The 113,431-nt window shown below is 71.7% G+C and carries 103 protein-coding genes and 1 pseudogene (1 of these 104 cut by a window edge); 59 read left to right on the top strand and 45 right to left on the bottom strand.

Annotated features, from left to right (window positions below; all coding sequences use genetic code 11):
- Positions 1–492, bottom strand: partial view of a phosphorothioated DNA-binding restriction endonuclease gene (locus tag ACFZDL_RS19835; RefSeq protein WP_353587603.1) — the 5' portion only. 444 nt of this gene lie to the left of the window's left edge; 492 of the gene's 936 nt are visible here — the first part of the coding sequence; it begins with the start codon at positions 490–492; the stop codon falls past the left edge of the window.
- Between the two features lie 85 nt (positions 493–577).
- Here ACFZDL_RS19835 and ACFZDL_RS19830 point away from each other — a divergent pair, with 85 nt between their 5' ends.
- The 3 genes from ACFZDL_RS19830 (at position 578) to ACFZDL_RS19820 (ending at position 3,977) form a co-directional block, all read left to right on the top strand.
- Positions 578–1,507 carry an LLM class flavin-dependent oxidoreductase gene (locus tag ACFZDL_RS19830; protein WP_353587601.1) on the top strand — a complete coding sequence of 310 codons (930 nt, stop codon included), beginning with the start codon at positions 578–580 and terminating at the stop codon, positions 1,505–1,507.
- A 128-nt stretch (positions 1,508–1,635) separates the two neighbouring features.
- Entirely contained in the window at positions 1,636–2,088 is a 453-nt protein-coding gene (locus tag ACFZDL_RS19825; RefSeq protein WP_391191691.1) for a hypothetical protein, read from the top strand.
- Between the two features lie 110 nt (positions 2,089–2,198).
- The gene (locus tag ACFZDL_RS19820) at positions 2,199–3,977 is read left to right on the top strand and encodes a S8 family serine peptidase (RefSeq protein WP_353587597.1); all 1,779 of its coding nucleotides are present in this window, start codon (positions 2,199–2,201) and stop codon (positions 3,975–3,977) included.
- Positions 3,978–4,092: 115 nt separating this feature from the next.
- Here ACFZDL_RS19820 and ACFZDL_RS19815 read toward each other — a convergent pair whose 3' ends face one another.
- The gene (locus ACFZDL_RS19815) at positions 4,093–5,232 is read right to left on the bottom strand and encodes a substrate-binding domain-containing protein (RefSeq protein ID WP_353587595.1); all 1,140 of its coding nucleotides are present in this window, start codon (positions 5,230–5,232) and stop codon (positions 4,093–4,095) included.
- 392 nt (positions 5,233–5,624) lie between these two features.
- Between ACFZDL_RS19815 and ACFZDL_RS19810 the strand changes: the two genes are divergently transcribed.
- The 5 genes from ACFZDL_RS19810 to ACFZDL_RS19790 all read left to right on the top strand — a co-directional run bounded on the left by ACFZDL_RS19810 (position 5,625) and on the right by ACFZDL_RS19790 (position 10,539).
- Positions 5,625–8,162 (top strand): ATP-binding protein, encoded by a 2,538-nt coding sequence (locus ACFZDL_RS19810; RefSeq protein WP_353588130.1) that lies wholly within the window; start codon positions 5,625–5,627, stop codon positions 8,160–8,162.
- Positions 8,143–8,622: a roadblock/LC7 domain-containing protein gene (locus tag ACFZDL_RS19805; protein WP_353587593.1), complete on the top strand. Its 480-nt coding sequence runs from the start codon at positions 8,143–8,145 to the stop codon at positions 8,620–8,622. The genes ACFZDL_RS19810 and ACFZDL_RS19805 overlap by 20 nt, the downstream gene beginning before the upstream one ends.
- 52 nt (positions 8,623–8,674) lie before the next feature.
- Entirely contained in the window at positions 8,675–9,127 is a 453-nt protein-coding gene (locus ACFZDL_RS19800; protein ID WP_353587591.1) for a DUF742 domain-containing protein, read from the top strand.
- Positions 9,075–9,704 (top strand): ATP/GTP-binding protein, encoded by a 630-nt coding sequence (locus ACFZDL_RS19795; protein WP_353587589.1) that lies wholly within the window; start codon positions 9,075–9,077, stop codon positions 9,702–9,704. Before ACFZDL_RS19800 ends, ACFZDL_RS19795 begins: the two co-directional genes overlap by 53 nt.
- Positions 9,705–9,777: 73 nt before the next feature.
- Positions 9,778–10,539 carry a class I SAM-dependent methyltransferase gene (locus ACFZDL_RS19790; RefSeq protein ID WP_353587587.1) on the top strand — a complete coding sequence of 254 codons (762 nt, stop codon included), beginning with the start codon at positions 9,778–9,780 and terminating at the stop codon, positions 10,537–10,539.
- 9 nt (positions 10,540–10,548) lie between these two features.
- Here the strand turns inward: ACFZDL_RS19790 and ACFZDL_RS19785 are convergent, their stop codons facing one another.
- A complete protein-coding gene (locus ACFZDL_RS19785; protein WP_353587585.1) occupies positions 10,549–10,998 on the bottom strand; it encodes a DNA-binding protein in 450 nt (149 codons plus the stop codon).
- 71 nt (positions 10,999–11,069) lie between these two features.
- Positions 11,070–11,597, bottom strand: coding sequence for a hypothetical protein (locus ACFZDL_RS19780; protein ID WP_353587584.1), 528 nt, complete (start codon positions 11,595–11,597; stop codon positions 11,070–11,072).
- Positions 11,598–12,163: 566 nt separating this feature from the next.
- On the opposite strand from ACFZDL_RS19780, the gene ACFZDL_RS19775 reads away from it, so the two are divergent.
- Both ACFZDL_RS19775 and ACFZDL_RS19770 read left to right on the top strand, forming a co-directional pair.
- Positions 12,164–12,700 (top strand): DUF2231 domain-containing protein, encoded by a 537-nt coding sequence (locus ACFZDL_RS19775; RefSeq protein WP_353587582.1) that lies wholly within the window; start codon positions 12,164–12,166, stop codon positions 12,698–12,700.
- A gap of 240 nt (positions 12,701–12,940) precedes the next feature.
- On the top strand, positions 12,941–13,945 hold the full coding sequence (locus ACFZDL_RS19770; RefSeq protein ID WP_353587580.1) for a hypothetical protein: 1,005 nt from the start codon (positions 12,941–12,943) through the stop codon (positions 13,943–13,945).
- A 131-nt stretch (positions 13,946–14,076) separates the two neighbouring features.
- Here the strand turns inward: ACFZDL_RS19770 and msrA are convergent, their stop codons facing one another.
- Entirely contained in the window at positions 14,077–14,736 is a 660-nt protein-coding gene (gene msrA, locus ACFZDL_RS19765) for a peptide-methionine (S)-S-oxide reductase MsrA (RefSeq protein WP_353587578.1), read from the bottom strand.
- A 123-nt stretch (positions 14,737–14,859) separates the two neighbouring features.
- On the bottom strand, positions 14,860–15,957 hold the full coding sequence (locus ACFZDL_RS19760) for a hypothetical protein (protein WP_353587576.1): 1,098 nt from the start codon (positions 15,955–15,957) through the stop codon (positions 14,860–14,862).
- A 121-nt stretch (positions 15,958–16,078) separates the two neighbouring features.
- On the opposite strand from ACFZDL_RS19760, the gene ACFZDL_RS19755 reads away from it, so the two are divergent.
- Complete coding sequence (locus ACFZDL_RS19755; protein ID WP_353587574.1) at positions 16,079–17,269, top strand: cystathionine gamma-synthase; 1,191 nt, start codon at positions 16,079–16,081, stop codon at positions 17,267–17,269.
- 36 nt (positions 17,270–17,305) lie between these two features.
- Here ACFZDL_RS19755 and ACFZDL_RS19750 read toward each other — a convergent pair whose 3' ends face one another.
- From ACFZDL_RS19750 to ACFZDL_RS19740, 3 genes are all read right to left on the bottom strand, one after another.
- Positions 17,306–17,557, bottom strand: coding sequence for a hypothetical protein (locus ACFZDL_RS19750; protein ID WP_353587573.1), 252 nt, complete (start codon positions 17,555–17,557; stop codon positions 17,306–17,308).
- Between the two features lie 25 nt (positions 17,558–17,582).
- Positions 17,583–18,098, bottom strand: a complete 516-nt coding sequence (locus ACFZDL_RS19745; protein ID WP_353587572.1) for a sigma factor-like helix-turn-helix DNA-binding protein — start codon at positions 18,096–18,098, stop codon at positions 17,583–17,585.
- Between the two features lie 122 nt (positions 18,099–18,220).
- On the bottom strand, positions 18,221–18,721 hold the full coding sequence (locus ACFZDL_RS19740) for a MarR family transcriptional regulator (protein WP_353587570.1): 501 nt from the start codon (positions 18,719–18,721) through the stop codon (positions 18,221–18,223).
- Between the two features lie 146 nt (positions 18,722–18,867).
- Here ACFZDL_RS19740 and ilvA point away from each other — a divergent pair, with 146 nt between their 5' ends.
- From ilvA to ACFZDL_RS19725, 3 genes are all read left to right on the top strand, one after another.
- Positions 18,868–20,124, top strand: coding sequence for a threonine ammonia-lyase (gene ilvA / locus ACFZDL_RS19735; RefSeq protein ID WP_353587568.1), 1,257 nt, complete (start codon positions 18,868–18,870; stop codon positions 20,122–20,124).
- Positions 20,125–20,236: 112 nt separating this feature from the next.
- The gene (locus ACFZDL_RS19730; RefSeq protein ID WP_353587566.1) at positions 20,237–21,205 is read left to right on the top strand and encodes an ATP-binding cassette domain-containing protein; all 969 of its coding nucleotides are present in this window, start codon (positions 20,237–20,239) and stop codon (positions 21,203–21,205) included.
- Complete coding sequence (locus ACFZDL_RS19725; protein WP_353587564.1) at positions 21,205–22,104, top strand: ABC transporter permease; 900 nt, start codon at positions 21,205–21,207, stop codon at positions 22,102–22,104. Before ACFZDL_RS19730 ends, ACFZDL_RS19725 begins: the two co-directional genes overlap by 1 nt.
- 55 nt (positions 22,105–22,159) lie before the next feature.
- Here ACFZDL_RS19725 and greA read toward each other — a convergent pair whose 3' ends face one another.
- Both greA and ACFZDL_RS19715 read right to left on the bottom strand, forming a co-directional pair.
- A complete protein-coding gene (gene greA, locus ACFZDL_RS19720) occupies positions 22,160–22,657 on the bottom strand; it encodes a transcription elongation factor GreA (protein WP_319687446.1) in 498 nt (165 codons plus the stop codon).
- A gap of 163 nt (positions 22,658–22,820) precedes the next feature.
- Positions 22,821–23,234, bottom strand: coding sequence for a DUF4307 domain-containing protein (locus ACFZDL_RS19715; RefSeq protein ID WP_353587562.1), 414 nt, complete (start codon positions 23,232–23,234; stop codon positions 22,821–22,823).
- A gap of 96 nt (positions 23,235–23,330) precedes the next feature.
- Here ACFZDL_RS19715 and mca point away from each other — a divergent pair, with 96 nt between their 5' ends.
- Together mca and ACFZDL_RS19705 are read left to right on the top strand one after the other, a co-directional pair.
- The gene (gene mca / locus ACFZDL_RS19710) at positions 23,331–24,203 is read left to right on the top strand and encodes a mycothiol conjugate amidase Mca (protein WP_353587560.1); all 873 of its coding nucleotides are present in this window, start codon (positions 23,331–23,333) and stop codon (positions 24,201–24,203) included.
- Positions 24,204–24,210: 7 nt separating this feature from the next.
- Positions 24,211–24,468 carry a hypothetical protein gene (locus ACFZDL_RS19705; RefSeq protein WP_353588128.1) on the top strand — a complete coding sequence of 86 codons (258 nt, stop codon included), beginning with the start codon at positions 24,211–24,213 and terminating at the stop codon, positions 24,466–24,468.
- A 260-nt stretch (positions 24,469–24,728) separates the two neighbouring features.
- Here ACFZDL_RS19705 and ACFZDL_RS19700 read toward each other — a convergent pair whose 3' ends face one another.
- Positions 24,729–28,160 (bottom strand): tetratricopeptide repeat protein, encoded by a 3,432-nt coding sequence (locus tag ACFZDL_RS19700; RefSeq protein ID WP_353587558.1) that lies wholly within the window; start codon positions 28,158–28,160, stop codon positions 24,729–24,731.
- Between the two features lie 102 nt (positions 28,161–28,262).
- Here ACFZDL_RS19700 and ACFZDL_RS19695 point away from each other — a divergent pair, with 102 nt between their 5' ends.
- A complete protein-coding gene (locus ACFZDL_RS19695) occupies positions 28,263–30,296 on the top strand; it encodes a thioredoxin domain-containing protein (protein WP_353587556.1) in 2,034 nt (677 codons plus the stop codon).
- Between the two features lie 95 nt (positions 30,297–30,391).
- Here ACFZDL_RS19695 and ACFZDL_RS19690 read toward each other — a convergent pair whose 3' ends face one another.
- The 3 genes from ACFZDL_RS19690 to ACFZDL_RS19680 all read right to left on the bottom strand — a co-directional run bounded on the left by ACFZDL_RS19690 (position 30,392) and on the right by ACFZDL_RS19680 (position 33,423).
- On the bottom strand, positions 30,392–31,003 hold the full coding sequence (locus ACFZDL_RS19690; protein ID WP_353587554.1) for a TetR family transcriptional regulator: 612 nt from the start codon (positions 31,001–31,003) through the stop codon (positions 30,392–30,394).
- A gap of 5 nt (positions 31,004–31,008) precedes the next feature.
- Entirely contained in the window at positions 31,009–32,628 is a 1,620-nt protein-coding gene (locus ACFZDL_RS19685) for an MFS transporter (RefSeq protein WP_353587552.1), read from the bottom strand.
- Between the two features lie 81 nt (positions 32,629–32,709).
- Positions 32,710–33,423: a hemolysin III family protein gene (locus ACFZDL_RS19680; RefSeq protein ID WP_353587550.1), complete on the bottom strand. Its 714-nt coding sequence runs from the start codon at positions 33,421–33,423 to the stop codon at positions 32,710–32,712.
- Positions 33,424–33,694: 271 nt separating this feature from the next.
- Between ACFZDL_RS19680 and ACFZDL_RS19675 the strand changes: the two genes are divergently transcribed.
- Positions 33,695–35,524, top strand: a complete 1,830-nt coding sequence (locus ACFZDL_RS19675; RefSeq protein ID WP_353587548.1) for a phosphoenolpyruvate carboxykinase (GTP) — start codon at positions 33,695–33,697, stop codon at positions 35,522–35,524.
- 87 nt (positions 35,525–35,611) lie between these two features.
- On the opposite strand, the gene ACFZDL_RS19670 is transcribed toward ACFZDL_RS19675, so the two are convergent.
- Positions 35,612–36,325 carry a hypothetical protein gene (locus ACFZDL_RS19670; RefSeq protein ID WP_353587546.1) on the bottom strand — a complete coding sequence of 238 codons (714 nt, stop codon included), beginning with the start codon at positions 36,323–36,325 and terminating at the stop codon, positions 35,612–35,614.
- Positions 36,326–36,674: 349 nt separating this feature from the next.
- Between ACFZDL_RS19670 and ACFZDL_RS19665 the strand changes: the two genes are divergently transcribed.
- On the top strand, positions 36,675–37,298 hold the full coding sequence (locus tag ACFZDL_RS19665; RefSeq protein ID WP_353587544.1) for an SMI1/KNR4 family protein: 624 nt from the start codon (positions 36,675–36,677) through the stop codon (positions 37,296–37,298).
- On the opposite strand, the gene ACFZDL_RS19660 is transcribed toward ACFZDL_RS19665, so the two are convergent.
- Positions 37,285–37,806 carry a GNAT family N-acetyltransferase gene (locus ACFZDL_RS19660; RefSeq protein WP_353587542.1) on the bottom strand — a complete coding sequence of 174 codons (522 nt, stop codon included), beginning with the start codon at positions 37,804–37,806 and terminating at the stop codon, positions 37,285–37,287. The two genes, ACFZDL_RS19665 and ACFZDL_RS19660, sit on opposite strands and share 14 nt — an antisense overlap.
- A gap of 72 nt (positions 37,807–37,878) precedes the next feature.
- Positions 37,879–38,763, bottom strand: a complete 885-nt coding sequence (locus ACFZDL_RS19655; RefSeq protein ID WP_353587540.1) for an NAD(P)-dependent oxidoreductase — start codon at positions 38,761–38,763, stop codon at positions 37,879–37,881.
- 127 nt (positions 38,764–38,890) lie between these two features.
- Between ACFZDL_RS19655 and ACFZDL_RS19650 the strand changes: the two genes are divergently transcribed.
- A complete protein-coding gene (locus ACFZDL_RS19650) occupies positions 38,891–39,916 on the top strand; it encodes a helix-turn-helix domain-containing protein (protein WP_353587538.1) in 1,026 nt (341 codons plus the stop codon).
- A 7-nt stretch (positions 39,917–39,923) separates the two neighbouring features.
- Here the strand turns inward: ACFZDL_RS19650 and ACFZDL_RS19645 are convergent, their stop codons facing one another.
- Complete coding sequence (locus ACFZDL_RS19645) at positions 39,924–41,003, bottom strand: alkene reductase (protein ID WP_353587537.1); 1,080 nt, start codon at positions 41,001–41,003, stop codon at positions 39,924–39,926.
- Between the two features lie 133 nt (positions 41,004–41,136).
- Here ACFZDL_RS19645 and ACFZDL_RS19640 point away from each other — a divergent pair, with 133 nt between their 5' ends.
- Entirely contained in the window at positions 41,137–41,514 is a 378-nt protein-coding gene (locus ACFZDL_RS19640) for a MerR family transcriptional regulator (protein ID WP_353587535.1), read from the top strand.
- An 86-nt stretch (positions 41,515–41,600) separates the two neighbouring features.
- Here the strand turns inward: ACFZDL_RS19640 and ACFZDL_RS19635 are convergent, their stop codons facing one another.
- The gene (locus ACFZDL_RS19635; RefSeq protein WP_353587533.1) at positions 41,601–42,113 is read right to left on the bottom strand and encodes an O-acetyl-ADP-ribose deacetylase; all 513 of its coding nucleotides are present in this window, start codon (positions 42,111–42,113) and stop codon (positions 41,601–41,603) included.
- A 63-nt stretch (positions 42,114–42,176) separates the two neighbouring features.
- Complete coding sequence (locus ACFZDL_RS19630) at positions 42,177–43,613, bottom strand: amidase (protein ID WP_353587529.1); 1,437 nt, start codon at positions 43,611–43,613, stop codon at positions 42,177–42,179.
- A 102-nt stretch (positions 43,614–43,715) separates the two neighbouring features.
- Here ACFZDL_RS19630 and ACFZDL_RS19625 point away from each other — a divergent pair, with 102 nt between their 5' ends.
- Positions 43,716–44,363 carry a TetR/AcrR family transcriptional regulator gene (locus ACFZDL_RS19625; RefSeq protein WP_353587527.1) on the top strand — a complete coding sequence of 216 codons (648 nt, stop codon included), beginning with the start codon at positions 43,716–43,718 and terminating at the stop codon, positions 44,361–44,363.
- A 13-nt stretch (positions 44,364–44,376) separates the two neighbouring features.
- Here the strand turns inward: ACFZDL_RS19625 and ACFZDL_RS19620 are convergent, their stop codons facing one another.
- From ACFZDL_RS19620 to ACFZDL_RS19605, 4 genes are all read right to left on the bottom strand, one after another.
- Complete coding sequence (locus ACFZDL_RS19620; RefSeq protein WP_353587525.1) at positions 44,377–44,868, bottom strand: nuclear transport factor 2 family protein; 492 nt, start codon at positions 44,866–44,868, stop codon at positions 44,377–44,379.
- 152 nt (positions 44,869–45,020) lie between these two features.
- Positions 45,021–46,109, bottom strand: a complete 1,089-nt coding sequence (locus ACFZDL_RS19615) for a serine hydrolase (protein WP_353587523.1) — start codon at positions 46,107–46,109, stop codon at positions 45,021–45,023.
- A gap of 109 nt (positions 46,110–46,218) precedes the next feature.
- Complete coding sequence (locus ACFZDL_RS19610; protein ID WP_353587521.1) at positions 46,219–46,872, bottom strand: class I SAM-dependent methyltransferase; 654 nt, start codon at positions 46,870–46,872, stop codon at positions 46,219–46,221.
- 90 nt (positions 46,873–46,962) lie between these two features.
- On the bottom strand, positions 46,963–47,373 hold the full coding sequence (locus ACFZDL_RS19605) for a hypothetical protein (RefSeq protein WP_353587519.1): 411 nt from the start codon (positions 47,371–47,373) through the stop codon (positions 46,963–46,965).
- Between the two features lie 85 nt (positions 47,374–47,458).
- Between ACFZDL_RS19605 and ACFZDL_RS19600 the strand changes: the two genes are divergently transcribed.
- A complete protein-coding gene (locus ACFZDL_RS19600; protein ID WP_353587517.1) occupies positions 47,459–47,953 on the top strand; it encodes a GNAT family N-acetyltransferase in 495 nt (164 codons plus the stop codon).
- A gap of 51 nt (positions 47,954–48,004) precedes the next feature.
- Here the strand turns inward: ACFZDL_RS19600 and ACFZDL_RS19595 are convergent, their stop codons facing one another.
- Entirely contained in the window at positions 48,005–49,216 is a 1,212-nt protein-coding gene (locus ACFZDL_RS19595; RefSeq protein ID WP_353587516.1) for a pyridoxal phosphate-dependent aminotransferase, read from the bottom strand.
- 242 nt (positions 49,217–49,458) lie between these two features.
- Here ACFZDL_RS19595 and ACFZDL_RS19590 point away from each other — a divergent pair, with 242 nt between their 5' ends.
- Genes ACFZDL_RS19590 through ACFZDL_RS19565 form a run of 6 tightly spaced genes read left to right on the top strand, consistent with a single transcriptional unit; the run spans position 49,459 to position 57,448 of the window.
- Entirely contained in the window at positions 49,459–51,075 is a 1,617-nt protein-coding gene (locus ACFZDL_RS19590) for an ABC transporter substrate-binding protein (protein WP_353587514.1), read from the top strand.
- A 5-nt stretch (positions 51,076–51,080) separates the two neighbouring features.
- Positions 51,081–52,040 (top strand): ABC transporter permease, encoded by a 960-nt coding sequence (locus ACFZDL_RS19585; protein ID WP_353588126.1) that lies wholly within the window; start codon positions 51,081–51,083, stop codon positions 52,038–52,040.
- Complete coding sequence (locus ACFZDL_RS19580; protein WP_353587512.1) at positions 52,037–52,942, top strand: ABC transporter permease; 906 nt, start codon at positions 52,037–52,039, stop codon at positions 52,940–52,942. Before ACFZDL_RS19585 ends, ACFZDL_RS19580 begins: the two co-directional genes overlap by 4 nt.
- A complete protein-coding gene (locus ACFZDL_RS19575) occupies positions 52,942–54,783 on the top strand; it encodes an ABC transporter ATP-binding protein (protein ID WP_353587510.1) in 1,842 nt (613 codons plus the stop codon). Before ACFZDL_RS19580 ends, ACFZDL_RS19575 begins: the two co-directional genes overlap by 1 nt.
- Positions 54,780–56,798: a CocE/NonD family hydrolase gene (locus tag ACFZDL_RS19570; protein WP_353587508.1), complete on the top strand. Its 2,019-nt coding sequence runs from the start codon at positions 54,780–54,782 to the stop codon at positions 56,796–56,798. The genes ACFZDL_RS19575 and ACFZDL_RS19570 overlap by 4 nt, the downstream gene beginning before the upstream one ends.
- Positions 56,795–57,448, top strand: a complete 654-nt coding sequence (locus ACFZDL_RS19565) for a TetR family transcriptional regulator C-terminal domain-containing protein (RefSeq protein ID WP_353587506.1) — start codon at positions 56,795–56,797, stop codon at positions 57,446–57,448. Before ACFZDL_RS19570 ends, ACFZDL_RS19565 begins: the two co-directional genes overlap by 4 nt.
- A gap of 2 nt (positions 57,449–57,450) precedes the next feature.
- On the opposite strand, the gene ACFZDL_RS19560 is transcribed toward ACFZDL_RS19565, so the two are convergent.
- Positions 57,451–59,067, bottom strand: coding sequence for a D-aminoacylase (locus ACFZDL_RS19560; RefSeq protein WP_353587504.1), 1,617 nt, complete (start codon positions 59,065–59,067; stop codon positions 57,451–57,453).
- Positions 59,068–59,227: 160 nt separating this feature from the next.
- Positions 59,228–60,526, bottom strand: coding sequence for an amino acid deaminase (locus ACFZDL_RS19555; protein ID WP_353587502.1), 1,299 nt, complete (start codon positions 60,524–60,526; stop codon positions 59,228–59,230).
- Between the two features lie 146 nt (positions 60,527–60,672).
- Between ACFZDL_RS19555 and ACFZDL_RS19550 the strand changes: the two genes are divergently transcribed.
- Genes ACFZDL_RS19550 through ACFZDL_RS19540 form a run of 3 tightly spaced genes read left to right on the top strand, consistent with a single transcriptional unit; the run spans position 60,673 to position 62,993 of the window.
- Positions 60,673–61,755, top strand: coding sequence for a sugar kinase (locus tag ACFZDL_RS19550; RefSeq protein ID WP_353587500.1), 1,083 nt, complete (start codon positions 60,673–60,675; stop codon positions 61,753–61,755).
- Positions 61,752–62,540 (top strand): IclR family transcriptional regulator, encoded by a 789-nt coding sequence (locus ACFZDL_RS19545; protein ID WP_353587499.1) that lies wholly within the window; start codon positions 61,752–61,754, stop codon positions 62,538–62,540. The genes ACFZDL_RS19550 and ACFZDL_RS19545 overlap by 4 nt, the downstream gene beginning before the upstream one ends.
- Positions 62,541–62,579: 39 nt before the next feature.
- Positions 62,580–62,993, top strand: a complete 414-nt coding sequence (locus ACFZDL_RS19540; protein WP_353587497.1) for a RidA family protein — start codon at positions 62,580–62,582, stop codon at positions 62,991–62,993.
- A 175-nt stretch (positions 62,994–63,168) separates the two neighbouring features.
- Here the strand turns inward: ACFZDL_RS19540 and ACFZDL_RS19535 are convergent, their stop codons facing one another.
- Both ACFZDL_RS19535 and ACFZDL_RS19530 read right to left on the bottom strand, forming a co-directional pair.
- A complete protein-coding gene (locus tag ACFZDL_RS19535) occupies positions 63,169–65,148 on the bottom strand; it encodes a ricin-type beta-trefoil lectin domain protein (RefSeq protein WP_353587495.1) in 1,980 nt (659 codons plus the stop codon).
- Between the two features lie 122 nt (positions 65,149–65,270).
- Positions 65,271–65,858 (bottom strand): ABATE domain-containing protein, encoded by a 588-nt coding sequence (locus tag ACFZDL_RS19530; RefSeq protein ID WP_353587493.1) that lies wholly within the window; start codon positions 65,856–65,858, stop codon positions 65,271–65,273.
- Between the two features lie 76 nt (positions 65,859–65,934).
- On the opposite strand from ACFZDL_RS19530, the gene ACFZDL_RS19525 reads away from it, so the two are divergent.
- Entirely contained in the window at positions 65,935–66,792 is an 858-nt protein-coding gene (locus ACFZDL_RS19525) for an alpha/beta hydrolase (protein WP_353587492.1), read from the top strand.
- Positions 66,793–66,885: 93 nt separating this feature from the next.
- Positions 66,886–70,443 carry an ATP-binding protein gene (locus tag ACFZDL_RS19520; RefSeq protein ID WP_353587490.1) on the top strand — a complete coding sequence of 1,186 codons (3,558 nt, stop codon included), beginning with the start codon at positions 66,886–66,888 and terminating at the stop codon, positions 70,441–70,443.
- A 198-nt stretch (positions 70,444–70,641) separates the two neighbouring features.
- Here ACFZDL_RS19520 and ACFZDL_RS19515 read toward each other — a convergent pair whose 3' ends face one another.
- Positions 70,642–71,844, bottom strand: coding sequence for an MFS transporter (locus ACFZDL_RS19515; RefSeq protein WP_353587488.1), 1,203 nt, complete (start codon positions 71,842–71,844; stop codon positions 70,642–70,644).
- Positions 71,845–71,940: 96 nt separating this feature from the next.
- Here ACFZDL_RS19515 and ACFZDL_RS19510 point away from each other — a divergent pair, with 96 nt between their 5' ends.
- Both ACFZDL_RS19510 and ACFZDL_RS19505 read left to right on the top strand, forming a co-directional pair.
- A complete protein-coding gene (locus ACFZDL_RS19510; protein ID WP_353588124.1) occupies positions 71,941–72,552 on the top strand; it encodes a TetR/AcrR family transcriptional regulator in 612 nt (203 codons plus the stop codon).
- Positions 72,549–72,896, top strand: a complete 348-nt coding sequence (locus ACFZDL_RS19505) for a Rid family hydrolase (protein ID WP_353587486.1) — start codon at positions 72,549–72,551, stop codon at positions 72,894–72,896. Before ACFZDL_RS19510 ends, ACFZDL_RS19505 begins: the two co-directional genes overlap by 4 nt.
- Positions 72,897–72,971: 75 nt before the next feature.
- Here ACFZDL_RS19505 and ACFZDL_RS19500 read toward each other — a convergent pair whose 3' ends face one another.
- Positions 72,972–74,342 carry a M14 family zinc carboxypeptidase gene (locus tag ACFZDL_RS19500; RefSeq protein WP_353587484.1) on the bottom strand — a complete coding sequence of 457 codons (1,371 nt, stop codon included), beginning with the start codon at positions 74,340–74,342 and terminating at the stop codon, positions 72,972–72,974.
- 183 nt (positions 74,343–74,525) lie between these two features.
- Here ACFZDL_RS19500 and ACFZDL_RS19495 point away from each other — a divergent pair, with 183 nt between their 5' ends.
- Positions 74,526–75,377 (top strand): serine protease, encoded by an 852-nt coding sequence (locus ACFZDL_RS19495; RefSeq protein WP_353587482.1) that lies wholly within the window; start codon positions 74,526–74,528, stop codon positions 75,375–75,377.
- A 143-nt stretch (positions 75,378–75,520) separates the two neighbouring features.
- A complete protein-coding gene (locus tag ACFZDL_RS19490) occupies positions 75,521–76,801 on the top strand; it encodes a lipase (protein ID WP_353587480.1) in 1,281 nt (426 codons plus the stop codon).
- A 22-nt stretch (positions 76,802–76,823) separates the two neighbouring features.
- On the opposite strand, the gene ACFZDL_RS19485 is transcribed toward ACFZDL_RS19490, so the two are convergent.
- Positions 76,824–79,448: a hypothetical protein gene (locus ACFZDL_RS19485; RefSeq protein WP_353587478.1), complete on the bottom strand. Its 2,625-nt coding sequence runs from the start codon at positions 79,446–79,448 to the stop codon at positions 76,824–76,826.
- A 92-nt stretch (positions 79,449–79,540) separates the two neighbouring features.
- Positions 79,541–80,554 (bottom strand): chitinase, encoded by a 1,014-nt coding sequence (locus tag ACFZDL_RS19480; RefSeq protein WP_353587476.1) that lies wholly within the window; start codon positions 80,552–80,554, stop codon positions 79,541–79,543.
- A gap of 200 nt (positions 80,555–80,754) precedes the next feature.
- On the opposite strand from ACFZDL_RS19480, the gene ACFZDL_RS19475 reads away from it, so the two are divergent.
- The gene (locus tag ACFZDL_RS19475; protein WP_353588122.1) at positions 80,755–81,588 is read left to right on the top strand and encodes an NAD(P)H-binding protein; all 834 of its coding nucleotides are present in this window, start codon (positions 80,755–80,757) and stop codon (positions 81,586–81,588) included.
- A 57-nt stretch (positions 81,589–81,645) separates the two neighbouring features.
- On the opposite strand, the pseudogene ACFZDL_RS19470 reads toward ACFZDL_RS19475, so the two are convergent.
- Positions 81,646–81,882 (bottom strand): annotated as a pseudogene (locus ACFZDL_RS19470) (chitinase); the annotation flags it as partial.
- Between the two features lie 258 nt (positions 81,883–82,140).
- Here ACFZDL_RS19470 and tnpB point away from each other — a divergent pair.
- The 13 genes from tnpB (at position 82,141) to ACFZDL_RS19405 (ending at position 94,840) form a co-directional block, all read left to right on the top strand.
- Positions 82,141–83,571, top strand: a complete 1,431-nt coding sequence (tnpB, locus tag ACFZDL_RS19465; protein ID WP_353587474.1) for an IS607 family element RNA-guided endonuclease TnpB — start codon at positions 82,141–82,143, stop codon at positions 83,569–83,571.
- Between the two features lie 128 nt (positions 83,572–83,699).
- A complete protein-coding gene (locus ACFZDL_RS19460) occupies positions 83,700–84,596 on the top strand; it encodes a hypothetical protein (protein ID WP_353587472.1) in 897 nt (298 codons plus the stop codon).
- Between the two features lie 25 nt (positions 84,597–84,621).
- Positions 84,622–85,326, top strand: coding sequence for a Flp pilus assembly protein CpaB (gene cpaB, locus ACFZDL_RS19455; RefSeq protein ID WP_353587470.1), 705 nt, complete (start codon positions 84,622–84,624; stop codon positions 85,324–85,326).
- 56 nt (positions 85,327–85,382) lie between these two features.
- Positions 85,383–87,167, top strand: a complete 1,785-nt coding sequence (locus ACFZDL_RS19450) for a P-loop NTPase (protein WP_353587468.1) — start codon at positions 85,383–85,385, stop codon at positions 87,165–87,167.
- Entirely contained in the window at positions 87,145–87,624 is a 480-nt protein-coding gene (locus tag ACFZDL_RS19445; RefSeq protein WP_353587466.1) for a TadE/TadG family type IV pilus assembly protein, read from the top strand. Before ACFZDL_RS19450 ends, ACFZDL_RS19445 begins: the two co-directional genes overlap by 23 nt.
- Positions 87,625–87,712: 88 nt before the next feature.
- Positions 87,713–89,071 (top strand): CpaF family protein, encoded by a 1,359-nt coding sequence (locus tag ACFZDL_RS19440; RefSeq protein WP_353587464.1) that lies wholly within the window; start codon positions 87,713–87,715, stop codon positions 89,069–89,071.
- A gap of 6 nt (positions 89,072–89,077) precedes the next feature.
- On the top strand, positions 89,078–90,016 hold the full coding sequence (locus ACFZDL_RS19435; protein ID WP_353587462.1) for a type II secretion system F family protein: 939 nt from the start codon (positions 89,078–89,080) through the stop codon (positions 90,014–90,016).
- A 14-nt stretch (positions 90,017–90,030) separates the two neighbouring features.
- Positions 90,031–90,924, top strand: a complete 894-nt coding sequence (locus ACFZDL_RS19430; protein ID WP_353587460.1) for a DUF5936 domain-containing protein — start codon at positions 90,031–90,033, stop codon at positions 90,922–90,924.
- 315 nt (positions 90,925–91,239) lie between these two features.
- The gene (locus ACFZDL_RS19425) at positions 91,240–91,389 is read left to right on the top strand and encodes a hypothetical protein (RefSeq protein WP_162097954.1); all 150 of its coding nucleotides are present in this window, start codon (positions 91,240–91,242) and stop codon (positions 91,387–91,389) included.
- Between the two features lie 23 nt (positions 91,390–91,412).
- The gene (locus ACFZDL_RS19420; protein ID WP_353587458.1) at positions 91,413–92,111 is read left to right on the top strand and encodes a hypothetical protein; all 699 of its coding nucleotides are present in this window, start codon (positions 91,413–91,415) and stop codon (positions 92,109–92,111) included.
- Positions 92,112–92,155: 44 nt separating this feature from the next.
- Positions 92,156–92,755, top strand: a complete 600-nt coding sequence (locus ACFZDL_RS19415) for a hypothetical protein (protein ID WP_353587456.1) — start codon at positions 92,156–92,158, stop codon at positions 92,753–92,755.
- 7 nt (positions 92,756–92,762) lie between these two features.
- Positions 92,763–93,449: an OmpA family protein gene (locus ACFZDL_RS19410; protein WP_353587454.1), complete on the top strand. Its 687-nt coding sequence runs from the start codon at positions 92,763–92,765 to the stop codon at positions 93,447–93,449.
- A gap of 50 nt (positions 93,450–93,499) precedes the next feature.
- Positions 93,500–94,840: an SLC13 family permease gene (locus tag ACFZDL_RS19405; RefSeq protein WP_353587452.1), complete on the top strand. Its 1,341-nt coding sequence runs from the start codon at positions 93,500–93,502 to the stop codon at positions 94,838–94,840.
- A gap of 90 nt (positions 94,841–94,930) precedes the next feature.
- On the opposite strand, the gene ACFZDL_RS19400 is transcribed toward ACFZDL_RS19405, so the two are convergent.
- Both ACFZDL_RS19400 and ACFZDL_RS19395 read right to left on the bottom strand, forming a co-directional pair.
- Entirely contained in the window at positions 94,931–95,347 is a 417-nt protein-coding gene (locus ACFZDL_RS19400; RefSeq protein ID WP_353587450.1) for a cold shock domain-containing protein, read from the bottom strand.
- Positions 95,348–95,454: 107 nt separating this feature from the next.
- Entirely contained in the window at positions 95,455–95,835 is a 381-nt protein-coding gene (locus ACFZDL_RS19395) for a DUF192 domain-containing protein (RefSeq protein WP_353587448.1), read from the bottom strand.
- Positions 95,836–95,924: 89 nt separating this feature from the next.
- Here ACFZDL_RS19395 and ACFZDL_RS19390 point away from each other — a divergent pair, with 89 nt between their 5' ends.
- From ACFZDL_RS19390 to ACFZDL_RS19370, 5 genes are all read left to right on the top strand, one after another.
- Positions 95,925–96,677, top strand: coding sequence for an A24 family peptidase (locus ACFZDL_RS19390; RefSeq protein WP_353587446.1), 753 nt, complete (start codon positions 95,925–95,927; stop codon positions 96,675–96,677).
- A 320-nt stretch (positions 96,678–96,997) separates the two neighbouring features.
- Positions 96,998–97,759 (top strand): isoprenyl transferase, encoded by a 762-nt coding sequence (locus ACFZDL_RS19385; protein WP_353588119.1) that lies wholly within the window; start codon positions 96,998–97,000, stop codon positions 97,757–97,759.
- A 400-nt stretch (positions 97,760–98,159) separates the two neighbouring features.
- Positions 98,160–99,497: a PhoH family protein gene (locus ACFZDL_RS19380; protein WP_353587444.1), complete on the top strand. Its 1,338-nt coding sequence runs from the start codon at positions 98,160–98,162 to the stop codon at positions 99,495–99,497.
- 410 nt (positions 99,498–99,907) lie between these two features.
- Positions 99,908–100,639 carry a transglycosylase SLT domain-containing protein gene (locus tag ACFZDL_RS19375; protein WP_353587442.1) on the top strand — a complete coding sequence of 244 codons (732 nt, stop codon included), beginning with the start codon at positions 99,908–99,910 and terminating at the stop codon, positions 100,637–100,639.
- Positions 100,640–100,777: 138 nt separating this feature from the next.
- On the top strand, positions 100,778–102,274 hold the full coding sequence (locus tag ACFZDL_RS19370; RefSeq protein WP_353587441.1) for an AI-2E family transporter: 1,497 nt from the start codon (positions 100,778–100,780) through the stop codon (positions 102,272–102,274).
- 48 nt (positions 102,275–102,322) lie between these two features.
- Here ACFZDL_RS19370 and ACFZDL_RS19365 read toward each other — a convergent pair whose 3' ends face one another.
- The 3 genes from ACFZDL_RS19365 to ACFZDL_RS19355 all read right to left on the bottom strand — a co-directional run bounded on the left by ACFZDL_RS19365 (position 102,323) and on the right by ACFZDL_RS19355 (position 104,487).
- Positions 102,323–103,255 (bottom strand): tetratricopeptide repeat protein, encoded by a 933-nt coding sequence (locus ACFZDL_RS19365; RefSeq protein ID WP_353587439.1) that lies wholly within the window; start codon positions 103,253–103,255, stop codon positions 102,323–102,325.
- A gap of 115 nt (positions 103,256–103,370) precedes the next feature.
- On the bottom strand, positions 103,371–103,922 hold the full coding sequence (locus tag ACFZDL_RS19360; RefSeq protein WP_353587437.1) for an alkyl hydroperoxide reductase: 552 nt from the start codon (positions 103,920–103,922) through the stop codon (positions 103,371–103,373).
- Positions 103,923–103,932: 10 nt separating this feature from the next.
- Complete coding sequence (locus ACFZDL_RS19355) at positions 103,933–104,487, bottom strand: peroxiredoxin (protein ID WP_353587435.1); 555 nt, start codon at positions 104,485–104,487, stop codon at positions 103,933–103,935.
- 137 nt (positions 104,488–104,624) lie between these two features.
- Here ACFZDL_RS19355 and ACFZDL_RS19350 point away from each other — a divergent pair, with 137 nt between their 5' ends.
- Positions 104,625–105,605 carry a LysR substrate-binding domain-containing protein gene (locus ACFZDL_RS19350; RefSeq protein ID WP_353587433.1) on the top strand — a complete coding sequence of 327 codons (981 nt, stop codon included), beginning with the start codon at positions 104,625–104,627 and terminating at the stop codon, positions 105,603–105,605.
- A gap of 80 nt (positions 105,606–105,685) precedes the next feature.
- On the opposite strand, the gene ACFZDL_RS19345 is transcribed toward ACFZDL_RS19350, so the two are convergent.
- From ACFZDL_RS19345 to ACFZDL_RS19325, 5 genes are all read right to left on the bottom strand, one after another.
- Complete coding sequence (locus ACFZDL_RS19345; protein WP_353587431.1) at positions 105,686–108,136, bottom strand: FtsX-like permease family protein; 2,451 nt, start codon at positions 108,134–108,136, stop codon at positions 105,686–105,688.
- Positions 108,133–108,819 carry an ABC transporter ATP-binding protein gene (locus ACFZDL_RS19340; RefSeq protein ID WP_353587429.1) on the bottom strand — a complete coding sequence of 229 codons (687 nt, stop codon included), beginning with the start codon at positions 108,817–108,819 and terminating at the stop codon, positions 108,133–108,135. Before ACFZDL_RS19340 ends, ACFZDL_RS19345 begins: the two co-directional genes overlap by 4 nt.
- On the bottom strand, positions 108,816–109,340 hold the full coding sequence (locus ACFZDL_RS19335; protein ID WP_014176769.1) for a PadR family transcriptional regulator: 525 nt from the start codon (positions 109,338–109,340) through the stop codon (positions 108,816–108,818). The genes ACFZDL_RS19340 and ACFZDL_RS19335 overlap by 4 nt, the downstream gene beginning before the upstream one ends.
- Positions 109,341–109,540: 200 nt before the next feature.
- Positions 109,541–109,858 (bottom strand): hypothetical protein, encoded by a 318-nt coding sequence (locus ACFZDL_RS19330; protein ID WP_353587427.1) that lies wholly within the window; start codon positions 109,856–109,858, stop codon positions 109,541–109,543.
- Positions 109,855–110,796: an SPFH domain-containing protein gene (locus tag ACFZDL_RS19325; protein ID WP_391191837.1), complete on the bottom strand. Its 942-nt coding sequence runs from the start codon at positions 110,794–110,796 to the stop codon at positions 109,855–109,857. The genes ACFZDL_RS19330 and ACFZDL_RS19325 overlap by 4 nt, the downstream gene beginning before the upstream one ends.
- Before the next feature lie 244 nt (positions 110,797–111,040).
- Here ACFZDL_RS19325 and ACFZDL_RS19320 point away from each other — a divergent pair, with 244 nt between their 5' ends.
- Positions 111,041–113,296, top strand: a complete 2,256-nt coding sequence (locus ACFZDL_RS19320) for a transglycosylase domain-containing protein (RefSeq protein ID WP_353587423.1) — start codon at positions 111,041–111,043, stop codon at positions 113,294–113,296.
- The last annotated feature ends 135 nt before the right edge of the window (positions 113,297–113,431 follow it).

Genomic DNA, 113,431 nt, shown 5'->3' with positions numbered 1-113,431 from the left:
GGTGCCGCGCGCTCCGTCGGCGGCGGTCAGGTCGAGCCCGACGGCGTCGGCCAGGTCGGGGTGGAGGGAGGGCGCGAAGTGCTGGTCGAGGAGGAGCTGGGCGAGACGGCCGAGCAGGGAGGGGTCGGCGGTCAGCGCGTCCCGCAGGCCGGGGGCGAGCCGCCCGGCCGCCCCGCTCGTGCGCAGGGCGCCCAGCGCCGTGCCCGGGCTGCCCCCGCCCGCGTCGGTCCGCACCTCCCACACCCCGTCGCTCACCAGGTGGTGGAACGGGTAGGCGGCGTTGGTGCGGCGCCTGGGCCCGTACTCCTCCAACAGCCGCTTGAGATCCGCCTCGACCTCGGTGAACCGCAGCGCCTGGCCCGCGTCCCGCTGGAACCGCGCCAGCGCGTACAGCATGAGCAGCGGCTTGTGCGGCGCGCGCTCCCCGTTCTGCGACCACTGGCGCAGCGTGCGCACGCGCTCGGCCCAGTCGGTCCCTTCGGTCCCCTCCATGCGGCCACGGTAGCGGGGCGGGGCGCGCCCGAGGCGGGCGCGGATCACATTCCCCCGCTCCGCCCCCGCCGCCTACATTGGCCCGATGACCAATGACCTGGTGACCAACGACCCGGTGATCAACGAGCCTTCGCCGCGCCGCCGCATCGGCGTGATGTTCGACCGGGACGGCAAGCCCGAGGAACTCTCCGCGTACGCGCGGGCGGTGGAGGAGTACGGAGCCGACGACCTGTGGGTCGTCGAGGACCTGGGCTGGGCCGGGGCCATCGGCTCGGCGACGCTCGCGCTGGCGGCCACCGAGCGGCTGCGCGTCGGCATCGGGATCTCCCCGGCCCCGCTGCGCAACCCGGCGCTGCTCGCCATGGAGCTGGCCACGGTGGCCCGGCTGTTCCCGGGCCGGCTCGTCGCGGGCGTCGGGCACGGGGTGCCGGAGTGGATGGCCCAGGTCGGCGCCGCGTCCCCGACCCCGCTGGCCCTGCTCGAAGAGACGATCACGGTGGTGCGCACCCTGCTGCGCGGCGAGACGGCCACCCTCGACGGCCGGGCCGTGCACATCGACGGCGTGACGCTCGTCCACCCGCCCGCCGAGGCCCCGCCGGTCGTCTCGGGTGTCGTGCGCCCCCGCTCCCTGGAGCTGTCCGGCCGCGCCGCCGACGGCACGGTCATGGCCGAGGGGCAGGGCCCGGCCGCGATCGCCGCCGCGCTCGGCCACATCGCGAAGGGGCGCGCCGCCGCCGGCGCCGGCCACTCGCACGAGTTGATCGTCTTCACCCATCTGCGCGTGGCCGACGACCCCGAGCGGGTGGCGACGGACACCGCTCCCGTGCGGGACGAGTACTCCGAATGGCTCGGTGTCCCGCGCGACGAGGTGTTCCTCGCGGCGGGCGACGCCGCCGGTGCCGCCGAACGGGTCCGGGACCTGTGGGAGGCGGGCGCGGAGACGGTCGTGCTGCGTCCGGTGGGCGAGGATCCGCTGGCCCAGGTGCGTGCGGTGCTGGGGGCGTTGGAACGCTGACGGCCGGTCTCCGATTGCGCGCGATCCTGACACCGACTTAGCGTAAATGTAACAAATAGGGCATGTAGGGCGTGTTGCCCTTGTGTCCTTCCTCGTCGATGTCGTCCTATGGAGGATCCATGTCGGTGATGACTGGCGCCCAACCCATGCAGCAGACCCAGCCCCAGATGGGCCAGCAGCAAATCACCCAGGTCGTGCAGCAGGCGATCCAGCAGGCTTGCCAGCAGGCGGGTCAGCAGATCGCGCAGCGCCTGCAGCACACCGTCCAGCAGCTCCAGCAGATCAACCAGCAGGGCCTGGGGCAGCAGGCGCACCCGTACCTGGCCATGGCGCTGCACTACTCGCTGCACAACGGGGTCCGGCAGGCGGTGGAGCAGGCCGTACAGCAGGCGCTGCCGGTCGCCATCGCGACCCTGATCCAGCAGCAGGGCCAGCAGGGCATGGGCCAGCAGGGCATGGGCCAGCAGGGCATGGGCCAGCAGGGGTTCGGCCAACAGGGCATGGGCCAGCCCGGCATGGGCATGCAGCAGTTCGGCCAGCAGCCGTTCCAGCAGTACCAGCAGCCGTTCGGCATCGGCTGACGCCTGGGTCGACGCGGTGCGGTGTGCCCGGAACGGTTCCCGAGCACACCGCATCACCGTGGGAGCGCGGCCCCCGGTCGCCGGAGCACAAGCGTAAGGACGACGTTGGCGTGGTGAAGGTGGACGTGATGCTCAAGAACAGGCCCGAGAACGACAGGGACGGCGCATCCGCGGGCGCGGGCGAGCCCGGCCGCGCGGGCGCGGGCCGGGAGGAGGGGGTGCGCAAGAAGGGCGCGCGGCGCCCCCTCGCGGTGCGGCCGCGCCGCGAGCGGTACCTGGTGGCCCCGCTGCCCCCGCATCTGCTCCCGCCCGGAGTGGCCGCGCTGGACATGGACGCGGTGTGCGAACGGCTAAGCAGCATGCCGGAGGTCACGGTGGTCCGCCGGCTCCGGCCCTCGAAGAAGCCGGACCCGGCGGGGCAGCCCGCCTCCTGCCCGGAGATCGCGGTGGTCGAGGCGGCCCAGGAGCAGGTGCCGTCGCTGCGGTCGGCACATGTCCACGTGGAGCCGGACCTGCCGCTGACCGGGGCGGGCGCGGGCGCGGCCACCGGGCAGGTGGCGGGGATGATGCCGCTGGCCGACCCGGGTCTGGTCGCCCCCCTGGACACACCCGTGGAGATCTCGCTGCGGGTCTGCGGCCCGGACGAGGAGCCGCTGGCCGGGGCCGGGGTGTTCCTCATCGGGGCGTCCTGGCCGGTCCAGGGCATCACGCGCGCCGACGGGACGGTGACGCTGGTCCTGGCCACCGACACCGCGCAGTTGGCCCAGGCCCTGTACGTACGCCCTGCCGGCGGCTACGTGGACCGCTGGATCCACCACCCGGACCTGTCGGCGACCCAGGAGAACCTGGTCACCCTCACCCCGCTGGCCAAGGTGTACCCGGGGCTCGAGGAGCGGCAGCAGTACGGCTGGGGGCAGCAGGCCATGCGCCTCGACCGGCTGCCGCCCACGTTCCGCGGCTTCGGCGTGAAGGTCGCGGTCATCGGCTCGGGCGTCGCCGCCGACCACCCCGATCTGAAGGACCGGGTGCGCTCCGGGGCGGACCTGGTCGGCGGTACGGAACAGGGCTGGGCGCACGACGTCACCGGGACCGGCACCCACGCGGCGGGCGTGATCGCCGCGGCCGACACGGGCCCCGGCGTCATCGGCATCGCGGTCGACGCCCGCATCGAGGCCTGCCGGGTGCTGCCCGGCGGCCGCTTCAGCGATCTGATCGCCGCGCTCGACCACTGCATCGAGGCCGAGGTCGACATCGCCCACATCGCGGTGGCCACCCCGTACTCCTCCGAACTGGTCGCCCGCAAGCTCGCCGACGCCCACGCCGCGGGCGTCGCCTGCGTCGCCCCGGCGGGCGACTCGGGCGGGCCGGTCGCCTTCCCCGGGTCGCTGCCCACCGTGTTCACCGTCGGCGCGCTGGGCGCCTTCGGCTCGTACCCGCCCGACACCTCCCAGGCCACCCACGCGGGCCCGCCCCTGACCCCGGAGGGCCTGTTCGCCGCGCGGTTCAGCGCGTACGGCCCCGAGGTCGACGCGGTCGCGCCCGGTGTGGCGGTGCTGTCCTGCTCGCCGCGCGGCGGCTACGCGGCGCTGGACGGCACCGGCCCGGCCTCGGCCCATGTCGCCGGTCTCGCCGCCCTCGTCCTCGCCCACCACGAGGACTTCCGCGGCCAGTTGCCGCCCCGCGGACCCGGCCGCGTCCAGCGCCTGTTCCAGATCATCGCCGCAGGCTGCCGCCCGCTGGCCCTCCCCGGCTCCTGGGACGCGGCCCGCACCGGCCGCGGCCTGCCCGACGCCCTCGTCGCCCTGGGCCTCGCCCCGGGCGTACAACTCGCCCCCACGGTCACGTCCTTCGCCCCGCCCATGGCGGGATACGGCGCCACCCCCCAGTGATCCCGCGGGGCCGCGCCCGGCCGGGGCGTACCTGTCCGGCGCGGCCCCGGCGGAGCGCCACCGTCCGCGCTAGCGAGGTTGGTCACCTGGTCACCCGGTCACGTGGCCACCCTGGTCAGCGGTCCCAGATCTTGCGGTACGCCTGGCGGTAGCCCTCCGAGTCCCAGGACAGCGCGCCACCGCTGTTGGCGGCGGTGGTGATGTGGACGGGCGCGACGTAACCGCTGGCCGGCTCCCCGGCGAAGGCGCGGTTGAACTCGTCGACGATCTGCCAGCCCTGCTCGGAAAGCGGCTCGGGCACGGTCGCGGCCTGGAAGTCCTTGCCGTTGACGCGCTCGAACGCCGACGGGTCGCCGTCACCGGCGCCGATGTTGTACGGGGCGCCGTCGCCGTCCTTGCCCGCGGCGCGCAGGGCGGGGGCGGCGTGGCGGAAGTACAGGTCGTTGATGGCCACGGAGTAGGTCCACTCGTCCCCGAAGCGCTTGAGCAGGGAGGAGACCTCCTTGATGGAGCGGCTGTTGGCCTCGGGGATGGGGATGTTCTTGTACTCCAGCAGCTTGACGCCGGAGCAGGTGGCCAGCTCCTTCTTGATCAGCTCGGACTTGTTCCTGGGGAAGTCGGACGTGGTGTCGGTGAACACCACCACGCCCGCGTGGCCGTTGGACCGGGCGATGATCCAGTCGGCGCTGATCTTCGCGACGTCCTCGACCCTGGACGTCACATTGCTGAAGAGCTTCGGGTCCTTGCTGGGGCCGGGGTTGACGGTGGCGTGCCAGCCGATCACCGGGATACCGGCCGCATCCGCCCGCCGGATCTCCTCGGGGACGGCTTCGGGGCCGAAGCCGCTGATGACGATGCCGTCCGGCTTGGCGGCCAAGGCCTCCTTGAAGGCCGCCTTGACCCCGGCGTTGGTGCCCTTGCCGTTGAGGATCCGGGCGCGCCAGCCGACCACCTTGGCGGCCTCCTCGACGCCCTGGGCGACTCCGGCGGGGCCGGGGTTGGCCAGGGTGTGGGCTATGTAGACGATGGTCTTGCCCCGCGCGGCCTTGGGCCCGCTGGTGGGGCCGGTCCAGGGGGCGTCCACGTCCTCGGCCTTCTCGACGGCCCGCTTGGCCTTGGCGAGCACGGTGGGACAGCCGGGCTTGGCGGAGCCCGAACCGGACACGTCGGTGTCCGAATCCGGATCACAGCCGGCGGCGGTGGCCACGGCCAGGAGCGCGGCGGCGGTCACGACCGCCTTGCGGGTGGGGTGCACGGGTCTCCTCGCGGGGCAAGAGGTGGCTACGGCTATGGCTACGGGTACGGGCGAGTGGGGGAGAAACAGGGTAAGGGCAATGGTCCTTTCGGGCGGCGAGGTGTCCGGCGATGGCCGCTCAAAGCGTCTCCAAGGCCGCTTCTTCGATGGGCAAATGCCGCAGAAAGCACATGTTTCCTGGTCTTAATGGCCTATGCCTTGCGTGCTTGCGTGCAAACGGTAGTGTTCACCGCCGGTCGGACTGTGGCGCGATTTCATCGCTCGCACGCGGGCGTGAGCCGTCGCGCGCGGGCGAGGTGTGAGAGCGTCATGCTCCCCCGGTCGTCGGCGGTCGGTACCAACAACGCCTCGGTCACCGCTCAGAAGCACATGGAAGGAGGCCCGGGGTGTCTGTGGACACGGCGGACCCGTCGCTCGGACCCACGTCCGAACCCAGTCCCGATCCCGACTCGTCCGCCAGCGCGCCGCTGACGCCGCGGCCCCGCCGGAGGGCCGGGGCCTTCCTCGACCGATGGCCGTTCCGGCGGAAACTCAACGTCCTGGTGATCGTGCCCGTCGCGGTCGTCGGCGTGCTGCTGGCCGTCGGCGTCACCAGCGAGGTGGGCCAGGCCCAGGACGCGTCCCGGACCGCCGACGTGGTGCGCGACAGCGAGCGGGTCGCGGAGCTGATCAACGACCTCCAGTCCGAACACCGCCAGGCGCTGCTGCTGTCCGTGCAGCACGACGCGCTCCGGCCCGGCACCGCCCTGCCCTCGACCAACGCCTACCGCAAGGCGCAGCGCAAGACCGACGACCAGGCCTCCGCCGTGCGTTCGGCCTTCTCCGAGCAGGGCGTGCCCAAGGAGGAGGCGCAGGCGCTCGAATACGTCCGGGGCCTTGCCGTACTGCGCGACAAGGTCGAACGCGGCTCGGTCTCGGCCGCCGGCATCAGCCCCGCGTACGCGTCCGCCGTCGAGTACCTGATCGACGGCATCGGCCTCGACACCTCCTCCGGCACCTCGTCGTCCTCGATCATCAAACTGCTCGACGCGGTGCTGCGCGCCGACGCCGCCCACGCCGCCTTCGAGAGCGGGGTGTTCTCCGCACAGACCCAGGACGCCAACGCCCTCACCGAGTACAGCCACGCGGTCAGCGCCCACGCGGTCTACGACTACCAAGCGGAACGGTTCAGCAGGATCGCCACCCGGTCCCAGGTCCTGGCCCTCAGCGGTATCGAGCGCGCGGCCGAGCAGAACGGCATCTCCGACCAGTTCGCGGAGCTGCAGATCGACCCGAGCTCCTTGCAGGGCCAGACGCCGCAGCAGCTGCGCAAGGCGATGGCCGCCGGAACCCGGCAGGCCGAGGCCCGCCTCGACATCACCCAGTCGCTCATCCGGCAGATCGCCGACCGGGCCGACAGCCTCTCCAAGAGCGCCCTGCACAAGGCGCTGGCGATGATCGCGCTCGCCCTGCTCGGCTTCGCCGTCTGGCTGGCGTTCTCCGTCCTGGTCCGCCGCTCGGTCGTACGCCCCCTGGCGGCCCTGACCGGCGCCGCGCACCAGGTGGTCGACGTGGCGGGCCAGGAACTCGCCCGGGTCGAGGACGACGACGAGTCGGCCGAGCGCACCCCGCTGAGCCCGCGCCCGATCCCGGTCCCGGTCCGCGACGAGATCGGCGACCTGGCCGAGGCCTTCAACGAGGTGCAGGTCACCGCCGCGGCGCTGCTGGAGCGGCAGGTGCTCAGCCGCCGCAACGTCGCCGAGATGTTCGGCAACGTCGGGCGCCGCGTCTCCAACCTGACCTCGCGCCAGCTCATGCTGATCGACGCCGTGGAACGCGAGGAGACCGATCCCGAGGTCCTGGAACGGCTCTACCGCATCGACCACATCGCCGTACGCCTCCAGCGCAACGCCGACAGCCTGATGCTGCTCGCCGGCATCCGGGAGACCGATGTGGAGGCCCGGCCGACCACCCTGGCCAACGTCATCCGGGCGGGCCTCGGCCGGATCGAGGGGTTCCAGCGGGTGAGCCTGCGGTCCGAGACGGAGATCACCGTCGCCCCCGACATCATCGCCGACCTGACGCTGATGCTCGCCGAACTGCTGGAGAACGCGGTCTCCTTCTCGCCCTCCCACACGCCCGTCGAGGTGGTCGTCCGGCCCGGCAGCGACGTCAGCTCGGACGGCGGGGCGCTGATCGAGGTCATCGACCACGGCCTGGGGATGAGCGCGGAACGCCTCGACGAGGAGAACACCCGGCTCGTCCGCCGCGAACGGCTCGACCTCGTACCGAGCAAGGTGCTCGGCCTCTTCGTGGTCGGCAGCCTCGCCCGGCGCTGGGGCATCCGGGTCACCCTGAGCCGTACGCCCGGGGGCGGGGTCACCGGCTCCGTCTGGATCCCGGCGGTGCTGATGCTGTCCGTGAGCCCGCTGGACCTGGCGGCGGAGGCGGGTACGGACGCGGCCGCGGACACCGCCACGACCGGAACCGTATGGGAACTCCCGGCCAGGCCCGACCCCCTGACCAAGCCCGAGAGGGAATCCGCCGCGCCCACGCCGCTGCCCGTGCGGACCCCCGCCACCGGCCCCGCGCAGCCGGGCGGGCTGCCCCGGCGCGTCCCGAACCGCAAGGGGACGGAACGGCCTGCCGCCGACGCCCCCGCCACCGACACCCCCACCACCAGGACATCCGGCGGCGACGCACCGTCCCCCCGCCCGCTGCGAAGGCGGGTACGGGGCGCGACCCTGGCCACGACCACCCCGCCGGCCGACCGGGGCGTCCCGGCCGCGCGCCGGCCCGTGGACGCCGAGGCGGTCCGCAGCGAACTCGACGAGTTCGAGGCCGCGGTGCGCAGGGCCCAGAAGGACAGCGCCGCCGCCCCGACGGAACCAGCACCGTCCCCATCACAGAGAACCCGGAAGGAGTCCGGCAGTGACCACGCCGACAGATAACGGCAGTTCCGAGGAGCGGGCGGAACCCACCGATCTGCGCGCCGCCGCGGCCGACTTCACCTGGCTGCTTGACCGGTTCGCCAGCGAGACCGCCGGAGTGGTGGACGCCATCGCGGTGTCCTCCGACGGCCTGCTGATCGCCGTCTCCCAACTGCGCGAGCAGGCCGACTCGGAGCGGCTCGCCGCGATCGTGTCCGGTATCACCAGCCTCGCCGCGGGCGCCTCCGGCAACTACGGCCTCGGCGGCCTCAACAAGGTCATCATCGACCTGGAGGGCGGCCATGTGCTGGTGTCGGCCATCGGCAGCGGGGCCGTGCTCGGCGTCGTGGCCTCGAAGGAGGCGAAGCTGGGCAATATCGCCTATGAGATGGCCCTGTTCGCCAACCGGGCCGGAGCCGCGCTCACTCCCCAGCTGGTGCTGGAGCTGAAGAAGAGCGCCGGCGCCACCCCGGCCGGCTGACCCGTCCCACCACTTCGGGGCACAGGGCACAGGCATTCAGAAGGGGATCGTGATGGCCGCCGGTGAAGCAGTACCGCACGAGGCAGCAGGCGGCGCGGGCAGCGCCTGGGACGCGCCGGAGCCGGGCGGCCGCGCCTCCGCGATCCGGCCGTTCCTGCTGACCGCCGGCCGGGTGTCGGGGAGCGGCGCCGCGCCGTCGCTCCCGGTCGAGTCCCAGGTCGTGGCGACCCCGACCGGGCTCTCCGCCCTGGGCTCGCTCACCTTCGAACACCACGACCTCGTCGCCGCCTGCCGGCGCCCGCAGTCGGTGGCCGAGCTCGCCGCCCTGCTGCGACTGCACCTCAACGTGGTCCGGGTGCTGGCGGGGGACCTGTGCACCGCCGGGCATCTGGCGGTCCATGTGCCCAACGCCAAGGCGACCCAGGACATCTCCGTACTGCGAAGGGTTATCGATGGTCTCCGTGCCGTCCCCGACTCCCGGGGCACACTCCGCGACAGCAGCTGAACAGCCGTCGGCCGGCCAGCCGCCGCTGCCGGTCAAGCTGGTCATCGCCGGCGGCTTCGGGGTCGGCAAGACCACGGCCGTGGGCGCGATCTCCGAGATCCGCCCGCTGACCACCGAGGCCGCGATCACTGAGGTCGCGGCGGGCGTGGACGATCTCACGCACACCCCGGGCAAGACCACCACCACGGTCGCGATGGACTTCGGCTGCATCACCATCGACCCGACGCTGAAGCTGTATCTGTTCGGCACACCGGGCCAGGACCGGTTCGGCTTCATGTGGGACGACGTGGTCGAGGGCGCCCTCGGCGGCCTGGTGATCGTGGACACCCGCCGCCTGGACGACTGCTACGCGGCGGTGGACTACTTCGAGCACAAGGACATCCCCTTCGCCGTCGCCGTCAACGCCTTCGACGGGGAGGTGCAGCACGACCTCGACGAGGTGCGGTGGGCGCTGGACGTCTCCGAGCACGTGCCGCTGGTTGTCTTCGACGCCCGGAAGACGGGCTCGGTCCGGGACGCGCTGCTGGTCGTCCTCGACGTCGCGCTGGCCCGGGCGCAGAGCGCGGCTGTGAGCTGACACACGCTCCCTTTGGGGAGTCCCACTGGACATTCGGCAGACCCGGGCGCGAGACCAGAGGGAGGATGGCCGGATGACGACCACCTCACGCGCCCACTCGTTCAACGCGGCCGCCGCCCAGTACGCCGCGAACCGCCCCTCGTACCCGCCCGCCCTCCTGGACGCCGTCGAGGCGCTGATGGACCGCCCTCTCGCCGGCGCCCGCGTCGCCGACGTCGGCGCGGGCACCGGAATCGCCACGGCCCTGCTGCGCGAGCGCGGCGCCGACGTGATCGCCGTCGAGCCGGGCGAGGGCATGGCGGCCGAGTTCCGCCGTACGCTGCCCGACGCGCCCATCGTCCGGGGCGACGGCAACGCCCTGCCCCTCGCCGACGCGTCCCACGACCTCATCACCTACGCCCAGTCCTGGCACTGGACCGACACCACCCGCTCCGTCCCCGAGGCGCTGCGCGTCCTGCGCCCGGACGGCACGCTCGCCATCTGGTGGAACACCAGCGCCCTCGACGTGCCGTGGATCGCCGCGCAGGACGAGCGCGTCGCACACCACTGCGGAGTGAAGTCCCCGTCCAAGGAGCGCCCCGACGACGACCGGGCCATCGAGCTCGCGGGCCTCGCGGGGCTCGACGTCACGCGCCGGCAAGTGCGCTGGAGCCGCGTCGTCCCCCTCGACACGCATCTCGCCAACATCGGCAGCCACTCGGCGTTCCTCGTCCTCGGCGAGGCCGGCGCCCGTGCCTTCCTCACCGAGGAGCGCACCCGCCTGGGCGAGCTCTTCCCCGAGGGGACGGTGGAGGAGACGTACGTGGTCGACCTCCTGGTGGCCGCCCGGCCCTGACGCCCTGAGCTACGCCGAACCTTCCGCATCGGCCGCGGCACGGCTGGCCAGCCGCTCGTAACGCTGCCGGGCGGCCTGCGGAGTCCCGAGCCCGAGCCCGAAGGCCACCTCCTGCCAGGTCATGCCGCGGCCCCGCGCCATCTGCAGCAGTCCGACCTCCAGCTCGTCCATCTCCCCGCGGACCAGCGGGATGAGGCTCAACGCGGCGGTGATATCGGCCTGATCCACCTCCGGCTCCCCGTCAACCGGCTGCGCCGCCCCGCTGAGCAGGAACGACACCAGCCTGACGGCCTCGTGCGGCCCGACGAGCGCAGGATGCGTCTGCCGTCGGCGCTGCTCGTCGGTGGCGGCGTGCCGCTCGGCGATGCGCATCAAAGACGCGTACACGCGGTGCGCTCGTGCCTGGTCGGGCGAGGGGGGTGTGAAGGGATCGGGGTGCTGATCGGGACTTGACGACATGAGATCAGCATGGAGTGGTACACGATCCGATGTCAACTGATCGTTGTAAACGGATTGTTCAAAGGTGCGGCCTAGTCGATGTCCACCACCGGAATCCCCGGAGCGAAGCGGGCGACCGCGGCCCTCAGCCGGTCCCGGTCGAGGCGCCAGCCGCTCTCCGGCCGGGACACGTCGACATCGCTGGGAAGATGCGGCACAAGAGCGCGCATCGTGGCGCGGCCGACCACCCCTCGAACGCTGCCGGGCACCGCCGGCGCCCCCTCGCGCCGGGCCAGGCCGATGTACGGGATCGAGGCGGCCGAATGCTGTCGCCACAGAACGACGGCCGTGATGTCCTGCCAGGGCACGTGGACGGCGGCCGAACTACGCAGGGCGGGATTCCCGCCGAACAGCACGCCCGTCTCGTCGACGCGCAACGCCACCTTGCCGCGTATGGAGGAATACGCCGTGAACACCCCGCCGACGACGCAGAACAGCAGCGCCACGATCCGCACGTACAGCGGTTTGTCGGGGAGCGTCACCGCGCCCGTTCCGCCGACCGCGAGAAAGGCGATGACGAACACGTTCTTGCGATTCCACCCGTAACGCACCTCGTACACCAAGGACCCCCCGTCCGTTGTGGGGGGATTGTGGCAGTCCTCTGTGTTCCGTGGGAAGGGGCGCGGTACGACCCGACTGGTGTCGGTGCGAGGGCCGGCCGAGTGCCCCGTGGCGCAGCGAAGATCAGTCGAAGTAGGCGACCAGCCGAACCCCTCGTGGGTCGAAGCGTCCTGCCAGGGCCTTCATCACGGCGAAGACGTGCTCCCAGCCGCTGCCGGGGCCCGATGGCCTGCCCGCGCGTGACACGATGGAAGCCCGACGTCGCTGATCCCGATGTCCAGGTTCCGTGGCGAGCCGTCGCAGGGGAACCGCCGACCGGGGGTCCCCCGAAGCGGTTGATGATCTCGATCGGCCAGGTGTCCGCCACCCAGTACTCCCAGGCCGCTGCCGACCTCTCGGGCTCCTGGACTCGTAGGAGCCCGCTGGATCCTCGTGGAACGGCGCTCCGGGGCGGGTTCAGAGGAAGTTCAGAAGTTCCTGTGACAGTCTGGCGCGCCCCAAGGCCGGCACACGGGGCGCACCTGCGCGCGCCGATCTGTCATGGTCACCTCTGGAGGAAAACCTGATGAGCCTCACCGTGATCAACGGTCTGCCCGCACACGTCCTGGTCGTGCACTTCGTCATCGTGCTCGTTCCCCTGACCGCCCTGGCGGTCGTGGTCGGCGCGATATGGCCGAGTGCGGCCCGGCGGATGGGAGTTGCGCTCCCCCTGCTGGCCCTTGTGACGCTGGCGAGCGTGCCCGTGGCCACGTCGGCCGGCGAGTGGCTGGAGGAGCACGTCGACAGCGACGCCCTGGTGCGCAGGCACGCCGAACTCGGCGACGGGTTGCTTCCCTGGGTCGCGGGCCTGTTCGTTCTGGCGGCGGCTGTCTGGTGGACGACCCGCAGGTCGACGTCGGCGGAGGCGGCCCCCGCGGAGCGGACCCGGGCAGCCACGACCCGGTCCGCGCTGGTTGTCCGCGTCGCGGCAGTGGTGCTCTCCGTCGGGGTGGCCGCGGGCGCCGTCGTGGACGTGTACCGGATCGGCGACTCGGGAGCGAAGGCCGCCTGGCACGACGGCTTCTCCAAGACCGCCCACGACGAACATGGTGACAACGGCTGACACTCCTCCGCCCGGTCGCCGGTTGCGGGTTGCCGGTGGGCGACGGGTCAAAGTCACTGCCGAAGCGACCGCGGGTCGCCGACGGGGCGGGCGACGGAACTCTTTCGCGAGATTCGGCTGCCGCTGAATGGGGACGTAGACGGCCCACTGAGGTTTTCTCAATGGAGATCTCCACGCGGGGTGCCGATCCGGCGGCGGTCCGCGGCGAGCAGCCCCGAGCTGTCCGAGTAGGCTGCTCCGATGAACTCGTCCGCGTGCGACCACGTCCTCTACGCCGACGACCGCGGTCCATATGCGGAGCTGCATCTCACTCTGGAGTGCAGCCGAACCGGCAGCGCGATGAGCCACGACGTCAAAGAGGACCATTGCGCGGCGGCGCTCGATGGCTGGTTACACGCGAACCCCGAGCGAATCCTTCTCAAGCTCCTCGTGACAACAAGACGGGTTCACCACGGTTCGTTTGGCCCGGTCGTCGACGTACTTGCCAGCCATCAGCCGGAGATCCGCCACCTAGGACTCGGCGCCCTCACCTTTCCGGACTTCGGTCGCGGCGACTACATCCCGGAGGATCTGTCGCGCGACGGCTCCTCGTGGAGGCTTTCGGTGCCGCTGAAGCGGGTGCTTGCAGCAGTGCCGACTCTCCATGAGCTGGTCATTCAGTGCAACGACATCGAAATGGTGCACGACATCCTGGGCACGCAGCCCCCACCTCCGTTCCCGGAGATGACACGTCTGCGCCGGCTGGTGCTGCGTGATGAGGCACTCAACCCCGCCGTGGTATCCGCGCTGGGTGCAAGCTCCTTTCCACAGCTTGAGTCGCTCGAACTCTGGCTCGGACGCTTCGAGTACAGCTGGGGCGGCTCGGCGCGGGACCTGATCCCGTTGCTGAACAACCTCGGGTTCGGGAAACTCCGTCAGCTGACCCTGGTGAGCGACTTGAGAGACACACTGGTGGACGTGCTCGCCGAGAGTGCGCTCATCGCACGATTGGAGTCTCTGAGACTGCCGTTTGGCGTGCTCGACGCATCCGGGGCGTTGCGTCTCCGTGACCGCTGGTCTGCCTTCAGTAACTTGCGCCGACTCGATGTCACGGGGAACGGCATTCCCGCTGCTGCGGCTCGTGCGCTCCGCGAGACGGCACCCGACGTCGTCGATTTGCGCGACCAACGGATCCGGGTCGATGACGAGCCGCACTTTGCGCCGCCGCTGGTCGACCTCTTCGGTGCCTGGGCCTCAGCGAGATGATCTTCGTGAAGCGGGTTGATGCAGTGTAGGCAGACGCAAAGCTCCTGGTAGGACGGTTCTCATCGCAAGATCTTCGGCTGAACCAGAGGCTTCGCCTCCGGGGTATCCGCTCTCTGGGTGAACGCAGCCCTTCAGCTCTCAGCGGGGGCGACGCCGATCGGACACGAAACGCCCGTGCCGCCGATGCCGCAGTAGCCGGCCGGGTTCTTGTCCAGATACTGCTGGTGATACGCCTCGGCAGCGTAGAAGGGGCCGGCCGGGAGGATTTCGGTGGTGATGTCGCCGTAGCCGGACTTGGTGAGGACGGACTGGTACGCGGTGCGGGAGGCCTCGGCCTCGGACTGCTGGTCGGGGGAGTGGGTGTAGACGGCCGAGCGGTACTGGGTGCCGACGTCGTTGCCCTGGCGGAAGCCCTGGGTGGGGTCGTGGGACTCCCAGAAGAGTTTGAGGAGGGCGGCGTACGAGGTGATCGAGGGGTCGTAGACGACGCGGACCGCTTCGGTGTGGGCGGTCAGGCCGCTGCAGACCTCTTCGTAGGTGGGGTTCTGGGTGTGGCCGCCCTGGTAGCCCACGAGGGTGGTCCAGACGCCGGGGGCCTGCCAGAACTTGCGCTCGGCGCCCCAGAAACAGCCGAGGCCGAAGTCGGCGACGAGCAGGCCCTCGGGGTAGGGGCCGGTCAGGGGGTTGCCGAGGACGGTGTGGCGCTCGGGGACCGGGAAGTTGAGTTCGGCGCGGCCCTTGAGCGCTTCCTCGGCGGAGGGGAGGTGGTTCTTGTGGCGGCTGAACAGCATCAATGGCTCCTAGGCTCCACGGTGGCCGAGCGGCGGGTGCGGTGTGCGCACCTTCACTTCGAACTTCGTATCGGTCTCGTCCCTTACTAACCGGGTGGGGCCGTGGGTCATTCCACGGCCCCCTCAGCGCGGCAGCGTCGCCGGGGTGCCGCCCCGGCCCTCCCAGCCGGCCACCGCCAGGGCCCGGTAGACGGTGTACTCCGCCGCCGGGTCCGCGCCGTAGGACCACGGGACCGCGCCCACGTGTCCGTCCACGTGGCGGAGCTGTTCCATCGCCTCGGCGTAGCGCTCGGCGCGCACCAGGAACCAGACCAGCAGGTGGCGGACGTGGGGCTGGACCGGGTGGTCGGCCGGGGCCTCGCGGACCGCGAAGAGGGCGCCTTCGAGGGCGCGGGTGACGACCGCGCTCTGGTAGAGGGTGCGCACCAGGTTGGCCTCGGGGAGGTGCTCGAAGACCGCGAAGAGGGGGAGGGCGGGCAGGAGGCTGTTGGCGGGGGCGGAGCCGGCGGCGGCGTGGGTGAAGGCGTCGGCGAGGTCCTGGGAGCCGTGCCACTTCTCGCACCAGTAGTGGAGCGCGGCGAGGTGGGCGCCCATGTGGTGCGGGGCGCGCTCGGTGACCTTGGCCCAGAGCTCTTCGAAGTCGGCCTGCCCGTATGCGAGGCCGCGGGCGATGCCGAGCTCGATGATGTACGGCACCGGGTCGCCGGGGGCCAGCCGCGCCGCCTCGGCGCAGACCGTACGGGCCTCCTCCAGGATCATCCGGAAGTCCTCCGACGAGGGGTCGCGCAGCGCCTGGCGGACCAGGAACTCCGCGTGCACGGCGGCCGCGCCCGGGTCCTCGGGGGCCGCGACCCGCCACGTGCGCAGCCACATGCCGCCCTGGCCCGGCGCCTGGGCCAGTTCGAAGGCGGCCGCGCCCGCCAGGGTCTGCACCCGCTGCCAGCGCAGCTCGGAGCTCGCGTCGGTGAGGGCCAGCAGGCGGCCGGCGGGCTGCCAGTCCTGGGTGCGCTGGACCTCCTCCAGGGCCTCGGTCAGCTCGCGGTCCGGGCCGGGCAGCCGTACGTCCAGCTGGTCGCGCGGTACGAAGCCGTACGCGCCCGGGTCCGTGGCGAGCACCGCGCCGCGCGTGGCCTCGCCGCCGCCGCGCATCCGGCGTACGGCCGGTACGACGAGGACACCGCCGATCATGACGATGGCGATGAGGAAGATCAGATACTCCATGTGTGTCCCCTGCTGCCCCTGCTGTGCCCGGTACCCCTAGTCGTAACGTCCGCGGCCCAGCCTATGTGCCCGCAGGGGCGTTGAACCCGCTGGTGCCGCGCTGGGCACTACCCTCGGCCCCATGACCGAGCAGCACACCCAGCCGCCCGCCCCGCACGACGGTGCGGGGCGCACCGCGCAGAGCTTCGAAACCCTCGCCATCCACGCGGGGCAGGAGGCGGACCCGCTCACGGGCGCCGTCGTCCCCCCGATCTACCAGGTCTCCACCTACAAGCAGGACGGAGTGGGCGGGCTCCGCGGCGGATACGAGTACAGCCGCTCCGCCAATCCCACCCGCACCGCCCTCGAGGAGAACCTGGCGGCGCTGGAGGGCGGGCGCCGCGGTCTCGCCTTCGCGTCCGGCCTCGCCGCCGAGGACTGCCTGCTGCGCGCGCTGCTGGTGCCCGGTGACCACGTCGTCATCCCGAACGACGCGTACGGCGGCACGTTCCGCCTCTTCGCCAAGGTCGCCGAGCGGTGGGGCGTGGAGTGGTCGGTCGCCGACACCTCCGACCCCGCGGCGGTGCGGGCCGAGCTCCGGCCCCGTACGAAGGCGATCTGGGTCGAGACCCCGAGCAATCCGCTGCTCGGCATCACCGACATCGCCGCCGTCGCCGACATCGCCCGCACCGCCGGGGCCCGCCTCGTCGTCGACAACACCTTCGCGAGCCCCTATCTGCAGCAGCCGCTCGCGCTCGGCGCGGACGTCGTCGTGCATTCGACGACCAAGTACATGGGCGGCCATTCGGACGTCGTCGGCGGCGCGCTCGTGGTCGCCGACCCCGCCCTCGGCGACGAACTGGCCTTCCACCAGAACGCGATGGGTGCCGTCGCCGGGCCGTTCGACTCCTGGCTGGTGCTGCGCGGCATCAAGACCCTCGCCGTACGGATGGACCGGCACGGCGCGAACGCCACGCGCGTCGCGGAGCTGCTGGTCGCGCACCCCAAGGTGGTCGAGGTCTTCTACCCGGGGCTGCCCGGGCACGCGGGGCACGAGGTCGCGGCCAAGCAGATGCGGTCCTTCGGCGGCATGGTCTCCTTCCGTGTCGCGGGCGGCGAGCAGGCGGCGGTCGACGTCTGCGACCGGGCGCGGCTGTTCACGCTCGGCGAGTCGCTGGGCGGCGTCGAGTCGCTGATCGAGCACCCGGGCCGGATGACGCACGCCTCGGTGGCGGGGTCGGCCCTGGAGGTGCCCGCGGACCTGGTGCGGCTCTCGGTGGGCATCGAGGCGGTCGACGATCTGCTGGCGGACCTCAGCCAGGCCCTCGCGTAGCGGCAGGCGCTCGCACGGTCGGTCCGCCGGCCGCGGTCACCACCCCTCCAGGGGAGGGGTGGTGTCGGTCGGCGGGACCGTCCACGGGTGGACGATCGCCGCCCACACGCCGAAGGCGACGGCCGCGGCGATCAGCAGGACCCAGCCGGCGGTCCGTACGGCGCGGTGGCGGCGCAGCATCCGCCGCCCCCGCCCGGCCGCCCGGTCGGCCAGGTCCGGCGGCACGGCGGGGTACGGGCCGTTCAGCATGCGGCGGACCTCGTCCTCCTTGCGGTCGGGGAAGTTCATGAGGCCTCCTTGCGGTCGTGGGAGCTCATGAGGCCGCCCCCGCCGCCCGGCGGGGCTCCGGGCGCGGGCGCGGCGTCCCCGGCGGGCGGCTGCGCATCAGCGACACCGAGCGCGTACAGATCGCGCGCACCCGCTCGACCGGCAGTCCGAGAGCGGCCGCGGCCTGCTCCTCCGCCACCCCCTCATACAGCCGTAACACCAGCACCAGGCGTTCCTGCGGGGTGAGCCGACCCAGGAGGCCGCCGCGCGGCCGGCGGTAGCGCCAGGCGCGGTGGGCGAAGAGGGTGGCCAGTTCCCGGCGGGTGTGGTCGTACGGATCTTCTCCGCGCAGCCGGTCCCAGCGGGCGTACGTGCGGGCGAGCGCGACGGTCAGCAGGCGCTCGGCCGCGCTGTTCTCCCCCAGCGGCCCCCCTGGTATCTCCCCCGGTGATTCCCCCGTGAGCAGTGTGGCCGCATGCAGCAGCCGACCGCCCGCCCCCGCGGCGAACGCCGCGAACTCCCGGGTCCGGCGGCTCTCCCGTGCTGCCCGCCTCTCGCGCACCCGTCCTCCGCCTCCCGTCCCCTTCAGGACACGGGTCCCCCTTCAGGACACGGCAGGCACGGCCGCTCGGTCAAGAGGCGTGCCGACAGGGGTGTCGCGGGGCGGCTTAAGGATGCGGTGGCTCAGGACGCGGACGCCGCCTGGGGCACGGTGGCGTGCGCGGCGGCCAGCGCGACGTTGAAACGGGTGAGCAGATCGCAGAAGATGTCCCGCTCCTCCGTGGTCCAGCCGTCGGTCACCTGCGCCATCAGCGCGCGCCGCGAGCACCGCACCTCCTCCAGGCGGGCCTTGCCGCGCGGGGAGAGCTGCAGGACGACCGCGCGGCCGTCCTCGGGGTGGGAGGTGCGCTTGACCAGGCCGGAGTCGACGAGCGGGGCGACCTGCCGGGTGACGGTGGACGAGTCGATGCCCATGCCCGCGGCGAGCGCCTTGACTCCCATCGGTCCTTCCTGGTCGAGCCGGTTGAGCAGCAGATACGCGGCGCGGTCCATGGAGTTGCGGGCCTGTCCGACGCCGCCGAGGCGGGTCTGTTCGGCGCGCCGGGCGAAGACCGCGACCTGGTGCTGCAGGAGGTCGAGTACGCCGGTGTCGAGGTGGGTCGTCATGTCCGATTGGGTGGGCATGGACTAAGGCTCACTTCATGCGGTGGTCTGTGGGATGGGGCACAGAGTACGCGGCTGGGGGCCTGCCCGTACGGGGGCTGCAAAAACCTGCCGCCCCGATCCGGCCGTCGCTGGTGCGCGTGGGACGAGCTGCGAGACTTGGGACCATGGCCCCACGCACTACCCGCACTTCCGGTACCTCGTCTTCCGCTGTTCCGGCGTCCGTGATCACGCTCGACGATGTGCGTGCGGCGCAGAAGATGCTCTCAGGGGTCTCCCGGGTCACCGCGCTCGAAGGCAGCCGCTACCTGTCCGGCCTGGTGGCCTCGCCGGTGCATCTGAAGTGCGAGAACCTGCAGCGTACGGGCTCTTTCAAGCTGCGCGGGGCGTATGTGAGGATCGCCGGGCTCAGCCCCGAGGAGCGGGCCGCGGGCGTGGTGGCGGCCAGCGCCGGCAACCACGCGCAGGGCGTCGCGCTGGCCGCCTCGCTGCTCGGCGTGCGCTCGACCGTCTTCATGCCGCAGGGCGCACCGCTGCCGAAGATCGCCGCCACCCGGGACTACGGCGCCGACGTGCGGCTGCACGGCCAGATCGTGGACGAGACGATGCGCGCCGCCCAGGAGTACGCCCGGCACACGGGCGCGGTCTTCATCCACCCCTTCGACCATCCGGACATCATCGCGGGGCAGGGCACGGTGGGCCTGGAGGTCCTGGAACAGTGCCCGGAAGTACGCACGGTCGTGGTGGGCGTCGGCGGCGGCGGGCTCGCGGCCGGGGTGGCGGTGGCGGTGAAGGCGCTGCGGCCTGACGTACGGGTGGTGGGGGTGCAGGCGGCGGGCGCCGCGGCGTATCCGCCCTCGCTGGCCGCCGGGCATCCGGTGTCGATCGAGTCGCCCACGACGATGGCCGACGGGATCAAGGTGGGGCGCCCCGGCGACGTGCCGTTCCGGATCATCGGCGAGCTCGTGGACGAGGTCCGCACGGTGTCCGAGGACGCGCTGGCCGCCGCGCTGCTGCTGTGTCTGGAGCGGGCGAAGCTGGTGGTCGAGCCGGCCGGGGCCTGCTCGGTGGCCGCGCTGCTCGCGGAGCCGGAGTCCTTCGAGGGGCCGGTGGTGGCGGTGCTCTCGGGCGGCAATGTGGATCCGCTGCTGATGCAGCGCATCCTGCGGCACGGCATGGCCGCGGCGGGGCGCTATCTCTCGCTGCGGCTGCGGCTCACGGACCGGCCGGGGGCGCTCGCCACCCTGTTGGCGGCGCTGTCGACGGTCGACGCGAACGTGCTGGACGTGGGCCATGTACGGACCGATCCGCGGCTCGGGCTCACCGAGGCCGAGGTGGAACTCCACCTGGAGACGAAGGGGCCGGTCCACTGCGACGAGGTGCGGGAGGCGCTGCGCGAGGCGGGCTACACCGTGTTGCCGTAGGGCTCCCTTCCCCTTTGTCCCTTGTCCTCGTCGTTTTCCACAGGCATGGACAGGCTGGGTAATTCGGGCGAAAGTTAAATCCTTCTATGAGCACGCCCGATGGGGGACGGATATGCCAGGTGCCATCTATGCCGAGGGTCTGGTGAAGACCTTCGGCGACGTCAGAGCCTTGGACGGGGTCGATCTCGACGTACCGGAAGGGACCGTGCTCGGGCTGCTCGGGCCCAACGGGGCCGGGAAGACCACCGCGGTGCGCGTGCTGACCACCCTGCTGCAGCCGGACAGCGGAAAGGCGCGCGTCGCGGGCGTGGACGTGCTGCGCCACCCCGATCAGGTGCGCCGCTCGATCGGGCTGTCCGGGCAGTTCGCCGCGGTGGACGAGTATCTGACCGGCCGTGAGAACCTGCGCATGGTGGGCCAGCTGTACCAGATGGGCGCGCGGGAGGCGAAGGCGCGGGCGGACGAGCTGCTGGAGCGGTTCCGCCTGGCGGACGCGGCCGACCGCGTCGCCAGGACGTACTCCGGCGGGATGCGCCGCCGGCTGGATCTGGCGGCCGCCCTGGTCGTCAGCCCGCCGGTGATGTTCATGGACGAGCCGACCACCGGCCTTGACCCGCGCAACCGGCAGGCGCTGTGGGAGGTCATCCAGGAGCTGGTGGCGGGCGGCACGACGCTGCTGCTGACGACCCAGTATCTGGAAGAGGCCGATCATCTGGCGCATGACATCTGTGTGATCGACCACGGCCGGGTCATCGCGCGCGGCACCTCCGACCAGCTCAAGGCCCGTACGGGCGGGGAGCGGGTGGAGGTGGTGGTCCATGAGAGCGCCCATATCGAGGTCGCGGAGGAGGTGCTGCGGGGCTTCGGCAAGGGCGAGATCGCCGTGCAGCGGCACACCCGCAAGGTCACCGTCCCGGTCGTCGGCGGGGCCAAGCTGCTCGCCGAGGTGATCCGGGAGCTGGATGCGCGCGGGGTGGAGATCGACGACATCGGGCTGCGCCGCCCGACCCTCGACGATGTGTTCATCTCGCTCACCGGCCACGGTGCCGAGGGCGACGGGGCCGAGGAGGAGGCCAAGTGATGGCCGCGGTGGAGGAGACCACGCCCGAGTCGGCTTCCGGGGCGGCTCCGGCGCACGGCGCCCGTGTCGCTGTCGCTCCCCGGGTGTGGAGCGGGCCCGTCCAGTCGGTCCGCGACTCGCTCGTCGTGGCCCGTCGGAATCTGATCCGCATGGTGCGGATTCCCGAGGTGGTGGTCTTCGGCCTGGTCCAGCCCATCATGTTCGTGGTGCTGTTCAGCTATGTCTTCGGCGGCGCGATCATGGTCCCGGGGCAGAGCAGCGCCGACGCGAACGTGTACCGGGAGTTCCTGATGGCGGGGATCTTCGCGCAGACCGTGACCTTCGCGACGGCGGGCGCGGGCGCCGGGATCGCCGACGACATGCACAAGGGCCTGATCGACCGCTTCCGCTCGCTGCCGATGGCGCGCGGCGCGGTGCTCACCGGCCGTACGCTCGCGGATCTGGTGCAGACGGCGCTGACGCTGGTGGTGCTGGCGATCGTCGCGGTCATCGTGGGGTGGCGGGTCCACGACGGGGTGCTGAAGGCGCTCGCGGCCTTCGGGCTGCTGCTTCTGCTGGGATATGCCTTCTCATGGATCGGCGCGCTGATCGGGCTGTCCGTGCGGACCCCGGAGGCGGCCACCTCCGGCGGGCTGATCTGGCTGTTCCCGCTGACGTTCATCTCGAACGCCTTTGTGCCCTCCAGCAAGATGCCCGCCTTCCTGGGGCATATCGCCGACTGGAACCCGTTCAGCGCGACGGTGCAGGCGAGCCGCGAGCTGTTCGGCAACCCCGAGGGGCTGGTCTCCGACGCCTGGCCGATGCAGCACCCGGTGCTCGCCTCGGTCCTCTGGTCGGCCCTGATCATCCTGGCCTTCCGGACGCTGGCGGTCCGTAAATACCGTTCGGCGACCGCCTGAGCGAGGCGGTCGCCGAAACCGGAGCGATCATCATCGGCCCTGGCAGGGCCCGGCCTCAGCCCTGGTAGGGCTTGGCCTCCAGGATCTTCACCGACGCGGTGCGGCCGTTCGGCAGCTCGTACGAGGCGTCCTCGCCGACCTTCTTGCCGTTCACACCCGAGCCCAGCGGAGACTGCGGCGAGTAGGTCTCGATGTCCGAGCTCGCGTACTCGCGGGAGGCGAGCAGGAAGGTCAGGGTGTCGTCCGGGTCGCCGTCGAAGGCGATGGTGACGACCATGCCCGGGGCGACCACGCCGGTGTCCGCCGGGGCCTCACCGACCTTCGCGTGCTGCAGCAGCTGCGTCAGCTGGCGCACACGGAGTTCCTGCTTGCCCTGCTCCTCCTTGGCGGCGTGGTACCCGCCGTTCTCCCGCAGGTCACCTTCCTCGCGGGCAGCCTCGATCTTCTTCGCGATCTCGACACGTGCGGGACCCGACAGGTACTCCAGCTCGGCCTTGAGCTGGTCGTACGCCTCCTGGGTCAGCCAGGTGACGTTCTCGCTGGTCTGGGTCACAGGTGCTCCTCGTCGGTGCTGGGAATACAAATGAACGCCCTACTCAGAAGGGTGCGCCTTCAAAGCCGGGCGAAACCACGAGCCTAACAATTCCGGCTCGAAACGGGGAGGAGGAATATGGGCGCAATGCGTATGAAACGCGTCAGTGCAGGTCAGACGGGACTCAGTGGTCCGACACAGGGTCGCAGCCGACGAGCTCGGCACTGGTCGCCCGAGCCGTGGTGCGCACCGTCACGACCTTGACCGCATCGCCCTGGCCCTTGCCGAAGGTGAAGTCCTTGCGCCCCACCTCGCCGTGCTCCTCGTCCAGGGTACGCACGGTGCACACCCCGGTGGTGCCCGTGTCCTTGGTGATCTCCAGACGCACCTCGACGGCGCTGTCGGAGACCACCTTGAAACCGGTCACCTGGCCGCTGATGTCCTGCTGGCCGGTGATGTACGAGTAACCAAACCAAGCGATCATGGCGAGGAACCCGGCGCCGAGCACGGCACCCAGGATCTTCAGCTTGCGGTCGGCGCGCTGGTCCGCCGACCGGCCGTAACGCCCGTCAGGCAGCCCGTCACGCACCGTGGCCATGATCGTTCCTCCTGGTTGGCGGACCCGGAATTATTCGCCCCCGGTTTGGGTCACTATAGAAGCCGTCTTCCACGACGAATCACCGAGGATCGAGACTTGACTGATCAGCTGCGTTTGATGGCCGTCCATGCCCACCCCGACGACGAGTCGAGCAAGGGCGCGGCCACCATGGCCAAGTACGTGTCCGAGGGGGTGGACGTGCTGGTCGCGACCTGCACAGGCGGTGAGCGCGGGTCCATCCTCAACCCCAAGCTCCAGGGGGACCCCTATATCGAGGAGCACATCCACGAGGTACGCGCCAAGGAGATGGACGAGGCGCGCGAGATCCTCGGGGTCAAGCAGGAGTGGCTGGGCTATGTGGACTCCGGGCTGCCCGAGGGCGACCCGCTGCCGCCGCTTCCCGAGGGCTGCTTCGCGCTGCAGGACGTGGACGAGGCGGCCGGGACGCTGGTCAAGCTGATCCGCGAGTTCAAGCCGCACGTCATCACCACGTATGACGAGAACGGCGGCTATCCGCACCCCGACCACATCATGACCCACAAGATCTCGATGGTGGCCTTCGACGCCGCGGGCGACCCGGAGAAGTACCCCGAGGCGGGCGAGCCCTGGCAGCCGCTGAAGCTCTACTACAACCAGGGCTTCAACCGGCCGCGCACCGTCGCACTGCACGAGGCGCTGCTCGCGCGCGGCCTGGAGTCGCCGTACGGGGAGTGGCTGGAGCGCTGGAAGCAGTTCGAGCGGGCCGAGCGCACCCTGACCACCTATGTGCCCTGCGCGGACTTCTTCGAGATCCGGGACAAGGCGCTGATCGCGCACCGCACCCAGATCGACCCCGACGGCGGCTGGTTCCGGGTGCCGATGGACATCCAGAAAGAGGTCTGGCCGACGGAGGAGTACGAGCTCGCCAAGTCGCTCGTGGATACTTCCCTCCCCGAGGACGACCTCTTCGCGGGCATCCGCAACAATTGAGCTCATGATGAGCGCGACCAGCACCCTCGCCATGACGCATCTCGTGCCGCTCGCCAAGGAGCTCGACGAGAACAAGGTGACACCGGGCGTCCTCGGCTTCATCGTCTTCGCGCTGATCGGCGGGGCGGTGTGGCTGCTGATGAAGTCCATGAACAAGCACATGAAGAAGGTGGACTTCGAGGAGGAGCCGGAGGCCGGGCAGACCCCGGCCACCGCGTCCTCGAAGACCGCCGCCCGGGGCACCAAGGGCGAGCGCACGGCCTGACCGACCGCGGCGCCGCCCGGTCGGGCCGCGGCCCGACCGCCTGACGCCTGATCGCCCGCCGGCCCGACCGCCCAACGGCCTGACGCCCGACCGCCCAACGGCCTGACGCCCGACGGCCCGACGGCCCGGCGGTCCGACCGCCCGGCGGTCCGTGGCCCGAGCCGGGAGCCGCCGGACCGGCTGCGACCTGCCGGGTCGGGACCTCCCGGACGGGGTCGGCCGCCGCCGGACCGGGTCGGGACCCGTCGGGCCGAGTCGTGTCATAGATCACCCCGGTCGGCCCGCTCGCCGTCGTCGGCCCGGTCGTCCTGGGCGGCGCTGCCGTCCCCGCCGCGCCGCGCACCGGCCGCGGTCGGCAGGACCGCCATGATCTCCCGGGCGTGGCGGTTCGGCACCATGCCGAGCTGCCACGCCTGCCATCCCGTCTCCGGCTCCACGCCGCGCTCGAGCACCAGCGCGAACGCCTCCGCGCACCCCTCGAGCCGCGCGTCCCTCGCCCAGCCGGGCGACCGCAGGTCACCCAGCAGCTCCGCCAGCTCCTCCTGGGCCACCGCCGTGCCGACGACCGAGCCGCCCGCCGAGGCGAACGGCAGCAGCGTGCAGCGCAGGAACCTGGCCCAGCTCTCGCCGCGCCGGTCGCCGTACTCCGCGAACAGCCGCGCTGCCTCCCCGACCAGGTCCAGCGCCTGCTCCGCCCGCCCGTTTCCGGCGTCGATCACCGCGAGCTCCACGCATGACCACGCCTCGCCATGGGCCACCCCCACCCGGCGGAAGTCCTGCCGCGCGTCCTGCAGCAGCTGGCGCGGGAACCCGCTGTTGCGCAGGGACCCCGTCTGGGCCGCCCGCAGATCCCGGGTGACCCGCGCCGAGTGGTGCCGGGCGCACGCCAGCCCGTACACATCCCGCATCCGGCTGAACATCGTGCGGGCCCGCTCCAGATCGCGCACCGCCGAGTCGTGGTCGCCGCGCTCCTCCAGCGCCTGGCCCAGGTAGTACAGCGTCCATGCCTCGCCGCGCGCGTCCTCGTTCTCCCGGTGGCGGGACAGGGCCTGGCGCAGCTGGTCGACGGCGGCCGACGCCTCCCCGGCCACCAGCCGGGCGCGGGCCAGCTGGGTCAGCGCCCACGCCTCGCCGCGCTGGTCGTGGGTGCGGCCATAGGCCTCAAGCGCCTCGCGCAGCTCCCGCTCCGCGCGCTCCACCTCGCCCATGCGCAGACAGGCCTGGCCGAGCTGGAAGTGGGCCCACGCCTGGCCATGGACGCTCTCGCTCTCCCGGTGCAGCTCCAGGGCCGCGTCCAGCAGCTCGAGCGCCCTCGCGAGCCGGCCCCGGTCGCGCTCCACCGCGGCCAGCGCGTGCATCGTCCACGCCCGGTCCCCGCTCAGCTCGTCGGCCGCCTGCAGCTCCATGGCCTCGGTCAGCTTCGCCGCCGCCTCGGTGAGATTGCCCTGGTGGTGCAGGGTGATGCCGAGGCTGCACAGCGCGCGGGCCGCGCCCGCCTCGTGCTGCGCCTGGAAGTACAGGTCGACCACCGAGGACAGGGTGGTGCGGGCCTGGTCGAGCTCGCCGAGCTGCCGGGCCGCGATGCCGGTGCGCCACTGCACCGAGCGCATCAGCAGCCCCTGGTCCACGGCCTGGGTCAGCTCGCTGATCTCGCCGAGCCGGTACAGGTCGCCGCGCAGCAGGCAGTAGTCGCACAGCGCGCCCAGCAGATGCAGCACCGCGGACTGGTCCACGCCTTCCGCGTGGCGCAGCGCGGCCGTGATGAAGCTCGACTCGTCGTCCAGCCAGCGCAGCGCCGCGTCCAGGGAGGTGAAGCCGTGACCGCCCGCGGCGCCCCTGGTGAACATGTCGGCGCGGGTGGAGGTCTTGCCGTCGACCATCCGGATCACCGAGTCCGCCAGCTCGGCATAGCTGCGGATCAGCCGCTCCTGGGCGGCGGTGCGCCGGGCCGGCTCCTCCTCGTCCATCAGCCGGCCGTGGGCGAAGGCGCGCACCAGGTCGTGCAGGCGGTAGCGGCTGCCGCGGACGTGCTGGATCAGCCCGGCGCGGGCCAGCGCGTCCAGGTGGCGGACAGCCTCTTGGTTGTCCGTCTCGTCCGTCTCCAGCAGCGCGGCCGCCGCGGCGGCGCCCAGGCTGGCCCGCCCGGCCAGGGCGAGACGGCGCAGCAGCCGCCGGGCGCCCTCGGTCTGGTCGGTGTAGCGCAGCCACAGCGCCCGCTCGACGGGGCCCACCGGTCCGTACGCCTCCAGGGCGGAGACCAGAAGGCCGGGGGTGCGGGTGGAGAGCGCGGAGCCCGCGATGCGCAGCGCCAGTGGCAGCCGGCCGCACAGCTCGGCGATCCGCTCCACGGACTGCCCGTCGTAGGGGCCGGCGCCCGTCGGCTCCTCGGCGGAGGCGCGCAGCAGCTCCTCGGCGCCCGGCTCGTCCAGCGGGCCGACCTCCAGCCGGTGGACCCAGGCGGCCAGGTCGGGCGGCAGCGCGAGCGGGGCGCGCGAGGTGACCAGGACCAGGCTGTCGGACCGCTCCGGGATCAGCGTGCGCACCTGCTCGGCGTCGCTGGCGTCGTCCAGCACGATCGTCACGGGCAGCCCGGTCAGATGCTGGTGGTAGAGCTCGGTGAGCCGCTTGACATGCTGCCCCTGGGCCGACCGCTCACGGAAAAGCAGCTGGTCGCGGGGTGCGCCGAGCCGGTTGAGCAGATGCAGCAGCGCGTCCCGGGTGGGCAGGGGGGCCTGGTCGGGGCTGTCGCCGCGGAGATCCACCAGGCAGGCGCCGCGGAACTGGTCGCGCAGGTGGTGGGCGGCCCGCACCGCCAGCATCGTCCGGCCCGACCCGGGCGGGCCCTCCAGCAGCACCACCGTCGGTCTGGTCTCCGTGCTCGCCCGCGCCTGCTGGACCCACTGGGCGATCTGGGTGATCTGGGCCCGGCGCCCCGCGAACAGGCCGTCCGCCTCGGGCAGTTGGCCGAAGGACTGCTCCAGCACGCTGCGCCTGCGGGCCGCCTGGCTGCGGTCCGCGCCGCGCAGCCGGACCGCCTGGCTGCCGCGGCCCGCGGAGCCGGCGCGGCCCCCGTCGCCCTTGCCCGGGCCGGACCCGGCGCCCGCGCTGGTGCGGGAGATCCGGTCGGCGCCGCCGCTGCCGCGGGTGGCGGCCGTCGTCATCCGATGCCGGTCGACGAACGGCCGGATGCCGCGCACCTCCACGGCCGTCAGCCACTGGAGCCGCAGCTGCTCCGCCCCGCCCGGCTGGTTGCGCAGCGCGGCCCGGCGGTGGGCGGCGGGCCAGTGGCCCGCCGTGAGCCCCACGACCGCGGCCGCCGAGCCGGCCACCGCCGCGGTCACGCCCGCGCCCAGCGCCGTGGTCACCGAGGTGCCCCAGGAGAGGTCCGCGCCGAAGGCCCCGGCGGCCGCGACCGCGGCGGCCAGCATCGGCGGGCCCAGCCGCCGGCGCGTCAGCCGTGACGACAGCGGCCGGCTCTCCGCCTCCGACTCCTCCAGCGCGCGCAGATACGCGCCGTACTCCTCGGCGGCCGTCGCCGCCATGCTCTCCAGCGCGGCCCGAGCGCGGCCCAGCAGCACCCCGCCGTCCGTCCGCCCGCCGGAGCGCCGCACCTCCTCCTCGACGGCGCGCGCGAGCAGCCGCTCGACCTCTCCACGATGACTGTCCCGCAGCGCGGTCGGTGATCCCGGCATCTTCGTCCCCCTCCTGCCAGCACCAAGTGTCCCGTTTCTGGCTCATATCCGGCAGGCCTGTGGATAACTCGCGCCGGCCGCGAGTTGAGGGAGGATGGGGGCATGCCGAACCGTCTGGCGCACGAGACGTCTCCGTACCTCCTCCAGCACGCGGACAACCCGGTCGACTGGCGGCCGTGGTCCGACGAGGCTTTCGAGGAGGCCCGCCGCCGCGGTGTGCCCGTGCTGCTGAGCGTCGGGTATTCGAGCTGCCACTGGTGCCATGTCATGGCCCGTGAATCCTTCGAGGACGAGGCGACCGCCGACTACCTCAACGCGCACTTCGTGTCCGTGAAGGTGGACCGCGAGGAGCGGCCGGACGTCGACGCCGTCTACATGGAGGCCGTGCAGGCCGCCACCGGCCAGGGCGGCTGGCCGATGACGGTCTTCCTGACCCCCGAGGCCGAGCCCTTCTACTTCGGCACGTACTTCCCGCCGGCGCCGCGCCACGGCATGCCGTCCTTCCAGCAGGTGCTGGAGGGCGTCCGCGCCGCGTGGGCGGACCGCCGTGACGAGGTGAAGGACGTGGCCGCGCGCATCGTGCGGGACCTGGCCGAGCGCGGCGGGGCCTCCCTGGCGTACGGGGCGGCGCAGCCGCCGGGGCCTGAGGACCTGCACACCGCGCTGATGGCGCTGACCCGCGAATTCGACGCGGCGCACGGCGGTTTCGGGGGCGCGCCCAAGTTCCCGCCGTCCATGGTGCTGGAGTTCCTGCTGCGCCACCACGCCCGTACGGGCTCGGAGGCCGCGCTCCAGATGGTCCAGGCGACCTGCGAGGCGATGGCCCGCGGCGGCATCTACGACCAGCTCGGCGGGGGCTTCGCGCGCTACGCGGTCGACGCGACCTGGACCGTGCCGCACTTCGAGAAGATGCTGTACGACAACGCCCTGTTGTGCCGCGTCTACGCCCATCTGTGGCGGGCCACGGGCTCCGACCTCGCCCGCCGGGTGGCCGTGGAGACCGCCGAGTTCCTGGTCCGCGAGCTGCGCACCGAACAGGGCGGGTTCGCCTCCGCCCTCGACGCCGACAGCGACGACGGCAAGGGCGGGCACGCCGAGGGCGCGTACTACGTGTGGACCCCGGAGCAGCTGGGCGAGGCGCTGGGGGAGAAGGACGCCGAGCTCGCCGCCGAGTACTTCGGCGTGACCGAGGAGGGCACGTTCGAGCGGGGCTCCTCCGTGCTGCGGCTCCCCGACCGCGAGGCGCTGGCCGACGCCGGGCGCATCGCCTCCGTACGGGAGCGGCTGCTGGCGGCGCGCGGGCAGCGGCCGCGCCCGGGCCGCGACGACAAGGTCGTCGCCGCGTGGAACGGCCTGGCGGTCGCCGCGCTCGCCGAGACCGGCGCGTACTTCGACCGCCCCGACCTCGTCGAGGCCGCGACCGCGGCCGCCGACCTGCTGGTCCGCGTCCACCTGGACGACCGGGGGCGGCTCGCCCGCACCTCCCTGGACGGCACCGCCGGATCCCACGCGGGCGTCCTGGAGGACTACGCGGACGTCGCCGAGGGCTTCCTCGCGCTGTCCTCCGTCACCGGCGAGAGCGCCTGGGTCGAGTTCGCGGGCCTGCTGCTGGACACCGTGCAGCGCCATTTCGCCGCCGAGGACGGCATGCTGTACGACACCGCCGACGACGCCGAAGCGCTCATCCGCCGCCCCCAGGACCCGACGGACAACGCCGCTCCTTCGGGCTGGACCGCCGCTGCCGGGGCGCTGCTGTCGTACGCCGCCGTCACCGGCGAGGACCGTCCCCGCCAGGCGGCCGAGCGCGCGCTCGGGGTGGTGCGGGCGCTCGGGGCGCGGGTGCCGCGGTTCATCGGCTGGGGTCTTGCGGTGGCCGAGGCGCTGCTGGACGGGCCGCGCGAGGTGGCCGTCGTCGGACCCGGCGACGACCCGGCGACCCGCGCCCTGCACCGGGCCGCCCTTCTGGGCACCGCGCCCGGGGCGGTGGTCGCGGTCGGCGAGCCCGGCTCCCGGGAGGTGCCGCTGCTGCTGGACCGCCCGCTGATCGAGGGGCGGCCCGCGGCGTACGTATGCCGCCGGTTCACGTGTGACGCGCCCACGGCGGACGCGGGGGCGCTGGCGGAGAAGCTGGGCTGACCCCGCGGCCGCCCGCCGGGTGGACCGACCGGGGCCCGGGCAGGTGCCGATGGATTCGTGACCCGCCAGTCACAGGGGCAGGCCGCGGGTCACGGTCACAGGGGCAGGCCGCGGGCCAGGACGTCCAGCGCGCAGTCGATCTCCTGCTCCACGTCCTCGATCCGCCCGTGGTCGAAGCAGTGGAAGATCGCTTCCTGCACGGCCCCGAGGACGGCCGCCACGACCACCCGCACGTCGAGGTCGTCCGCCGCCCGCCCGCTGCGCTCGGCCAGCACCTCACCCAGCATGTCCCGGGTCTGGTTCATGCCCTCGCTCATCCGCCCGCGCAGCGCCGGGACCTGCCGGATCAGCGTCAGCCTGACCTCCAGCTCACCATGGGCGTCGTCGGCGTACTGGCGGATCAGGCTGACGAGGGCGTGGCGCAGGGAGGTCACCGGCGGCTCGTCGAGCGGCCGTGCGCGCAGCGCTTCCAGCATGAGCGGGTCGTACTCGTCCGTGAGGACGATGTCCTCCTTGGTGGGGAAGTAGCGGAAGACCGTGCTGGGGGAGACGTCGGCGGCCTCCGCGATCTGGTCGACCGGGGTGGCGTCGTACCCCTGTTCCTGGAAGAGCCGGTACGCGGCGCGCCGGATCGCCTGCCGGGTCTGGATCTTCTTGCGCTCACGCAGCCCGAGCTTGGGCGGGGTCTGGGGGGTGGTACGTGCCATGAATCTCATTGTCGGGCATCAGTGCGCTCCTGGGCCACGGCCGGTGCCTCGGTGTCCGCCGCGCCCCGTGTGTCCTGAGCGTCCTGCTTCGCGTCCCTCGCGTCCCTCGCGCCCCGGCCCGGCATGAAGCGCGCGGTGAGGGCGGCCGCGGCGAGCGAGGCGGCGGCGGTGACCAGCAGGGTCAGGTCCATGCCGTGGACGAAGGCGCGGTCGGCGGAGGCGGCGAGCTCGGGGCTGTGCAGCCGCTCGGCCAGCAGCCGGGCGGCGACCACCGAGTCGCCAGCGGCCTCCGCCGCGCCCGGCGGCAGTCCGGTGGTCTCCAGCCGGTCGTCGTACGCGTCCGCGAGCAGGCTGCCGAGCAGGGCGATCCCGAGGGCGCCGCCGACCTGCCGCAGCGTCATGAGGAGCCCGGAGCCGGTGCCCTCGCGGTCCTTGGGCAGCGAGCCGAGGGCCGCGTCCATGGCCGGGACGATGCCGAAGCCGAAGCCGAGGCCGGTGAGCGTCAGCCAGAGCGCGGTCATGCCGTAGCCGTCGCCGACCTGGGTGCGCGAGCCGAGGAACGCGGCCGCGGCGATCACCACCAGCCCGCCGGCGACCACGGGCCGGGCCCCGAGGCGCGCGGCGAGCGGGCCGGCGGCGCGGGCGGAGATCAGCAGCCCGCCCATCATGGGCAGCAGCCGCAGCCCGGTGCCGAAGGCGTCGTGGCCGAGCACGGCCTGGAGGTACTGCGGCAGGACGAACAGCAGGCCCAGCAGGCTGAAGCTCACCAGCGTGGCGGTGACGGCGCTCCACAGGAAGGCGGGCCGGCGCAGCAGCGTCAGGTCGAGCATGGGCCGTGCGGCCTGCCGCTCGCGCAGCACGAGGCCGGTCAGCAGCGCCACCGAGGCGCCGAGCGCGGTGCACACGAGCGGGTCGGTCCAGCCCCGGTGCGGGGCCTCGATGATGCCGTAGACGAGGGCGGAGAGCCCTCCGGCGCTCAGCGCGGTGCTGACGACGGCGACCTTGGGGGCGGCCGGGTCGCGGCTCTCGGGGAGCAGCAACAGGCAGACGACCATGGCGATCGCGGCCATGGGGATGTTGATCAGGAAGACCGAGCCCCACCAGAAGTGGTCCAGCAGCCAGCCGCCGACCAGCGGTCCCAGCGGCATGCCGAGCGCCGCGGCGGCGCTGAGGGCCCCGATGGCCTTGGCGCGCTCGTCGGGGCCGAAGAAGGTGGGCACGACGGCCAGCGCCAGCGGCGTGACCAGCGCGGCGCCCAGTCCCATGATCACGCGGGCGGTGACGACGAGGGACGCGGAGTCCACGAGGGTGCCGACGACCGAGCCGACCAGGAAGATCCCCAGGCCCGCCACCAGCATGGCGCGGCGGCCGAACCGGTCTCCGAGCAGACCGGCGGGGAGCATTCCGGCGGCGAAGACGATGGTGTACGAGTCGGCGATCCACTGCTGGTCGCCGGTGTCGGCGCCGAGCGCCGTGGCCATCTGTGGCAGGGCGATGTTGAGGATCGTCGTATCGAAGCCGAGCACGAGCAGGGCGGCGACGAGCGCTCCGAGCGCCCACCAGCGACGCGGGTCCGGGACGCCCAGGGCGTCTGGGGCGGCTGGAGCGCGGGAGACAGCAGACATGGCACACCTCCGAGAGTTACCGTCAAGTGACAGTAACTCTCAAAAGATGTGGGCTGTCAATCGACAGCGTCTGCGGAAGGGTCAGGCGTGCTGATAGGCCACCAGGGAAATGCCCACGTAGTGGACGACGAAGGCGGCCAGGGTGAGGGAGTGGAACACCTCGTGGAAGCCGAACCAGCGCGGTGAGGGGTTGGGGCGCTTGGTGCCGTAGACCACCGCGCCCACGCTGTAGAGCAGCCCGCCGACGACGATGAGCGTCATCACGGCGATACCGCCGGTGCGCAGGAAGTCGGGCAGGAAGAACACCGCCGCCCAGCCCAGGGCGATATAGCAGGGGGTGTAGAGCCAGCGCGGGGCGCCGACCCAGAAGACCCGGAAGGTGATCCCGGCGAGCGCCCCCGCCCACACCAGCCACAGCAGCAACTCCTGCTTGCCGTCAGGCAGAAGCAGCAGCGTGAAGGGTGTATAGGTGCCCGCGATGATCAGGAAGATATTGGCGTGGTCAAGCCGGCGCAGCACGGCCGTGGCGCGCGGGCCCCAGTCGCCCCGGTGGTAAAGGGCGCTCACGCCGAACAGCGCGCAGGCGGTGAGGGTGTAGATACCGCAGGCCAGCCGTCCGCGCGGGCTGTCCGCGAGGGCGGTGAGGACCACGCCGGCGATGAGCGCGGCGGGGAACATGCCAGCGTGCAGCCACCCTCGGAGCCGTGGCTTGAGCGGGACAGGCGGAGCTGCTGGGGGCCCTGTCGTGGTGTCAACCGGAGCGTCAACGGCGGGATCGGGCGCGGCGGCAGTCATGGCGCACATGGTACCTACGCAACCGTAGGTTACCCCCCTGTTTCGAGTGGTGATGGTCACCCTGCGCCCACTGGACAGATTGGCCGAGCCGTCGGATGATCAAATGAGCGCGGTCGGCACCGGATGAGCTGAGCATCCGGGTCGCAGCCCCCAAGGGGTAGCTGTCTCCATAACCTCCAGAAAGCCAAAATGCGGGTATGAGTGCACATATCCGCCCAAACCCTCAATCAGTGACGCCGGACCGGAGTGGTCCCGGCGGGATGGAGCGATCGTGGCGCCCAGCAATGTGGCTTCCTCAACCACCGCAGCCCCGACCAGCCACCAGGAGCTGATCTCCTGGGTCGGCGAGATAGCCGAGCTCACCCAGCCCGACCGGGTGGTGTGGTGCGACGGCTCGGAGGCGGAGTACGAGCGCCTGTGCGGGGAGCTCGTGGACAAGGGAACCTTCCGGCGACTCGACCCGATCAAGCGGCCGAACTCGTACTACGCGGCCTCCGACCCCACGGACGTGGCGCGCGTCGAGGACCGCACCTTCATATGTTCCGAGCGCGAACAGGACGCGGGCCCGACCAACCACTGGAAACACCCGGACGAGATGCGGGAGATCTTCGCCGGGGAGCAGGGCATCTTCCGGGGTTCGATGCGCGGCCGGACCATGTACGTGGTGCCGTTCTGCATGGGCCCGCTCGGCTCGCCGCTGTCCGCGATCGGCGTCGAGATCACCGACTCCGCGTACGTCGCCGTCTCCATGCGCACCATGACCCGCATGGGCCAGGACGTCCTCGACGTCCTCGGTGACCAGGGCTTCTTCGTCAAGGCCGTGCACACCCTCGGCGCCCCGCTGGAGCCCGGCCAGGCCGACGTCCCCTGGCCGTGCAACTCCACCAAGTACATCTCCCACTTCCCCGAGAGCCGGGAGATCTGGTCGTACGGCTCCGGCTACGGCGGCAACGCGCTGCTCGGCAAGAAGTGCTACGCCCTGCGCATCGCCTCCGTCATGGCCCGCGACGAGGGCTGGCTCGCCGAGCACATGCTGATCCTCAAGCTCACCCCGCCGCGCGGTGAGGCCAAGTACGTCGCGGCAGCCTTCCCCAGTGCCTGCGGCAAGACCAACCTGGCCATGCTGGAGCCGACCATCCACGGCTGGACGGTCGAGACCATCGGCGACGACATCGCCTGGATGCGCTTCGGCGAGGACGGCCGGCTCTACGCGATCAACCCCGAGGCCGGCTTCTTCGGCGTCGCGCCCGGCACCGGTGAGCACACCAACGCCAACGCCATGAAGACCCTGTGGGGCAACTCGGTCTTCACCAACGTCGCGCTCACCGACGACGGCGACGTGTGGTGGGAGGGCATGACCGAGGACGAGCCCGCGCACCTCACCGACTGGAAGGGCAACGACTGGACCCCCGAGTCCGGCGTCCCCGCCGCCCACCCCAACGCCCGCTTCACCGTGCCCGCCGGGCAGTGCCCGATCATCGCGCCCGAGTGGGAGGACCCCAAGGGCGTGCCGATCTCGGCGATCCTCTTCGGCGGCCGGCGCGCCAGCGCGGTGCCGCTGGTCACCGAGTCCTTCGACTGGCAGCACGGCGTCTTCCTCGGCGCCAACGTGGCCAGCGAGAAGACCGCCGCGGCCGAGGGCAAGGTCGGCGAGCTGCGCCGCGACCCGTTCGCCATGCTGCCGTTCTGCGGCTACAACATGGGCGACTACATGGCCCACTGGGTGAAGATCGGCAAGACCGCCGACCCGGCCAAGCTGCCGAAGATCTACTACGTGAACTGGTTCCGCAAGGACGCCGACGGCCGCTTCGTGTGGCCGGGCTTCGGCGAGAACAGCCGCGTGCTCAAGTGGATCGTCGACCGCCTCGACGGCAAGGCCGAGGGTGTGGAGACCCCGATCGGCGTGCTGCCGACCCGTGAGGCGCTGGACACCGACGGCCTGGACATCGCCGACGCCGACCTCGATCTGCTGCTGACCGTCGACAAGGAGGTGTGGCGCGAGGAGGCCGCGCTGGTCCCCGACCACCTGCGCACCTTCGGCGACCACACCCCGCAGGAGATGTGGGACGAGCACCGCGCGCTCGTCGAGCGCCTGGGCTGAGCGGCAGCCCCGAGCGACAGCTCCGCCGCGCTGAACCAGGCCGGGGCCCCGCACATCGGTGCGGGGCCCCGGCTCGTTGTGTGCGCCTCAGGCGCCGTTGGACACCAGCTTCCTGATGCCACGCAGATCAGCAGCCGTGAACTTGCCGCCGTTGCTGTTCAGATAGCCGCCGTTCGGCGAGGCCATGACGGGCCTGGTCTCGTTCGGGCTGAACTTGGACGGATCCGGGTGGTCCAGACCCATCATGTGGCCCAGCTCATGGGTGACCGCGTTGGTGGTCATCGCATGAGCCTTGGTCTTGTTCGAGCCGAACCAGCTGTTCTCCTTGCCCGTGCTGGTCCAGTACTCGGTGTCCATCTCGACATATCCGCCCCAGGCGGAATGGTTCCTGGTGTTGTAGCAGGGAAGGGCGTGCGACATGCCCTTCTTCTCCATCGGCCGGTACTTCAGCAGGAACATGATGTGGTTCTGGGGCCCGGCGCAGTACTTCTTGTTCTGGTAGTTCGTCCCGCCCTCGACCGTGGTGGACAGCACGAACTTGATGCCCGCGTTCTTCACCTCCGGCATGGCGTTGAGCTGCTGGACCGAAACCTTCAGATACGGAGTGAGCCAGGTCCGCGACTTCTGCGTCACGAAGGAGAGCGTGTACGTGCTGTTGTGCTGCAGATTCGTGATGTAGTACGGCGAACCGGACTCCAGCTTCCAGCCCGTGCCCTCATTCGCGGCGCTCGCGGTCGAAGCCGTGGCGAAGACCGTCGCGAGGGCGGCGGCCAGGGCGATTCCGCCGATTCTCTTCTTCATGTGGTGCTCCCCGTTGTACCGAGGCCCGCCGTACACGCCGGGCCGATCGGATCCTAACGACCCACCGATCGCCCGCCGCCGGTCAGGCCTGGTTGTTGCGCCCCCGCTCCTGGGGCGGGGTCGGCAGCACCAGTGCTCACTCATGCTCGCGAAAGCGAAGTCACGTGCGGTACGTGTCCCGCGACGACGGCGACAGCCACACCGCCGATCACGGTGAACTGCTGATCGCAGTCCGAAACGGGAATCGGTCATTCTGGAAGAGGAGTTGGCGCTGCGGCGAGCGCCTCGACGCCCCCGCCCAGCCCCCTGACCAGGGCCGCTGTCGGACCGGTGTGTCACCCTGTGCACCATGACCGGCCACCCGACCGACACCCCGCCCCACGGTCCCACCGACGACCCGACCGGCGACCTGATCGGCACGCAGACCCCGGCCCGCCGCCTCACCGAGCCGGGCGAGGCGATCGCCGCGCTGGAGCGCGCCGTGCCCGGTCTGGCGGCTCACCGCCGGCCGGAGCCCGCCGTGATCGACTGGGCGGTGCTGGAGGAGGGTCTGGGCACCGCGCTGCCCGCCGACTACAAGCGCCTGGCCGAGTGCTATCCCGACTTCATCCTCGGCGACTTCCTCCTTCCCAACCTCCCCAGGCCCGGGAAGGAGCGGCACCTGCTCGACGGCATCCGCGAGACGCTGACCGAGGACCTCGTGGACTGGGTGGAACACGACATGACAGCCGGTCTGCGCCCCTACCCGGCGCCGGGCGGGCTGCTGCCGTGGGGGGATTCCAACCAGGGCGACATGTTCCTGTGGACCACGACAGGCGACGGCCCCAGGGAATGGCTGGTCACCGTCGCCTCCCACAACGGTGAGTGGTGGCACTACGCGGGCGGCGCCGTCCAGTTCCTCGCGGAGCTGTGCGACGGCACGCTCGAACCCTGGGCGCTGCCCCGGGTCGGCCTCGACGTCATCCCGTTGTGACTGCTATGCCGTCGAGCCGCCTGCGGAAGCACACACGGGCCTGTCCCAGGCCGTCGTAGTCGCTGTGCACGGGCACCCCGTCGACCTCGCGGTCGCCCGCTTCCAGCTCGAACCCCATGGCCCGGTGAAACGCGATGGACCCGGTGTTCCCCGGAGAGGTGATCGCCCGCACCTCCGTCCGGCCCGCCCCGGCGGCCTGCCGGAAGAAGGCCTCGTAGAGCCCGCGGGCCACACCCTGCCCGCGCAGCCGGGGGTCCACCCCCACGAAGTGGATATACGCCTCATGGTCGTTGTCGCCGGAGTGGAAGCCGACCAGGAACGCCTCGATGGCCCCCGCCTCGTCCTCCCGCACCAGGCTGGTGCCCGAGAAGAACTGCAGGAACAGCTTGGGCAGCAGCAACGACAACTCCCGGGCCTGCTCGGGGGTGCGGGAGTCACCCCACCACGTCTGCACGCACCTCACGATCGCGGGGTGGTCGGACACGCGGGCCTGGCGCGGCTCTGGCATTTCCTGTCTCCTTCGGGACGCGACACGTCCGATACACCACGACAGGGTGTCAAACGGGCCGTCGCCCGCCGCTCACCGGTCGTCCGCCGGCTTCCTCAGGACCTCGATCACCCCCGCGAAGCTGTCCGAGCCGTGGCCCGCGGCCCTGGCCCGTTCCATGGTGGACCTCAGCAGCTCAGGCAGCGCGTTGTCGACGCCCCGGGACGCGGCCGCGTGGAGCAGGTGCTCGATGGCCGCGATCTGTACGTCGATGGTCGCGTCGTCGCCCGGGTAGCGGCCGGCGTCCACCTGCGGCGCGTAGGTGGTGAGGAAACCGGCCACGGCGGTGAGCCAGCGGACCGCGACCGGGGTGAAGGCCGTGGCCGGCGTCTTCTCCGCGCCGACCAGCGCGGTGCCGTGCAGCCAGCCGGCCATGGTGGACCACATCAGGCCGAGCAGGGCGGCGTCGTAGAGGGAGGCCAGGCCGGGGTCGTCGGACAGGTACAGGGGGTCGCCCAGGGCCGCCAGGGTCGGCCGGTGGGCCTCGAAGACGGCGTGCGGGCCGCTGTAGAGGAACATCATCTCGGGGCTGCCGACGCCGGGCGGGGTGGTCATGATCGCGCCGTCGAGGTAGTCGGCGCCACGGGACCGGGCCCACCCGGCCATCTCCTGGGCCTGCTCCGGCGAGCCGGAGGTGAGATTGACCAGGACCTTGCCCGCGAGGGTGTCGGCGTCGGGGTCGAGGACGGTGTGCAGCGCCTCGTGGTCCAGTACGCAGGCGAGCACGAGCGGGCTCGCCGTGATCGCCTCCCGGGGCGTCGCGGCCTGGCGGGCTCCCCGGTCGGCCAGCGGCCGGGCCTTGTCCGCCGAGCGGTTCCACACGGTGGTCGGGTGGCCGCGGTCCAGCAGCGCGGCGGCCAGCGCCGAACCCATCGAGCCCAGTCCGATGACCGTGACGGCCTGGTGGTCAGCGTTCAATTCACAACTCCTTGTCCGTCCGCACACAGCGGTTGATCACTCACCTCCCACGCTCGCAGCGCACGGCGGCCGCGGACAGTGACACCGATGACGGCCATCACCAAATTCCTGCCATACGCTGCGAGGCATGAGCGCTGGTTCCGTGGCCGTGGTCGTGACCGAGGAGATCGGGATCCCCTCCTGGGATCTGTACGAACTGAGCATCCCCATCACCGTCTTCGGCAAGGCGCAGTCCGACCTGGCCGACCCCTGGTACGCCCTGATGCTGTGTGGCACGGGGGCGGACGAGCGGCCCGAAGACGCCGCCGCCGGTGCCGGGCTCGTGCTGCGGACCAGCCACGGCCTCGACGACCTCGTCCGGGCCGGCACGGTCATCGTGCCCTCGGTGCCCGACCCCTGCGTCGAGGAGGGCAGGCCGTTGCCGGAGGAGCTGATCCGGGCCCTGCGCCGGGCCTACGACGCGGGCGCCCGCATGGTCTCCCTGTGCACCGGCGCCTTCGCGCTCGCCGAGGCCGGGCTGCTCGACGGGCGGCGCGCCACGGCCCACTGGCTGCACACCGCCCAACTCGCCGAGCGCTACCCGAAGGTGCGGGTCGACGACTCGGTGCTGTACGTGGACGACGGCGACGTGCTCACCAGCGCGGGCCTGACCGCCGGGCTCGACCTGTGCCTCCATCTGGTACGCCGCGACCTCGGCGCCCAGGTCGCGAACCAGCTGGCCCGCCGCATGGTGGTGCCCGCCCACCGGCCCGGCGGCCAGGCCCAGTTCATCGACCTGTCCGTGCCCGTGACCGACGACGACGCGCTGGTCCCCGTACTCGACTGGGCCCGGTCCCACCTCGACCGTCCGCTCACCGTACGGGACCTGGCGCGGCGGGCCGCGATGAGCCCCCGCACCTTCTACCGGCGGCTCCAGGAGGCCACGGGGACGACCCCGTTGCAGTGGCTGCTCACCCAGCGCCTCGGGCGGGCCCAGGCCCTGCTGGAGTCGACCGACCTCCCCGTCGAGAAGGTCGGCGAACTCAGCGGCCTGGGCACGGCCAACAACCTCCGCCACCACTTCCTCCGGCACATCGGGGTGTCGCCGAGCGAGTACCGGCGGGCCTTTCCCCGGACCGTTCCCGGCACCGGGACCGGGACTGGGTCTGGCTAGTTCGGCGTCAGGCCGTGTGCTGATACGCCGAGTAGGTCAGATAACCCGCGTCCCCGCCCTGGTAGTACGTGGCCTCGTCGGCCGGGGCGATCGGGAGCCCGGTGCGCAGCCGCTCGACCAGGTCGGGGTTGGCGATGAAGGCGCGCCCGAAGCTGATGAGGTCGGCCCCAAGACCGAGCCAGTGGTCGGCCTCGGTCCGCCCGGTCTGCTTCGGGCCCATCGGAAGCACCGGGTTCATGATCAGGGTATTCGGCCACGTACGGCGCAGGCCCACCAACACCTCCTCGTCGACGGTGGCTTCGAGATGCACGTACGCCACCTCAAGGCGGGCCAGCTCGGTCAGCAGCGCGGTGTAGAGCTCTGGAACATCGGCTTCCGCCACGCCCCAGAACGTCCCGCCCGGGGAGAGCCGGATACCGGTCCTGGCCGCGCCGACGGCCTCGACGGTCGCCGACGCCGCCTCGACTGCGAACCGGATCCGGCCCGCGATCGAGCCTCCGTAGCGGTCCGTGCGCAGATTGGCGTTCGACGAGAGGAACTGCGAGATCAGATAGCCATTGGCGCCGTGCAGCTCGACACCGTCGAAGCCGGCGTCGATGGCACGGCGGGCGGCCTGCGCGTACGACTGGGCGTGCTCGGGCACCTCGGCGGCTTCCAGGGCGCGCGGCGTCGGCGCGGGCTGGGGCCCGGTCGGGGTGAACACCTCGCCGACGGCGGCGACGGCCGACGGCCCGACCGGGCGCATACCGGTGGTGTCCGGATGCGAGACCCGCCCGCCGTGCATCAGCTGGGCGAAGATCCGGCCGCCGTTGGCGTGCACGGCGGCGGTCACCGGGCGCCACGCGGCGACCTGCGCGTCGGTGTGCAGCCCCGGTGTGCCCGGATTGGACTGCCCGATCAGACTCGGCTGCGCGCCTTCGGTCACGATCAGCCCGGCGGTGGCCCGCTGCGCGTAGTACGTCGCCATCGACGGCGTCGCCAGACCGCCGTCGGCGGCCCGGACCCGCGACATCGGGGCCATCACCACCCGGTTGGGCAGCGTCAGGCCGCCGAGCCGATAGCTGTCGAACAGAGTCGTCGTCGTCACGTCGGCTTTCCTCCGCGATCCGCGGCGCCCGCTTCTCGGGCGCTCGGCGGTTACGCTAAAACCTCACATGGATGTCAGAGGCAAGGCTTTGTGTCGCGGGTCACAGTCAGCGGGTCACAGCCGGGAGGACGACATGCGCATCGGGGAGCTCGCCGCACGAGCCGGGGTCAGCGTCAGATCCCTGCGCTATTACGAGGAGCAGGGGCTGCTCGCCAGTACCCGCAGCGCCAGCGGGCAGCGGCACTACACGGACGACGACGTCGAACGGGTCAGGTTCATCCAGCGGCTGTATGCCGCGGGGCTGTCCAGCCGCACCATCGTCGAACTGCTGCCGTGCGTCGACGCGCCCAGCGAGGAGAATTCCGACGCCGCGCTGGAGCGGATGGCACAGGAGCACGACCGGCTCTCCCGCCACATCGACGACCTCATCCACACCCGGGACGCCCTCGAAGGGCTGATGGCCGCGAACCGCGCGCATCGCGAGACTCTGCGGGCAACGGCGGCCTGCTGACCGCGGTTTGCTGACCGCGGTTTGCTGACCGCGGTTTGCTGACCGCGGTCTGCTGACCGCGGCCTGCCGATCGTCCCGACCGCGCCCTACCCCGCGTGCGCGGCGAACGCCGCATACGCGCGCTCGTCGAAGAGGACGAACCTGACCTCCTCGACCGCGGTGTCCGCCGCCCGCACCGTCTCGACGGCGATACGGGCGGCGTCCTCCATCGGCCACCGGTAGACGCCGGTCGAGATGGCGGGGAACGCGACCGTACGGGCGCCGAGTTCGTCGGCGACCCGCAGCGACTCGCGGTAGCAGGACGCGAGGAGCTCCGAGCGGTCCTCGGTGGCGGACCACACGGGCCCCACGGTGTGGATGACCCACTCGGGGTGCAGCCGCCCCGCGGTGGTGGCCACGGCCTGCCCGGTCGGCAGCCCCTTGCCGTAGTGGGAGGCCCGCAGCGCCCGGCACGCCTCCAGGATCTCGGGGCCGCCCCGGCGGTGGATGGCGCCGTCGACGCCTCCGCCGCCGAGGAGGGAGGAGTTCGCGGCGTTGACGATGGCGTCCACGTGCTGGTCGGTGATGTCGCCGCGGACGAGGGCGATGGTGGTGCTCATGGCCCCATTGTGGAGCGTCGGCAGCCGGTCCTCCGGCAACGCCGCCGCGGCCGTCGCCTGCCGCTACCGTGGGGCGGCGGGGGCTTCGGGGCGCGGGTCGACGGGGGTGAGCACTCCGAGGCGGTCCTCGATGTCCTGGGCGGCGGCCAGACACAGGTCCTCCCGGAACGCGCGCCCGACGATCTGCACCCCGGACGGCAGCCCCTCGGCCAGTCCGGTCGGTACGGCCACCCCGGGCACGCCCACGAAGCTGGTCACCGAACACAGGCGCATGCCCGCCCCGACCCGTTGGCGCCCTGCCCTGTCGCGTGACTCCAGACCCGGCTCGACGGGCGGCTCGGTGAACACCGGCCCCAGCAGCAGCGGGTACTCGTCGAGGAACTCCGCCCAGGAGCGGCGGATGCCGAGCCAGGTGCCCATCAGCTTGATGAGCTCGTCGGCGGTCGCGGGCGGGGTCTGCTCCATGGTCATCTCGATGTAGCGGTCTCCGCCTTCGCCGAGCAGCTCCCGCACGGCCGGCCAGGTGGGGGCGAACTCGGTCACGGTGAGCCGGTGGTAGGCCTCCAGCGCCTCGTCCAGCCTCGGCACGTCCGCCACCTCCCGCACGTCGTACCCGGCGTCCCGCAGCGCGTCGGCCGCGGTCTCGACGGCCCCGCGCACCGTGGGGTGGACGCCGTGGCCGCCGGGGTCGGCGACGACCGCGACCTTCACCGGCCCCGGCAGCCGCTCGCCGTACAGCGGTACGGGCACGGCCCGCGGGTCCCGCGGATCGGTCCCGGCCAGCGCCTCGTACGCCAGCCGCAGATCGGCGACGCGGCGGGCCAGGGGCCCGTCGGTGACCAGCAGCTGGGAGGCGGGGCCGGGGTCGTCCCGGCCGAGGACGCGGTGGTCGGCGGGGAACCGCCCGGCGGTCGGCTTCAGCCCCGCCACCCCGCAGAACGAGGCCGGGATCCGTACCGACCCGCCGGAGTCGTTGCCGAGGCCGAGTGCGGCCATGCCGGTGGCGACGGCCACCCCGTCGCCGCCGCTGCTGCCTCCCGGGGTCCGGGCCGGGTCCCACGGGTTGACGGTGTCGCCGAACAACTCGCTGCGGGTGTGCATCCCGGCCAGGACCAGGGTGGGCATGTTGCTGTGCCCGATCGGTATGGCCCCCGCCGCACGCAGCCGTGCCACCGGGGGCGCGTCGGCCGGCGCCACCAAGTCGCGGAAGCGCGGGGACCCGAGCGTGGTCGGTACGCCCTCGACGGCGGTGGTCTCCTTCACGGTGAACGGCACACCGGCCAGCGGGCCCGACGCCTCGCCCGCGGCCCGCCGTCGGTCGGTGCGCGCCGCGGCCTCCCGGGCGCGCCCGGCCAGCAGCTGGGTGACCGCGTTCATCCGCGGGTTGACCTCGGCGATGCGGTCCAGGTGACTGTCGACCAGTTCCACGGCCGAGATGTCTCCGTCGCGAACCGCCGCCGCCTGGGCGGCGGCTGACATCTTCCACAGGGCGTTCTGCACGGCCCCTGTCCTTCCCGTTCACGTTCCGATGCGCTTGCATCGGAACCGTAGCCTAGGATCGATGCAAGCGCATCGGGAAAGGCGACGAGGGGGAGACCGGGCATGCCACGGCAAGTGGACCACGAGGGCCGACGCCGCCGGATCGCCGAGGCCATCTGCCTCATCGCCGACGAACGCGGGCTGGAGGGCGTGACGCTGCGCGATGTCGCCGCCGTCGCGCAGGTCTCCATGGGGGCTGTTCAGCGCTGCTTCCGCAGCAAGGACGAGATGCTCCTGTTCGCCGTCGGCCACATCGGCGAGCGGATCACCGAACGCGTGCGGGCCCGGCCGGGCAGCGGCCCGGACCGGTCGCCCGCCACGGCCCTGGGCCACGCGGCCACCGAGGTCGCCCTGCTCCGCGAGGAACACCGCGCGGAGGCCCGGGTCTGGCTCGCCTTCGTCGCCCAGGCCGCCGTCAGCGAGCCGCTCGCCGAGACCCTGAGGGTCAGCTACGCGGCCCTGCAGGACCTCTTCGCCCGCCTCATCACAGAGGCCACGGAGGCCACAGCGGCCACAGAGGCCACGGAGGGTGCGGCCGCGCCGCCCGAACCACGGCGCGAGGCGCGGGCCCTGCTCGCCCTCGCGGACGGCCTCACCAGCCACGTACTCATCGGCCACCTCACCCCCGAGGAGGCCGATGAGATCCTGCGCACGCATCTGGCCGGTCTCTGGGAGCGCCTTGGCGCCACGACGCGGCCCGGCACCGCGTGATCAGGCGAGCGGACTACGGCCGGGCGGGCGGGCCGACGCGCTCCGTGGGCCCGCCGAACGGGAGGAAGGTCGTACGGGTGGCAAGGAGCCAGACGCCGTTCTCCTTGCGGAAGGTGTCCTCGTAGTGCCCCACATTGGCGGGCAGTCGGGGCGGCAGCATGCCGCCGGTGTAGCCGTCGACGCGGTAGGTCGCGAAGTAGGACGTGGCGGTGGCCGTCGTCGGGGAATCGACGGTGACCAGGACGTTCGTACACATCCGCCGCGACAGCCGGTCCGCCGGCCGCGACCCGAAGTAGTCCCGCAGCGCCCCTTGCCCCTCGATCCGTCGGGCGCCCTGCGGCCACTCCCACACCCCGTCGGGCGTGAAGAGCTCCGCCACGGTGGCGGGGTCACCGAGGTCGAGACGGCGGAGGAATTCGACGATCAGCCGCTCGCAGGCGCGCTCGGCGAGCAGATGGGCCAGGGGGCCCAGGGCATGGGGGCCGGTCGGGGCTTCGTTGGGCATCTCCATTTCCTAGCAGCGCCGCAGGCTGTATGACGACGGGTTTTCCGGGGCACGCGACCGCATGACCACCGTTGAAGATCCCCACGGCAGGGGCGTTACGCCACGAGGGGCCCGCCGTACGCGGCACAGCGCGCACGGCGGTGAGGCGCGTCTCATACGGCGGGCGGGCCCGGTGCGACGGCCCGCGACACCGCGGCGAGCAGCGTCTCGACCTCGGCGCCCCAGCGGGAGCTGATGACCAGGTGGCGGGACGGATCGACCCACAGCAGGTGGCCGCCGCCGTTGCCGCGGGCGCAGCGCCCGGTGGCGGGGGCGGCCGGCCATACGGTGCGGTGGTCGTTGAGCCACCAGGACAGGCCGTAGTTGGGCTTGTGCCGGCACGGGGTCCACATCTGCTCGATCCAGCGGGCGGAGACGACCTGCCTGTGGCCCCACCGTCCGCCGCGCAGACACAGGTGCCCGATGCGGGCCAGGTCGAGCGCGCTGATCCACAGGCCCCCGCCCCAGTGGGCGCCCCCGGAGACCACCGGCACGCGGACGCCGTCGATGTCCGTGAAGGAATGGGCGTAGCCGTGCCAGGACCAGGACGACGAGGCGCCGATGGGGGCCATGACGCGGTCCCGCAGAACGTCCGGCAGCGCCCGGCGGAACAGGGCGGTGAGCGCCAGAGCGGTCAGGTTCACGCGGACGTCGTTGTACGCCCAGCCCTCACCGGGCGGCCCGCCGGGCGACTCGGTGCCCTCCCGGGTGCTCTGCGCGTCCACCGATGTCGGTTTGGACCACAGCTCGCCCTCCCACTGGCTCGTCTGGTCCAGCAGATGGCGCCAGGTGATGCCCCGCCCGTGGGCGTCGGCGAACTGCGGCAGCCCGACGCGGACGGCGACCGGCTCGTCGAGGATCAGCATCCCGTCGTCGTGGGCGACGCCGGCCACCAGCGCCAGCACGCTCTTCGTCGCGCTGTACGCCATCTCCACGCGCGTCGGGTCCCCCCAGGACCCGACCACCGCCCCGCGCCGGACGACGACCCCGCTCGCGCCGCCGCCGTCCAGCAGCGGGCCGATGACCTCCCGGTGCGAGTCGTCGGCCACTTGGGCGGCGAGATACGACGCCATGTCCTCGACGCCGGGCACGGGCCGCCCGGCCTGCTCCCGGACCGCCCGCGCCACGGCCTCCGCGTCCACGCCCTCCCAGGGATCCCCGGCGCCGACCGCCTCGTCCAGGCCCGCAAGTGCCTTGTCCATTCCCGACCTTCGCCCCTCCCGCGACCGCCGTGCGCGGTCGACCCGCTGATGAGAATCCTCTCCCCGCGGTTTCCCGGTGCCGGAGCCGCTGACCCCGCGGCTTCCCGTCTCAGACGCGGGCGATCAGCGCGTACCGTTCATCGCTCACCGGCCCGCCCCACAGCTCGCCGTCGCCGCCGAGGTCCCAGGCGCGCACCTCGGTCACCAGGGGGCGGACGGCGGCTGTCAGGTCTTCGGCGGTGATCCCCTGGTGCCAGGGCAGGGTTCCGGCGCCGGCCACGTACGGCACGCCGCTCTGCCCGGACTCGCGCCACCGTCCCTCGACCAGGACGAGGGTGCCGCCGGGGCGCAGCCGCGCGGTCCACTGGCGCAGGGCCGCGTGCGGGTCGGGCAGGGTCCACAGCAGGTGGCGGCAGAGCAGCGCGTCGAAGCGGTCTTCGCCGGTGGGCGGCTTGGCGGCGTCCCCGACGAGGAAGGTGCCGGTGAAACCGGCGGCGGTGAGCTTGGCGTGGGCCTGCTCGACCATGCGGGGTGAGAGGTCCACGCCGGTGACCTGGTGCCCGGCCTCCGCCAGCAGGTGCGCGAGCGAGCCGGTGCCGCAGCCCACGTCCAGGACGCGGGACGGGGCGGGTGGCATCCAGCGATCCAGGAGGCGGGCCCACGCCTGGCGGGTGTTCTTGGCCCGCAGGCCGTGATCGGGCTCGTCGTCGAAGTCGGCCGCGGCGGCGTCCCAGTAGGCGGCGATGGCAGCAGTATCCGTCATGGCCCGATCGTGTCAGCCGCCACTGACAACGCCAGGAAACGCGGGGCCGTAATACGACGTCACGGCACCGCGCGGCGCCCGGGTACGTGCTCAGCCGCTGATGCCGAGGGCCGCCGCGTGGCTCTCCAGGCGCTCGGCGGCCAGGGTGGTGGCGGAGGCGTCGTCGCGGGAGGTGGCGACGACCAGGGCGCGGCCGGCCAGGGTGTGGGCGCGCTGGTGGAGGGCGGTGATGCGGGCCGGGGTGGTGGTGGTCGTGGTGGGGGCGGCGCGGAAGGGGGAGCGGCCGTCGCGGAGGCGGGTGATCTGGTCGGTGAGGCGCTGGGCGGCGGTGTCGAGGGCGGGGGCGGGGGTGAGGGCGCGCAGCTCGTCCGTCACGGTCAGCAGCGCGGTGAGGTGACCCGCCAGCTGGATGTCCAGCTCCTCCTCGCGGGAGCGGTGGGGGAAGTCGAGCCTGGGCTCGGCCATGGTGTGGACCGACTTGGTGCGGATCGGCTCGTACATGGATGGCCTCCAAGGGATCTCAGGAGGCCATCCTAACTTAGACTCTGTCTAAAGTTGAGCTCCTGCTAAGGGTAGGATCCGCCGTGTGATCGAACTGCGGGTGCTGACACCGGACGACTGGGCCATCTGGCGGCAGCTGCGGCTCGCCGCGCTCGCGGACGCGCCGTACGCGTTCGGGTCCCGGCTCGCGGACTGGCAGGGCGACGGCGACCGCGAGGAGCGGTGGCGCGCCCGGCTGGAGATCCCCGGCTCGCACCACCTCGTGGCCGTGCTCGACGGGCAGTCGGTCGGGATGGTCAGCGGGGTGCCCGGCCCGCGTGACGGCGTCGTCGAGATCATCTCCATGTGGGTCGGCCCCGCCGCGCGCGGGCACGGGGTGGCCGAGCGGCTGGTGGGGGCCGTGGAGGAGTGGGCCCTGCGGGCGGGGGCCGGGGTGCTGCGGCTCGATGTCGCGCCGGGCAATGAGCGCGCGATCGCCTTCTACCAGCGGATCGGGCTGGCGGACACCGGAGAGGAAGGCGACCTGCTGCCCAGTGGGGAGCGGAGGATCGTCATGGAGAAGGCGCTCCGGGCCCGCTGAGCGGCGCGGCCGGGACCATGGGCGCGCGGGCCCGCGCGCGGGTGCCACGCGTCAGGGCTGGCTGTAGCCGTCGAGGAACTTGCCGATCCGCGTCACCGCGTCCGCCAGGTCCTTCTTCCCCGGCAGCGTCACGATCCGGAAGTGATCCGGCTCCGGCCAGTTGAAGCCCGTGCCGTGCACGATCATGATCTTCTCGGAGCGCAGCAGGTCGAGGACCATCTGCCGGTCGTCCTTGATCTTGTAGACCGTGGGGTCGAGCCGGGGGAACGCGTACAGCGCGCCCTTGGGCTTGACGCAGGTCACGCCCGGGATCTGGGTCAGCAGGTCATACGCCGTGTCGCGCTGCTCGAGCAGCCGGCCGCCGGGCAGCACCAGGTCCTTGATGGACTGGCGGCCGCCGAGGGCTGCGGCCACCGCGTGCTGGGCGGGCATGTTGGCGCACAGCCGCATGTTGGCCAGGATGGTCAGGCCCTCGAGATAGCTGGCGGCGTGGGCCTTGGGGCCGCAGACCGCGAGCCAGCCGCTGCGGTAGCCCGCGACGCGGTAGGCCTTGGAGAGCCCGTTGAAGGTCAGGGTGAGCAGGTCGGGGGCGATGGCCGCGGTGGGGGTGTGGGTCACGCCGTCGTAGAGGATCTTGTCGTAGATCTCGTCGGAGCAGACGACCAGGTTGTGGCGGCGGGCGAGCTCGGTGAGGCCGCGCAGCATCTCCTCGTCGTAGACCGCGCCCGTCGGGTTGTTCGGGTTGATGATCACCAGGGCCTTGGTGCGGTCGGTGACCTTGCGCTCGATGTCGTCGAGGTCGGGCATCCAGTCCGACTGCTCGTCGCAGCGGTAGTGCACGGCGGTGCCGCCGGAGAGCGAGACCGCGGCGGTCCACAGGGGGTAGTCGGGGGAGGGGACCAGGACCTCGTCCCCGTCGTCGAGCAGGCCCTGCATCGCCATCTGGATCAGCTCGGAGACGCCGTTGCCCAGGTACACGTCCTCGACGTCCAGGTCGATGCCCTTGGTCTGGTAGTGCTGCATCACCGCGCGCCGGGCGGACAGCAGCCCCTTGGCGTCGCCGTATCCGTGTGCCCCGCCGAGGTTGCGGAGCATGTCCTCCAGGATCTCCGGCGGGCACTCGAAGCCGAAGGTCGCGGGGTTGCCGGTGTTGAGCTTGAGGATGCGGTGACCGGCAGCCTCCAGCCGCATCGCCTCCTCGAGCACCGGACCCCGGATCTCGTAGCAGACGCCTGAGAGCTTCGTGGACTGGATCACCTGCATGTCGGCCACCTTACGGCGGTGTAACCGGGACCGCTCGGTGTTCTTCGCCACGTCGACGGCGTAAGGCGGTGCAAGGGGGCGTCCTTGGGCGGATGGGACGGCCGCGCGCGCCGGGTAACGAGTCTGTTTCCCGGGGTGATTTCCGTGCCCGAAGGGTTGGCCCGGACGGGACGGCTGGCTATCGTTCACGCACTTCAACGAATCGTTCCGCTGAACGAATAGCGGAGAAGGGTGGCCGGCCCATGTCCGACACCTCACCCCGGCACGCCCCGGGGGCGGCCGGGATACCCCGCCGGTCACTGCTCGCGGGCGCGGCGGCGAGCGGCGCCGCGCTCGGCGCGTCCTGGCTGCTCAGCGGCTGCTCGGGCGCGGCCTCCGCGTCCCCGTCCGACGCCCTGCCCACCGCCGGACCGACCGGCCGCCCCGACCGCGGCGGCACCCTGCGCATCGCCCGGCCGCCCGCCTCCGACGCCGAGACCCTGGACCCGGCGAGCTCCCTGTCCGCGTACGAATACCTGGGCGCCCTCTACAACCGGCTGGTGCGGATCGGCCCCGACGGCGCCCTCGCCCCCGACCTCGCCGAGTCCTGGGAGCCCGACGACAGGGCCCGCACCTGGACGTTCCGGCTGCGCCGCGGCGTCACCTTCCACGACGGCCGCGCCTTCACCTCCGCCGACGCCGCCTACACCCTGCGCCACATCCTCGACCCCAAGACCGCCTCCCCCCAGGCCGGCGTGCTGGCCCCGCTGGTCGACCCCAAGCGGCTGCGCACCCCCGACGCCCACACCCTCGTCGTCCCCCTGAAGGCCCCGAACGCCGAGTTCCCGAGCCTGCTGACCAACTACAACTGCTACGTCGTCCCCGACGGCAGCGCCGCCTCCATCGGCCGCACCGGCATCGGCACCGGCCCCTTCAAGCTGGTCTCCTTCACCGCCGCCGGGCCCGGCCGGATCACCGCCTACACGGACCACTGGGCCGGCCGCCCCGTCCTGGACGCGATCGACTTCTACTCCGTCGCCGACATGCAGGCCCGCTCCAACGCCCTGCTCGCCGGCCAGGTCGATCTGCTCTCCCAGACCAACCTGGACTTCGCCACCGCCCGGGTCGTCGCCAACTCCTCCCGCGCCACCGTGGCCCGGGCGAAGAACGCCCAGTGGTACGTGCTGCCGATGCTCACCACCGACAAGCCCTTCACGGACGTACGGGTGCGGCAGGCGATGAAGCTCGCCTACGACCCCGAGCACGTCCTGAAGGTCGCCCTCCAGGGCGCGGGCACCGCCGGCTGGGACAACCCCGTGCCGCCCAGCGACCCCGGCCATCTCGCCGGCCACCCGGCCCACGACCCCGAAAAGGCCCGCCACCTGCTCAAACGGGCGGGCCACGACCGGCTCGCGGTCGACCTCTACACCTCCTCCTACGACCCGATCTTCACGCCAATGGCCCTCGCCTACCAGGAGTCCGCGGCGCGGGCCGGCATCCGGATCCGGGTGAAGACGGCCGCCGCCGACTCGTACTACACCCAGATCTGGATGAAGAAGCCGCTCATGGCCACCTACTGGTACACCGGCCGCCCCATCGACCAGCTCCTCAACCAGGTCTTCCGGAGCGGCTCCTCGTACAACGAGACCGCCTGGGCCGACAAGGACTTCGACGCCCTGCTGGACCGGGCCCGCGGCGAGACCGACGACGGGCGGCGCCGCGAGCTCTACCAGCAGGCGCAGGCCGCGGTGATCGAGCGCGGCGGGGCGATCACCCCGATGTTCGCCGACCGGCTCGTCGGCATCTCCCGCAAGGTGCGCGGCTACGCGGAGCACGGCTTCGAGTTCGACTACCTCGGCATCGGGCTGAAGGGGGCGTGAGGGGCGTGCTCTCCTTCGTCGTACGACGGGTCGTGGCCGCGCTCGGCACGCTCCTGCTCTCCTCCGTCCTGGTCTTCCTCGCCGTCCAGGCCCTGCCCGGCGACGTCGCCACCCAGGTGCTCGGCAAGGACGCCACCCCCTCCGCCGTCGCCGCGCTGCGCGACAAGCTCCACCTCGACCAGCCCGCCTGGGAGCGTTACGCCGAGTGGGTGAAGGGCGCGCTCCACGGCGACTTCGGCACCTCGCTCGTCAACGCCAAGCCGGTGGGCGGCGAGGTCTCCCAGTACCTCGGCAACTCCGCGCTCATCGCCGTCGTCACCGTCCTCTTCGCGGTCACCGGCTCGCTGGTGCTCGGCGTCGTCGCGGGCCTCTACCGCGACCGCTGGCCCGACCACCTCATCTCCACCGTCAGCCTGATCGGGATGAGCGTCCCCGAGTTCGTCGTGGCCACCGTGCTGGTGCTGCTCTTCTCCATCACCGTCCCCGTCCTGCCCGCCGTGGTGCTCTACGGGCCCGAGGCGAGCGTCGGACAGCTGCTCCCGGCCGTCTGGCTGCCCGCCGCCTCGCTCGCGATCGTGATGGCCGCCTACATCGTGCGGATGGCCCGCACCTCGGTCATCGACGTCATGGCCGGCGAGTACGTCACCACCGCCCGGCTCAAGGGGCTGTCCACCTGGCGCGTGGTCACCCGCCACGCCCTGCCCGGCGCGCTGCTGCCCACCCTGCACGTCATCGCCCTCAACGTGGCATGGCTCGTCGGCGGCGTCGCCGTCGTCGAGAACGTCTTCAACTACCCGGGCATCGGCAAGCTGATGCTCTCCTCCGTGCAGAACCGCGACCTGCCCGTCATCCAGGCCATCGCCCTGATCAGCGCGGTCGTCTACGTCTGCTGCAACCTGGCCGCCGACCTCGGCGCCATGGCCCTCAACCCCAAGCTCAGGACCCGAGGAGGGCGGACCCGATGAGCACCCTGAAGACCCCCGACGCCGTTGTCCCGGCCGGGCCGGCCGCCGCACCGCCCGGCCTCGCCGCCCGCACCTGGCGCACCGTACGCTCCTCCCGCGCCGCCACCATCGGCCTTGCGATCGTCGCCGTCCACCTCCTGATCGCGCTGCTCGCGCCCGTGCTGACCCCGTACCAGCCGACGGCAGGCGACGCCGCGCACGCCCTGCTCGGCCCCGGCGCCGACCACTGGGCGGGCACCGACAGTTACGGCCGCGACGTGCTGGCCCGGGTGCTGTACGGCGGGCGGTACGCGCTCGGCGTCTCGGTCGCCGCGACCGTGCTGACCCTCGCCCTGGGCACCGTCCTCGGCTGCGCGGCCGCGCTGCGCGGCGGCTGGCTGGACGACGTGCTGATGCGGGTGCTGGACGCCGTGCTGTCCATCCCCTCGATCCTCGCCCTGCTGGTCGTCGTCACCGCGCTCGGCACCGGGCCCGCGGTCATCGTGCTCGCCATCGCCGTCGTCTACGTCCCGCAGGTCGTACGGGTCGTCCGCGGCGCCGCGCTGGCCGTCGTGCCCGCCGACTACGTCACCGCCGCCCGCGCCCGCGGCGAGCGGACCTGGTCGATCCTGTGGCGCGAGGTGCTGCCCAACATCACCGACGTGGTGTGCGTGGAGTTCGCGATGCGCGCCTCGTGGGTGGTGCTGCTGATCAGCTCCCTGTCCTTCCTCGGCTTCGGCGCCAACCCGCCCACCCCCGACTGGGGGCTGATGGTCGCCGAGAATCGCACCGCCATCACCGTCGTGCCGATGGCGAGCCTGGCGCCGATCATCGCCCTGGCCACGCTCGTGATCGGGCTCAACCTCGCGGCCGACGGCCTGTCCAAGGCGTGGGGCGTGGACCGGATACGGGAGGGCTCCTGATGACCACCACCTCCGCGATCGACCCCGTCGACCCTGTGGACCCCGCCGCCCCCGCCGTCCCCGTCGTCTCCGTTGACGGACTGTCCGTCGCCTACCGCTCCGGGGGCCGGGACGTCCCCGTCGTCCACGAGGTCGGCTTCGACCTGTGCCCCGGCCGGACCCTCGCCCTCGTCGGCGAGTCCGGCAGCGGCAAGTCGACCGTCGCCGCGACCCTCCTCGGACATCTGCGGCACGGCTCGCGGATCACCGCGGGCACGGTGCGGGTCGGAGGCGAGGACGTCTTCGCCCTCCCGGCCAGGGAGCTGCGGCGGCTGCGCGGCGGCACGGTCGCCATGGTCGCGCAGAACGCCGGGCACGCGCTGACCCCCTCGATGCGGGTCGGCCGGCAGATCGCGGAGGCCCTGCGCGGCGACGCGGCCGCCGGCCCCGCCGCCGTCACCGACCTCCTCGAACAGGTCCGCCTCCCGCGCCCCGCCGAACTCGCCCGCCGCTACCCGCACGAGCTCTCCGGCGGGCAGCAGCAGCGCGTCGCCATCGCCATGGCCATCGCCGCCCGCCCCAAGGTCCTCGTCCTCGACGAACCCACCACCGGCCTCGACGTCATCACCCAGCGCGGCGTCCTGGACCTGCTCGCCGCGCTGCGCGACGAACTCGGCCTCGCCGCCGTCCTGGTCAGCCACGACCTGGGCGTCGTCGCCCACATGGCCGACGAGGTCGCGGTGTTGCGCGCGGGCCGGGTCGTGGAGGCCGCGCCCACCCGCCGCCTCTTCGCCGCGCCCGCCGACCCGTACACCCGGCGGCTGCTGGCCAGCGTCCCGCGCCTGTCCGACTCAGGTCTCGCCCTCGTGGCCGAGGACGGCACCCGCGAGATCCGGCCCAGGGCCCAGGTGCCCGCCGACGCCCCGGAGGCGGTCGCCGTCCGCGACGTCACCATCGACTACGGCGCGAGCCGCGCGGTCCACGGCGTGTCGTTCCAGGTGCGGCGCGGGGAGGTGCTGGCGCTGGTCGGCGAGTCCGGCAGCGGCAAGTCCACGCTGGCGTGGTCGCTGGCGGGGCTGCGGGCGCCGTCGGGGGGTGAGATGACCGCGGCGGGGGCCGCCGGGACGGGCGGCGGCCTTCCCGGGCCCGACGGCGACCTGGCCCGCCCGGCACGTCATCGGCCGCTCTCCCTGCGACGCAAGGTTCAGCTGGTCTTCCAGAACGCCGACACGTCCCTGAACCCCCGGCGTTCGGTGGGCGAGGCGGTACGGCGCCCGCTGCGCTTCTTCGGCACGGCGCCCTCCCGTACGGCGGCCGCCGCCCGCGCCCGGGAGCTCATCGCCGACGTACGCCTGGACCCGGCCCTCGCCGACCGGCTCCCCGCGCAGCTCTCGGGCGGGCAGCGGCAGCGGATCGGCATCGCGCGGGCGCTGGCCGGCGAGCCCGGCGTACTGATCGCCGACGAGATCACCACCGCGCTCGACGTCTCCGTCCAGGCCGAGGTGCTGCGCCTGCTGGACGACCTGCGGCGTGAGCGCGAGCTCGCCTGCCTGTTCATCAGCCACGACCTGGCCGTGGTGCGGGGGATCGCGGACCGGGTGGTGGTGCTGCGGCACGGCGTCGTGGTCGAAGAGGGCCCCACGGAGGCGGTCTTCGCGGCCCCGGGCCACCCCTACACGCGCCGCCTCATGGCCGCCGCGCTGGAGCCGGACCCGGACCCCGACCCCGACCCCGACCCGGAGCCGCCCGAGGCGGCCGACGACTGGCAGGACGCGGCCGAGCCGCACGACACCTGGACCGACCTGGGCGGCGGCCACCGCGTCCGCCGCTGGCGTCCGCGAGTAAGGAGCGTCAACCCGTGAGGTACCGCGACCGGTTCGACCGCGAGGTGCGGGTGGAGGACGTCTGGATTCCCACCCGGGACGGCACCCGGCTGCACGCGCGGATCTGGCGGCCTGTCGACTCGGCCGCGGACCCCGTCCCCGCGCTGCTGGAGTACCTGCCGTACCGCAAGAGCGACTGGACCGCCCCGCGCGACGCGCAGCGCCATCCCTGGTACGCCGGGCACGGCTACGCCTCCGTCCGGGTCGATCTGCGCGGCAGCGGGGACTCCGAGGGCGTGATGCTCGACGAGTACACGGAGACCGAGCTCGCCGACGGGGTCGACGTCGTGGAGTGGCTGGCCGCCCAGCCGTGGTGCACGGGCAAGGTCGGGATGTTCGGGATCTCGTGGGGCGGGTTCAACTCCCTCCAGATCGCCGCCCTGCGCCCGGAGCCGCTGAAGGCGATCGTCACCGTCTGCTCGACCGACGACCGTTACGACAACGACGTCCACTACACCGGCGGCGCCGTCCTCGGCATCGACATGCTCGCCTGGGCCGGCACCATGCTCGCGTTCACGGCCCGCCCGCCGGACCCGGCCACCGTGGGCGAGGACCGGTGGCTGCCCATGTGGCGGGAGCGGCTGGAGGCGCTGGAGCCGTATCTGCACACCTGGCTGGCGCACCAGGAGCGGGACGGCTACTGGCGCCACGGCAGCGTCTGCGAGGACTACGGCGCCATCGACGCGGCGGTCCTCGCGGTGGGCGGCTGGGCCGACCCGTACCGGGACACCGTGCTGCGGCTGGTCGAGCACCTCGACGCGCCCGTACGGGGGCTGATCGGGCCCTGGTCGCACCAGTACCCCGACCGGGGCCTGCCGCCGGGCCCGGCGATCGGCTTTCTGCAGGAGACGCTGCGCTGGTGGGACCACTGGCTCAAGGGCGTGGACACCGGGACCACCGGGGTCATGGCGGACCCCGCCCTGCGCTCGTGGATCAACGACCCGGTGCCGCCCGCGACCCACTACCCGACCATGCCCGGCCGCTGGGTCGCCGACGACGCCTGGCCCACCCCGGCCGTCACCTGGGACGAGCGCCCGCTGGGCGGCGACGGCGCGGAGCCGGTGACCGTGCGCTCGCCGCTGCACACCGGCGTCGACGCGGGCCGCTTCTTCCCCTTCGGCAACGCCACCGACCTGCCGCCCGACCAGCGCGAGGAGGACGGCCGCTCCGTCTGCTTCGACTCCGCGCCGCTGACCGGCCGCGTGGAGATCCTGGGCCGCCCGCGCGTCCGGCTGCGTCTGGACAGCGCCACGCCGCGCGCGCATGTCATCGCGCGCGTCTGTGACGTCGCGCCCGACGGCTCCTCGACCCTGGTCACCCGGGGCGTGCTCAACCTGCTGTCCCGGCACGGCCGGGACAAGGCGGTGGAGTGGGTGCCGGGGACGTACGAGGACGTGGAGTTCGAGCTGAACGCCATCGGCTACGCCTTCCCGCCCGGCCACCGCATCCGTGTCGCGCTCAGCGACCAGTACTGGCCGTGGGTGTGGCCGCACGGCGAGCGCGGCGCGCTGAGCGTGCGCCCCGCGGACAGCGCCGTACTCCTGCCCGTACGCGACCCGGGCGCCGACGCCGGCCGCCCGCCGGTCACCTTCGAGGAGCCGGAGCAGGCCCCGCCGCTCCCGGTGACCACCGAGCCGCCCGCCGGGCGCCGCCCCGAGCGGGTGGTGCGGCACGACGTGGCGACCGGGGAGTGGACCCTGGAGGTGGACCCCAACTACGGGGGCTCGCGCACCTACCCCGACGGGCTGCGCTACGAGGAGAGCGCCCTGGAGACATACCGGATCCGCGGCGGCGACCCGCGCTCGGCCGTGGCAAGCTCCCAGTGGACCATCCGGCTGCGGCGCGGCGACTGGGACGCAGTCGTGGTGACCCGTACCGAACTCCGCGCGACGGCCACGGAATTCATCATGGACAGCAGCCTCGAAGCACGGGCGAACGGAGAGACAGTGGCCAAGCGCACCTGGCACCACACCACCCCCAGGACCTCGGCATGACGTCGGCCGCCGAACGTTCGGGGCGCCCCAAGGCCGCCCGGCGGGCCGTCGCCGCCTCCGAGCGCACCCGGCAGCCCACCGAGGTGCGCCGCCGCCTGATCGTGGAGGCCGCCGTGCCGCTCATCGTGGAGCGCGGTTCGGCGGCGGTGGGCGTACGCGATGTGGCGGCCGCGGCGGGGGTCTCGGTCGGCACGGTCACCTACCACTTCGAGAGCGTCCAGGAAGTCCTCTCCGAGGCGATGGTGCTGCACATCGAGCGCTACTACGCGGCGCTCAGCGAGGCCGCCGCCCGCGCCACCAGCGGCGCCGAGGGGCTGCGGCTGCTCATCGACGCGCTGTTCACCGACGACACCGACCGGCACTGGCGGATGTGGTTCGACTACTGGCACGCGGGCGACCGCGACCAGGCGTTCGCCCGCGGCCAGGCCGAGCGCTACGAGAGCTGGCACGGCGAGATCCGCTCCCTCGTCGAACGCGGCCTGGCCGAGGGAGACTTCGCCCGCGCCGACCCGGCCGACTTCGCCGTACGCTTCGCCGCCCTCGCGGACGGCCTCGCCCTGCAGCGGCTGCGCCAGGCCCCGCCGCTGACCACCCAGGCCGCGCGGCGCCACCTCTACCGGCTGGTGGAGGTAGAGCTGGAGAAGGGCTGAACTCACTCCGTCCGCGTACGCCGCACCGAGCGCCCCGCCAGCACGTCCGTACGCCGCCCGTCCTCGATGACGAAGCGGCCGTCGATGAGGACGTGCGGGATGCCGGTGGGGAGGGTGCGGGGGGAGTCGAACGTGGAGCCCGCGGCGACCGTGTCCGGGTCGAAGAGGACGAGGTCGGCGCGGTAGCCCTCGCGGACCAGGCCCCGGTCGGGGAGGCGGAGCCGGGCCGCGGGGCGGGCGGTGAGGTGGGCCACGCACTCCTCCAGGGACAGCACGCCCAACTCGCGGACGTAACGGCCCAGGTAGTGGGGGAAGGTCCCGTACGCGCGCGGGTGCGGCTTGGCGCCCTGCAGGATGCCGTCGCTGCCGCCCGTGTGCACCCGGTGCTTCATGATCGCCCGGACGTTCTCCTCGTTCCCGGCGTGCTGCAGGATCGTCGAGCCGAGCCGGTCCTCGAGCAGCAGCCGGCGCGCGGTGTCCCACGGCGCCTCGCCGCGTTCGCGCGCCGACTGGGCGACCGTCTTGCCGATGTACGCCGCCAGGGCCGGGTGGCTGACCCCCGAGATCTCGACGGTGTCCCAGTCGACGGGCACCCCATGGCACCCGTCGGCCCCCTCCACCTCCATGACCTGACGAATCCGCTCGGCGGCCGTCCCGTCCCCGAGCCGGTCCAGGATGGCCTGCGGGCCGCCCTCCGCGGCCCAGCTCGGCAGCAGCGCGGCGAGCGTGGTGCAGCCCGGGAGGTAGGGGTAGGTGTCCAGGGTGATGTCGGCGCCCTCGGCGAGCGCCCGGTCCAGCAGCGCGAGCAGCTCGGGGGCGCGGCCCTTGTTCAGGCCGAAGTTCATGGTCGCGTGCGCGAGGTGCAGCGCGCAGCCCGCCTCGCGGGTGAGGGCCACCATCTCCTCGTACGCCTGCAGGGCGCCCGCGCCGTAGGAGCGGTGGTGCGGGCAGTAGTAGCCGTCGTACGCGGCGACGACGCGGCACAGCTCGGTGAGTTCGGCGTCGGACGCGTACATCCCCGGCGTGTACGTCAGCCCGGACGACAGCCCGACCGCCCCCTGCTCAAGCCCCTCCGCGACCAGCCGCTTCATCCGCTCCAGCTCGTCCGGGGCGGCGTCCCGGTCCGCCCAGCCGACCGCGAGCATGCGGACGGTGCCCTGGGGGATGAGATACGCGGCGTTGACCGCGATGCCCTGGCCGTCGAAGCCGTGGTCGAGGCGGTCCAGGTACCCGCCGACGGTGCGCCAGCTGAAGTCGATGTCGGAGCCGTCGCCGTTCCAGCCGGTGATGGCCGTGCGGACCTCGGCGAGGGTGCGGTCGTCGACGGGCGCGTACGACAGGCCGTCCTGGCCGATCACCTCCAAGGTCACGCCCTGGGCGGCCTTGGCGGAGTGGTCCGGGTCGCGCAGCAGGGCGAGATCGCTGTGCGCGTGCATATCGATGAAGCCGGGCGCGAGCGCGAGTCCGTCGGCCTCCACCGCCCGCTGACCTGTCGGGCGCGGCCCGGCGCCCTCCGCCACGATCCGGGCGATCCGTCCGCCCTCGACTGCCACGTCCGCCCGATACCGCGCGCCGCCGCTGCCGTCGACGACGTGCGCGTCGCGAATGACCAGGTCCATGTGCGCTGCCTCTCCCTGTCCCTATCGGTCCGCGCCTCCGGCGCGCTGTCTCCCCACCCACCCGCCCTTGATGGAGGGGAACCCCCAAGCCCCGCCCCTGCGGGCCGACGGCGTCCCGGCGGGGGTGGGGCGGAGCCCCGCAGAAAGGGCGGGCGGGGGGCTAGAAGAACGTGCGGATGTAGTCCGTGACCGTGCCGTCCGCCTCGGTCACCGGGATCAGCTGCCACTTGTCGAAGCTCGTGCAGGGGTGGGAGAGACCGAGGCCCACCCAGTCGCCGACCTCCAGAGGCGTGCCCTCCTCGACCGCGAGCCAGGTGTGCTGGTCGGACAGGCCGGTGACGGTGAGGCCGGTGGCGGGGCGTTCGGTGCCGTCCGGGGAGCGGATGACCTGGGGATCGGGCAGGTCGATGTCGTACGCCGCGTCGCGCTTGCCCGCGTTGAGGAAGGCCTGGCCGGGTTCGGGGCGGGAGACGACCTGGGCCCAGAGGCGGAAGGCGGGGTGCAGGGCGCCTTCGTCGGGGATGCGGTTGAAGGGGGTGATGTGGCGGTAGTGACCGTCGTCGTGGGAGACGTACGCGCCGGAGCGCAGCAGCTTCAGGACGGGGCCGGACAGCTCGGGCAGCTGGGCGAAGACGTCCGCGACCGCGTCGAACCACGCGCTGCCGCCCGCGCTGACCACGATCTCGTCCGCGTCCGCGAACCGGCCCTCCCCGTCGAAGGCGACGGCCAGCGCGGTGAGCCGGCGCAGCCACGCCCGGACCCGCTCGCCGTCCGGCTTCGGCACCTCGCCCTCGTAGCCGGCGACGCCGACGAGGCGCAGGGTCCCGGTGGCCGCGACCGCGTCGGCGACGGCCGTGCAGTCGGCCTCCGTACGGGCGCCGGTGCGGGCGCCGGGGCCCGCGCCGAGTTCGACGACGACGTCGAGGGGGCGGCGGGCGCCGGCCTCGCGCAGGGCCGCGTCCATCAGCTGGACGCCGCGCGGGGAGTCGACGTACGCGATGAAGCGGAAGTCGGGGTCGGCGTCGAGTTCCTGGGCGAGCCAGCCGAGGGCGGCGGCGTCGACGACCTCGTTGGCGAGGAAGATCCGCTGGATGCCGAAGGCGCGGTACATGCGCACATGGGTGGGGACGGCGGCGGTGATGCCCCAGGCGCCGTGGGTGAGTTGGCGCTCGAAGAGCTGGGGGGCGAGGGAGGTCTTGCCGTGTGGGGCGAAGGCCAGTCCGTGGGCGGCGGAGTAGCGCTCCATGGCGGCGAGGTTGTGTTCCAGGGCGTCGGCGGACAGCACCAGGACGGGGGTGGTGAAGCCGCCGGTGAACAGGGAGCGGCGCTCGGCGGCCAGCTCGCCGACCGTACGGCCTTCGGCGCTCGGGGGAAGGCCCTTGAAGCGGTGGTCGACGCGCTCGCGGGCGAGGCGCCCGACGGGGGAGCCGGGCGTGTCGGCGGCGTGGTCGGCGGCCATGGAGCCTCCCATGAAGATCGTGCGTTGCAATATGTGCAACGGTCATTGCGTATGGCGCTTAATGGTGTCTAACATCCCGCCGAGCACCGGGTCAACGGTGCGCGCCACACCCCAGCCACACCCCAGCCGGCAAGGAGTCACCCCTCGTGTCCGTAGACCCCCATGCCGCCGACGCGGGCGAAGACGGAGTCGATGTAGCGTGCCTCGGCGAGTCGATGGTCACCTTCGTGCCGTCCCGCCCGGGCCGGCTCGCCGATGTGCCGGCGTTCTCGCGGGGGATCGGCGGCGCGGAGTCCAACGTCGCCTGCTCGCTCGCGCGCGTCGGACACACCGCCCGGTGGATCAGCCGCGTCGGCGCGGACGGCTTCGGGGACCACCTGGTCGCGGAGATCGCCGCCGCGGGCGTGGACGTCTCGTACGTCCGCCGCGACCCGGAACGGCCCACCGGCATCTACTTCCGCACGGCGGGGGAGCGGGCGCTCGGTGATACGCACGAAGGAGAGGAAACGCTCTCCGAGGTCGTCTACTACCGGGCCGGGTCCGCCGCCTCGGCCATGTCCCCGCGCCTGGTGCCCCGGGAGCGGGCGTGGTCGGGCCGTGTCCTGCACCTCACCGGGATCACCGCGGCCCTCTCCGCCGACTGCCGCGCCCTGATGCGGGAACTCACCACCCGCGCACCGGGCCGCCCCCTCCTCTCGTTCGACGTCAACTACCGCACGGCGCTGTGGCGCGGCCGGGACAGCGGGCTTCTGCTCGACCTCGCCCGCGGCTGCGACCTCGTCTTCGTCGGCGAGGACGAGGCGGTGGCCGCCTGGGGGCTGCGCGGCGCGGAGGCGGTCCGGGCGGCCCTGCCCGAGCCGGCGGTGCTGGTGGTCAAGCAGGGGAGCGCGGGCGCCACGGCGTACACGCGGCAGCCGGACGGCGGCGACGCGGTCACCTTCGAACCGGCCCTGGACGTCGAGGTGGTCGCGTCCGTCGGGGCGGGCGACGCCTTCGCCGCCGGGTTCCTGTCGGGCACCCTGCGCGGGCTGTCCGTCGCACAGCGGCTGCGCCACGGCCATCTGATGGCGGCCGCCGCCCTCACCGTCCCCGGCGACCTCGGCACCCCGCCGTCGCGCGAGCGCGCCGACCGCCTGGTCGCCCTCGACGCCGGCGCGTGGGGGACACTGCGACTCGGCCCCGGCTGGACGGACGCCGGGACCGTATGCGCGGAGGTACCCAACCCATGAGCCAGACCGTCGACCGAGCGCTGAGCATCCTGCCGCTGCTGGCGGAGGGCCCGGCCAACCTGGAGCAGGTGGCCACGCGGCTCGGCGTGCACAAGACGACCGCGCTGCGGCTGCTGCGCACCCTGCACGAGCACGGCATGGTCTACCGGCAGCAGGACCAGCGCTACCGGCTCGGCGCCCGCCTCTTCGCGCTCGCGCAGCAGGCCGTGGAGAACCTGGACGTGCGCGAGATCGCCCACCCGTATCTGGTCGAGCTCAACGAGCGGTGCGGGCACACCGTCCACCTCGCGGTGTACGAGGAGAACGAGGTGCTCTACATCGACAAGGTGGAGAGCCGCTACCCGGTCCGGATGTACTCGCGGATCGGCAAGCCCGTCGCCATCACCGTCGCCGCGGTCGCCAAGCTGCTGCTGGCCGATCTGCCCGAGGCGGAGCGGCGCGCGGTCGCCGAGCGGCTGCGGTACCCCGCCTACACCCCGCGCTCCACCCCGAACGCCGCCGCCTTCCTGGAGGAGTTGGCGACCGTACGGGAGCAGGGCTGGGCCACCGACCTCGGCGGCCACGAGGAGTCGATCAACTGCGTGGGGGCACCCGTCCGGGGTGCGGACGGTCGGGTCGTGGCCGCGTGTTCGGTCTCCGCGCCGAACGTCGTGGTCTCCGCCGAGGAACTGCTCGAACTGCTGCCGCTGGTGCGCCGTACCGCGGACGCGATCAGCCGCGAGTACTCGGGCAGCGCCCCGCCCGACGGGCCGGACGCCGACGAGCCGGTCCCTGCTGACGAGTAGCCGACAACCAACCGACAGACAAGCCGAGGAAAGTCACCCATGAGCGAGAAGCTTCAGAAGATCGCGATCACCCCGGACACCCACACCGCGCCCCCCGCCAAGTTCTCGCACGGTGTCAAGAAGGGCAACATCCTCCAGGTCGCCGGGCAGGTCGGCTTCGGCCCGGCGGTCCCGGGCCAGGCGCCCGCCCCCGTCGGGCCCGGCTTGCGCGAGCAGACCCTGCAGACCCTGCGCAATGTGCAGTCCGTCCTGGAGGCGGGCGGGGCGAGCTGGGAGGACGTGGTGATGGTGCGCGTCTACCTCACCGACACCGCCCACTTCGCCGAACTCAACGAGATCTACAACGAGTTCTTCGCGGACCTGAAGGAGGCCCCGGCGGCCCGTACGACCGTCTACGTCGGTCTTCCGGCCGGGCTGCTCATCGAGATCGACGCGCTCGCCGTCCTCGGCTGACGCGCCTGTGGCGGGCGGGGCACGCCGCGTCCGCCACACTCCCCACTCTCCTCCACCCCCCCGCCACCGTCGAAGCAGGAACCCACCCGGAGTAGGTGGTCGACCGTAACGACGGCGGATCTCTCCGAGCGGGACACGCGCCTCGTCGTCTAGGGCGACCCGGGAGGTCAGCCGCCTATGGTGACGCGGCGGTCCAGCTCTGACCGTCGCCTTCACCGCATTCGCTCGTCCGCAGTTGATAGCCGTTGTTCTCCAAGGGGGAGTTGGCGTCTTCCAGGCAGAGGCCGGTCTTCATGTTGTGCAGCGTGGAATTCTCCCCGGAGAGATCCCACCGCTGATAATCGCCTTCATTGCATGAATACGTGTACACCTCGCCGGATTCGTTACTGTCCAGGCAGAGGTCAGTCGCCACATCACGCAGTTCGAACTCTTCCCCGGAGACATTCCACTTCCCCTCCTCGCTCCCATTGTCGGAGCAGTCACCCAAGTGTGGGCCACCGGAGCCGCTGCCGCTCAAGCAGAGATCAGCCGCCACGTTGCGCAGCACGGAACTGTCGCCGGAGACGTTCCACTTCTGGCGATCGCTGCTGTCGCATTCGATGGCGCGCAACGTGCCGTCGGGGTCGCCGTCCAGGCAGAGACCGGTTGCCGAATTGCGCAGTACGGACTTGTTGGATATCTTCCACCTTTGCTGATCGTCGCGACCGCATGTGGACATGCTCAGCTCACCGGCATCGTCACTGCCCAAGCACATATCGCTTGCCGCGTCACGCAGACTGAACCTCTTCCCGGACGCAGTCCATTTCTGGTAACCGCCACCATTGCAATCGAATGCGTAGGCTTCTTCGTCGCCGTTACTGTCCAGGCAATGTCCGGTCGCCGCGTTGGTGAATATCTTCACGGTCGAGTCAAATGCTTTTGGGGGCGCCGCGGCCTGCGCTGGGGGGTTCGCGGAGGAGGTCTTTTCCTGCGAGGTCTCCCGCGACGGGGTCTTCTGCGATGAGGATTTCTGCGAGTCGTCCGGGGAGGCGCCGTCGTTCTTTCCGTCGCCCCGGTTCGGGAGCCAGATGAGGGCGGCGGCGGCGACGGCGACCGCGACGATGGCGAGCGCCGCAAGGCCTGTTACCAGTCGGCGCCTCCTGGGATTCCCCGGCCGCGCCCCGGATCGCGGGTCGTAGACGGTTCTCGGGGGTATGGGCGGCGAGGAGGGCGTCTGGGCCGACGGCTGAGGTGGCATGGGGGGTGCGGGCGGCGCGGGCGCGGGGACGGGCGCGGGCGCGGGAAGGAAGGCCGGGGGCAGCCAGCCGGCGGTCGGAAGCACCTCGGTCAGGCCGAGCCGGGCTCCGGCCTCCCGGCAGAGGGCCACCACCTCGGCGGGCGTGGGCCGCGCTTCGGGGTCCTTCGCCAGGCAACGGCTGATGACGGGCCGTATTTCCTCCGGGCAGGCGGTGAGATCGGGCTCGTCGCGATCGATGCGGTAGAGCACGGCCGGGCCCGGCCCCTCCCCGAATGGATGGACGCCGGTCGCGGCGACATGCGAGGTCAGGCCCAGCGCGAAGACATCGATGGCCGGGGTCACCGGAGCGGCACCCCTGAGCTGTTCCGGGGCCATGAACGTAGGGGTGCCGATACGCATGTCGGTGCCGGTCAGCGGAGTGGCCTCGGCGGCCCGCGCGATCCCGAAGTCGATGACCGCCGGGCCGTCCGGCGCCAGGATGACATTTCCCGGCTTGAGGTCCCGGTGGGTGATCTGCAGTGCGTGGATGGCCTCCAGGGCGTGGGCGATGCCCGCGGTCAGCTGCAGGGCCACGCCTGTTGGCAGCGGTCCGTGGGTGGCCACCGCCAGCGCGAGCGAGAGGCCCGGGGCGTACTCGGTGGCCAGCCAGGGCACCGGCCCTCCGGTGTTGCTGTCCACGACCGGCAGGATGTAGCGGCCCCGCACCTGGCGGCTGGCGCGCACCTCCTGCTCGAACCGCTGCCGGAACTTCGGGTCCTCGGCGAACTCGGGATGCACCACCTTCAGGGCGATCGGCTGCCCGCCCCGTGTGGCGGATAAGTACACCGTCCCCATTCCGCCCGCCCCCAGCCGCCCGTGGAGCGCGTAACCCGCGATGTCACGCGGATCTCCCGGATTCAGCGGCCGAATTCCCGCCACGCGATCCCCTCCCTCTCAACCCCTGGCATACGCGTGACGAGGCACGGCCAGCCAACTACCGTAGAACCAGCGTAAAATACCCCGATCATCAGACCGGCGGCGCGACGGGCGGTCCCCGCCGCTCAGCCACGCGCGCGGGATCGGGCCTGGTGGAGCCGGACCTTGGTGCGGTTCCCGCAGCGGGTCATCGAGCACCAGCGCCGGTTGTGCGCGGGTGAGCGGTCCACGAAGCGCAGGGCGCAGCGCTCGGAGCCGCAGATACGGACTCGTCGTATCTCCGGGGAGAGCAGCAACCCGATCGCGTCTTGGGCCACGAGGCCAAGGCCCCCCGTCGCGTCCTCGGCAGCGCGCGGCGCGCTGCTCGACGCCAACTGACCTTCCTCTATGACCAGTTGGAACACGGTGCGGGGGGCCGCGACCGACGCCTCGTTGAGGACGGCGATGTCGGCGTGGGCCGGCAGCTCGCCGCCCGCCGCGCACAGCACCGCGCGGTCGATCGCCTCGCGCAGCGCCACCGCCGAGCGCAGCACGGACTCGGGTACGCCGCAGGTCCCGTCCGCGAGCAGATCGACGCCCCGCAGCCAGCGCACCAGGTCGTCCGGCTCGCGCAGGGTTTCCCGGGGTGGCGCCTTCCAACGGTCGCGGAGGGTGTTGACGAAGTCCAGGCACACGCGTCCGCCGTACCAGAGCCATTCGTCATCCGCCGTCATGGATCTATTGTCCACTGCTCGTCACGCTACTAACCTCCTATGAGGGTTAGTAAGCGCGAGACGGGAGGGTGCGGCCATGAGCACAGCGACGGCGACCACAGGCGTCGCCCAGGTCAACGGGATCCGGCTGCACTACACGCGCGCGGGCTCAGGGTCGCTGCTCGTGCTGCTCCACGGGTGGCCGCAGACCGGGCTGTGCTGGCGCCCGGTGCTCGGCGAACTCGCCGCCGCACACACCGTCGTAGCCCCCGACCTGCGCGGATACGGCCTCAGTGACAAGCCCACCACCGGCTACGACAAGCGGCGGATGGCCTCGGACATTGCCGAACTGGTCCGGCAGCTCGGGTTCGAGCGGGCAGCGGTCGTCGGTCACGACCGCGGTGCCCGGGTCGCGCACCGTTGGGCCCTGGACCACCCCGACCAGGTCGAACGGCTCGCCGTGCTCGACGTGATCCCCACCCGGGAGATGCTCCGCCGTCTGGACGCCTCAGTGGCCGCCGGCTACTGGCACTGGCTGTTCCACCTCCAGCCCGATCTGCCCGAGCTGCTGGTCGGCAACAACGTCCGCGCCTACCTGGAGTACTTCTTCGAGCGCTGGACCTACAACCGCCACGGACTGGACCCCGACGCCGTCGACGCCTACGTCCGGGCGTTCTCCCGCCCCGGCGCGCTCCGCGCCGGTTTCGACGACTACCGCGCCCAGGAACGCGACCTCGCCCTCGACGAGGAGGACGCCGCCGCGGGTCGCCGCCTGACCATGCCCGTCCTGGCCCTCTGGGGTTCGGCCGGCCTGCCCGCCCGGCTGCCCACCCTGGACATCTGGCGCCAGTACGCCGACGACGTCACCGGCGCCCAGATCCCCGAATGCGGCCACTTCATCCCCGAGGAGCGACCCGAAGCCCTCCTGGCCCACCTGCGGACGTTCCTCGGCTGACCAGGAGATCCACGCCCTGGTTTGTGTTGCGGCCCGTTCCCAGTGCGGTTTCCATGGGATGAGGGAGATTGTGCACGCAGAGGAAACGGGCACATGACCAAGGTAGTCCGACACGCGAAAGGCAAGGTGCGTCCGCACAACGCCCCTTGGTACACCCTGTATCCCAGACGGGTCTCGTCCCGCGCCGGAGGGGCGCTGCGGAGACGGTGGCGGACGTTCACGACCAACCGGGAAGCAAGCCGCAGCATCTTCCCGAATCGGAGCTGGCGCAGATGGCGGCTCTCGTTCGGCCGGCTCGTGCGGGCGTACGCCTACCTGGGCACGGTCCTGCTCTGCGCCTGGGTGGCGGTAGCCGTCTACGATTCGGTGAACGGGGGGAAGACGCGGTTCCAGGTGGTGCAGAACAGCACGTGGTTCTCCACCGCCATCCGCATTGTCGGGCCGTTCCTCGTGGCTTCCTTCGCCCTGACGCTCTTCCTGCTCTACTGGTACCACAAGGCCAAAAAGCCGATTGTCGACAAGGCGAAAGCGGCTCCGCACGAACTCGTCCCCACCGCGGGAACGCTCATCGACCGGATCGTCGGGCGCCGGGAGCTCTCACAATGCATCGTCCAGACGCTGCGCGACCGGAAGTTGCGTAAGCCTTATTTGCTGGTCGGTGGGGTGGGGGTCGGCAAGACCGCCGTCCTGGTGGAACTCACGCGCATGCTGGCACAGCAGGGTGCCGTTCCCGTGCCCATACATCTCCGCGACGCGGATGGCCATGGTGAATTGGACTTCGAGAAGATGGCAAGGCGCCGTATGGCTGAGGAAGCGGATCAGGGGGTGCTGGCCAGCGGCCAGATCGACAAGACCTGGCGGCAGTTGCGTCTCGACGACAAGGTCGTCGTCATCGCCGACGGGCTTGAGGAAGCTCTCCTCGACGAGGGACGCCGGGACGACCGCGACAACATCATCCGCCGGGCGATCGACCGAGCGGACCGGCAGAAACTGCCCCTGATCATCGCCTCCCGCCCCCATGCTCCGCTGGAAGGCGCACGGGCCGCGATCGCCGATCTGGAACCGCTGAGCGAGGAAGCGGCCCTGGAGTATCTGGTCAAGGACACCACGGAAGCGGATGAGCGCCGCCTGGACTGGATCGTGGAGACGGCCGATGTCTCCGATTCGCCGAGCTACCTCCAGATCGCCCGCCTGTTGCAGGAGCACGACCTGCTGGAACACCAGACGCCACGGGAAGAGGCCGACCGCCTGGACACCCGCAGCCATGACTCCTCCACCCTCAGACTGTGGCTTCTGGACACCTACCGGGAGGCCGTCGAAAACGGCCGCCTCTTCGACCACCTTGTGATGGAACGCCAGGAGCGCCGGGAGACCATGCGCGTGATATCGGCCCTCGCGTGCCTGGGGCTGTTGCAGGACAGCCTCGAGGTGACGTTCGACGACTTCATCAGGGCCTACGCGGATGGCCGACGTGACCTGGCCGTCTCCTGGAATCAGCGTGACGTCATCTGGAGCGTTCTGGCCAAGCGGTTCGGCGATTCGACCGCGCACTGGCTGGATCCCGTGAAGCATCCGAACGAGTCCCAGGCCGAGTATTCCCGCTTCGCCCATAACGGCCAGCTTCTCGGACTGGTGATGGGCCACGAAAAGAAGGTGCGCTTCCCGCACAGCATCATCCAGGCATATCTGGGATATCGCTTGCTGAGGCACATGAACGACGAGCAGATCCGCACTGTCGTCGTTCCCGCGCTCGCCAGCCCGGGACCTTCACGGGAACTGCTCATCGCGCTGGTGCTGCTCTCCCGCCACTCCAACAGGCCGGGACTCGCCGACATGCTCCGTGATGCCGCCAAGGACCGGCAGGATCCCAAGTTCTTCGACCTCTACGCGGCAGCCCTGGAGATCGACAGTGTGGATCCGGATCCGCAGCAGTCCGTCATCGCCCAAGAGCTCCTCGACGCATGGCCGAACCTCCAGATCAAGGGTGATCGGCGGACTGTCGAGGACGCGAAACTGGGGCTGGTGCGCCGCTTCGGAGCGGCCCTGCGTGAAGTGGACCGGTGCGGCAAGGGAAAAGCCTGGCTCTCCGTCGAACAGCCTGCAAAGCAAAACCTTCTGCCGTACAGCCAATTTTACGATATCGGCACACACGAGCCCTCGCACCCGGTCCGGGTCGCCATCACTCAGGAGATAGGAGCGGGCGGCGACGCCGCGTTCGGCGCCCTGCGGAAGCACTTCCATTTGCAGACCGATCCTGTGGTGCAGTATCTGGAAGAAACACGCGAGGCCAAGCGTAAACTGGACAAAGAATACACGGAGTGGCTGAAAGATGAATCCCCGGAGCATCCTCCCGGCCCTGGTGGAAAAGAAAAGCGAGAGCAGGCCCGCGTCAAATTCATGGCAGACTACGAGAGAGAGATGGATCGATGGTGGCGCCACTTCACTCTGCGAGCCTGGATCCTTCCCATGATGGTTGGTTCGGTATCTGAGAAATATCGCGACGAGGCAAAAAGAAGGCTGGACATATGGCTGCGGCATCTCGACCCCGGCGCGCACAACCAGAACCCTCAACTGCCTCGTGTCACGCGCACGGATCCCGATCTGCCGCTCACCCTGGAAAACGCTCTCGCCCGGGGCTTCAAGAACGCGGCCAACCGCAGGAGACGGCACCCCAATGCCCATCCCGAGACGCGGGCTTATCTCATCAAACAGGCTGAGAGGATGCTCACCTGTAGTCGTTACTGGTACGCACAGCTGAGCTTGTTGCACGCTCTGTGCCTGTGGGAGCTTCCTGACAGCCCCGGCCACACCTCCGCGCACGGCCCGGACGGCCGGCGCCGGCGGCACAGAACGCGGCCGTCACCCACAGCTCCTTCCCCGGACAGCGATGCGGTGCCCCAGGGGGTGACCGATCCCGTGCGGGCGGTGGCACGTTGGCTCTCCATGACGGGCACCGCACTCGATACGCCGCCCCTTGCCAGGCACGGCCACCGACGCCACGCCGACAAGCTGCTCCACCCGTTCGTCGCCGAGGCCGGTGACCTGGTGACCCTGGCCCTGGAGACCAAGCATCCGGAGCGATTCATCTGGATCGACGAAAGCCAGGCCATCGACAACGTCGGCTCCACCCCGGCCGACCCGGACCGCTACCGCAAGCACCACCTGTGGATCGCCCCCTCGGTCGGCTGGAGCACCCTGCACCCGCGGGCTCAACGACTCATCGCCGACATCCTCGTCATGCTCAACCTCAGCGAGCGCGCCGGGAGCCCCGACGAGGCGGAAGAACGTCTGCGCCGGGCGAACAAGAACACCCTCCCGCCGTGCCTCACCCACGATCGGCGCTCGCTCCACCCCGAGCGCAGCGTCGGCCGGGCCGACGTGGACGAGCCGGGCTCGACCTGCCTGCCCACCTGCCAATTCCGGCTGTGCCCGTACCCGCCCAAGTCCGGAAAGACGCAGACCGAGGTGGAAGAGCCCTTCTGCCGGCAGCAGCAGGCGCTGCTCCACAGCCGCTACCGCTGGCGGCCGCCCGCGGTCAGCCGCTGCACCGCTCCGTGGGTGGGCATCCCCGTCAGGCAGTTGCGCGATTTCTGGGAGAAGATGGCCAATCGCAACCGCAAGTCCACCGACGAGGAACCGAACGTGTTCTGACCGCGTCCGAATTGGCGCCGACGGTCGGGACCGCCGCGGTGGCCGGGGCCGCGCTACGGCGGAAACGGTGACCGGCGTAGGGGTGCCGTCGGCTCTCTGGCATGATCGCCCCAAAGCCCGGCGGCTCGAACGTCAAGCGGTGCGTGGCGGTATCGGTGACCGAGAAGGTCACCGAGACGGGGGCCGCACGGATCGTGGTCATCGCAGGTTCTCGTTGCCACGGGCGCTCCAGATCGCCAGTGCGGCTGCCAGGGCGCAGGCGCCGCCGAGCCACAGGACGCCCTGGAGGGTGAGCGTGTCGACGATGACGCCGCCGGTCAGCGCGCCCAGGCCGATCGCCAGGTTGAACACGGCCACCCACAGGGAGGAGGCCGCTTCCACCGCCTTTGGCGCAGCCTTGATCATCCACGTCTGCAGGCCGACAGACACGCCGCCGTAGGCCAGGCCCCAGATGATCAACAGTATGGCGCCGCCAACCGATGTCCGGCCCAGCAGCAGGAAGAGCGGCATCGCGGCCGCCAGGGACACGGCGATGATCAGCACTGTCCGGTGCGTCCGGCGCGCCAGCGCCGCGCCGGCGACGAAGTTGCCGGCCATACCCGCCAGGCCGAACCCGAACAGCAGCGGGCCGACGATTCGTTCATCGATCCCCGACAGCTTCTGAAGGGCCGGACTCACGAACGTGTAGGCCGAGAAGTGGCCGGTCACGATGAGGAAGGTCGCGAGGATGCCGACGCGTACGCCCGGGTTGCGGCACTGTTCGGCCAGGAGACGCGGCCGGACGGGCTGCGAGGCGGCCAGCGACGGCAGCACGGCCAGCAGGGCGATCAGCGTGACGAGCGCCAGGGCGCTCAGCGACGCGAAGGCGATGCGCCAGCCGGTGAGATCGCCGACCAGTGTGCCGAGCGGGACGCCGAACACGTTCGCGGCGCCGACGCCACCGAAGATGATCGCGGTGGCGTGTGGCACGTCCTCGGTGGGCACGAGCCGGACGGCAAGGCCGCTGGCGACAGCCCAGAAGCCGCCGACCGCCACCCCGACCAGCACCCGGGAGGATACGAGGACGGCGAAATTCGGTGCCAGGGCCGAGGCCACGTTGGCCAGGGTCATCAGCCCCATCAGCCCGAGCAGCAGGAGCCGCCGGTCCAGTCCGCCGACGAGTATCGGTACCAGGGGTGCCGCGACCGCGGCGACCAAGCTGGGCACCGTCACCATCAGCCCGGCTGTCCCTTCGGAGACCGACAGCGCGGATCCCACACCGGTCAGCAGCCCGATCGGCAGTTGCTCGGCGGTCACCAGCAGGAATGTTCCCAAGGCCACCGCGGTGACCGCCAGCCAGTGACTGGTCCGCGGGGCCTGTCGGCCGGTCGCCCGGGCCGTGGCCTGTTCTGTGGTCGTCACCGATGCCTCCTCCGCTATTCGGGAGCGATCGCTCCCGTATGACGGTGGACCCTAGTATGGGAGCGATCGCTCCACAAGTTGGGTACAGTGGTGGGCATGGCACGCCCCCGACAGTTCGACGAGCAGGAAGCGGTGACCAGAGCGACCGATCTGTTCTGGCGCCGCGGTTACGGCGCCACCTCAGTGCGCGATCTGGGTGATGAACTCAAACTCATGCCCAGCAGCCTGTACCGGACGTTCAAGGACAAGCACACCCTGTTTCTGCGCGCGCTCGACCACTACCGGGCCACCGAGTCCGCTCAGGCCGAGCAGCGGCTGGGCGCCGATGGCCGTTCGGTTCACCAGGTGCTGCGGGACTGGATGTTGTGGCTGGTCACCTGCACGAACGATGGCGAGCCCGGTCGAGGCTGCTTCGTGGTCAATACGGCCACCGAACTCGGCACCACGGACAACGAGGTCCGTCAGCGGACCGAGGCTGCCTTCGAGGTCACCCGGCAGGCACTGCGATCGTTGCTGCGCGAGGGGCGTGACCATGGCGAACTGCCCACCGACCTCGACATCGACGGCGCCGTGGAACTGCTGTTCACCACGGTGCTCGGGTTGCGGGTACGGGAGCGCGCCGGCCATGACCCCGCACGTCTGACCACCGCGATCGACGCCGTGATCCAGGCAACACTGGGATCCACGTCCGCGGAACCTTCCCGATGACCAACACCCACGGCCCAGCGCTCCCGGTGGAACAGTTCTTCATCGGCGGCCAGTACGCTTCCGACGCCACCGGCGCTCCTGTCCCCGGTGACTTCGCGACCCAGGTGGACCTGGCCTTCGACCGGCTGCGGTCGGTGCTGGAGGGGCTCGGCCTTCGATACGAGCACGTGGTCCGCCTCGGCACCTTCATCGTCGACCACGACCTCGAAAAGCTGGAGATCCTCGGTAAGGCGCTACACGCCCGCTTCGGCGACAAGCTGCCGGCCCAGACACTGAGCGGCGTGGCCTCGCTCGCGCTGCCGGGGATGCTGTTCGAGGTGGATGCGGTGGCGGTGCGGCCGTAGGCGAACCATCCGCGAGGCGCCGTCCCGGCGGGTCTCCCCGCCGGGACGGCGCCCGTCTCGCTGTACGGCCCGGGCCTAGGAGCAGTACTGGGCCTGCTTGCCGATGGACCGGTACATGCAGTCCGCGTTCTCCAGGAGCTGGAGCACCGCGTCGCGGTTACGGGAGGTCTCCCGCTCGATCACCTCGTCGGGCGGGTAGAAGCCGCCCGCGCCGCTGGAGCTCGGGTACATCTCGAAGGTGTACGCGAAGACCTTCTGGGCGCCCCACAGATAGTCGTCGATCGCCCCGTCCGTGATGTACAGCTCGCTCGACTGCTCGGGGGTGTAGCCGTTGCTCGCGGCCATCTTCTTGCCGACCGCGGCGAAGGCGTCGTAGTCGTCCCGCGTCATGCCGGTGGTCGTTTCGTCGTACGTCCAGCCGAACGGCCACAGCACGAGCTCGCTGTAGGTGTGGAAGTCGATGGCGGCCTTGATCTGCTGCTTGCCGCCGACGACGCGGCTGCGCGCGAAGTCCGCGACGACCTTCACCTCGGGGGCCGACTCGGCCTTGGGGCCGCGGTAGGTCTCGGAGCCGGTGGAGCCGGAGGAGCCGCCGCAGCAGCCCCACTTGAAGTCCCAGTTGCGGTTGAGGTCGGTGCCGACGTTGGAGGAGCCGGAGTTGGGCTGGCGGTTCTTGCGCCAGCTGCGGTAGGAGCCGGTGGCGATGTCGTATTCGCCGCCGTCCGGGTTCACGTCCGGGACGATCCAGATCTCGCGGCTGTTGACCAGGCCGGTGACCCGGGAGTCGCTGCCGTAGCCCTGGGTGAACTCGCGCACCAGGTAGAGGGCCATCTCGACGGTGAGGTGTTCGCGGGCGTGCTGGTGGGCGGTGAACAGCACCTCGGGTTCGGACTCGTCCGTGGCCACGTTGTCGCTGATCTTCAGCGCGACGATGTCGCGGCCCTCGTAGGACTTGCCGATGACCCGCTTGCTCAGGATGTTCGGGTACTTGGCGACCGCGGCGTTGATCTCGGCGGTGGCCTCGGCGTAGTTGTGGTACTTCGCGTCCGCGGACGGGAAGTCGAAGGGCTTGGCGGCCCGGCCCTCGGTGCGGGCCGGCGGGGTGGCCAGCGGGCTGAGCTCATAGCCGAGCGAGCGCAGCTTGCGGGCCTGGGCCCCGTCGGCGGTGACCACGACCGAGCGGGCGTCCACCTCGTCGATGGACACGCCGGTGGCCGCGACGGCGGCGCGTTCGGCCGGGGTGGCGGGGCCTGTGATCTCGTACTGCCGCACGTTCTCGTCGGCCGCGGTGGCGGCCGAGGTGTCAGCCGAGGTGCCGGCGGAGGCGGCGGTCGCCGCGGGTGCGGAGTCCGGGCCGTCGGCCTGGGCGGCGACGGGCGCCGCGAGGGCGAGGGTCAGCAGGGCGGTGAGGGCGGTGGCCCGTCTGCCGCGGATGCGAAGTCGCATGAATTCTCCTGGGGGGTGGTCTGAGGCGAGCGACTGCTGCGCCAGTGTTCGGCCATGCGCATGACATGGTCAAGGGCGGGAAATGGTCGAAGCGGAGGGAACATTCGTGCGGCTTTGGATCGAGCCGCCGCGACGCGACCGGTCGCGGCGCGGTCCGAAGCCTCGTTACGGGAGGGGAACCACATGCGCAGACCTCTGATCGGCGCGCTGTCCGCGCTGCTGCTCGGCGGCGCGGGCCTCGTCACCGCGGGCGTCACCCCGGCCGCGGCCGCCGCGGACACCTCGAACGCGCCCCGGGCCAAGGCCGTCGACTTCGCCGGGACCGTGGCGCTGAGCAACTGCTCCGGCTCGGTGGTGCGGATGCCGAACTCGGCGGACAGCGACCTCGCGTTCGTGCTCTCGAACGGCCACTGCCTGGAGTCCGGTATGCCGTCCGCCGGACAGGTGATCGTCGACAAGGCCTCCACCCGGAGCTTCACCCTGCTGGGCAGCTCAGGCAGCGGTGTCGCCACGCTCCGGGCCACCAAGATCGCGTACGCGACGATGACCGACACCGATGTGTCGCTGTACCAACTGAGCTCGACGTACGCCCAGATCCAGCAGAGGTACGGCATCAAGGCGCTGCAGCTGTCGGACAGCCACCCGGTCCAGGGCACAGGCATCAATGTGGTCTCCGGCTACTGGAAGAAGATCTACTCCTGCAATATCGACGGGTTTGTCTACCGTCTTAAAGAGGATGAATGGACCTGGAAGGATTCGGTCCGCTACACCTCGGCCTGTAACACGATCGGGGGAACCTCGGGCTCGCCCGTTGTCGACTCCGCCACCGGGAAGGTCGTCGCCATCAACAACACGGGCAACGAGGACGGCGGCAGGTGCACCCTCAACAACCCGTGCGAGGTCGACGCCAACGGGACCGTGACGGTGCGCCAGGGCATCAACTACGCCCAGGAGACCTACGGCATCACCAAGTGCGTCGCCGCGGGCAACAAGATCAATCTGAGCCTGGCGGGGTGTGAGCTGCCCAAGCCGTAACCCCCACACGTGCCTGGCCTCCGGTCCGTCTCGTCAGGTTTTCCCGAGGCCGGACCGGGGGCCGGCACCAGTGCGCCCCGGGGGAGTCCCGCGCGACGCTGAGGTCCTCGTCGCTGATCGTCGACCAGAGAGACCGGGACCTCATGCGCAACTTGCCACGCCGCATCCGATCGAGCCACACCCGCGCCGCCGCCCTGTGCGCCGCGCTGCTGCTGGCCGGATCAGCCGCCCCGGCCGTAGCCGCCGCCCTCAGCGGTACGGCGGCGACGGGGGTGACGGCCGACGCGGCTTCGCGGGCCGGCCGGGGCACCCTGGTGTCCCACCAGCTGCTCTACACCCTGGAGAAGCCCGAGGACGTCAGCGCCTGGCTGACCTCCGCGAAGTTCGGCGCCGACACCGTCCGGTACGGCGTCGACGCCTACCGGCTGGTGTACCGCACGGTCGACCCGTACGGCCGGCCCACCACCGCGAGCGGGCTGCTGGTCCTGCCGCGCGGCCGCGAGGGCCGGCTGCGCCCGGTGTCCTTCACCCACGGCACCGGCGTCCACAAGGACGACTCGCCGTCCATGAAGACGGGCGGCTTCCTGCCCGCCCCGCCGGTCACCTACGCCTCCGCCGGGTACGCCGCCGTCGCCCCCGACTACCTCGGCATGGGCCTCGGCCCCGGCCCGCACCCCTGGATGGACGTCCCCTCCGAGACCACCGCGTCCCTGGACCTGCTGCGCGCCGCCCGCTCCTTCGCGCCCGGCACCGGCCACGCCCTGGACCGCGAGGTGGCGGTCACCGGCTTCTCCCAGGGCGCGTCGGCGGCCCTGGGCCTCGCCCGCGCCCTCCAGTCGGGCGAGGACCGCTGGTTCCGGCTGGGCGCGCTGGCCCCGGTCAGCGGGGCGTACGACTTCGGCGGCGCGGAACTGCCCGCGCTGCTCGCCGGCGAGCTCGAACCCAAGTCGAGCGTCCTGTACGCCGCCTACACCCTGGTCGCCTTCAACCGGCTGCACCACCTCTACGACAGCCCGGCCGACGTGTTCCAGGGGTCCTACGCCGACACGATCGAGGAGCTGTTCGACGGCACGCACACCGGCCCCGAGCTGATGGCGGGCACCCCCGCGACCCTCGACGGGCTGCTGACCGGACCCGGCCGCGAGCTGCTCGCCGACCCGGCCGGCCCGATGGCCGCCGCCCTGCGCACCACCGACGACGTGTGCGACTGGGCGCCCAGGGTGCCGGTCCGCCTGTACATGGCGAGCGGCGACGAGCAGGCGACCGTCGCCAACACCGCCCATTGCCGGGCCGCGTTCGCCCGCCACGGCGTGACCCCGCCGGTCGTCGACCTGGGCGCCGCCGACTACAACGGCTCCCGCCACCTGGGGTCCAACGTCCGGGCCACCCCGGCCATCGTGCGCTGGCTCGACAGCCTGGGGTAGCCGACACGCGTCAGGCGGGCCGTCACCACGGGGCCAGGCGGTGGCCCGTGGCGGCGTGCCACAGCGCGGAGAAGGCGGCTTTCGGCCGGTGGTTGAAGTCATGGTCCGGAAGGCCGCCCAGCAGGTCCAGCACGGCGCTGAGGTGCCCGCGGTCCGCGGCCTGCTGAATGAGCTCCACGGTCGGGCCCCGGCGTTTGGCGCGCGGCGTCTTGAGCAGCTCGGCGTGTGCTTCGGCGAGGGCCGCGATGTCCTCCTCGGCCGGCGCCGGCGGCCGGGAGCGCCTTGGGACGGTGCCGTCGGCGATCGCCTGGGCCCGTTCGTAGTCCTCACCGGGTATGGACCACGAGCGGGAGAGCCATGAGCGGAGCAGATCGGGCCGGCCGAGCTCGACCAGTGCCTTGATCATGCTCGACGGCCGGTCCCTGGGCGGGACCCACGCCTCCAGGAACTCCTCCGCGAGGTCGAGCCGGTCGGTGCTCAGCAGATAGAGCAGCCACGGCTCAAGGTAGAAGTTATTGGGCCGCCTGTACTGGTCCTCGTAGGACGTCCACAGCGACCGGGCCTCGTCCACGCGCCCGCACTCGGTGAGCGCCCAGATGACCGCGAGACGGTTCTCCCACGCGTTGGTCTCCGGCTCGATGGCGTCCCGTGCGCGGGCGAACCACGCGTCGGCGGCGGCCTCGTCGCCCAGGGCCTGGTGGGCGCCGGCCACCGAGGAGGCGACGCGTGCGACGTTGTACGGCCCGAGGGCCTCCTCCGCCCTCGCCTCGGCGAAGGCGAAGACGGCCCGCGCCTGCTCGGTTCGTCCCGCGCGGGCCAGGATCATGGCCACCTGGGCCGAGGCCAGGACGCGCTCGTCCGTATCGGGTATCGCCTCGAGCAGCTCCGCGGCCCCTTCGGGCTCCCCGCGCCGCGCCCGGAGCCGGGCCGCGTGGCCCAGATGCTCGTTCACCGCGAAGTTCCAGCCGCTCCCGAGGTCGGCGACGGATTCCCGCACCGCCGAGAACAAGTCGTCCATCGTCGCGGTGTTGGGCGGTGGCCACGCGCCGTCCCCCTGGTCCTCGGTGGGTTCCCTGCTGTCCACGTACTCCCGCAGGAAGTAGCCGAGGCCGTCCTCCCCGAGCCGTTCGGCGGCGGTGCGCACGTCCGGTACGACATCGAGCCCGCCCCACCGCACCGGCCAGCCGAAGCGCCGGTCGACCGACCAGGTCAGCACCGCGTCCAGGTCTGCCCCGCGGTCCGGCGGCGCGATGACCACGCCTTCCTCGAAGGCCGCGCACCAGGTGTGGTCGTCCAGCGCGAAGACGACGTTGGCCTCCTCGAGTACGTAGTCGTCCTCCAGGAGCCGGTGACCCGGTGGTTCGCGGAGGAAGGTGAAGTCGCCCAGCGCCCCTCCGGTGTCGGGGCGGTGGAAGGTCACCCGGGTCGGGCCCACCGAGACCCGCACCCCGCCCGAGCCGTCGACCGCCGAGCCGCCTGTGCCCACGGCTGTCTCGGGTTCGTCCTCCTCAACCGCCAAGCCGACCCGCTTGGTGGCCAGGTCGATGACCAGATCCCGCTCGTGCTCCTCGTCATACGCGTACAACCGGGTGCCGTCCGGCGACCAGCCGACCCCTTCGTCCAGCCACAGCTCGCCGTCCTCGTCCCCCAATTCCTCGGGAAGCGTCTCGGGCAGCAGATAAGGGTGCGAGGGGGGTGCGTAGCCGGGCAGCCAGTACAGATGGCCCGCCTCCAGCGGAACGACGCAGCCCTTGAGTGAACAGGGAGATCCGGTCGAGACGAACGCGCGCCGCCCGTCGGGCGCCAGCGACCACGCCGGCGGCCGGCTGGCCCCGTCCGTCACCGACGCGCTGGCCAGCGGATAGGTGTAGGTGGCGCTGTCGAACGGGTCGAACACCCCGACCTGGTTGGTGTTGTAGGCGAGCCCGACGCGGGCGCCGTCGGCCGACCACTGGATGACGTCGTCGCGGTCGGGCCAGCCGACCCCGCCTTCGACGCGGTGGAGCGTGTTGACGCAGCGGCCGCTGGCGACCTCCCAGATCTGCAGCTCACCACCGCGGTGGTAGTCGTCGCCGACCCAGCTGCCGGTGGCCAGATAGCGTCCGCACGGGCTGAAGGCAGAGGATGTGATCTCTGTAATGTGGCCGTACGGCTGCTGCAGCCGTGTGCCGCCGAGCCCGCGAATCCTGTCGGTGGCGAAGCGGTGCGCCTCGGTGATCCCATGCGCGCGCTCGAGCTCCAGCAGCCGGGCCCGGAGCGGCGGCAGGTCCCGCTCGGCCGCGAAGGCGGACCAGTCCGCTTCCTGGAGGACCGCGAGCAGCGCGGCCGGGTCGGCGGCCGACGTCAGCGACGCGTGATCCGCGAAGGTCCCCGCCCCGCCGGGGGCGGACTCATGGCCCGCCGAGGGCTTGGCCGCCCCCTTGAGCACGGCCCGCAACGCCTTCTCGTCGTAGATCGGAATGCCGCGCAGGCTCGCCGCCCCGATCTTGCGGCCCGCGACATCGTGCGCGGCGAAGACCAGATCCGTTCTGCCGGACACCGAACTCGACACCCGCGCGCCCAGCGCCTCCAGTCCGGCCTTCGCTGTCGCGTGCGACAGCTCGTGGAACCGCCCCATCAGGACAACGGACTTTCCCTGTAGATCCATGGTCATGACCGTAAGGCCACCCACTGACGACAGGATTCGTCCCAACTCCCCGTTCGAGGGGGAACTTTCGCCCCCCCTCGAACGGGCCGGCCCTACGACAGACCGTGGACGTGCGGCCCGACCGCCTTCGACCAGGCGCTGCCGTTCGCCGCGTCCCAGTTGGTCGACCAGGTCATCGCGCCGCGCAGCCCCGGGTACGTCTTCGAGGGCTTGAACGACCCGCAGCCGGTGCCCGTCGTGAGGCAGTCCAGGGCGGCCGTGACGACCCCCGGGTCGACATATCCGGAGCCCGCGCCGCGCGTGGAGGCCGGGACGCCGAGGCCGACCTGGGACGGGTCGAGGCCGTTCTCCAGCTGGATACAGGCGAGGGCGGTGAGGAAGTCGACGGAGCCCTGGGAGTAGACCTTGCCGTCGCAGCCGAGCATGGAGCCGCTGTTGTAGTACTGCATGTTGACCACCGTCAGGAAGTCCTTGGTGGCCAGCGCGGTCTTGAAGTACTCGTTCTGCGGCGACTGCATGTCGACGGTCTGCGGCGCCATCGTCACCACGACATCGCTCTTCTTGTCGTGGATCGCCTTGAGCGCCTTGGTCATGTAGGTGGCGTTGAGCCCGTTCTCCAGGTCGATGTCGACGCCGTCGAAGCCGTACTCGTCCATAAGCTTGGTGACGGAGGTGGCGAAGGCGCCGGCGGACGCGTCGTCGCTGATCGAGACGGTTCCGTTCTGGCCGCCGATGGAGATGATGACGGACTTGCCGGCGGCCTGCTTGGCCTTGATGTCGGCCTTGAACTGGTCGACGGTGTAGCCGCCGAGCCCGGCCGAGTCGAGGTTGAAGGTGACGGCCCCGGGTGTGGTGGTCGCGTCGGCGAAGGCCACGGCGATGATGTCGTAGTCGTCCTGGACGTCGGCCAGCTTCTGGACGCTCGCGCCGTTGTTGAAGTTCTGCCAGTAGCCGGTGACCGCGTGCTGGGGGACGGCCGCGGCGCCGACGGGCTCCTCGGCCGCGCCCGCGGTGTTGGCGGCGATGAGCCCGCTCGCGGCGAGGGCCGCCACGGCTATGCCGCCGAGCAGCTTCCGGGGGAACGTACGTGAATGTGCGCGTGCCACGGGTGCCTCCGTGCGTGGGGGGATGTGGGGGGAGTGGTGCGCTACGCGTTCAGGGGCCCCTGAGGCATGTGATCCACCGTGGTCCAGACCAATGCACCTGTCAAGTCCCTGACAGAAAGCTCGTGGTTGACCTGAAGCGAGGTTGAAGTCCTAGCGTTCACGCCGGATCGATCACCAGCTGGCGACAGGAGAGCATGCCCGTGATCCTCGTGACCGGAGCCACCGGAAACATAGGAAGTGCCTTGCTGAAGGAGTTGCGGACGAGCCGCGCCGGGCCGCTGCGCGGCCTCACCCGCGACGCCGCACGGGCCGGATTCCCGGCCGGAGTCGAAGCCGTGGAGGGCGACTTCGCCCGGGTCGCCACGCTGAAGCCCGCGCTGGACGGGGTGCGGTCGCTGTTCCTCCCGTCGCGCATGGGCCCGGACGCCGACATCCTCGACCTGGCCCGGCAGGCCGGTGTGGAGCATGTGGTGCTCGTGTCGTCCATCACCGTCCAGACCCATCCCCACCTGGGCCCCGCCCAGGAGAACCTTGCCGTCGAGCGGCTGCTGAAGGGCAGCGGCATGGCCTGGACGATCCTGCGGCCCACGCAGTTCGCCTCGAACGCCCTGTGGTGGGCGGACGCGATCCGCGGGCGGGAGCCGGTCCGCCTGCCGTACGCGGACGTCGGGCTCCCCGCCGTCCACCCCGCGGACATCGCGGCGGTGGCTGGGGCGGCGTTGACCGGGCCGGGGCACCGCGGGCGGACGTACGCGCTGACCGGGCCGGAGCGGGTCACGGCCCGGCAGCAGGTCGAGGCGATCGCGGCGGCCCTGGGGCGGGAGGTGCCGCTCGCCGAGATCAGCCGGGAGGAGGCTCACCGCGGCATGGCGGCGTTCCTGGGGGACGAGGCCGCGAGTGCGGTGCTTGACCTGATGGGCGGGGACGTCAACGACGAGTTGCTGAAGGTGCGCGACACGGTGGAGAGGGTCACCGGGCGGCCGGCCAGGGCGTTTCGGCAGTGGGCCGAGGAGAACGCCGCCGCGTTCCGCTGACAGCGCCCTTCGGGGGAGGGCGCTCGGCCCTCCCCCGAACAGCCCGGACGACGTGGTCTACGGCAGGCCGTGGACCTTCGGCCCGACCGCGTTGGACCAGGCGTTGCCCGCCAGCGCGTCCCAGTTCGTCGACCAGGTCATCGCGCCGCGCAGACCCGGATAGGTCCTCGCGGGCTTGAACGAGCCGCAGCCCGTGCCCCGGGCCAGGCAGTCCAGGGCGTTGTTGACGATCGTCGGGGAGACATAGCCGCTGCCCGCGCCGCGCGTCGAGGCGGGCAGGCCGAGGCCGACCCGGAGGAAGCGGGTGAGCCGGCGCCTGGGGCGGACGGGTCTGCTTCGTCTGCGGGGCTGAAAGCTGCTGAGTAATCCATCAGCGCATCTCAGCCTCTCTCGGTTTGTATGAGCTCGGGGCTTTGCCTCCTCGGACGGAAACGGGTGTTCATTCGTCGAATGCGTGACCTTTGTGTGCGGTGCTCGTTGGGTGTGGTGAGGGGATCTTCGAGCAGGGGAGGCAGCGAGGTGAGGGGGAAATTTCGGCCGCGGCCTGGCTGTGTGGTGCAGGCATACAAGTTCGCTCTCGATCCGAACGCCGGGCAGGGGCGGGCGCTGCGCTCGCACTGCGGTGCCGCCCGCGCTGCCTATAACTGGGCCGTGTCCTGGGTGACCGCTTCGTGGTGGCAGCGCAAGGCCGAAGCCTCCTACGGGGTCGGTGAGCGGGAGTTGACGCCGTGGCGGCCGTGGTCGCTGCCCGAGCTGCGCAAGGAGTTCAACCGGATCAAGACCGCCGACCCGAGATTCGCCCAGTGGTGGCAGGAGAATTCCAAGGAGGCATACAACACCGGCCTCGCGAACGCGGCCGCAGCGTTCGACAACTACGCCAAGTCCAAACAGGGCAGACGCAAGGGATGCCGGGTGGGTGTCCCGCGCCGGAAGCCGAAGCGAAAGGCTCGCCTGGCCTGCCGGTTCACCACCGGCACGATCCGCCTCGAGCGGGACGGCCGACACGCCACCCTGCCCCGGCTGGGCACGATCCGCACCCACGAACCCACCCACAAGCTCCTGACCCGCATCCAGGCCGGCACGGCGCGCATCCTCTCCGCGACCGTCCGGCAGCAGCGCGGGCGCTGGTTCGTCTCCCTCCAGGTGGAAACAGCCCGGGAGATCACCCGCGTTGCCCGGCCGGATGTGGCGGTCGGGATCGATCTGGGCGTCAAGCACCTCGCGGTCCTGGCCGACAGTTCTGGACGGACACGGTACGAGCCGAACCCGAAGCACCTGGACGGCGTCCTCAAGCGGCTGAGGTTCTATTCCCGCCGCGTGTGCCGGCGGCAGGGGCCTGACCGCAGGACTGGCCGGAAGCCGTCCAGGCGGTGGGAGAAAGCCAACCGCGAGCGCAACAGGCTCCACCACCGGGTGGCGAATCTGCGCGCTGATGCGCTGCACAAGTTCACCACCCGCGTGCGTGCCGAGTACGGCACGGTGGTGGTCGAAGACCTCAACGTCGCCGGAATGCTCCGCAACAAACGGCTCGCGCGCCACGTGGCTGATGCCGGGTTCGGGGAGATCCGGCGCCAGCTCACCTACAAGGGCCAGCGGAACGCCTGTCCTACGGTCGTGGCGGACCGCTGGTATCCCAGCTCCAAGACCTGCTCGAACTGCGGCGTCGTGAAAGCCAAGCTGCCGCTGCACGTCCGAGTCTTCACCTGCGACGCCTGCGGCCTGGTCCTGGACCGGGACGAGAACTCAGCCCGCAACCTGGTCGCCCTCGTGGCGGCCTGCACCACTGGTACCGGAGTGGCCGGAGACCAGGACACGCCACGCGTGTCGAAGCCCCGTGGAGCCGACCGTAAGACCCGCCGCCAACGCCTGGGCCGGAACACCGGCCGAGGCGGGCGGGCAGGTGGCGCAAGCCTGCCGCATCCGCGGCGGAAGGAAACGGGAGACCGTCGTCAGGACACCGAAGCGCAACTCGCGCATCGGTGACACCGTCACGGACTTCGGAACTGTTCTCTCACGCGGCTTTCGTGGATAAAGTGCTGATGCACCAGGACAGCAGCAACGACCTGCGGCCGCCGCTCTCCCCGGCGCCGACGTGAGACGGGGTAGCCGACGTGCCCACCGCGATAGCAGTCACCAGCCGTGAGCTGGTGCTTCCGCCGCCCGACGGCCAGACCCCGTCGGCCGTCGTGCTGATGCCGCCCGACGCCGAGCCGCTGGGCGACGCGCTGGCCGAGACCGCCGCCCTGCTCGACCAGCAGGGCTATCTGATCGTGCTCTACCCCGCGGCCACCCCCGCGCCCTTCGTCCGCCGGCTGCACACCGTACGGTCGGTCCTGGAGAGCGACCGGATCGCGCTGCTGCCCCTCGAACTGCCGCCGCTGGCCGTCGCCGTGGTCGCCCGTCAGCTGCGCCAGCTGTCGGTGTGCGACTTCAGCCCCGGAGTGCTCGCCTGCGCCGCGCGCCTGCTGACGCACTACGTCCACGCGGGCGCGCTGCTGGGCTCCGTCGCCAAGCTGGACCGGGTGCCCGTCAGCCTCACCTCGCACGTCAAGTCGTGGGTGCCGGGCGCGCAGTTCGCGGTGCTCGCCCACCCCACCCCGCAGCTGGTCAAGGTGGGCCAGGAGGCCGCGCTGCCCGCTCCCGGGTACGCCACCCACCTCACCGTAGCCCGCGGCAACCTCAACAGCCACGGCCACGGCCACGCGGGCGGCGACTGGGTGGGCGTCAAGCTCGCCCCCGGATGGGGGGTGCAGGGCGTCCAGGAGGTGCCGCTCCCGCAGGAGTCAGCCCACTGGTGGGGCACCCACAAGCTGATCGAGTTCGCCGCCGCCATCCCGGACCTCTCCGTCCTCTACCAGCTGGTGTCGTCCGTGCGGAGAGAGGAGTGCCACTGGTGCGGCTTCGAACTCATCGGGGACCGCTGCGCGTTCTGCTCCGCCCCGGTGCCGCGCGGCGATGACATCCTTGCCCTGACCCAGACCGAGCGACCCGCTCTGATGAGCCGGTAACGTCCCCCAACGAGGTTGTGCGTCCATGAATTCACGCCAGCGCCGCGGAGTCATCCTCCTGCTCCTGTCGGTCCTGTGCGCCGGCGGCGCGTTCGCCGGAGTGCTGTCCGTCATCCGCGACGTGGAGTCGAAGGTCGGTCCCGAGACCACCGCGTACAAGCTCAGGTCGAACATCCCGGCCTACCAGGCGCTGGACGCCGGGCAGTTCGAGAAGATATCGATGCCCGAGCGCTGGCTGCCGGCCACGGCCGTCACCGACCTCGCCGACGTACGCGGCAAGATCGCCGTCACCCCGCTGCGCAAGGGCTCGCTGCTCCAGGACGACATGATCGTGGAGCGGCCGGCGCTCAAGCCGGGGCAGCAGGAGATCGCCATCATGATCGACGCGGCGACCGGCGTGGCCGGCAAGATCAACCCCGGTTCGAAGGTCAACATCTACGCGACCTTCGAGGGCCGGAGCCAGCGCGACGATCCGGTCTCCAAGGTCATCGTCGCGGGCGCGGAGGTCATCGACGTCGGCAAGCTGACCGCGCTGGAGCCGGACCAGGACGACACCCGGCGCCTGAACAAGGCGGTGCCCATCACCTTCGCGCTGGACACCCAGGACGCCCAGCGCGTGGCGTACGCCGAGTCCTTCGCCTCGCACGTACGCCTTGCCCTCGTCGCCCCCGGAGGCGACGACAGCATCGCCCCCAGCGACCGCACCTACACCCTCGACGGCGACAAATGAGAAGCGGCGCGGCGACCAGCGGCGTGCCGCGGGAACATGAGTGAGGCGGTGCCCCGGTGACGATCAGAATCCTTCCGGGCGTCGGCGACCCCGACGCCGCCCGCGCGCTCAGCGGGCTGCTCGGCCAGCTGCCGGGCGCCGAACCGTCCCCACCGGTGGGTGACTCGACCCGGCTGCTCGACACCCTCGCCGCGCTGGCCGCCGCCTCCCTGGAGGACCTGCCCGAGGTCGTGCTGGTCCATGAGCGCATCGGCCCCGCCCCCGCCCTCGAACTCATCCGCGAGATAGCGCTGCGCTTCCCGGCCGTGGGCGTGGTGCTGGTGACCGCGGACGCCGGGCCCGCGCTCTACTCCGCCGCCATGGACTCCGGCGCCCGCGGCATCGCCGGGCTGCCGCTGTCGTACGACGAGCTGGCCGCCCGCGTCCAGGCCGCCGCCCAGTGGGCCACCGGCGTACGGCGCCACCTCGGGGGCGGCGGCGAGGCGCTGGCCACCGGGCCCGGCGGGAAGCTGGTCGCTGTCGCGGGCGCCAAGGGCGGGGTCGGCACGACGGTCACCGCCGTACAGCTCGCGCTGGCCGCGCAGGCCGCCGGGCGCAGGGTCGCGCTCGTCGACATGGACCTGCAGTCCGGCGACATCGCCTCGTACCTCGATGTGCAGTTCCGGCGGTCGATCGCCGACCTGGCGCAGATCAACGACATCACGCCGCGCGTGCTGCAGGAAGCGGTCTTCACCCACCAGACCGGCATCGGGCTGCTGCTCGCCCCGGGCGAGGGCGAGCGCGGCGAAGAGGTCTCCGACCGCGCGGCCCGGCAGGTCGTCAGCGCGCTGCGGTCGCGCTTCGAGGTGGTGATCGTCGACTGCGGTACGCAGATGACCTCGGCGGGCGCGGCAGTCGTCGAGATCGCCGACCTCGCGCTGCTGGTGACCACCCCGGACGTGGTCGCGGTGCGGGCCGCCAAGCGCATGGTCCGGCTCTGGGACCGGCTGCAGATCCGCAAGGCCGAGGACACGGTCGCCGTCGTCAACCGCCACACCCGCAGCGCGGAGATCCAGCCGCAGCTGATCGAGCGCGCGACGGGCGCCCGGATGGCCCGTACGGTGGTCCCGGCCGGCTTCAAGGAGCTGCAGCCGGCCGTCGACTCGGGCCGGATGCAGGACCTGGACGCCAAGTCGGCCGTCAAGCAGGCCCTGTGGGGCCTGGCCGGCGAGCTGGCCCTGGTGGAGGCGCCCGGCGCCGGCCCCAGCGGGGGCGGGGGCGGGGGCGGCCGTGCGCACCGAAGCGGTCACCCCGGCCCGGCGGACCAGCGCACGCTCACGGGCATGCGGCAGCGCCGCGCCATAGGAACGGGCGGCGACGACCCGGGCGGCGCGGGCGGTCCGGGCGCGGGCGTCGGTGACACGGGCACCGGCCCGGAGTCGCTGCGGGAGGTCCCCTCCACGCCCTCCAGGCGCTTTCTGCGCAAGCGGGGCGGTGACCGCGGCCAGGTCGCGGTCGAATTCCTCGGCGTGCTGCCGCTGGTGCTGGTGGTGCTGGCCGTCATCTGGCAGTTCGTGCTGCTCGGCTACACGTACTCCCTGGCGGGCAACTCCGCCGACAAGGCCGCCCGAGCGGGCGCCGCCGTGGGCGGCGACGCGGGCGCCTGCCAGGAGGCGGCGCTGAAGGACCTCCCGGGCGCGTGGCAGGACAGCGCGGAGATCACCTGCGGCCAGGGCGCCGACGGGGTGTGGAAGGCCACGGTGAAGGTCCATGTCCCGGTGCTCTTCCCCGGGGCCGCGGACTTCCCGTGGCCGGTGACGGGCACCGCGGGGGCGGTGGATGAGCAGGCGGAGGGGGCGTGAGGCGATGGCCGGGCGCGAGGTGGTGAGCGGGTGCGGGGCGGTGCCACGCGCGGCGGCCTCTCGTGCGGGTGCCGTGCGTTCGGCGTCCCCCGCGCGTGCCCAACGCCGCGATCGGGGGTCGGCCTCCATCGAATTCCTCGGCTTTCTGCCGGTCCTGATCCTCGTCGCGCTGGCCGCCGTTCAGCTGGGCCTCGCCGCGTACGCCGTGCAGCAGGCGGGCACGGCGGCCCGCGCGGCGGCGCGTACGGCCTCGCTCGACGAGGCGCGGACCAGCCCGGCGGCCGCGGGGCGGGCGGCGATGAGCGGATGGCTGGCGGAGGGGACGGACGTCGGTGTCACCCCGTGCGGGGAGGGGCAGACGCGGGCGACCGCGACGGTGGACATCCCGTCGGTGATTCCCGGCGTGGACTTCGGGAGCGCGAAGAGGAGCGCGACAATGCCGTGCGACGACGGCTGACCGACGGGTGGCCGACGGCCCGTCAGGGGTCCGGCGGGTGGAGCCCCATCACGCGGCGGAGCCGCATACCAGCACAAGGAGGACACCGATGAGCCTGCGGGCACGCATCACCGCGCCCGAGGGGCCCGGTGAGGGGCGCCAGGACGGGCATCTCGTCTCCGTCTACCGCGCCAAGCTGCTCGAGGAGATCGACCTCGCGGAGATGTCCTCGCTGGCCGCCGGGGAGCGCCGCTCCCGCCTGGAGCGCGTCCTCGGGCACATCATCAGCCGCGAGGGCCCGGTGCTGTCCACCGCCGAGCGGTCGCAGCTGATCCGCCGGGTCGTGGACGAGGCGCTGGGCCTCGGGGTGCTCGAACCGCTCCTGGAGGACGCCTCCATCACCGAGATCATGGTCAACGGCCCGGACCAGATCTTCGTGGAGCGCGCGGGCCGGGTCGAACTCGTCCCCGTGCGCTTCGCGTCCGAGGAGCAGCTGATGCAGACCATCGAGCGGATCGTCTCGACGGTCAACCGCCGGGTGGACGAGTCGAATCCGATGGTGGACGCCCGGCTGCCGTCCGGCGAGCGGGTCAACGTCATCATCCCGCCGCTCTCGCTCACCGGCGCCACGCTCACCATCCGCCGCTTCCCGCGCGCCTACACCCTGCACGAGCTGATCGGCATGGGCACGCTGGACGAGCAGACGCTGCTGCTGCTCGCCGCGCTGGTGCGGGCGAAGTTCAACGTCGTGGTGTCCGGGCCCACCGGGTCCGGGAAGACGACGCTGCTCAACTCCCTCTCCGGGCTGATCCCGGAGGGCGAACGGATCATCACCGTCGAGGACGCGGCGGAGCTGCAGCTGCAGCAGACGCATGTGATCCGGCTGGAGTCCCGCCCGCCCAACGTCGAGGGCAAGGGCCTGATCACCATCCGCGACCTGGTGCGCAACTCACTGCGGATGCGCCCCGACCGCATCATCGTCGGCGAGGTGCGCGGCGGGGAGACCCTGGACATGCTGCAGGCCATGTCGACCGGTCACGACGGCTCGCTGGCCACGGTGCACGCCAACAGCGCGGAGGACGCGCTGATGCGGCTGCAGACGCTCGCCTCGATGTCGGATGTGGCGATTCCGTACGAGGCGCTGCGGGACCAGATCAACAGCGCGGTCGACTGCATCGTGCAGCTCGTCCGGCACGCCGACGGCTCGCGGCGGATCAGCGAGGTCGCGCTGCTCGACAGCCACGGCCACGAGGAGTACCGCATCGCGACCGTCTGCCGGTTCGACGCCGAGCCGATGGGCGCGGACCGTATCGTCCACGGACGGTTCTCGTACTTCCCGCTGCCGGAGCGGGCCGCGGACCGGCTGCGGCTGGCGAGCGAGTCGGTGCCGCCCGCGTTCGGCGTCGCCGCGTTCCCGGCGCAGCTGAGCGTGCGCGGGGCCGCGTTGGGCCCGAGTGAGCGGAGGTAGCCGGGCATGGACCAACTGGCGGTGGTGACGGTCGGGGCGACGCTGGTGTGCGGCGCGCTGGGCGTCGCCGGTGTGCAGACGTACGCCCGGGGCAAGGCGGCCCAGCAGGCGCTGTTCGACCGGCTCTCCGATACGGGGTCGATGCCGCTGTCCGGGCGGCCGCGCCGCTTCGCGCGGGTGGACCGGCGGCTGCGCTCCACCTCGCTCGGGCGGAAGCTGGAGCTGCGGCTGGCCTCGACGGGTCTTGACATCACCCCCGGCGAGTTCTTCGTCTACACGGCGGGCGCGGGCGTGGGCCTGTGGGTGGTGGCGGCGTCGCTGCTCGCGGCGTTCTTCGGGCCGATCGCGGCCGCGGTCGCCGTCTGGTCCGCGTTCGCGTTCCTCAACTGGCAGCGGCAGAAGCGGATCGAGAAGTTCATCAACCAACTGCCCGAGCTGTCGCGCATCCTGGCCAACGCCACGCAGGCGGGGCTCGCGCTGCGTACCGCGCTGGGCATGGCGGCCGACGAGATGGAGGCCCCGGCGGGGGAGGAGCTGGCCAAGGTCGCCGACAAGCTGGCCGTCGGCCACTCGATCGACGACGCGCTGGGCGAGCTCGCCGAGCGCCTTCCCTCCCGGGAGCTGGTCGTGCTGGTCACCACGCTCGTGCTGTCCAACCGCGCGGGAGGGACGGTCGTCAGCTCGCTGCGCAACCTGACCCAGACGCTGGAGGAGCGCAAGGAGACCCGGCGCGAGGTCCGCACCCAGCTGTCCCAGGTCACGGTCACCGCGTATGTGGTCCCGCTGATGGGCGTCGGCACGCTGCTGCTGATGAACCGGATCGCGTCCGGCTCCCTGGACCGGATGACCTCGAACTTCTGGGGCCAGGCCGCGGTGGTGGTGGCCTTCGCGCTGTACGGGATCGGCTTCTTCCTGATCCGCCGTATGTCGAAGATCGACGTCTGAGAGGGGCGGCGGACATGGCGATCGGTGTGCTGCTGGCGCTGGTGGCGGGGGTGTCGGTGGCGGGCGTCGCGTACGGCGTCGCGCTCTACCGCAGCGAGGCCAAGCTGCCCAGCGACCTGGCGGTGGCGCTCGAGGTCGGGGCGACGCGTACGACGGCGGTCGGCTCGGCCGTCGACCGCCTCGGTATGCGCTACGCCCCGCTCGTGCTGCGGCTGATGGGCGAGAAGCGGGTCGCCAAGGTCCGGCGCCGGATCGATCTGGCGGGCAACCCGGGCGGGCTGACGGTCGACCGCTATGCGGCGCGGCGCGCGGTGTACGGCATCCTCGGCTTCGGCGGCGCGCTGGTGATGCTGATGAAGGGGCAGCTGCTGCTCGCCCTGGTGCTGGTCGCCTTCGGTCTGTTCTGGATCGAGGTCGGCATCTGGGCGGCCGTACGGGAGCGCCGGGCCGCCATCGAGCGGACGCTGCCGGATTTTCTGGACGTCCTGGCGGTGGTGGTGAGCGCCGGACTGAGCTTCCGTCAGGCGCTGGACCGGGTGGCGGAGAAGTACGAGGGCCCCTGGGCGGATGAACTTCGCATCACGCTTCGGCAAATGGACATGGGGGTGAGCCGCAGACAGGCGTTCGAGGAACTACGGAAGCGGAACGACTCCGAGCAGGTCGCTCAGTTCGTCACCGCGCTGCAGCAGGGCGAGGAGCTCGGCGCGCCGATCGTCGAGACGTTGATCGCCATTGCGAACGATATGCGGCGCACCGATGCGCAGAACGCCCGGCGCCGCGCGGCCCGGGCGGTGCCCAAGGCGACCATGGTGGTCACGACCTTTATGGTGCCGGGCACGATGATCCTGCTCATCGCGGGCTTCTTCATCGGTTCGGGCACGGATTTCGGCTCCATCACCGGGGATTGACCGGGCTGGATTCGGCGAAGTGCCTTCGCGATTGCAATCGAATATGGGACAGTTGGCCACGGAGGACTCCTCGGGGCCGGGAGGGGGTGAATCTCATGCGCCGCGCCAGCCGGAATGCCGATCCGAATGTCAGCCGGAAGATGACGACGCGGTTCGAACGCCTCGAAACGGGCATGCAATGGTGCCGTAGGCACTGTTCCCGGGCAGGTGTTTCGGCGTACTTTGCTCGTGTCGCGAGCGGCACCACGGGGGTTGAGTCGCCGGACCGGAGCGGTACGGCCACCCATGGAGGGGAACACAATGGGGAAGCGCGTCATGCGGAACGACCGCGGGCAGACCTCGATCGAATACCTGGGCATCATCGCCGTGGTGGTCGCGATCGTCCTCGTCCTGTCGACGACGGACTTCGGCAGCATGATCGCGAACGCCATCTCCGACAAGATCTCCGAGGTCGTCGGCATCTGACCCGCCCCGTGACCGTTCGCGGCTTGCGCCGCCCCCGCCCGGCCGGTGACGCGGGGCAGGCGTTCCCGATCTACATCACCGCGGTGGCGGCCCTGCTCTTCCTGGCGCTCGCCCTCTTCGCGGTCGGCCAGGCGGGCGCCACCCGCAACGGCGGCCAGACCGCGGCCGACGCGGCGGCGCTGGGCGCGGCCGAGGACTTCCGCGCCCAGCTGCGGAAGGGCCTGCTGGACGCGATCACCGACGAGCAGGCCTGGGAGGACCTGCTGACCGGCCGGGGCTTCGACCCGCCGCGCGACCCGTGCGACCAGGCGCAGTGGTTCGCCGGGGAGAACGACGCGGATGTCACCGACGGAGGGTGCGTGCCGGGCTATCTGCCCGTCTCGTTCACCGTCACGGTCAAGACGCGCAAGGCGGTCGGCAAGTCCGTCGTGCCGGGGACGGAGACCAAGCACGCGACCGCGCGGGCCAAGGCGGTCGTCGAGCCGCGCTGTACGTACGAGGCGCCGGCTCCGCTGCCCGACCCGACCGGGGACGGCAAGGGCGACGAGGGCGGCAAGGGCGACGGCGGCAAGGACGAGGACGACAAGGGCGGCAAGGACGACAAGGACGAGAAGCCCGTCATCGATCTGGTCTGCGAGGGCAAGGACATCACCATCGACCCCGAGCACCTGGATCTCTTCCCCGACGCCAAGGACCTGTTCTCCGTCCACCTCGCCGACTGACGAGCGGATACGAAGAACCAACGAAGAGTAAGGGACAGCGAGCGATGACCATGCGGCACACGACGAAGGCCCGGAGGGGGGCCGCCGTGGGGGCGCTCGCGGCGGCCCTGGCCCTCGCCGTGGCCGGGTGCGGCAGTGACGACGGCAAGAAGCCGGACGACGGCGGGGGCCAGAAGTCCACGTCCGCCAAGGACAGCCGAACCGACGACGACGGCGACGACAAGGACAGCGAGCCCGCGGCCGACTCGACCAAGACCATCGGCGAGATCAAGGGCCCGAACGGGATCGTGGTCACCCTGCACTCCGCGGTCCGGGACGGCGGCGGGTTCGTCACCGTGAACGGCACGGTGACCAACCGCGGCGATCAGCTCTTCAACGCGGTGGACTGGCGCTCCAAGGAGACCGAGATGAAGTCCCGGTCGTCCGTGTCGGGCGCCTCGCTCGTCGACTCGGCCGGCAAGAAGCGGTATCTGGTGCTGCGGGACACCGACGGGGAGTGCCTGTGTACGACGGGGCTCTCGGGGATCAAACCGAACGAGAGCCGCCCGCTGTTCGCCCAGTTCCCGGCCCCGCCGTCGAGCGTCACCAAGGTCGACTTCCAGATCCCGACCATGCCGTCGGTCAGCATCGAGCTCACGGGATGAGCCGGCGATGACCACCCCCGACGACTGCCGCGCCCCGAACCTCCGCGCCCCGAACCTCCGCGCCCCCGAGCTCCGCGCCCCCGACCGCCGCGCCCGCGTCCGCCGGGGCTCGCTCCTCGTCGCGCTCGCCTCCACCGCGCTCCTGGTCACCCCCGCCCCGGCGGCCCACGCCGACAGCGGCCCCGGCGCCCCCGCCGACACCACGCCGCCCGTCAGGATCGACGCCAAGGACCCCGATCTGCGGATGCCCGGGAGCGCGAAGCTGGCCCCCGGCCGGGTGCTGGACATCAAGTCGGTCGTCGAGACCGACGACGGCGACGAGCGCCGCGAGGACACCAACGCCAAGGTCAAGTTCGCCCTGCAGGCCGAGGTGCTGTTCGACAAGGACAGCTCCAAGCTCGGCGGCGAGGCCACCGCCCGGATCAGGGCCATCGCCCAGGAGATCGAGAAGCAGAACGCGACCAGCGTCCGCGTCTTCGGCTTCACCGACGACCTCGGCTCCGCGCTCCACGGCCTCAAGCTCTCCAAGGAGCGGGCCAACGCCGTCCAGCGCGCGCTCTCCGCGAATCTGGACTCCTCCGTCCAGTACCAGATCCGCGGCTACGGCGAGCAGTACCCGATCGCGGACAACACCACGGAGGAGGGGCGCAAGAAGAACCGCCGGGTCGAGGTCAGCTTCGCCCGCTCGGGATAGCGGCGCAGGGGTCCCTCGACGTCCTCCCGGGCGCATGTCCCATGATGGATGTGTTTGCCACATCCGCACCGGGAGCACCACTGAGCACCGCCGTCACCGAGACCGTTGCCGCCGCCCTGCTGCTGGGCGTGCTCGCCTTCGCCGTCGTACGGCCCCGGGGATGGCCCGAGGCGGCCGCCGCGGTGCCCGCCGCGGGGCTCGTGGTGGCGGTCGGGGCGGTGTCACTCCCGGAGGTGTGGCAGGTCACGCGCAGGTTGCTGCCGGTCGTCGGCTTTCTGGCCGCGGTGCTGCTGCTGGCCCGGATGTGTGCGGACGAGGGGCTGTTCGAGGCCGCGGGAGACGCGGTGGCCCGGGCCTGCCGGGGCCGTACGGACCGGCTGCTGGCGGGGGTCTTCGCGGTGGCGGCGGTGGTCACCGCGGTGCTCAGCCTGGACGCCACGGTGGTGCTGCTCACACCCGTGGTGTTCGCCACCGCCACCCGGCTCGGCGCCCGGGCGCGCCCGCATCTGTACGCCTGCGCCCACCTGGCGAACTCCGCGTCCCTGCTGCTGCCCGTCTCGAATCTGACCAATCTGCTGGCCCTGGAGGCCAGCGGGCTGTCATTCACGCGGTTCGCCGTGCTCATGGCGCCCGCCTGGCTGCTGGCCGTCGGCATCGAGTACCTGGTCTTCCGCCGCTACTTCGCCGCCGACCTGGCCGCCGGGACCACGCAGGCGCCGCCCGACCGGCGCCCCGAGGTGCCGGTGTTCGCCCTGACCGTGCTCGTGCTGACCCTGTGCGGATTCGTCGCCACCTCGCTCGCCGGCGTGGACCCGGCCTGGGCGGCCTGGGCCGGCGCCCTGGTGCTCGCGGTGCGCGCGGTGGCGCGCGGGCGGGAGACGGTGCGGGGCGCCGTGGCCGCCACGGGGCCGCTCTTCTGCCTCTTCGTGCTCGCGCTGGGGGTTGTGGTCCAGGCCGTACTGGCGGGCGGGCTGGGGACCGGGCTGACGCGGCTGTTCCCCGGCGGCACCGGCCTGCCCGCGCTGCTCGCGATCGCCGGGGTCGCGGCGGTCCTGGCCAACCTCGTCAACAACCTCCCCGCCACGCTCGCGCTGCTGCCGATCGCCGCGGCGGGCGGGCCAGGCCCGGTCCTCGCCGTGCTGATCGGCGTCAACCTGGGGCCGAACCTCACCTACGTCGGCTCGCTGGCCACCTTGCTGTGGCGGCGCGAGATCCGCGGATACGGCATGGACAGGGGCTCAAGCGGCACCGAAGGCACCGGAGGCACCGGAGGCACCGGCGGCGGCTTCGGCCTGGGCGACTTCACCCGGCTCGGGCTGCTGACCGGGCCGGCCACGATCGTCGCGGCGACGGTCGCGCTGTGGGCGATGCTGACGGTCACCGGGTCCTGAAACGGGTCCTGAAACGGGCCCTGAAAAAAGAACCGCCGCGGCGGGGGCGATGCCCCGCCGCGGCGGTTCCGTGTGGTGCTGCGGAGTCCTTCAGGACTCGATCCAGTTGTGTGCCTGAGCCAGTTCGATCACCCGTCTGCGCACCTGCTTGATCTGGTCGGCGGTCAGCGTGCCGCCCACCTCGACCAGCGCCTCGGTCAGCTCCTGACGGAACTCGGAGACCGACAGCACATCGCACATGGTGTCGTCGCCCGAGTCGGCGGCCGGCCCCGGCGAGTGGTGGGTCCGGACCAGGCTCGCCCGCTGGACGATCCGCACCTCGGAGGCCTTGGGGCCCTTGTCCCCGTACTCCGGGACGAACTCCACCTTGCTGCCCGGCTGGAACAGGTGCTTCTCGTCCAGCAGGTCGTTCGCGTGCATGAAGACGTCCTCGCCGCCGTCGTCGGGGGCGATGAAGCCGTAGCCGCGAAACTCGTCAAACCGCAGAATTTTGCCCGTGATTGTCACCGTGCAACCCCTACCCCTGTACCTCTACCTCAAGGACCTCGATACGCGATCGAGGGTGTCCAACCATGACACCGGTGCCACAGCGTACAGCTCGGATGTTGCCTCGGCTATGCGCCCGCGCACCGGATTGTGACGTGGGCGCCGGCCCGCAACCCCCAGTGCTCCATGGCGCCCGCCTCGGCCTCCAGGACATGGCGCGCACGGGGCCGGGGCAGCCCGAGCCGGCCGGGGCGCATGGTGCGCACGGCCAGGACGGTCAGCCGGCGGTCGAGATAGGCGACGTCGATGGCGAAGCGCATCCCGAAGGTGTGGACGCTGCTCGCGGGGGTGAGCAGCAGCGCGCCCGCCACCCCGTCCCGGCCGAGCAGCCCGCGGGTGCGGGCCCGGTAGGAGGCGGCGATCTCCAGGGGGATGTCCGCGTCGCGTACGTCGCCCTGCGCGCCGCCGCGCACGCGCAGCGTCCCCGTGCCGTCCCGCCAACGGCCCATTTCCGCCCCGCCCTTCCGTCCATCTCCGCTCCCGCGTCCGGTGCCCGAGGCGAGTGTCGCACCCGGCGCCGCTTCCGTAGGCTCGGCCCGTGTCGTCGCCCCTGGCCGTCCTGGTCGTCCTGGCCGCCGCGTACGGCGCGGCGGCCGGACTGCTCGTGCCCCGCGCCCGCTACCGGCTGGCCGTGGAGCCCGAGGAGCCGTGGCGCGCGGCCTGTCCGCGCGGGCACGCGCTCACCGGGGCGGCCCGGGGCTGGCTCGGGCTCGCCCGCTGCCCGGGCTGCCGGGCGGGCGAGCGGGACTACGCCACGGGCGCAGCCCTGACCGCCGCCCTCACCGCGGTGGTGTGCGCAGTGCTGGCGGCGGCCGTCGGCGACCGCCCGGAGCTGGCGGTGTGGCTGCTGCTCGCGCCGCCGATGGTGCTGCTGGCGGACGTGGACCGGGTAGTGCACCGGCTGCCGGACGTGCTGACGCTGCCGCTGGCGGGCGGGGCGGCCGCGCTGCTCGGCGTGGCGTCGCTGCTGCCGCACAGCGCCGGGTCGTGGCGGCGGGCGCTGCTGGGCGGGGCGGCGCTGGGCGGCGCGTATCTCGTGCTCTTTCTGATCAGTCCCAGCGGGATGGGGTTCGGCGATGTGAAGCTGGCCCTGGGGCTGGGGATCGCGCTCGGCTGGTACGGCTGGGCGGTGCTGGTCCTGGGCGCCTTCGCGGGGCTGCTGCTGGGCTCCTGCTACGCCGTCGGGCTGCTGGCGACACGCCGGGCGACCCGCGGAACCGGGATGGCGTTCGGCCCCTTCATGATCCTCGGGGCCTGCGCGGGGCTGGTGCTCGGGGGGCTCGCGGCCTGAGGAAGCCAGGCGACATTCATTGTCACCCTCGTCGATGCCTGGACTATCCCTCACAAAGCGTTATGGTGGAAGCCCCCCCTCGGGCCGGTCCGTATCCCCCCCACGGACCGGCCCGCTTCTTATCCGGGCGAATCCGGGGCGTACCGGCCATCGATCCGGACTGAGCGCAGATCACTCGATTACGGAGTGTGATGTTTTGCGGGATGGGTGGAGCAGCCAGGGGGCGCACCCGGTTCGCCAGCGCCCCCCTCCCGCAGTAGGGTGCGGGCTTGGGCGGACCGCCATCGCAAGCCATGCAAGGCACTGAGGGGCTGGAAGACGTGAAGTTGCGCGACCTGGTGTACGGGCTCTACGCACGCCGGGTGGAAGGCCGCCTCGACCACGCCCAGGTGCCCAAGCACATCGGCGTCATCCTCGACGGCAACCGGCGCTGGGCCCGCGCGGCCGGGGGAACGACCGAGCAGGGGCACAAGGCCGGCGCGAGCAAGATCCAGGAGCTGCTCGGCTGGTGCAACGAGACGGACGTCGAGGTCGTCACGCTCTGGATGCTGTCCACCGACAACCTCGACCGCCCCGAGGAAGAGCTGATCCCGCTCCTGGGCATCATCGAGGGCGCGGTGCGCGACCTGGCCGCCGACGGCCGCTGGCGGGTCCACCACGTCGGCAACCGCGATCTGCTGCCCGACCGGACCCAGACGGTCCTCAAGGAGGCCGAGCGGGACACCGAGCACATCGACGGCATACTCGTCAATGTCGCCATCGGCTACGGCGGCCGGCAGGAGATCGCCGACGCGGTGCGGTCGCTGCTGCTCGACCACGCGAGCAAGGGCACCACCTTCGAGGAGCTGGCAGAGGTCGTCGACATCGACCTGATCTCCGAACACCTGTACACGCGCGGCCAGCCCGACCCGGACCTCGTCATCCGCACCAGCGGCGAGCAGCGGCTGTCGGGGTTCATGCTCTGGCAGAGCGCCCATTCGGAGTACTACTTCTGCGAGGTCTTCTGGCCCGCCTTCCGCAAGGTCGACTTTCTTCGCGCGCTGCGTGACTACGCCGCGCGGCACCGGCGGTACGGCTACTAGTCCCGTACCCCGTACGGCAGTCGGGGGCGGGCGGCTCATCCGTCCGTACGGTTTCCGGTACGGCTCCTTCCCGCCCGGCAACACGCGGGTTTCACAACGTTCATGTGCGCGCCGTCATATGCCATTGCATGGCCGCGCACGTTCGAGGGAATATCCCTTCCAGGTCGACGCCCTGCCCCAACTGTCCTAGGGGTGTCGAACTGCCAGCGGACGGCATGTGCTCGTTCGCCCGGGAGGCCCTTTGCACACGGACGATGCGGATCGTGCGTATGACGCGGAGGGCCGGTGCTCGGCCCTCCCGCCTGGGCCTGAGCCCGGTCCGTCCCCCGCCTGCGGGCCGGGGGACCTGTTCCCGCGACGCCGTCGCACCCCAACCTCTCCCGAGGGGGTTCGTCCACCCGTGGTGACCAGCAAGAAACGCCGCGAGCACGACCGGCGCACCTATGTCCTCGACACCAGCGTCCTGCTCGCCGACCCGAACGCCATGGCCCGCTTCGACGAGCACGAGGTCGTGCTGCCGGTCGTCGTGGTCACCGAGCTGGAGTCCAAGAGGCACCACCCGGAGCTGGGTTACTTCGCCCGGCAGGCGCTGCGCCTGCTGGACGAGTACCGGATCCGGCACGGCCGGCTGGACGCCCCGATCCCGATCGGCGATCTGGGCGGCACCCTGCGCGTCGAGCTCAACCACTCCGACCCGGGCATCCTGCCCGCCGCCTTCCTGTCCCATGGCGGCCGGGTGGGCGACAACGACTCGCGCATCCTCGCGGTCGCCAGGAACCTGCAGGCCGAGGGGTACGACGTCACGGTCGTCTCGAAGGACCTCCCGCTGCGCATCAAGGCCTCCTCGGTGGGGCTCCTCGCCGAGGAGTACCGCGCGGAGCTGGCGATAACCGACTCGGGCTGGACCGGGATGGCCGAGCTGGCCGTCACCGCCGAACAGGTGGACGACCTCTTCGCGGCCGAGACCGCGTATGTCCCCGAGGCGGCGGAGCTTCCGGTGCACACCGGTCTGGTGCTGCAGTCGGAGCGCGGCAAGGCGCTGGGCCGGGTCACGCCGGACGGGCAGGTGCGGCTGGTGCGCGGGGACCGCGAGGCGTTCGGGATCCACGGGCGGAGCGCGGAGCAGCGCATCGCGCTGGACCTGCTCCTCGACCCGGAGATCGGGATCGTCTCGATGGGCGGCCGGGCCGGTACGGGCAAGTCGGCGCTCGCGCTGTGCGCCGGTCTGGAGGCGGTGCTGGAGCGCCGGCAGCACCGTAAGGTGATGATCTTCCGCCCGCTGTACGCGGTGGGCGGGCAGGAGCTGGGCTATCTGCCGGGCACCGAGGCGGAGAAGATGAGCCCGTGGGCGCAGGCCGTCTTCGACACGCTGTCGGCGGTGACCACCTCGGATGTGATCGAGGAGGTGGTGGGGCGCGGGATGCTGGAGGTGCTGCCGCTCACCCACATCCGGGGCCGCTCGCTCCATGACGCCTTTGTGATCGTGGACGAGGCGCAGTCCCTCGAACGGAACGTGCTGCTGACCGTTCTGTCCCGGATCGGCGCCAACTCCCGGGTGGTACTCACCCATGACGTGGCACAGCGGGACAATCTCCGCGTCGGGCGCTATGACGGCGTCGTCGCGGTGGTCGAGAAGCTCAAGGGGCATCCGCTGTTCGCCCATGTCACCCTCACCCGCTCCGAGCGGTCGCCGATCGCCGCCCTGGTGACCGAAATGCTCGAGGACGGCCATATCTGAGGCAGTTGAGGGGAAGCGCGACCCTGACGCCGCGCGGCTGAGCCGAAAGAGCTTAGCCGCGCGGCGTCTTGGCGCGCCCGGATTTCCGGAAATCCTAGGGCGTAAACGGGGTGTGAGCTTTCACACTCAACGGAGAATTGCCTCCGGGCGTCCGCTTCCGGCAGTGTGTGGGTCCTGTCAGGCCCCGCATACGGCACACCAGTACCCCCAGCGGTACGGAGCAACAGCAGTACCAGAACTAAACAGCGTTCGCCGTATGCCGCCCGAGCACCTTGCGGCTCTCCCGAGGGAGGGTCTCACCGGGCCAGTGCCTCCCGTGACCAGCCATCCTCTTGTGCACCAGGGGGACGGAACAAGGGGAGGTCAGCGCCAGGGGCACGATTGCGTCCGCGAGGTCACCTAAGCGGGCGATGCTGGAAGGAAACCGTGTGAGCCGGATTTCGGTCCGGGGATTCGCAGTGGCCTCCGCCACCGCGGTCACCACTGTGGGCGCTGTCGTTGGCGTTGCCGCGGGCGGCGAGCAGAGCTCGACCGACCCTGTCGAGGCGACCGCCGCCGACACGACGCTCCTTGCGGACATACCCGCCGGCCAGCAGGCCGTGGCGCAGACCGCGTCCCTGACGCAGCAGGCGGATGTGCAGTCCACCGCGGCGGACGCGGAGGCGAAGAAGTCCGCCGAGGAGTCCGCCCGCAAGCAGGCCGCCAAGGACGCCAAGGCCAAGAAGCTGGCCGCCGAGAAGGCAGCCGCCGAGGCCAAGGCCGCCAAGGAGCGCGAGGAGGCCAAGAAGAAGCTCGAAGCGAGCCGTTCGGCCACCCGCGACGCCAGCAGCTTCCCGCAGCAGGCCTCGTACACCGTCGCCGAGGTCCAGGCCATGGCGCGGCAGATCGTCCCCGCCGACCAGTTCCAGTGCTTCAGCAACATCGTGAACCACGAGAGCACCTGGAACTACCGCGCCGAGAACCCCTCCTCGGGCGCGTACGGTCTGGTGCAGGCGCTGCCGGGCTCCAAGATGTCCTCGGTGGGCGCCGACTGGCGCACCAACCCGGCCACCCAGATCAAGTGGGGCCTGAACTACATGAACGAGCGCTACCACAGCCCCTGTGGTGCCTGGTCGTTCTGGCAGGCCAACAACTACTACTGATGCCTCCGGCTTCACTCGGTCGCCCCCGGCGTTCGACCTCGCGAAACCCCCGACCGCAACCGGCCGGGGGTTTCCCGCGTCCTCACGCTGTAACGTCTTCCCCACGACCGCGGGGGAACTGGGGGTAGGGGAAGCGAAATGTCCGCATTGCCACACTGGGTCGGCAGAATGGGAGCCAGCCTGACCCGGCTGGCCGAGCGACTGGAGCGCCAAGCCGAGGCCGACGCCGCCGACCCGGCCGACGCGTACGCCGACGACGGCAAGGGCGAACGGGTCGACAGGACCTCGGGCAAGGGCGGGGGCGACAGCGAGGCCGGCGGCCCCGCCGAGCCGGGCCGCCCGGCCTTGGAAAGCCCGGTCCTGGAGGACCTGGCCCCGAAGGACCTGGCCCCCAAGGACCTGGCCCCGGCGGGCACAAGCGCCGACGGCGAGGCCCCGGTCCGCCCGGAGCCGGCCAGTGTGCCCGCCCCGCCCGCGTACGCCCCCGCCGTCTCCGCCAAGCCCGACCCCGTCGCCGCCGTCCCCTGGGGCGTCCGGGTCGCCGCGGAGGTCGGCTGGCGGCTGCTGGTGCTCGCGGGGACCGTCTATGTGCTGATGACCGTCATCAGCGCGGTCGAACTGGTGGTGCTCTCCTTCACGGTCGCCCTGCTGATCACCGCGATGCTGGAGCCGACCGTCACCAGGCTGCGGAACCGGGGCGTCCCCCGGGGCCTGGCCACCGCCATCACCTTCATCTCCGGCTTCATCATCATGGGCCTGGTCATCTGGTTCGTGGTCTGGCAGGTCATGGAGAACGTCGACGACCTGTCCAGCAAGGTCCAGGCAGGCATCGACGACCTGCGGGACTGGCTGCTCAACAGCCCCTTCCACGTCACCGAGAAGCAGATCAACCAGATCGCCAACAACCTGCGCGACGCGATCGGCGCCAACACCGAGGAGCTGACCTCCGCCGGGCTCGAAGGCGTCACGGTCATCGTGGAAGTGCTGACCGGCATCCTGCTGGCGATGTTCAGCACGCTCTTCCTGCTGTACGACGGGCCGAAGATCTGGGCCTGGTTCCTCAAGCTCGTCCCGGCCCCGGCCCGCGCGGGCGTGGCGGGCGCCGGCCCGCGCGCCTGGACCACGCTCACCGCCTATGTGCGCGGCACGGTGATCGTGGCGTTGATCGACGCGATAGCCATCGGAGTCGGCATCTTCTTCCTCGACGTCCCGATGGCCGTCCCGCTCGCCGTCTTCATCTTCCTCTTCGCCTTCATCCCGCTCGTCGGCGCCGTCGTCTCCGGTGCGCTGGCGGTCGTGGTCGCCCTCGTCACCCAGGGCGTGTGGACGGCGGCGATGGTGCTCGTGGTGGTGCTGGCGGTGCAGCAGATCGAGGGCCACATCCTCCAGCCCTTCATCCTGGGCCGGGCGGTGCGGGTGCATCCGCTGGCCGTGGTGCTCTCGGTCGCGGCCGGCTCGCTGATCGGAGGCATCGGCGGCGCGGTGGTGGCCGTACCGCTGGTGGCGGTCGCCAACACGGTCGTCGGCTATCTGCGGTCGTACAACCAGGAGGCCGCGCTGCGCCAAACCCAAGGACCGCACGGGGCGACGGCGGCGGAGCTCGCGCCGACGACGCGGCGCGACGAGGGCGTGTGAGCGCCGGGGCGCGGCGATGCGCCCCGGCCCGCTCCCGCGTTCACGCGCCTACTCCTCGATGCGTTCCCCTTCGCCGTCGAAGTGCACACGACCGTCGACGCGCACCGGCTGTCCGGGCGGCAGACGCCTGCCGGGCGGCGGCTCTTCGAGGACCACGGCCGTCCAGTCCACCGCCGGCGGTCCCGAGGGCGCGGGGCGCAGCGCGTCGTAGACGTTGAGCGTGCTCGGCGGACGGCCCGGGGCGTAGGTGATCAGGTGGATGCCGCCGTCCCGGACGGAGGGCAGATCGGGGTTGTACCGGGCCTTGTCCGCCACCACCGTCTCGATCGCGTCCCGTACGTCGGCGGGGTCGCCGAGGCGCCAGTACGTCACTTCCTCGTCGCCGGAGTTGCTGGTCCACGAGCTGTCGCGGAGCAGCCAGAAGTGCCGGGAGTGCGGATTGGGGTCCGGCCCCTCGTGGCGCGGCGGGTCGTACGCGTCGTCGAGCGCCCGGGCGCGGGACCGTGCCGTCTCGTCCCACGGGTCGAGTTCCAGGGCGCGCGCATAGCAGCGCAGCGCCTCTTCATGCGCGCCCCCGCCCTCGTGGGCCAAGCCTTCGAGGTAGACGGCGAGGTTGTTGTCCGGGTCCAGGGACAGGACCTGCCGGGCCGTGCGGACCGCCTCGTCGACGAGCCGGCGACCGGCCTCGTCGTCGGCGGGTATCTCGGGGAGCGGGCGCAGGTCCTCTTCCCACCACGCATCCTCCACGTGGTTGACGACGTGGAAGCGAAGCTCGGCGCCGGCCAGCACGGCGAGTCCCGCGGCCGCCTCCAGGCTCTCCGGGTCCGCCTGCCAGGCGCGGGTGTACGCCTCGCGGACGGTGCGGGCGTCGTCCGCCCATTCCTCGTCGTCCTCGTCGACGCACTCCGCGTCGTCGGCGACCTGGGCCAGGAGTCGGCTCGCTTCGGCCAAGTGGTCGGCGTGGTCCGTGTCTTCAGCCATGGCCCGTGACCCTATCGCCGGGGTCGGACATCCGGCGGCGGTCCACGGAAACGCGCGAGGGGCGTCCCCACCGGTTCGGTGGGGACGCCCCGTATGCGCCCGCGGCTGTGTGCCGTCAGCCGTTCGCGGCCAGGGTCGCCTCGGCGTCGAGCGTGGTGCCGACCGCCTGGACCACCGCGGCGATCTTGAACGCTTCCTGGATCGTCTCCCGGTCCACCCCGGCCTTGCGGAGCACCTGCTCATGCGAGTCCAGGCACTGGCCGCAGCCGTTGATCGCGGACACCGCCAGCGACCAGAGCTCGAAGTCGGTCTTCTCCACACCCGGGTTGCCGATGACGTTCATCCGCAGACCCGCGCGCAGGGTGCCGTACTCCGGGTCCGACAGCAGGTGCCGGGTCCGGTAGAAGACGTTGTTCATCGCCATGACGGCGGCGGCCGACTTGGCGGCGGTGTAGGCCTCGGGGCTCAGACTGGCCCTGGCCTCCGGCTCGAGCTCCGCCAGCACGCGCGGGGAGCGCGAGGCGATCGCGCAGGCCAGCACGGTGCCCCACAGCTGCTGCTGGGTGAGAAGGGCTGTGCTTTCTGCGTTTCCGATGACCGAGCCCAGGTTGAGCTTGAGGTCCTTGGCGTAGTCCGGCAGGGCGGACTTGAGGTCGTCGAGTGCCATGTCGGTCAGCTCACTCGCCCGAGAGGAGCTTGACCGGGTCGAGGGTGTCCTCGCCCTTGCTCCAGTTGCAGGGGCACAGCTCGTCGGTCTGCAGGGCGTCGAGGACCCGCAGGACCTCCTTGGGGTTACGGCCCACGGAACCGGCGGTCACCATGGTGAACTGGATCTCGTTGTTCGGGTCGACGATGAAGACGGCGCGCTGCGCGAAGCCGTCCGCGCCCTCGACGCCGCAGTCCCGCATCAGCTCGTGCTTGGAGTCGGCCAGCATCGGGAAGGGCAGGTCGCGCAGGTCGGCGTGGTCCTTGCGCCAGGCGTGGTGGACGAACTCGGAGTCGCCGGAGACGCCGAGGATCTGCGCGTCGCGGTCGGCGAACTCGTCGTTCAGCTTGCCGAAGGCGGCGATCTCGGTCGGGCAGACGAAGGTGAAGTCCTTCGGCCAGAAGAAGACCACGCGCCACTTGCCCTCGTGGGACTTGTGGTTGATCTGCTCGAACTCCTTGCCGCTCTCCAGCGACACACAGGCGGTCAGATCGTACGTGGGGAACTTGTCACCGACAGTGAGCACGCGCTCTCCTTGTAGCTTTCAGCGGAGGGAACCGTTATGTGGTGGTTTCCTCGGGGTTGGACTGGACCACCCTGGCACACAAGGCATTGATCAGTGAAATAGCTAGACTGGGTGGGGTTGATCGGAGGTGGTTATCAGTGGCTGCGGCAGCCATACCCGCGGGGAAGTCACCCGCGTCCGGAGGAAAGCCGCGTCAGCCCAGCTTCTCCCAGCTCAGGGCGTTCGCCGCGGTCGCCGAGCAGCTGCACTTCCGCGATGCGGCGGCCGCCATCGGCATGAGCCAGCCCGCGCTGTCGGGGGCCGTCGCCGCGCTGGAGGAGGCGCTCGGGGTGCAGCTCCTGGAGCGTACGACGCGCAAGGTGCTGCTCAGCCCGGCGGGGGAGCGGCTGGCGGCACGGGCCCGTACGGTGCTGGAGGCGGTGGACGCGCTGATGGAGGAGGCGGAGGCGGCGCGGGCGCCGTTCACCGGGGTGCTGCGGCTCGGGGTGATCCCGACCGTGGCGCCGTATCTGCTGCCGACCGTGCTGCGGCTGGTGCGCGACCGCTATCCGCTGCTCGAGCCGCAGGTCCATGAGGAGCAGACCGCCTCGCTGCTGGACGGGCTCGCCCACGGGCGGCTCGACCTGCTGCTGCTCGCGGTCCCGCTGGCCGCCCCCGGCGTGGTCGAACTGCCCCTGTTCGACGAGGACTTCGTCCTGGTCACGCCCCAGGACCACTGGCTCGGCGGGCGCGGCGACATCCCGCGCGCCGCGCTGAAGGAGCTGGATCTGCTGCTGCTTGACGAGGGCCACTGCCTGCGCGACCAGGCCCTGGACATCTGCCGTGAGGCGGGCCGTACGGAGGGCGCCCCGGTGACCACGAGCGCCGCCGGGCTCTCCACGCTGGTGCAGCTGGTCGCGGGCGGCCTCGGGGTGACGCTGCTGCCGCGTACGGCGCTGCGCGTGGAGACGGGGCGCAGTGACCAGCTGGCCACCGGATACTTCGCCGATCCGGCGCCCGCGCGCCGGATCGCGCTCGCGATGCGGGCGGGGGCGGCGCGGCAGGAGGAGTTCGAGGCGTTCGCGGGGGCGCTGCGGGAGGCGCTGGGGCCGTTGCCGGTGCGGATCGTCAAGGGGTGAGCGGGGCTCGTCCCACGCGACCGCCGGGCCCTTCCCCAGGGGGGAAGGGCCCGGCGGTCGCGGTTTGCGCGGCTCGCGCGTTACTCCGTACGGAGTCCTTCGGGCCGCATCATGCGCCACAGCGGCCCCATGCTGACCACTGTCACCAGCAGGATCACGCCCGCGCCGATCCCGGTCATCATGGTGACGCTCGCCCAGTCCACGGCGACCGGTTTGTCGACCATCTTCAGCAGGATCGCCCCCAGGGCGATGCCACCCGCGACCGACAGGGCCAGGCCGAGCACCACCGGGATGGCGGTCTGCCACAGCACCGACCAGCCCAGGGTCATCCGGCGGGTGCCGAAGGCGACCAGGACCGACAGCAGCTTCTTGCGCTCGCGCAGCTGCTCCAGCATGGACACGATCATGCTCGCGCCGATCAGCAGCAGCGTCGCGGAGGCGCCGATGAACAGGCCGCGCTCGATGGTCTGGAACTCGTCCGACTGCGAGGTGCTGCGCAGCTCGTAGATGTCCGACGTGGGCGAGATCGCGGCCGCGGTGTTGCGGGCGTACTCGATGGCGTCCGGGACGTCCGGGTCGAGCCGGAGCATCAGCTGCACCGAGGCGTGGTCGAGGTCGGCGATGTCGAGGCCGCCCGGGGTGGCCAGGATGCCGGAGCGCTCGCTGCCCTGCGGGTCCTCCTTGATGCCCACGACGGGCGTGGACTTGGGGATCGTCCACAGCCGGGGCTTGCTGCGGGAGGGGTTGTAGTCCTTGTCGAAGCTGAGGTTGACCGTCGCGCCCGGCTTGGTGAAGTACGTGTCCTTGTCGTCCCACTCGGCGGGCCCGGTGACGAAGACGTCGCCGTCGCGGCAGTCGCCGATCCGCGCGAGCTCCTTCAGCGTGCGGCAGTCGCCGACCTGCACGCTTCCGACCGGGATGTCGCCCGGGGCCTTGACCTTGCTGCGCGGGTCGCTGACCGACGCGTTGGTGACGCCGAGGGCCGTGCGTACGCCCTTGGTGCCGGTGTACCGCGCGATGACGTCCCGCGCCTGCGCGCCGGTGTCCACCGAGGCGTGCGCCATCACATCGGCGCGGGTCGGGTCCTGCCCGGTGGGGGTGGTGTTGTCGTTCTCCGCGGCGGCGAAGAGCATCGTGATCGCGATCGCCCCGGCCACCGCGACCGTGATGCCGCTGACGGCGCGTGACGCGGAGCCGCTGCTGAGCTGGAGCCGCCGGGTGGCGAGCTGCCAGGGGACGGGGCCGCCGGCGAAGCGCCGGACGACGGCTTCGACCAGCCACGGCAACAGCGCGGTGATGCCGACCAGCATCAGCACCGCACCGCCCGCGACCTGGTAGGTGGAGTCGGCGCTGCTGTCCGCTCCCGAGCGCAGCAGCGGCAGCAGCAGCGCGAGGCCGAGGGCGGGGAACAGCAGCCGCCACCACAGCCGGCGCCGCTTGGGCGTGGCGTCGCGCACGACGCCCAGCGGTTCGATGGCGATGCCGCGCAGCGCGATCTGGGTGACCACGACGGCGCAGGCGGGCACGGCGGCCATGATCAGCGCGGTGATCGTGGCCGAGGGCTGGACGTCGGCGGAGAAGACGCTGGTGCCGAACACCGTGATCCCGCCGATGAACTGCCTGACCAGCAGGAAGACCCCCCAGCCCACCGCGAGCCCGAGCAGGGCGCCGACCAGCGCCTCGCCGGCCGCGATCCGCCGCGTCATACGGCTGTCGGCGCCCACCAGGCGCAGCGCGGCGAGCCGCCGGTCGCGGCGCTCCCCGCCGAAGCGCACGGCGGTGGCGATGAAGATGGCCACGGGCAGCAGCAGCACCACACAGCCCACGACGATCAGCAGGAGCAGGAGCGGGTCCAGGGGCTGGGACGGGGAGTTGTCACCCCAGTGGTCGAGGCGGTAGCCGTCGTCATCGAGGGCGTCAGGGTCGACGTTCGCGTAGTAGATGAGCTCGGCCGGCCCGGCCAGCCCCTCGTCGCCGATCGTGCCGACGATCTTGTAGTCGAGGCGTTCCCTGAGCAGCTTGTTGTCACCGTCGGCGAGCATCTTCTTCAGGGCGGGGGAGACCACCATCTCGCCGCGCGCGGGGAAATGGTCGAGGCCCGGGGGCACGGGCGGCCGGTCGCCGTCGGGCGCCAGCAGGACGCCCGTGACGTCCTCGCCGCGGAAGGCGGTGGATCCCCAGCCCAGCCGCAGGGTCTCGGGGCCCGGTTTGACGTCGGTCGAGTAGTTGCCCCCGTAGGAGCGGGCGTTGGTGCGGTCGTCGCGTGCGGAGACGATGTGCGGGACGGCGGCGGCGAACAGCAACAGCGCCACGCCGAGCCCGACGCCGACCGCCGTCAGGACCGTCCTGGCCCAGCTCTCCCGGCCGCCGGAGACCGCGAAGCGGGCCCCCGTCGCCAGGTCGGCGGCCCAGCGGGCCGGGCCGACCCGCTGGCGGGGCTCCGGACGGTCGGAGGGTGCCTGGGGCGCCCCGCCGGGGTGCTCCCGCTCCGCCGCACTCCGCAGCGGGGTCACATTGCCGGTGCCGCTCACCGCGCGCCCGCCATGTCCCGCGCCTTGCCGTCCCGTACGACGACCTCGCGGTCGGAGTACGCGGCGACGCGCGCCTCGTGGGTGACCAGGACGACGGCGGCGCGGGTCTCCCGGGACGCCTCGGTCAGCAGCTCCATCACCCGCTCGCCGTTGAGGGAGTCCAGGGCGCCGGTCGGCTCGTCGGCGAACAGCACGCGCGGGCCGCTGACCAGGGCGCGGGCCACGGCGACGCGCTGCCCCTGGCCGCCGGAGACCTCGCCCGGCCGCTTGGCGCGCACATCGTCGACCTCCAGCCGCTCCAGCCAGGACAGCGCGCGGCTCTCCGCCTCCTTGCGCCCCACGCCGTTCAGCCGCAGCGGCAGCGCGACGTTCTCCACGCAGCTGAGCTCCGGCACCAGCTGGCCGAACTGGAAGACGAAGCCGAACTCGCCGCGGCGCAGCGCGCTGCGCCGGGAGTCCGGCATGGCGGAGAGCAGCTGCCCGTTGTAGTGGACGGTGCCCGAGTCCGGGGTGACGATCCCGGCGAGGCAGTGGAGCAGGGTCGACTTGCCGGAGCCCGAGGGGCCCATGACGGCGACGACCTCACCCGGGTGGATGGAGAAGTCCGCGCCGTCCAGGGCGGGGGTGGGCCCGTAGGACTTGTGCAGCCCTTCGGCTATGAGGAGCGAGCCCGCGGGGGTCATGGGGTTACCGCCTTGGCGAGTTGGCCGAGGCGCGCGGCGGTGAGCTCCAGCCAGCGCAGGTCGGCCTCGAGGTGGAAGAGGGCGTGGTCACAGATCAGCTGATCGCTGAGGTCGCCGGTGCGCTTGCGCTGGGTCAGCTCGCGCATCAGGCGCAGATGCTCGGCGCGCTGCACATCGAGCAGATCCGCGGCGTCCCGGCCGGTCATCAGCGCGAGAACGACCTTGGTGTAGAGGACGGACTGGAGGTACGGCTCGGGCTTCTCCGGCTGCCTGAGCCACTGCTCCACGTCGGTGATGCCGGCCTCGGTGATGGCGTAGCGCTTGCGCTCGGGGCCGCCACCGTGCTCGATTCCGTCGACCTCGACGAGGCCGTTCTTCAGGAGGCGGGACATGGTCGAGTAGACCTGTCCGTAGTGGAGCGGGCGGTCGTGCCCGAATCTCTCGTCGAAGGCTCGCTTCAGGTCGTAGCCATGGCGTGGGCCGGACTCCAGAAGGCCGAGCAGGGTGTGGCCGATTGACATGCGCGGCACTCTACACCATGCGTATACCTTGTGTGTATAGATGCGTGAGGCTGGGCGTTCCCGCAGGTGAGAGGCGGTTCTCCGGGGCGCCTGGCCGCCGCGGCGCGGAGGCCAGGCCCACGGCAAGAAGGAGCGCCCCCAGGGGTGGCCGGGGGCGCGGGGGCAGGTGTCGCGGGGCCGGGGGACCGCCCGGGGCGGGCTCAGTCCTCGCGGGGTGGGCGGCCTCGGCGGGGGATGGGGGCCGCGGCGCGGGGCAGCCGGCCCGCCTCCGCGAGCGCCTTGCGCAGCAGGAACTCGATCTGCGCGTTGGCGCTGCGCAGATCGTCCGCGGCCCAGCGCGCGAGCGCGTCGTGGACCGCCGGGTCGAGCCGCAGCAGCACCTGCTTGCGCTGCCGCGAGGCCCGGCGCGCACCGTCGCGCGCGGCCGGCTCCGCGGCGGCTTCGGGACCGTCGGCGCCGCCGACCCCGCCGGGGCCCGAGGCCCCGGCGGGGTTCTCCCGCTCGCCGCGCTCCGTCACTGGTAGAGCGTGCCCGTGTTGAGGACCGGCTGCGGGGCGCGGTCGCCGCACAGCACGACCATCAGGTTGCTGACCATCGCCGCCTTGCGCTCGTCGTCCAGCTCGACGATCTGCTCCTCGGCGATCCGGGCCAGCGCGGTCTCGACCATGCCGACCGCGCCGTCCACGATCTCGCGGCGGGCCGCGACCACCGCGCCCGCCTGCTGGCGCTGGAGCATCGCGGAGGCGATCTCGGGGGCGTACGCGAGGTGGGTGAAGCGCGACTCGACGATGCGCACCCCGGCCGCCTCGACCCGCGCGTGCAGTTCGGTGGCCAGCTTCTCGGTGATCTCCTCGGCGTTGCCGCGCAGCGAGAGCGCGGTCTCGTCGTGTGCGTCGTACGGGTACTCGATGGCGATATGGCGCACCGCGGCCTCGGTCTGGGTGGAGACGAACTCCAGGAAGTCGTCCACCTCGAACACCGCCTGGGCGGTGTCCTCGACCCGCCAGACGACGACGGCGGCGAGCTCGATCGGGTTGCCGTAGGCGTCATTGACCTTGAGCACCGGGGTCTCGTGGTTCCGCACCCGGGTGGAGATCTTCTTGCGGCTGGAGAAGGGGTTGATCCAGCGCAGCCCCTCGGTGCGGAGGGTGCCCTTGTAGCGGCCGAAGAGCTGGACGACCCGGGCCTGGCCCGGCGCGATCGCGCACAGCCCGCGCATCGCGATGAAGGAGGCGATGATCACCGCGACGCCGAGAAGGATCAGCGCGGGGTTGCTGGTGTCCTCGTAGTCGTACTCGGAGGTGTCGGCTCCGGCCGCGATGAGGAAGGGGCCCGCGACCAGCCCGGCCAGGCCGAGCAGCAGCGCGAGACCGCCGCTGATGCTGCGCGCGGGCCGCTCGCGCACCTGGGGCCGAGGCAGGGCGGGTATGTCGGGTGTGGGCGTGATGTCGGTCATATCAGACATGAAGGTTCCCCCGTTTTTGCTGGTGCGTGGGTTGGTGCCCGGCCGTGTGGCCTAGCAAAGTGATAACACTTTTTCGGCCGGAGGCAACCCCTTGCGGCGGCAGGACGTCAGTTCCTGCAGAGCGGGTGCTCTTTGTCACCTTCGGAAAAAGCTTGATCGATGAGTATTTGGCGTCAGTTGCGGTGTTAGCTTCATGAGCTGGGTTGGGGGCTGACGTACGGGAGCAGCGGGAGAGATGGGCAGAGCGGAAGAGCGGCGGGCGCGGCAGAAGAGCGCTCGCCGGGCCAAGAAGGGCGCGAAGAAGAACGGCAAGAAGACCGGCATACGCCGCTTCTTCACCTGGAAGATGGTCCTGGGCTACTTCCTCTCGATGGGGCTGCTGCTCATCGGCGCCTTCCTGGTGCTCTACTTCATGGTCGACGTGCCCAACGCCAACGCCCTGGCCAAGGCGGAGGCCAACATCTACAAGTACAGCGACGGCTCGATCATGGCGAAGACGGGCGACGTCAACCGCGAGTCCGTACCGCTGTCGAAGATCCCCAAAGAGGTGCAGCACACCTTCGTCGCCGCCGAGAACAAGGACTTCTACACCGACCCCGGCGTCTCCTTCACGGGCACCGCGCGCGGCATCATCAACACGCTTCTGGGCCGGGGCAAGCAGGGCGGCTCGACCATCACCCAGCAGTACGTCAAGAACTACTACCTCAGCCAGGAACAGACCGTCAGCCGCAAGCTGAAGGAGCTGGTGATCTCCCTCAAGGTCGATCAGCAGCAGTCCAAGGACGACATCCTCGCGGGGTACATCAACACCAGCTACTACGGCCGCAACGCGTACGGCATCCAGGCCGCCGCCCGCGCGTACTACGACAAGGACGTCGGCAAGCTCACCGTGGCCCAGGGCGCCTATCTCGCCGCGGTGCTGCAGGCCCCCAGCCAGTACGACTACTCGGTGGCCGGCCCCAACGGCAAGCGGCTGGTCAAGCAGCGCTGGAACTACGTCCTGGACAACATGGTCGAGAAGCACTGGCTGGACGCGGGCGAGCGCGAGGGCCTGACATTCCCCAAGCCCATCGAGCCCCGCCCCATCCCCGGCATGGACGGCCAGACGGGCTACTTCGTCGAGGCCGCCAAGCAGGAGCTGTTCAAGGCCGGGGTGAGCGAGGACGAGCTCGCGGCCGGCGGCTGGACGATCACCCTCAACATCGACAAGAAGAAGCAGAAGGCCCTGGAGAAGGCCGTCCACACCCAGCTGACCTCCAAGCTCAAGCCGAGGACGCGCCCGGTCGACGGGCACGCCCAGGTCGGCGCGGTCTCGGTGAACCCCAAGAACGGCGCGATCGTGGCGATGTACGGCGGTGCGGGCGCCACCAAGCACTGGACCAACAACGCCACCCGCGAGGACTACCAGCCCGCCTCGACCTTCAAGCCGCTCATCCTCGCCGCCGCGCTGGAGAACGACTCCACCACCCAGGACGGCCAGCCGATCAGGGCCAACACCGTCTACGACGGCGACAGCAAGCACCCGGTCAAGGACGACGGCGGCGAGGTGGGTTTCGCCCCGCCGAACGAGGACAACAAGGACTACGGCCCGATCTCCGTCCAGACCGCGATGAACAACTCCGTCAACTCGGTCTTCGCGCAGATGGCGGTGGACGTCGGCCTGGACAAGGTCAAGAAGACCGCCACCGGTCTCGGCATGAACCCCAAGGCGGGCGGCTTCGACGTGGCTCCCGCGATGTCGCTGGGCGTCATGGGCGCCAGCCCCAAGGACATGGCCGGGGTCTACGCCACCCTCGACAACCACGGCAAGAAGATCACCCCCTCGATCGTGAAGTCGGCGGAGAAGGCCGGAGGCGAAAGCGCCCAGCTGCCCGACACCACGGGGGGCGAGGTGATCAGCCGCACCGCGGCGGACTCCGTGACCTCGGTGCTGACCGGTGTGGTCGACGAGGGCACCGGCTCGGCCGTACGGCAGAAGGGCCAGGCCATGGCGGGCAAGACCGGCACCTCGGACGAGAACAAGTCCGCTTGGTTCACCGGCTACACCCCCGACCTGGTCACCTCGGTCGGCATGTTCGGCGAGGCCAAGGGCGGCAAGCAGGTGACGCTGACCGGCACCGCCGGCGGCGGACGCGTCAACGGCGGTGGCTTCCCCGCCGAGATATGGGGCGCGTACATGGAGTCGGCGCTCGACGGCCAGGGGGCGTCCAAGTTCGACCTGGACACCGACATGGGCGCGGCCGTTCCGCCGCCGTCGAGCACCAGCCCCAGCACCCCGCCCACGAGCAAGTCGACGGAGCCGACGACCTCCCCTCCGCCCACGAGCGAGAGTCCGACGGCCTCCTCGTCCCCGCCGACCACCCCGCCGACGACGCCCCCGACCACGGGCGGCGAGTCGCCGACCGACGACACCACGCCGCCGTCGACCCCGCCGACCTCGCCCTCCCTGGACACGCGCGGCCTGCGCACCAAGCAGCGCGGCAACGGGTGACCTGACACACGACAGCGGTGGGGGGGGGCGTGGGGCCCCCCCCCCCCCCCCGGGTTGTTGCGCCAAACGCCCCCGGGGGCCGGGCCCCGGGGGGCAACCCCCCACGGACACAAACCCCAATGCGGGGGGCACCCC

The organism is Streptomyces sp. NPDC007917, from assembly GCF_042959105.1.
GTDB lineage: Bacteria > Actinomycetota > Actinomycetes > Streptomycetales > Streptomycetaceae > Streptomyces.
This window is presented reverse-complemented; position numbering and strand designations above follow the sequence as displayed.

Bases quoted from the DNA above. Each gene is read 5' to 3' on its own strand.
- ACFZDL_RS19830 (WP_353587601.1), top strand. From the start codon at position 578: ATGACCAATGACCTGGTGACCAACGACCCGGTGATCAACGAGCCTTCG.
- ACFZDL_RS19825 (WP_391191691.1), top strand. From the start codon at position 1,636: ATGACTGGCGCCCAACCCATGCAGCAGACCCAGCCCCAGATGGGCCAG.
- ACFZDL_RS19800 (WP_353587591.1), top strand. From the start codon at position 8,675: ATGGCCGCCGGTGAAGCAGTACCGCACGAGGCAGCAGGCGGCGCGGGC.
- ACFZDL_RS19795 (WP_353587589.1), top strand. From the start codon at position 9,075: ATGGTCTCCGTGCCGTCCCCGACTCCCGGGGCACACTCCGCGACAGCA.
- ACFZDL_RS19790 (WP_353587587.1), top strand. From the start codon at position 9,778: ATGACGACCACCTCACGCGCCCACTCGTTCAACGCGGCCGCCGCCCAG.
- ACFZDL_RS19785 (WP_353587585.1), bottom strand. From the start codon at position 10,998: ATGTCGTCAAGTCCCGATCAGCACCCCGATCCCTTCACACCCCCCTCG.
- ACFZDL_RS19775 (WP_353587582.1), top strand. From the start codon at position 12,164: ATGAGCCTCACCGTGATCAACGGTCTGCCCGCACACGTCCTGGTCGTG.
- ACFZDL_RS19770 (WP_353587580.1), top strand. From the start codon at position 12,941: ATGAACTCGTCCGCGTGCGACCACGTCCTCTACGCCGACGACCGCGGT.
- msrA (WP_353587578.1), bottom strand. From the start codon at position 14,736: ATGCTGTTCAGCCGCCACAAGAACCACCTCCCCTCCGCCGAGGAAGCG.
- ACFZDL_RS19760 (WP_353587576.1), bottom strand. From the start codon at position 15,957: ATGGAGTATCTGATCTTCCTCATCGCCATCGTCATGATCGGCGGTGTC.
- ACFZDL_RS19755 (WP_353587574.1), top strand. From the start codon at position 16,079: ATGACCGAGCAGCACACCCAGCCGCCCGCCCCGCACGACGGTGCGGGG.
- ACFZDL_RS19750 (WP_353587573.1), bottom strand. From the start codon at position 17,557: ATGAACTTCCCCGACCGCAAGGAGGACGAGGTCCGCCGCATGCTGAAC.
- ACFZDL_RS19740 (WP_353587570.1), bottom strand. From the start codon at position 18,721: ATGCCCACCCAATCGGACATGACGACCCACCTCGACACCGGCGTACTC.
- ilvA (WP_353587568.1), top strand. From the start codon at position 18,868: ATGGCCCCACGCACTACCCGCACTTCCGGTACCTCGTCTTCCGCTGTT.
- ACFZDL_RS19730 (WP_353587566.1), top strand. From the start codon at position 20,237: ATGCCAGGTGCCATCTATGCCGAGGGTCTGGTGAAGACCTTCGGCGAC.
- ACFZDL_RS19725 (WP_353587564.1), top strand. From the start codon at position 21,205: ATGGCCGCGGTGGAGGAGACCACGCCCGAGTCGGCTTCCGGGGCGGCT.
- ACFZDL_RS19715 (WP_353587562.1), bottom strand. From the start codon at position 23,234: ATGGCCACGGTGCGTGACGGGCTGCCTGACGGGCGTTACGGCCGGTCG.
- ACFZDL_RS19705 (WP_353588128.1), top strand. From the start codon at position 24,211: ATGAGCGCGACCAGCACCCTCGCCATGACGCATCTCGTGCCGCTCGCC.
- ACFZDL_RS19700 (WP_353587558.1), bottom strand. From the start codon at position 28,160: ATGCCGGGATCACCGACCGCGCTGCGGGACAGTCATCGTGGAGAGGTC.
- ACFZDL_RS19695 (WP_353587556.1), top strand. From the start codon at position 28,263: ATGCCGAACCGTCTGGCGCACGAGACGTCTCCGTACCTCCTCCAGCAC.
- ACFZDL_RS19690 (WP_353587554.1), bottom strand. From the start codon at position 31,003: ATGGCACGTACCACCCCCCAGACCCCGCCCAAGCTCGGGCTGCGTGAG.
- ACFZDL_RS19685 (WP_353587552.1), bottom strand. From the start codon at position 32,628: ATGTCTGCTGTCTCCCGCGCTCCAGCCGCCCCAGACGCCCTGGGCGTC.
- ACFZDL_RS19680 (WP_353587550.1), bottom strand. From the start codon at position 33,423: ATGACTGCCGCCGCGCCCGATCCCGCCGTTGACGCTCCGGTTGACACC.
- ACFZDL_RS19670 (WP_353587546.1), bottom strand. From the start codon at position 36,325: ATGAAGAAGAGAATCGGCGGAATCGCCCTGGCCGCCGCCCTCGCGACG.
- ACFZDL_RS19665 (WP_353587544.1), top strand. From the start codon at position 36,675: ATGACCGGCCACCCGACCGACACCCCGCCCCACGGTCCCACCGACGAC.
- ACFZDL_RS19660 (WP_353587542.1), bottom strand. From the start codon at position 37,806: ATGCCAGAGCCGCGCCAGGCCCGCGTGTCCGACCACCCCGCGATCGTG.
- ACFZDL_RS19650 (WP_353587538.1), top strand. From the start codon at position 38,891: ATGAGCGCTGGTTCCGTGGCCGTGGTCGTGACCGAGGAGATCGGGATC.
- ACFZDL_RS19640 (WP_353587535.1), top strand. From the start codon at position 41,137: ATGCGCATCGGGGAGCTCGCCGCACGAGCCGGGGTCAGCGTCAGATCC.
- ACFZDL_RS19635 (WP_353587533.1), bottom strand. From the start codon at position 42,113: ATGAGCACCACCATCGCCCTCGTCCGCGGCGACATCACCGACCAGCAC.
- ACFZDL_RS19625 (WP_353587527.1), top strand. From the start codon at position 43,716: ATGCCACGGCAAGTGGACCACGAGGGCCGACGCCGCCGGATCGCCGAG.
- ACFZDL_RS19620 (WP_353587525.1), bottom strand. From the start codon at position 44,868: ATGCCCAACGAAGCCCCGACCGGCCCCCATGCCCTGGGCCCCCTGGCC.
- ACFZDL_RS19615 (WP_353587523.1), bottom strand. From the start codon at position 46,109: ATGGACAAGGCACTTGCGGGCCTGGACGAGGCGGTCGGCGCCGGGGAT.
- ACFZDL_RS19610 (WP_353587521.1), bottom strand. From the start codon at position 46,872: ATGACGGATACTGCTGCCATCGCCGCCTACTGGGACGCCGCCGCGGCC.
- ACFZDL_RS19605 (WP_353587519.1), bottom strand. From the start codon at position 47,373: ATGTACGAGCCGATCCGCACCAAGTCGGTCCACACCATGGCCGAGCCC.
- ACFZDL_RS19595 (WP_353587516.1), bottom strand. From the start codon at position 49,216: ATGCAGGTGATCCAGTCCACGAAGCTCTCAGGCGTCTGCTACGAGATC.
- ACFZDL_RS19590 (WP_353587514.1), top strand. From the start codon at position 49,459: ATGTCCGACACCTCACCCCGGCACGCCCCGGGGGCGGCCGGGATACCC.
- ACFZDL_RS19580 (WP_353587512.1), top strand. From the start codon at position 52,037: ATGAGCACCCTGAAGACCCCCGACGCCGTTGTCCCGGCCGGGCCGGCC.
- ACFZDL_RS19575 (WP_353587510.1), top strand. From the start codon at position 52,942: ATGACCACCACCTCCGCGATCGACCCCGTCGACCCTGTGGACCCCGCC.
- ACFZDL_RS19565 (WP_353587506.1), top strand. From the start codon at position 56,795: ATGACGTCGGCCGCCGAACGTTCGGGGCGCCCCAAGGCCGCCCGGCGG.
- ACFZDL_RS19560 (WP_353587504.1), bottom strand. From the start codon at position 59,067: ATGGACCTGGTCATTCGCGACGCGCACGTCGTCGACGGCAGCGGCGGC.
- ACFZDL_RS19555 (WP_353587502.1), bottom strand. From the start codon at position 60,526: ATGGCCGCCGACCACGCCGCCGACACGCCCGGCTCCCCCGTCGGGCGC.
- ACFZDL_RS19545 (WP_353587499.1), top strand. From the start codon at position 61,752: ATGAGCCAGACCGTCGACCGAGCGCTGAGCATCCTGCCGCTGCTGGCG.
- ACFZDL_RS19540 (WP_353587497.1), top strand. From the start codon at position 62,580: ATGAGCGAGAAGCTTCAGAAGATCGCGATCACCCCGGACACCCACACC.
- ACFZDL_RS19530 (WP_353587493.1), bottom strand. From the start codon at position 65,858: ATGACGGCGGATGACGAATGGCTCTGGTACGGCGGACGCGTGTGCCTG.
- ACFZDL_RS19525 (WP_353587492.1), top strand. From the start codon at position 65,935: ATGAGCACAGCGACGGCGACCACAGGCGTCGCCCAGGTCAACGGGATC.
- ACFZDL_RS19520 (WP_353587490.1), top strand. From the start codon at position 66,886: ATGACCAAGGTAGTCCGACACGCGAAAGGCAAGGTGCGTCCGCACAAC.
- ACFZDL_RS19510 (WP_353588124.1), top strand. From the start codon at position 71,941: ATGGCACGCCCCCGACAGTTCGACGAGCAGGAAGCGGTGACCAGAGCG.
- ACFZDL_RS19505 (WP_353587486.1), top strand. From the start codon at position 72,549: ATGACCAACACCCACGGCCCAGCGCTCCCGGTGGAACAGTTCTTCATC.
- ACFZDL_RS19500 (WP_353587484.1), bottom strand. From the start codon at position 74,342: ATGCGACTTCGCATCCGCGGCAGACGGGCCACCGCCCTCACCGCCCTG.
- ACFZDL_RS19495 (WP_353587482.1), top strand. From the start codon at position 74,526: ATGCGCAGACCTCTGATCGGCGCGCTGTCCGCGCTGCTGCTCGGCGGC.
- ACFZDL_RS19490 (WP_353587480.1), top strand. From the start codon at position 75,521: ATGCGCAACTTGCCACGCCGCATCCGATCGAGCCACACCCGCGCCGCC.
- ACFZDL_RS19485 (WP_353587478.1), bottom strand. From the start codon at position 79,448: ATGGATCTACAGGGAAAGTCCGTTGTCCTGATGGGGCGGTTCCACGAG.
- cpaB (WP_353587470.1), top strand. From the start codon at position 84,622: ATGAATTCACGCCAGCGCCGCGGAGTCATCCTCCTGCTCCTGTCGGTC.
- ACFZDL_RS19445 (WP_353587466.1), top strand. From the start codon at position 87,145: ATGAGCAGGCGGAGGGGGCGTGAGGCGATGGCCGGGCGCGAGGTGGTG.
- ACFZDL_RS19440 (WP_353587464.1), top strand. From the start codon at position 87,713: ATGAGCCTGCGGGCACGCATCACCGCGCCCGAGGGGCCCGGTGAGGGG.
- ACFZDL_RS19435 (WP_353587462.1), top strand. From the start codon at position 89,078: ATGGACCAACTGGCGGTGGTGACGGTCGGGGCGACGCTGGTGTGCGGC.
- ACFZDL_RS19430 (WP_353587460.1), top strand. From the start codon at position 90,031: ATGGCGATCGGTGTGCTGCTGGCGCTGGTGGCGGGGGTGTCGGTGGCG.
- ACFZDL_RS19425 (WP_162097954.1), top strand. From the start codon at position 91,240: ATGCGGAACGACCGCGGGCAGACCTCGATCGAATACCTGGGCATCATC.
- ACFZDL_RS19415 (WP_353587456.1), top strand. From the start codon at position 92,156: ATGACCATGCGGCACACGACGAAGGCCCGGAGGGGGGCCGCCGTGGGG.
- ACFZDL_RS19410 (WP_353587454.1), top strand. From the start codon at position 92,763: ATGACCACCCCCGACGACTGCCGCGCCCCGAACCTCCGCGCCCCGAAC.
- ACFZDL_RS19395 (WP_353587448.1), bottom strand. From the start codon at position 95,835: ATGGGCCGTTGGCGGGACGGCACGGGGACGCTGCGCGTGCGCGGCGGC.
- ACFZDL_RS19375 (WP_353587442.1), top strand. From the start codon at position 99,908: ATGCTGGAAGGAAACCGTGTGAGCCGGATTTCGGTCCGGGGATTCGCA.
- ACFZDL_RS19370 (WP_353587441.1), top strand. From the start codon at position 100,778: ATGTCCGCATTGCCACACTGGGTCGGCAGAATGGGAGCCAGCCTGACC.
- ACFZDL_RS19365 (WP_353587439.1), bottom strand. From the start codon at position 103,255: ATGGCTGAAGACACGGACCACGCCGACCACTTGGCCGAAGCGAGCCGA.
- ACFZDL_RS19360 (WP_353587437.1), bottom strand. From the start codon at position 103,922: ATGGCACTCGACGACCTCAAGTCCGCCCTGCCGGACTACGCCAAGGAC.
- ACFZDL_RS19340 (WP_353587429.1), bottom strand. From the start codon at position 108,819: ATGACCCCCGCGGGCTCGCTCCTCATAGCCGAAGGGCTGCACAAGTCC.
- ACFZDL_RS19335 (WP_014176769.1), bottom strand. From the start codon at position 109,340: ATGTCAATCGGCCACACCCTGCTCGGCCTTCTGGAGTCCGGCCCACGC.
- ACFZDL_RS19325 (WP_391191837.1), bottom strand. From the start codon at position 110,796: ATGACCGACATCACGCCCACACCCGACATACCCGCCCTGCCTCGGCCC.
- ACFZDL_RS19320 (WP_353587423.1), top strand. From the start codon at position 111,041: ATGGGCAGAGCGGAAGAGCGGCGGGCGCGGCAGAAGAGCGCTCGCCGG.